The organism is Streptomyces sp. NPDC001315, assembly GCF_042896175.1.
Taxonomy (GTDB): Bacteria; Actinomycetota; Actinomycetes; order Streptomycetales; family Streptomycetaceae; genus Streptomyces.
Window position 1 is genome coordinate 396,974 of record NZ_JBIAWZ010000005.1, and the last position, 96,040, is coordinate 493,013.

The following is a 96,040-nucleotide window of genomic DNA, read 5'->3' on the forward strand; positions in this document are numbered from 1 at the left end:
AGTTCGCCGGTGCCCAGCGGCCGCAGGACCGCGCCGAGGTCCTGGGCGCACAGCAGCAGCCGGCTGCCGGGCAGCGCCTCGCTCGCGTCCTCTTCGCCCAGCTCGGTGACCAGGCTGCTGAGCGGGGCGCGGGGGAAGCGGAAGACGGTGAAGTCGAGGATGCCGTTGCTGTAGTGGGACAGGGAGCGGATCTGGGGTGTCCCCGCGACCTCCTCCTCGCACAGCGCGGTGATCCGGCCGTGGCGCTTGCCGGTCCAGTGGGACTCCTTCAGCGTGTCGGTGCGGTGGGGTGCGGGGGCTGCCACGGATGCTCGCCTTTCAGTGGGTGAGTGCGGGGCTGCGTGCGGCCGGTCGGCACCGGCGGTGCGCTACACGTCGGGCAGTTCCAGGTCGATGTCGTAGCCCGACGGGGGTGACGGGCGGGCCGGATCGGTGGCGGTGAGCCGGTCGAGGTGCTGGCTCACCCGGCGTCCGTCGGGCCGGTGCGCGACGCCGAGGTCGCGCAGCCGGGTCAGCGCGGCCCCGGCCAGTACGGCCGCCTCGTCCGGGCGGCCGTCGGCGGCGAGGGACGCGGCGAGGGAGTTCTCCGCGGCGGCCACCCAGGGGTGGGCCTGGCCCAGCTTGTGGCCGAGGAGGTTCAGGGCGCTGCGGCCCACCTCCTCCGCCAGCCGCAGCTCGCCCGTGGCACGCAGATAGACACCGTGGCGCACCTGACACAACGCGGTGTACGGGTGGCCCGCGCCGAACCGCCGGGCGAGGGTGTCCCCGCACTGCCGGGCCTGCTGTTCGGCCTCGTCGGCCTTGCCCAGGGCGTGCAGGTCGGCGGCGTAGCTGAACTGGCAGCGCAGCGTGTCGAACCGGTCGGCGCCGAAGCGGCCGATGTACAGGCGCAGCGCCCGCCGGTCGCGTTCGTGGGCGAGTTCGTAGCCGTAACGCGGGTCCTTGACGGCCGGGAAGCCGTCGGCGAGGCGGCGTTCGCTGACGGCGAGGCCCACCTCGATCTTCAGCCGCTCGCCGTCCCAGGTGTCGCCGTACCGGCGCAGCCGCTGGCGCAGCAGGTCGTGGGCCTCGCCGGTGCGGCCGGCGGAGCGGTAGAGGTAGGCGAGCAGGTCGGCGCTGTCCCAGGCGACTTCGTCGTCGGTCCCGCCGACCGCCTGCCGGTAGCGGAAGCGCTCCTGGAGCCGGGTCAGGGCGCGGGCGACGCGGCCGGTGAGGGCCTCGGTGAGGGCGACGTTGTGCTCGACCTGGATGGTGGCGGGGTGTTTCCAGCCGAGCAGCAGCTCCAACCCCTCGAGGGCGGGGCGCAGTTGCAGCAGGGCGTCGTCGAACCGGCCGAGCGTGCGCAGGGTGGCGGCGTAGGAGTCGGCGGACAGCAGGGTGCGCGGGTGGGTGATGCCGAGGAGCCTGCGGTGGCCACCGAGGGCTTCCTGGGCGAGCCGGCGGGAGGTGTCGTAGTCGCCGCGCAGGCGGTGGGCGCGGGCGGTGAAGTTGAGCAGGCGAAGGTACTCGGGCGACTGCTCGTCGCCGTCGGCGCGCCAGCAGTCGCGGGCGTGTCCCGCGATCTCCAGGAGCCGGTCGAGGTCGGCGGACTCGGCGCGCTGGCCGAGGGCGCCGAGGTGGCGCAGCAGCGAGCGGCGCACCCGGGGCCGGGGGTCTTCCCACAGCCTCAGTGAGTACACCTCGCGGGCCCAGTCGGCGGGCAGCTCCTGGTGCTCCTGCGGGGCGTACTCGGCGAGGATGCCCCGCAGCACCGACTCGATGTGGCGGCGTTCCGCGTCGCCCATGCCGGCCCGGATCAGGTCGCGCAGGCCGTGGTGCTGGGCGAGGGGCTGCTCGGCGCGGTCGAAGTCGACGTCGAGGAGGCCGACCTGGGCGAGGGCCCACAGGGCGACGCTCACCATGTGCTCGTCGGGCAGTTGTACGTCGTCGGGGTGGCGGGTGCCGGGGGTGCGCGGCTGGTCGGCGTCGTCGTCGCGGGCCAGCTCGGACAGGATGCGGCGCGAGCGCAGCAGTTCCAGGCCCATGCCGCGGCCGGTGAGCAGGGACGCGGCGTCCAGCAGCCAGCCGAGGGCGTCGAGTTCGGGGCTCTCCGCGCGCCAGGCGGCGGCGCCCGGGGTGGACTGTACGACGCGCCGGGCGACGCGGACCATCACGGCGACCGGGGACGCGCCTTCGGTGTGGCGCAGGAGTTCGGTCTTGCCGGCGCGGTACTCGGCGAGCACGTCACCGACGGCGTCACGCAGGGCGGCGTCGGGGTTCATGTGGTCGTCGCGGCGGTGGACCGCGGCGCGCTCGGCGAGGCAGTGGGCGGCCAGGTGCAGGGCGTGCGGGACGAAGTCCACGACGCTGCCGAGCTGTCCGGCCTGCTGCTCGGTGATCTCCGGCACCCGGTCGGCGAGCAGCGCGCGGCTCTCCTCGGGGGTCATCGGGGGGATGGGGAAGGGGGTCAGGTGCGGTGGGCGGGTCTCGGGGACGCCGACCGTGTGGGGGGTGTCCGCCGGGCTCTCGGACTGCGGGGGAAGGCGGCTGGTGATGAGGACGTGGCCGCGCTCGTGCGGCACCGGCAGCAGTCCGTACAGGGAGGCGGGGTCGGTGACGCCGTCGTAGACGAGAAGCCAGCTGCCCAGGTCGTCGTCGGGTCGGGACAGTCTGGTCAGCAGCCGGGAGACGCCGGCGTCGTCGCCGTCGGTGCCGAGCCGTTCCTCGGGGCTGCCGAGGCGGTCGGCGAGCCGGGCGAGGCCGCGCTCGACCCGCTGCCGCTCCCAGGAGCGCACCCACCACACGACGTCGTAGCCGGCACCGTAGCGGTGGCACAGCTCGTGCGCGGCATCGCTCTTGCCCCAGCCGCTGGGCCCGTGCAGCACCAGGCAGGTGCCGTCGAGGCCGGCGGTGCGCAGTTCGTCGTCGAGCCGGGCGAGCAGGTCGCCCCGGTCGACGAAACCGCCGCCGCGCGCGGTGACATTGGTGGTCTCGGGCAGGCGCGGGAAGCGCGCCGCGCCGCGGGGGGCGGCGTGCTCGAGGGTGCCGAGGCCGAGGCCCGTGTACAGCAGTCGCAGCGCCTCCTCCTCGGTGGTGCCGCGCAGGTCGATCCGCTCGTGGTGCGCGGCCTCGGTGTGCGGGAACGGCTCGTCGACCAGCACGATGCGTACGTCGGTGTGGGAGAGCGCGCCGATCTGGGCGAGGAGCGTCTCGTCGGCGTCGTCGGGCGAGAGGAACAGCAGGGCGCCGCCGGGATCGGGGCGTTCGCCCGTGTAGGTGTCGGCGCGGCGCAGTTCGGTGCGCACTCCTTGGGCGGCGAGCCGGTCGCGCACCCAGGCGGCCCAGGGCGCGTGGCGGGCGGAGTGGACGACGGTGACATCGGTCAGCCGCGTGGTGCGGCGGTCGCGCAGCCAGTCGGCGAGCCGCTCGTAGTAGGGGCGCAGGCCGGTGACGGTTCCGGCGTCCTCGGCCTCGACGGCGAGGCTGCGGCTGTCCTGGTACATCGGGTTGTACGGGATCTCCAGGAAGGGGATGTCGCCCTCCCCGAGTGTGCGGGCGATCGGGCCGAACTTCCGGCGTACCCGCTCACGCGCGTTGCGCAGCCGGTCGTGGACGCCGACGTCGCTCTTGAGGCCGAGGGTGAGCAGCCGGACGGGGCGGCCGGCCCGGCGCGCCGTCAGGTCCTCGGCGAGGGCGGCGGCTCCGTCGATGGACCAGGCCGTCATGGCGAAGCAGACGACGAGCGCGTCGGCGTAGGCGGCCGGCCGGGTCGCCTCCGCTGCTTCGGGTGTGTCGGGGACCGGCGCCTCGATCAGGACATGGTCGTAGGAGGCGGCGACGGGGTTCTCCGCGAGAGCGGCCAGCGACGGGCCGCCGGTGGTGAGCGTGTGGACCCGGCCGGGTTCGGGTGGGAGCAGCGGTGCGGGCGGGCCGACGGCGCCGGAGCGTCCGTTGACGAGGAGGACGCTGCGGTTCGCCTCGGCGAGGACGTCGGCGGCGTTGCGCAGGGTGGTGCTCAGGCCGAGGTTCTCGGAGGTGGCGAGAAAGACGGCGAACGGACCTGGCCGGTCAAGGGGGTTGACGTCTGGCATGACCTCTCCGCTCGGCGCGGCGCGACAGGGAAGGACGGAACCAAGGGCAAATAAACCAAGGGCGAATACCGACAAAACGGACGTACGAGGGTGTCAGTATAGGGGCGCGCCGCGCACCGGGCGCTCATGCGCTCTCCTTGTGCCCGGTGACGAACGGGTCGCCCTCCGCGCAGCCGGCGTACACCCGGCGCAGTACCGCGCCGAGGACGGACTCCGGCAGGGCGGCGACGTCCTCGGGCGCGAGTACGGTGAGGTCCAGGACGACGGACTCGACGTCGGGCGCCGGCTCGCCGCCCCCGCCCGTGCGGGCCTCACCAGGGGCGACGCCTTCGGCTGCTGCCATGGTGGCCACTCCATGAGGTCTCGTGGGCCGCCGTGGCGGCCCTCCGGGCGCCTGCGCGTGCGGCAGGCTACGGGATGTCACTTTCAGCGTAGCGCCGCGGCCCGCCCCGGCGGCAGCGGCCAGAGCTCTCCGGCTGGTGCCAACTCCCGCTCGCACGGTGGATGTTGGCTCGCCCGTTGACTCATTCGTGATGTTGACGCTGGACGCGCCACGAACGAATACTGGTCGGACGGAGTGCGCCGCGGACCGTGCCGGGCCGGGTCCGCTGCGTACGCCTTCGGGGGGAAGCGGATGAGTCGACCGCCACTGCGCCATGCCGAGCCGCCCTGGCCGAGGGCCGCCGACGTGGAGGCATCACAGGCCGCGGGCTGGGTGCCGTACCCGTTCCACTCCTTCGTCCTGAAAGTGCACAGCCGCTGCGACCTGGCCTGCGACTACTGCTACATGTACCGCTCGCACGACCAGAGTTGGCGCACCCAGCCACGCACGATGGCCCCCGCGACCGTGGCCCGCACCGCCGAACGCATCGCCGCACACCTGTCCGCGCACGGGCTGACCGAGGCGGGGGTGGTCCTGCACGGCGGCGAGCCCCTCCTCGTCGCCGACGCCGAACTCGCGCGTACGGTACGGGTGTTGCGTGCGACGGTCGGTGACGGCGTGCGACTTCACCTCTCGTTGCAGACCAACGGTGTACGACTGACCCGGCAACGCCTCGACCTGTGCGGCGAGTTGGGCCTGCGCATCGGCGTGAGCACCGACGGGGGGCGTGCCGCGCACGACCGGCACCGGCGCGGCGCGGACGGCCGCGGCAGCCACAGCCGGGTGCAAAGGGCGCTGCGCCTCCTCGCCGAGGATGCCTACCGCCCGCTGTTCGGCGCACTGCTGTGCACGATCGACCTGCGCAACGACCCGGTACGCGCCTACGAGGACCTCCTCGTCCACCGGCCGCCCGCGATCGACTTCCTCCTCCCCCTGGGCAACTGGCACACCCCGCCGCCGGGACTGGACCCCGTCGGACGGCACACCCCCTACGCGGACTGGCTGTGGGGCGTCTTCGAGCGCTGGTACGGCGCCCCGGCCCGGGAGACCCGCGTACGGCTCCTCGACGACCTGCTCGCGCTCCTGCTCGGCGGCACCCCGCAGACGGAGTCGCTCGGCCTGTCCCCCGTGCGGTACGCGGTCGTGGAGACGGACGGCTCCCTCGCCCAGGACGACACCCTGCGCACCGCCTACGACGGCGCCGCCCGCACCGGACTCGACATCCGGCGCGACTCCTTCGACGACCTCCTGCACCACCCCGGCGTCGCGGCCCGCCAGTGGGGCGCCGACGGCCTGTGCGCCGAGTGCCGGGCCTGCCCGCTGCACCGGGTGTGCGGCGGCGGCCACTACGCGACCCGTTACCGCCACGCCACGGGGTTCGCCAACCCCAGCGTCTACTGCGCCGAACTGACGGAACTCATCGGCCGGGTACGGCACCGGCTGAGGACGGATCTGGTGGGTACGGGCCTGGTGGGGGCGGACCCGGGTGCGGGCCCGGCGCCCAGGGCCGGAGGGCCGCGGGAGAGGTGGCGGGCGACTTCCGGGGTGGGGTGGCGTTCGGCTCCGCGTGAGGAGCGGGGCCCGACTCCGGGGCAGGGGCCGTCGGCCGACGGACGGCAAGGTTCGCATCCCGCGCGGGAACACGCCCCACCACCCGATCAGGGGCGAAGCCCGGCACCGGGACGATGGCAGGAACCGGGTGCGACGGGCGCGGAGGTGGCATGACGCCGTTGCCGCATCGTATGCCGGGCGCGCTGTTCGACGCGGTCGCCGCGGGCGGTGGCGGGGCCGGGTCCCTGCGTTTGCTGGCCCGCGCCGAGCACAGCCGCCGCCTGGCCTGCGCGTACGCGGTGACGGCCGCCGCCCGTGAGGCCAGCGGCTCCGTGGCCGAGGAGGCCGGGCGCGCCTGGGAGCTGTTCACCGCCGCCACGCGCGCGGCTCCCGACGCGACGGCGGCCGTTCTGACCCACCCGGCGGCGGGGCCCGCCCTGTTCGGGCTGCTCGCGCACCTGACGCGGGGGGAGGATCCGGAGCGGTCGCCGGTGAGCTGGTACACGGCGCTGGCCGCGGCCGCGGCGGTACGCGCGGGGCTGCCGGGACGGGTGGAGTGGCCGGTGGACGGGCCCTGGGTGGCGCTGCCCTCGCTCGGCCGGGCCCATTTCCCCGGGGCCGGCTCCGGGGGCCGGGCCGAGGTGCGCATCGACGCGGCCGGCCGGGCCCGGATCACGCTGGACGGACAATCCCCCGACGACGCTCCCGTGACGGTGCCCGCGTCTCCGTACCGCAGCGAGGGCCGCTGGCACGGCGCACACCTGCTCACCACCCTCGACTCCGGCGTCCCGCTGCTGCTGGACGTCCTGGACCAGCCGGGCTTCCCGAACGCGGTGCGCTGCCCCGACGGCCTGGGCGCCGACGAGGTGCGCCGCTGGTCGGCGGTGGCGCAAGAGGCCTGTGGGCTGCTGCACGCGGACCATCCGGAGCTGTACGCGGAACTGGCGGCGGGGGGCCGCCTCCTGGTGCCGCTGACGAACCCGGGCCGTGGAACCGTGAGCGGGAGCAGCGCGGAGACGTTCGGGTGTGTGGCGATGTCCCGGCCGACGACGGCGACGGGGTTCGCGGTGACCGTGACACACGAGATGCAGCACAACAAGTTCGCGGCGGTGCTGCACCTTTTCGACCTGCTGGAGCCCGGCGGCCCGGAGCGCTTCTACGCACCCTGGCGCCCCGACCCGCGGCCCCTGCTCGGTCTCTTCCACGGGGCGTACGCCCATCTCGGCGTGGCTCGCTTCTGGGCTCGCCGACGCGAGACGGAGCCGGACCCCGGGCTGCGGGCGGAGGCGCACGTCCAGTTCGCGCGCTGGCGCCTGGCGGCCCGGGAGGCGACGCTCGTGACCCTGGCCTCGGACCGGCTCACCCCACTGGGCCACCGCTTCGCCGACCGTATGCTGCATACACTCGACGCCCTGTGTCGCCTGCCGGTCCCCGCGAGTGCCCAACACCGCGCCGAATCCACGGCCCACGCGCACCGCGCCGCATGGCAGGACCGGAACGGGAACGCGGACGGACGGAGCACGGACCCGGAGATGCGAAAGGCCCCTGATGAACAGGGGTCTCAGCTGTGTGTCCGAGGGGGAGTCGGCCCGGGAGCCCACGGGTCACGCCGCTGACCACGGAATGGGATGGAGGTGCGAGACCTCCTCCACGACCAGGCCGAACGCCCACCCGGGACACTCGCCCGGGCAGCTTCAGGAGCACCGCCGACAACGCCGATCGCGGAACACGGCCGTGTCGGACACTGCTCGCGGAGCCGGAGAGAGGGCCGCGGAGTCAGACGGATGTCTGATCCTCCGACCGTGGAGGACAAGGTGGGCGGCACCCTGGAGGAAGAGAGGGTGTGAAGGCGGGAGCGGAGGCGTGATGCGGACCAGCGACGAGATCTATCACCGGGTCCGCTGGGACCCGCGGTTCGACCCTGCGCGGTTCGTGCTGGGGATCAGCCAGCGCGGGGATGCCCTCAAGCGTATCCCGCTGCCTTCCTTCGTGCCCGGGGGCGACATCCCGTGGCACCGGGTGGTGTTCATCGAGGCGGACGGCGAGGTGGTCTGGGACCGGGCCACGGGTGTGGACCGCATCGACGCGTCGGGCGCCGGCCGGGTACGGGAACCGCGAACGGACCTGAGCTTCGACACGAGCTCCCGCAGGGGCGAACCCGCCGGCGTCCTCGACGTATCGCCGACAGCCCGCACGGCAGTGGCCTGGATCCCGCCCGCGGAGCTGTGGCCGCCGATCCAGGACATCCGCCGGGACTACGATCCGCAGATCCACCGCTGGCCGCCGCACGTCAACGTGCTCTTCGGCTTCGTACCGGAGTCCGACTTCGAGCGGGCTGCCCCGCTGCTCGCGGCGGCAACGGCCGAAACGCCGATCTTCACCGCCCGGCTGGAGGGGGTGCGGACCTTCCGGCACAGGGCGTACTTCACCGTGTGGCTCGACCCGACGGCGGTCGGCAAAGCGCCATGGGCGGACCTGCACCGCGTACTGCAGCAACGGTTCCCACGCTGTCGTGGGGCCGCCAAGAACTTCACCCCGCATCTGTCCCTGGGCCGGACCCGGGATCCGCGGCAAGTCACCGCCGACTGCGCCACCCGGCTCGCCGCCATGACGGCGACCGTCTGGGAACTCGTCCTGCTCTCACGCAGGGGCAACGGGCCGATGCGGCCACGGGCCACGGTCGCCCTGCGCACGGGCGAGGTCCGCCGGCTGCCCGCACCCGGCCCCGAAGCGCCGGGCACGGAGGACACGGCCTGGCTCTCCGTGATCACCGACAGGTGAGGCACACAGCCAGATGAGGCGAAACGCCGCCCGGGGCACCAGCGGTCCGGCGAGCCCCTCGCCGGCGCGCTCCTCTCAGGAGCCCGCCCCTGCAACCCCACCGGCGGACGCTTCCCGGCGACTGACAACGCCCCGCCTCGTCACTCACCCGAACAGAGCAATCACGAACCGTTATCGCCTTGTCCCCATTGGCCCGTGCCCCATTCGGAGTTGCGTCCGCACGGGGGACATGAGGCCGTAGGAGTCGTGTCCCGCTGGATCTCACCCTCAGGAGGAGACATGGGCACGAGGAACAACGGCCAACCGGCCGACAAGCTGAGCGTCGTCTTCACCGTCCGAGTGATCGAGGGCGGCGAGCAGGGATTCCTGGATCTGTACGACCAGCTCCGCAAGTCCGTCGCCCGGACCCCCGGCCACATCGTCGAGAGGCTGGGAGCACCCGTGGACGACTCCCGGCAGTGGGTCATCAGCAGCGAGTGGCAGACGGCCGAGCACTTCTTCGCCTGGCAGCAGAGCGCGGAGCACCGCGCACTGGTGGCCCCGCTGCGCCAGTGGGTCGACTCGACGCAGTCGCTGCGGTTCCGAGTCGTCAAGGAGACCAAGGGAGTGACGTCATGACGCGCACCACCAACGGCCCCGTCGCCGTACTCGGGCTCGGCACGATGGGCACCGGCCTGGCCGCCCGCCTCCTCGACCGGGGAATGCAGGTCCGGGTCTGGAACCGTACCCCGGAGCGGGCCGAACCGCTTGCCGAGGCAGGCGCCTTCGTCGCCCCCCACCCCGCCGACGCCGTCGAGGGGACGAGCGCCGCCATCTGCGTCGTCGCCGACGGCGAAGCCCTCGGCTCCGTGCTGCGCGGACCCGACGGCGTCCTGTCCAAGGGTCCCTACCCCGGCGTCCTCATCTGCGCCAGCACCGTCTCCCCCGAAGAGGTCCTCCAGATCGCCGGGGACATCCCCTCGGTCGTGGACGTCGGCATGCTCGGCAACCGCGATCACGCCCGTGACGGCGAGCTGCGGCTCTTCGTCGGCGGCGAGGAACAGGCCTTCAACGCCTGCCGCCCGCTGCTGGAGGCGCTGGGCAAGGAGGTCGTCCATCTGGGCGCACTCGGTTCCGGCATGCGGATGAAACTGTGCCTCAACCTCCTGATGGGCATCGAGGTGCAGGCCCTGGCCGAGGTCACCGAACTGGCGGCCGCCTGTGGCCTCGACCGGCAGTCGGTCCTCAAGACCATCGCGGGCAGCGGTTTCGCCTCTCCGGTCATGGCGTTCAAGTCGAGACGCCTGGGTTCCGGCCGCTTCGAAGAGCCGGACTTCCGGCTGCGGCTGATGGCGAAAGACCTCATGCTCGCTACCAAGCAGGCGGCGGCAGTCGGCCTGAGTCTGCCGCTGGCGACCGCCGCGGCAGAGACCCACGTCCGTGCCACCGAGCAGGGACTGGGCGACCAGGACTGTGCCGCGGTCACCCGCGCACTCACACCGAAACCGGGTAGCGACACGTGATCATCGACATCCACGGGCATCTCTCCCCGCCGGAAGCGGCCAAACGCTTCCCCATGCCCCCGAGCCTGACCGACGTCGACGGCATGCTCGCCGCTCGCGCCGAGGCCGGCATCGACCTCACCATCATCGGCAGCCCCGTCGGCGCCGGAGCGATGGCGCGGGTACCGGGCGTGGACAACTACGCGCAACCACGAGACCGGCTGCGCAGTTTCCACGCCTGGATGTCGGGGCTGATCGCCAGGTTCCCCGACCGATTGCGCGGCTATGTGTACGCCAACCCGTTCGGCGACGACGATCACCTCGAAGGGGTGCGGGAGACCCTGGAGGACCCGGCCTTCGTCGGCCTGATCACCACGTCCAGCGTCCACGGGGAGCTGCTCGGCTCCCCGCGGGCCGACTCCTTCTTCGCGCTGGCCGCGGAGGCGGGGGTGCCGGTCCTGGTACACGCCCCGGCCGAACCCGTCGGCACGGAACGGGTCGACGAGATCGGCTTCGTCGAGCAGATCGGCCGGTTCGGCGACGTCACCATGGGCATGGCCATGATCGCCTTCGCGGGATGGCTGGACAAGTACCCGGATCTACGGCTGATCGGCGCGACCGGCGGCGGCGCGATGGCGCTGCTGCCGGAGCGCCTGCAGACGGCGGCGCGCCCCCGGCACTGGGCCGGGGGCGCGCCGCCCCCCGGCCGGCCCGAGGCGGCCTCGGCTCCGTCGGCGGCCCGGGGACCGGCGGTCGACCCGGCCGCGGCGCTGCAGCGCATGTACGTCGACACGAGCCCGCTCAGTTCGGCGCATCTGAGCCTGAACGCGGAGGTGCTGGGGCCCGAGCGGATGCTGTTCGGCACCGACTCACCACCGTTGGCCGTGCCGCTGGAGGAGCAGATCCGCATGATCGAGAAGTTGCCGGTCGACAGGGCGTCGCAGCAGCTCGTCCTCGGTGGCAACGCCGAGGCCCTCTTCGACCTCAGGAGTCGTCCATGACCACCACGCAAGAGGCCGTCACCGCGGCCGAACGCTGCACCCCGGAGTTCCGGCGGGACCCTCACACGGTCTACGCCCATCTCCGCGACGCGGCCCCGGTCTGCCCCATGAGACCGCCGCACGGCAACGAGACGTACCTCATCACCCGATACGAGGACGCGCGGGCCGCCCTGGCGGATCCGCGGTTGAGCAAGGACATGTACGGGGCCATGGACGCCTACCGGAGGATCTTCGGTGACTCGTCCGTCGCGCTGGACGACAACATGCTCAACTCCGACGCGCCCAAGCACACGCGGCTGCGCAAGCTGGTCAACTCCGCGTTCACCCCACGGCGGGTGGAAGCTCTGCGGCCGAAGATCCAGGACATCGTCCGGGGCCTGCTCGACGAGTGCCCGACGCGGGAGCCCTTCGACCTGTTGCCAGTCTTCGCGTTCCCGCTGCCGATCATCGTGATCTGCGATCTGCTCGGTGTACCGCCCCAGGAGCGGTCGCGGATGCAGAACCTGTCCGCCACGGTGGCTCAGAGCGGCTTCAACGAGGAGGCCAAGCGGGCCCAGCAGAAGGCGGAGGAGGATCTGCACGCGTACTTCTCGGATCTCATCGCCGCCAAGCGGAGGCGTCCGGGTGACGATCTCCTGAGCGCGCTCACCGCGGTCCGGGACGACGACGGCGGGCTGACCGAGAACGAGCTGGTCTCCACGGCGTTCCTGCTGATGTTCGCGGGTCACAAGACGACCGCGTACCTGCTCGGCAACGCCGTGCATCACCTCCTCTCCCATCCCGAACAGCTGCGCGCCGTGCGGGAGAACGGGGAGCTGATGCGTGCCGCGGTCGAGGAACTGGTGCGCTACGACGGCTCCGTGGAGAGCGCGACGTTCCGTTACGCGACCGAGGACGTGGAGTACAGCGGGACCCGGATTCCCAAGGGCGCCCTGGTCCAGGTCGCGATCAGTTCGGCCAACCGCGATCCGCTGAAGTTCGACGCCCCGGACGAGTTGAATGTGCTGCGTCCGGGCAATGCGCAGGACGCGCATCTGGGGTTCGGGCACGGCAGCCACTACTGCCTGGGAGCCCCGCTGGCCCGGCTGGAGACGCAGCTGGCGCTCACCGCCCTGCTCGACCGGTTCCCGAGGATGACTCTGGCCGACCCCCGCGCCGAGGCGCGGTGGCTGGAGGTTCCCTTCCCGGCCTTCCGCGGCCTCGCGGAGCTTCCGGTCGTGCTCGATCCTGCCGGGTGACCGACGCACGGGGGAAGGATTCCCGGTGGTCGGCCCTCCGCGCGCCGGTCTGAGCAGACTTCCAGACCCAAGACCAGGCGTCCCCCACATATGAACCAATCACCCGAGCAAGTGAACCCCCTTGTCTCGAGCGGCACTTGACCACCGTGTTCCGGCCGGCAGGAGCACGGCGGTCGGAGTGCCGTCGTCGGCGTGGTGCCCGTCCGCCCGGGGCGCTACCCGTGCCGGCTGCCCCTTCGCGACACCTGTCCGGCTACAGATCGTCGAGTCGGAGTCGGCGGTACCGGTTGGGCTCGCCTGCGGCGACCATCGACGTCGCCGGCCGCCGCAGGCGCACCCGGTGACACCCGGTATCCGCTCTCTCGCGCCGGCCCCGGGCCCCTGCGCCGCCGCACCGGTGATCACTGCATCTCAGCCGCTGGGGCGCCGATGCCTGACGGTCGCGGCGACGCCCGCCCCGGGCCGGCCGAGGCCCGTGCCCCTGCGAGCCACGGGCCTCAGATCCGGTCGTGCAGCAGGTCCTCGAGGAGGTGGACGAACACGTCGTGCGCCTCGATCTGGGTCCAGTGACCGGACTTGGGGATGATGTGGAGCGTCGCGTTCGGCAGCGTCTTCGCGAGATAGGTGCTCGACTCGACGGGGACGATGATGTCGTCGCGGCCGTGGACGCACAGGGTCTTGTGCGGCAGTGAGGTGAGCTCCTCGACCGTGAAGGCCGGCGGCTGCGTGCCGGGCGCGAACATCGCGGCGTGCGAGCGCTTCACATCGGCCCGCTCGATGTAGGGCATGCGCTCGGCGACGACGCGGTCGACGACCCCGGAGAGCGTGCTCATGTCGAAGACGAAGGACGCCAGGAGTTTCTGGAGCTGCCCGGCCGTCGGGTCGGCGTAGAAGGTGCGCAGGTGCTCAAGACCGGGCGTGATCGGCAGGTTCGGAGCGCCACCGGATCCCATGAGGAGCATCGTGCGGACGCGCTCCGGCCGGCTCAGGGCCATGCGGAGCGCGATCATCCCACCCATCGAGTTCCCGACGAGGTGCGCCTTCTCCACGCCGAGCTCGTCGAGCAGCTCCCACAGGGTTTCGGCCTGGACGAGGTTGAGCGGCCCCATGCCGGTCGGCGGGTCCTCGAGATGAGTCGAGTCGCCGAAGCCGATCATGTCCGGCGCGAGGCAGTAGTGGCGCTCGCCGAGCTCCTCGATGACGGCCTTCCAGTTGGACGTTCCCGTCGCCCCCGGTCCCGAGCCATGGAGGAAGAGGAGGGCCTCCTTGGCCCCGGTCCCCGTCCGGTGGAGCCGGTAGGTGACGCCTCCGACGGAGACGTCGCTGCTGGTCACGGTGGTCATGGGCGACTCCTTCATGCTGGCAAGGGCTGCGAACCGATCTGAATCGAGCACTACAATTTATGGCTGCTCCAGCAGGGCCACAAGGCTCATTCACCCACCAGAATTCCTAATTCTCAGCCCCTTGCGTTCGCGTTATGGGTCCTGCATCCTCTGGTGCAACCACTACAGGGACGTCGATGTCACGTCCGTCGTGGTCCAAGATCAAGGGAGATCGATGATCAGGGAACTCGCGTACCTCCGAGTCGCCTCTCCACGCCACGAGGACTGGGTCGCTTACGCCACCGAGGTCCTCGGCTGCCAGCTCGCCCCCCGCGGAACCGACGGCTCGGTCCGCCTTCGCGTCGACGACGCGGCCCACCGGATCGGGATCTCGCCCGGGGCAGAGGACGCCTTCGAGGCCGCCGGCTGGGGCTTCGTCAACGAGTCCGAGCTCGCGGCATACGTCGAGCGCCTCAGGGGCGTAGGTGTGAGGGTCACCGAGGGCACCCCGGAGGAGTGCGCCGACCGCGCCGTCGCCGGCATGTGGTGGGTGACCGACCCGTGGGGGAACCGTCATGAGTTCGTCTGGGGCCAGCAGCGCCACCCCGGCACGTTCTGGCCGGGCCGGCGGATCAGCGGCTTCGTGAGCGACGACTTCGGCCTCGGCCACATCGTCCTCATCGCGCCGAGCCTGGCCGAGGCCGACGCGTTCTACGGCGACCTGCTCGGCTTCACCCTCTCGGACCGGGTGAACGAGGAGTTCATGAAGGTCCGCTTCTACCACTGCAACGGGCGGCACCACTCCCTCGGGATCGCCGAGGTGCCAGGAACGGTCGGTTTCAACCACCTCATGCTCGAGGTGCGCGATCTCGACGACGTCGGCACCGGACACGACCTCGCCCGGAAGAAGGGTCATCCGATCGTACGGGCGCTCGGCCGCCACACGAACGACCTCATGACGAGCTTCTACATGACGACGCCGTCCTCGTTCCAGATCGAGTACGGCTGCGGAGGTCTCGTCGTCGACGACCGCACATGGGTCGCCTCGACCAACGACCGCCCCTCCCTGTGGGGCCACGAACTGACCGACTGGGGGCGGGACAACCCGCCCGGCATCCTGAACAAGCTCGAGGAGGCGACCCGATGAGGCTCGCCAGCCGCGGAGGACGCGCCTTCGTCCTCCGGGACGAGTCAACCGGCTGGGACCTGGAGTCCGCGAGCGACGGCCGGTTCCCGGCCGACCCGATGGCCATGTACGCCCGCGTCGCCGAGATCCAGGAGTGGCTCGCCGCCTACGCCGGGGCCGCGGCCGAGACCGTACGCCCGGAGGAGCTCGACGCACCGGTGCCGAAGCCGGGGACGATCGTCGCGATCGGCCTGAACTACGCCGAGCACGCGGCCGAGGCCGGCTTCGAGGCGCCGACCGAACTGCCGCCGGTCTTTGCGAAGTTCCCCTCGTCGATCACCGGGGCTCACGGCGAGATCGCCCTGCCCGAGGGCGGTACGACCGACTGGGAGGTCGAGGCCGTCGCGGTCGTCGGAGCCGCCATGCACGACGTCGCGCCCGAGGACGTGTTCGACCACCTCGCGGGCCTGACCGTCGGGCAGGACATCTCCGAGCGGAGCCGTCAGTTCTCCGGGCCCGCACCGCAGTTCGGTCTCTCGAAGTCCTACCCCGGTTTCTCGCCGATCGGGCCGTGGGTCGTCACCCTCGACGAGCTCGACGACCCGAACGACCTGCGGCTCGGCTGCTCGATCGACGGCGAGGTCGTCCAGCAGGGCACGACCACCAAGCTCCTCTTCTCGATCCCGCGCTCGCTCTCCGAGCTGTCGAAGGTCCTCACCCTCCAGCCGGGCGACCTCGTGTTCACGGGGACGCCGGACGGCGTCGGGATGGGAATGAACCCGCCCCGCTACCTCGCTTCGGGCGAGGTCCTCGAGACCTGGATCGACGGCATCGGGCGGATGCGGCACGTCTTCCGCTGAACCCGCGCCGCCTGAGTTCGTCGGACCAGGCCCGCATCGGCAAAGGAGCCGAACCCATGCCCCACCCCCTCTCCACCCGGCGGTTCACCGCCCTCACCACGGCCACCGTCACCGCCCTCCTCCTCGCCGCCTGCGGCGCGGGCGAGAAGGGCTCGACCGAAACGAACACGTCCGGCGGCACCTCCGCCTCGGCCGGCAGCGCCGGTACCGACGAGGCGAAGAAGAACGTCGCCGCCTGGGCCGGCACCCCGCAGTGGCCGGACGTCCCGAAGCTGAGCAAGAAGGTCGACCTCAAGGGCAAGAGATTCACCTACGTCGCCCTCGGTGACCAGGTGCCGGTCATCCACGGCATCGGAGTCGGTGTCGAACAGGCGCTCTCCGCCGCAGGCGCGAAGGTGGACACCTGCGACGGCAAGTTCAACCCGACCTCGGTCGCCTCCTGCCTCAAGACCGCGGGCGACGAGAAGGTCGACGGCGTCATCACCTCGTTCATCGACTACCAGATGGCCGGACCCGCCTTCGATCAGCTCGCACGCAAGGGCGTCAAGGTCATCGCCGGCGGCGTCGCCCCGTCGGGAGGGAGGACGAACGACCCGACCCTCGCCTTCTACGACAACACTCCGCGCGTCTTCGCCCTCCACGAGGCGATGGCGGAGAGCGCCGTCGCCCAGCTCGGCGACGGGGCGAAGGTCGTCTGGGCCAAGCTCATGGACTCGACGACGACCCGGACCGCGAGCGCGAAGGGTATCGCCAAGTTCAAGGAGCTCTGCCCGGGCTGCCAGATCGAGAGCGTCGAGTTCACGACGGTGAACCTCGACAAGCTCGGCCTGGCGATCAGCGCCGCGCTCCTCTCGAACCCGGACACGAACGCGATCGTCGTCCCGGTCGACACGATGGTCCCTTCAGCCCTCCAGGGCATCCAGAGCGCGGGCAAGGCGGGGAAGATCAAGGTCTTCTCCTCGAGCTCCGACCTCGCCGGGCTCCAGCGGGTCAAGGACGGCCGGCAGACCTCCGACCTCGGCACCCCGGTCCTCTACGAGGGATGGCGTTTCGCCCACGCGATGATGCAGCTCCTCGCCGGTGACGAGGTGTCCAAGGGCGACCAGCTCGTGACCCGCGACTTCACCAAGGACAACGTCGGCCCGCTGACCCTGACGCCGCAGAAGTACCTCACCGACGACTGGTTCGGCGGCAGCGGCTACCGCGACAAGTTCCTCACCGCCTGGGGACTGAAGTAACCGATGGGGACCGAACTCCGGCTCGAGGCGCGCGGGCTGTCGAAGACGTACGGCGGCTCCCGCGCTCTCCAGGACGCCGCCCTCGCCGTCGCGCCCGGCGAGATCCACGCCCTCGTGGGCCAGAACGGGTGCGGCAAGTCCACCCTCGTCAAGATCCTGACCGGCTATCACGCACCGGATCCGGGCGGCTCGATCAGTGTCGACGGGACCGGGCTGAGCCTGCCCGTGCGGTGGAGCGAGGCGACGGCGGCCGGGGTGTCCGTCGTCCACCAGGACCTCGGACTCCTCGACCACCTCACCGTCGCGGAGAACATCGGCGTCGGCGGCTATGCGCACTCGAAGACGACGGGGAAGATCAACTGGCGCGCCCAGAACGACATCGCGCGCAGGGTCCTCGACCGCCTCCGGGTGCCGATCGCCCCCACCGCGCCGGTCGCGTCCCTCTCCCCGACGCGCCGGGCGGAGGTCGCGATCGCACGGGCGCTGCGCGACCTCGAGCCGGGGCGTGGCCTGGTCATTCTGGACGAGGCGACCCGGGCCCTGCCCCGCGAGGAGCTCGACCGGTTTCACGGCCTGCTCCAGCGGGTCGTCGCCGAGGGAACGTCGATCCTGATGGTCAGCCACAACCTGGAGGAGGTGCTCCGTTTCGCCGACCGGGTCACGGTACTGAGGGACGGCAAGGTCGCGGCGGGGGCACTCGCGACGAAGGACCTCTCCGAACACGACCTCGCCCGGCACATGCTCGGTCGATCCGTCGACGCCGTCGCCCGCGAGGAACGCGACTTCACCGACGCCCCGGTCGTCGCGACGGTCTCCGGGCTCACCGCCCGGGACCTCAAAGACCTCGCGCTGGAAATCCGGCGTGGGGAGGTCGTCGGCCTGACCGGGCTTCCCGGCACCGGATTCGAGTCGATCCCTCGCCTGATCGCCGGTGTCGAACGGGCGCGGGCCGGCACCCTCACGACCGGTCGGCGGACGGTCGACCTGAGCCGGGCCGACGTGAGCGACTGCCTCAAGGCCGGCCTCGCGCTCGTCCCCGAGAAGCGCATCGTCGAGGGGGTCGCCCTCGAACTGAGCATCCGTGACAACATCGCCATCCCCAACGTCAGGCACCGCGGCAGTCCCTGGTTCGTCGGACGCCGCTGGCAGGACTCCACGGCGGCCGAGGCGATCACCCGGCTCGGCATCCGTACCCGATCCTCGCGGACCCTGATCCGCGAGCTCTCCGGGGGCAACCAGCAGAAGGTCCTCCTCGCGAAGTGGCTCTCGGTCGCACCGGACGTCGTCGTCCTCCACGAACCGACCCAGGCCGTCGATGTCGGCGCCCGGGCCGACATCCTCCGGTCGATCCGCGAGGCAGCGGCCCGGGGCCTCGGCGTCCTTCTCGTGAGCATCGCGCCGAACGACCTCGTCGACGCCTGTGACCGGATCCTCGTCGTCGGCCGGGACGGGCGGGTGCAGACCCTGCGCACCCATGAGCCGGACGACGTGCTCGAGGCCGTCTACGACGAGCCCGCGCCCACGGGGCCGGCACCGACCGAACCCACCACCGACGTACGAGACGACCGGTCCATCGGGACCGAGGGGAGGTGACCATGTCGGATTTCACGGGACGTTCCGACTCCGTCCTCGCAGCCAGGGCCGGCCAGGAACCGATCGTCGACCAGTCGGCCGCGACGACCGCCGGCACCGCGACGACGGACCGCGGCCGGATGCCCTGGCTCGGGACGATGGCGAGCAGGTACGCCCTCGTCCTCGTGTGGGCGCTCATGGCGCTCGTCTACTACATCCTCATGCCGCACCGGTTCGGCTCCACGGCGACGATCTCCTCGATCTTCGGCTCCCAGCAGGTCCTCGTCTTCCTCGCGCTGTCGGCGATGATCACCCTCGTCGTCGGGGAGTTCGACCTCTCGATCGCCTCGGTCATGGGCCTCGCCGCGACCCTCGTCCCGGTCCTCGTGACAAGTCATGGCTGGAACGTCTGGGGCGCGTGCCTCTTCGCCCTGCTGGTCTGCCTCGTCGCCGGCGCGATCAACGCGTTCTTCGTCGTGATCGCCGGGGTGCCCAGCTTCGTCGTCACCCTCGGCATGGGCACGCTGCTGATGGGAGTAGCACAGGCCATCTCCGGATCGACGATCGTCTCGGTCGCGAGCCCGTCGCTGAGCGGCTTCGCGCTCCACGAGGTCCTGGGCATGCCGGTCTCGTTCTACTACGGCATCCTCCTGGCGGTCCTCCTCGCCTACATCCTCGGCTGGACGCCGCTCGGCCGCGGCATGATCTTCGTGGGCGCGAGCCCCGAGGTCGCCCGCCTCGCGGGCATCCCCGTACGCCGGATCCGGATCGGTGCGTACCTCGCCGGCGCGCTCCTCGCCGGCCTCGCGGGGGTCATGCTCGTCGCGACCGTCGGCGGCTTCGACTCCTCGTCCTCGGCGACCTACCTGCTGCCGGCGATCGCCGCGGTCTTCCTCGGCACGGCCGTCGTCCAGCCGGGCATGTTCAACCCGATCGGCACGATGATCGCCATCTACTTCCTCACGACGGGCATCTTCGGCCTCCAGCTCCTCGGCTTCTCCGGCTGGATCCAGAACGTCTTCTACGGCGCCGGTCTCGTCGTCGCGGTCACCCTCGCCAAGATCGTCCGGGACCGGACCACCGAATAGTCCTCCCCCCACGCCGAAAGGAACACCGACCATGCACCCGGCAACGGCGTACATCCTCGAGCACGCGGACGCGCTGCGCGCCGAGGCCGAACCCAGCGACGAGCTCGGACGGGTCACCGACCGCACCGCGGAGATCCTCCGGGAGTCGGGCGGGATCCGCCTCCTGCAGGCCAAGGACCTGGGCGGCTTCGAGGCCCACCCGAACGACTTCCTCGACTGGGTCCTCACCGTTGGCGAGCAGCACCCGTCGGCCGGCTGGATCGCCGGCGTCGTCGGCATCCATCCGTGGGAGATCTCGATCGCGTCCCCGCGGCTCCAGAAGGAGGTCTACGGGCAGGACCCCGACATCTGGGTCGCCTCGCCGTACGCCCCCTTCGGGCGGGCGGTGCCGGTCGAGGGCGGCTACCGGTTCAGCGGGAGCTGGCCCTTCAGCACCGGCACGGATCACTGCGAGTGGGTCATCCTCGGTGGCCTGCTCGCCGACGAGTCCGGCAGGCCGACGACGCCGCCGACGATGCGCCACTTCATCCTGCCGCGGTCGGACTACGAGATCGTCCCCGACTCGTGGAACGTCATGGGCCTGTCCGGCACCGGATCCAAAACAGTCCGGATGACCGACGCGTTCGTCCCCGACCACCGCGTCCTCGACGGCATCGAGGTCCGGAACAACACGTACAGCGACCGGTGGCGGCCGGGCGCGCCGCTGTACGCCATGCGGTTCGGAGTCATGTTCCCCTTCGCGATCAGCGCGGGCACCTTCGGTATCGCCCGTGGGGCCGTCGCGGCCGCCGAGCAGCACATCGTGGGCCGGGTCTCCTCCCAGGGCAGCGTCTCGAAGACGGACCCCTTCGTCCTCGACGCGCTCGCGAAGGCGCACGCCGACGTCGAGGCCGGAATCGCACACGTCCGCGCGATCATCGCCGGGTTCTACGACACGGTCGGCTCCGGCGGCGACATCACGGTCAAGGACCGGCTCCGCTTCCGACGCGATCAGGTCCGGGCGACCGACCGCGCGATCAGCTCGGTCAACGAGCTCTACCGGCTCATGGGTTCCTCATCGATCCAGCAGACGTCGCCGCTCGAGCGCTACTGGCGGGACCTCCAGGTCGCGGCGACGCACGTGTGCAACAGCCGCGAACCCTGCTATCTCGCCTGGGGTCTGGACCACCTCGGCGGCGAGATCCCGGCCACCGCGCAGTACTGAGCGCCACTGATCAGCCAGAGGCGAACGCCGACCCGGTCCCCCTCGGCGGCGCGGCGCTCTCCGACCAGAAGAGCCGTCATAACAGCAGATACCAGGAGTACTTGAGCAATGACGCTGACGTACGACGACACCAGCCGGTCCGTGAAGACCGAGGACTGGAATATTCATTACAACGAGGCGGGCTCTCAGGAGGCCCCCGCCGTCGTCCTCCTCCACGGCTCCGGACCGGGCGCGACGGGCTGGAGCAACTTCAAGACGAACCTCGAGCCGCTGTCCGCGCACTTCCGCGTGATCGCGCCCGACATGCCCGGCTGGGGCGAATCCGACCCGGTGGCCAAGGAGGAGCGCGACCACGCGAAGGCCGCCGTCCAGCTCCTCGACGCGCTCGGGATCGAGAAGGCCGCGTTCGTCGGCAACTCCATGGGCGGCATCACGACGCTGCGCCTCGCGACCGAGTACCCCGAGCGGGTCAGCCACGTCATCACGATGGGGCCCGGCTCCGGCCCCCAGCCCAAGCTCCTCACGCCGGGCGGCGGGCTGTCCGAGGGCATGAAGGTCCTCGTCGCCGCCTACCGCGACCCGTCCGCGGAGTCGATGAAGCGGCTGACGGAGGTCATGACCTTCGACAACGCGCGCTTCGCGACCGACGAACTCGCGGCCGAGCGCGCCGCCGGCGCCGCCAAGCACCCCGAGCACCTCTCGAACTACCTCGACGGCTTCGCCCGCGGCGGCGCGATCGCCCAGTGGTTCTCCCTCGACGCCCTCGAGTCGATGGACATCCCGACCCTGCTCATCCACGGCCGTGACGACCGAGTCGTCCACTTCGAGAACTCCCTGACCCTGCTCGCGCGGATCCGGAACTCGCGGCTGGTCCTGCTCAATCAGTGCGGCCACTGGGCGCAGGTCGAGCACGCCGACGAGTTCAACCGGCTCGTGACCGGGTTCGTCACCCACAACTGACAGTGCCACCCCGCGCGACGGCGACCCGCAGCGCGCCCCAGGAAGGTCATACGTACATGAGCGATGTCAAGAACAAGGTCGGTGCCGCGATACCGGTCCTCAAGGAGGAGTCCGTCCCGAGCGACGACCTCGGCAGGCTGACCGACAAGCTGGCCGCGACCCTCCGCGACACCGGCATCATCCGGATGTACCAGCCGATCGAGTTCGGCGGTGAGGAGGCACACCCCGTCGAGTTCATGGAGGCCCTGATGGCTGTCGCCGCGGCCTCGCCCGCCGCGGGCTGGGTCAGCGGCGTGGTGGGAGTCCACCCGTGGGAGATCGCGATGATGGACCACCGCCTCCAGGAGGAGATCTGGGGCGAGGACCCGGACACATGGACCGCGTCGCCCTACGCGCCCTTCGGCAGGGCCACACCGGTCGACGGCGGCTTCCTCTTCTCCGGCCGCTGGCCCTACTCGACCGGTACCGACCACTCCGCTTGGGTCATCCTCGGCGGCATGGTCGTCGACGAGGCCGGCGACCCCGGTACGCCGCCGGACATCCGCCACTTCGTCATCCCACGCAAGGACTACGCGATCCTCGAGGACACGTGGAACACGCTGGGCCTGAAGGGCACCGGCTCCAAGGACGTCGAGATGCACGACGTCTTCGTCCCCGACTACCGCGTCGTCGAGGGGATGGCGATGCACGACGGGGCCTACGAGGACCGTCGGCCCGGCAAGACGCTCTACAAGCTGAAGTTCCCCGTGGTCTTCTCCGCCGCGATCAACAGCGCGACGATCGGCATCGCCCAGGGCGCCCTCGACGTCTACCGGGACTACATGGTCCAGCGTGTCTCCGCCGACGGCCGCGTCGCGAGCAAGGACCCGATCCAGCTGAACGCCTACGCCGAGGCCGCCGCCGACGTCGCCGCGTCCAGGGCCCACCTGCTGAGCGACATGCGTGAGCTCTTCGACTTCGTCGAGAAGGGCGGCGAGATGAGCTGGACCCAGCGGCTCACCGCCCGCCGCAACGGGGTCCGTGCCGTCCGCCGCGCGACCGACGCCGTCGACCGCCTCTACAAGCTCTCCGGCGCCCAGGGCATCCACCTGCGCCTGCCGAACGAGCGGTACTGGCGCGACCTGCAGTCGGGCCTGAGCCACATCTGCAACCTCACCGAGGTCGTGAGCGTCGCCTGGGCCGCCGACGACCTCGGCGGGGAGCTCCCGCCACCCCCGCCGTTCGCCTGACCCGGCCACCACGAAACCGCCAGGAGACCACAAAATGATCACCTCTCTCGCCTACCTCGGCGTCGGCTCCCCGAACAAGGACAAGTGGCCACAGATGGCCACCGACATGTGGGGTGCCATGGTCGCCGACCCCGGACCCGACGGGGCCGTCCGCATCAAATTCGACGACGAGCCCTGGCGCATCCAGATCCACCCGGCCGACCAGGACGAGACCCGCTACATCGGCTGGGGCGTCGACTGGGAGGAGGACCTGGACGCGATCGAGAAGGCCCTCGCCGACGCCGGCATCACCGCTGAGCACGGTGACGCAGAGCTCGCCGCAGCCCGTGAGGTCAACCGGATCCTCTTCTTCACCGACCCCTGGGGCTTCCGCCACGAGGTCACATGGGGCCGCACGGCCCAGCCGTCGACGTTCCGCCCCGGCCGCGCGATCTCCGGTTTCGTGACCGGCCAGCAGGGCCTCGGACACGTCCTGCTGCTCATGCCGGACATCGAAGAGGGCCACCGCTTCTTCACCCGGCTCGGCTTCCGCCTCTCGGACAAGATCATCGTCCCCGGCCGGCTCAACGCCCGCTTCTACCACTGCAACGCACGCCACCACACACTCGCCCTCGGGCAGTGCCCCCCGGGCGTCGCCGGCCTCAACCACCTCATGATCCAGGTCGGCTCACTCGACGACGTCGGCACCGGCTACGAGATCGCCCGGAAGACGGGAGTCCCGATCACGCTGACGCTCGGCCGGCACACGAACGACCAGCAGTTCAGCTTCTACCACTCGACGCCGAGCTCGTTCCACGTCGAGTACGGCTTCGGCGGCCTCGAGGTCGACGAGGAGACGTGGGTGCCGAAGGTCTACGACCGCACGGCGGTCTGGGGCCACGAGCAGCACCCGGACAGCCAGGGCCGCCCGCCGGGCATCATGCACCCGCTCCCCGAGCCGCCCGCCCGGCCTGCCGGCGACGAGGGCTGATCCAGACATGACCCACACCACTGCGCCCTTCCCGGACGCAGGCGCGCTGACCGGAGTCGGCCCCACGCCGACCCCGGCAGGGCGGCGCGCCCGGCTCAGGTCCCTCCTCACCGACCCCACGGCCGGTCCGCTCGTGCTGCCCGGGGTCACCGACGCGCTCGGAGCCCGGCTCGTCGAGTCGGCCGGATTCGAGGCCGCGTACGCGACGGGGGCCGGCCTCGCGAACGCCCAGTTCGGCGTGCCGGACATCGGCCTCATCTCCCTCGGGGAGGTCGTCGCCCACGTCGACCGGGTCGCGTCCGCCACCGCACTGCCCGTCGTCGTCGACGGCGACACGGGCTTCGGCGGGCCGGTCACGACGATGCGCGCGGTACGGATGCTCGAGCGGGCCGGCGCGGCCGCGATCCAGCTCGAGGACCAGGAAATGCCCAAGCGGTGCGGGCACTTCGACCGCCACACCCTCGTCCCCGCCGAACACATGGCGGCCAAGCTCGTCGCCGCCCGGCAGGCACTCGAGGACCCGGCGACCGTCATCGTCGCGCGGACCGACGCGCGCAGCGCCTTCGGCATCGACGAGGCGATCCGGCGCGCATCCCGCTACGCCGACGCCGGCGCCGATGTCCTCTTCGTCGAGGCGCCGCGAACCGTCGAGGAGCTCGAGCGGGTCGGTCGCGAACTCGCCGGCCTCCCCCTCGTCGTGAACGTCGTCGAGGGCGCCAAGACGCCCCAGCTCACCCTCGACGAGTACGCCGGCCTCGGCTTCCGCGTCGTCCTCTACGCGAACTTCCTCCTGCGCGCGGTGATCCGCGCCGGCACCGACGCACTCGCCCACCTCCGCGAGACAGGGGAGACCGCGACGTACGCCGACCGCATCGCGACCTGGCAGGAACGCCAGGACCTGTTCCACCTCCCGGAGTTCAGCGCCGCCGAGGCCCACTTCGACGCGGTCGGGGTCCGGCCATGAGCCCCGAACCCGGTCTCCCGGCCGAGGGCCTGCCGGTCGAGACGGAGCTGCCCGACCGGGTCGGCGTCCTCGTCCTCGGCGGAGGCCTCGCGGGTGCGGCCGCCCTTCTCGCGGCCGCACAGGCGGGGGCGTACGCCGTCCTCCTCGAGAAGGCGGACACCCTCGGCGGGTCGACCGTGCGGTCGGCCGGGCTCTCGGCGTTCGCGGGAACCGACGAGCAGGCCGAGCAGGGCATCACCGACTCGGTCGGCCTCCTGCGGGAGGACATCCTCGCCACGGGCGGCCACGTCAACGACCCCGCCCTCGTCGACCTCTACTGCCGGCGCCAACTCGACACCTACCGCTGGCTCAAGGGGCTCGGCATCCGCTACGGCACCATCCACGCTGCCTCCGGGCAGAGCGTGCCGAGGTCGCACCCGAGCGACACGACCGCGATGCTCCGGGCGATCTTCGCGGCCGCCGGCCGGCTCGGTGCACGCCTGGTGACCGGCGCCGGCGCGCGACGGCTCCTCAGGGAGGACGGCCGGGTCGTCGGCGTCGAGATCGAGCGCTGCGGCGAGCGCCACGAGGTCCGGGCCGACGCCGTCGTCCTGGCGACCGGCGGCTTCTCCCGCGACCGGGACATGCTGACCCGCTTCGCGCCGCTCATGAAGGAGGCTCTCCTCGCGGGAGGCGGCGAGAACCGCGGCGACGGCCTGCTCATGGCCTGGCAGCTCGGCGCGGGCATGCGTGACCTGCCCTACGTCAAGGGGACGTACGGGATCTACCACGAGCCGCACCCGGGCGAGGACGGCACGGGGATCCTCGCCGTCTACAAGGGCGCGATCGCCGTCAACCGCGCCGGGCACCGCTTCGTCGACGAGTCGATCCCCTACAAGGCGCTCGGCGACGCGAGCCTCGCCCAGCCGACGGCCCGGACCTGGCAGGTCTTCGACGCGACGACGATGGCCCAGACGAACGACGAGGTCCCGATCTACGACTTCGGCGACCGACTGCGGGCCGGGATGCTCGAAACGGCCGACACGATCGAGGAGCTGGCGGCCAAGCTGGGGACCGAGCCCGGCGTCCTCGAGGCGACGGTCGCGGAGTACAACGACCGGATCGCGCGTGCCGAGCCGGACCCGTTCGGCCGGGTCCACCTCGTGGGCGGTGTCGGTGAGCGCCGCCCGATCGGGACGCCGCCCTTCTACGCCCAGTTGTCGGGGACGGTCGTCCTCGCGACGTACTGCGGCGTCACGGTCGACCCGACGATGCGGGTCCTCGACGTCTTCGGCGAGCCGATCCCTCGCCTCTACGCCGCCGGCGAGCTCGTCGGCGGCTTCCACGGGGCCGGATACATGACCGGCACCTCCATCGGGAAGTCCGCGATCTTCGGCCGGGTCGCGGGCACGGCTGCGGCGGCCGAGGAAAGCGAGCTGGAGTGGTGAGCACCCTGTTCGACCTGACGGGCAAGGTCACGCTCGTCATCGGGGCCGCGGCCGGGGGTCTCGGTGCCGCGGCCGCCCGTGGGCTCTTCGACCACGGGGCGAGCGTCGCCCTCGCCGACCTCGAGGCGCAGCAGGGCGGACTCGCCGAGACCGCCCAGGCCTGCGGCGGCGCCTCGTGTCACGCCGTCGACGTCACCTCCGAGGCGTCCGTCCGCGCGCTCGCGGACGCCGTCGTCGCCGCGCACGGCAGGATCGACGTCGTCGTCAACGCCGCCGGCGTCATGCTCCGCAAGGAGGTCGAGCAGACCACCCTGGAGGAGTTCGAGCGCGTGGTCCGGGTCAACCTGACCGGCACCTGGCTCGTCGGCCGCGAGTTCGGCCCCCGGCTCGCGGCGGCCGGCGGCGGCCGGATCGTCAACCTCACGACCGTCTACGCCGAGCGCGTCGGCCCCGTCCCCGAGAGCGCCTACTACGCGAGCAAGGCAGGCGTCGTCAACGTGACGCGCTCCCTCGCCGCCGAGCTCGGACACTCCGGCGTGAACGTCAACGCGTTCGCCCCGGCCGTCTTCTACCCGACCGCGATGACCGCGCCGCTGGCGCAGACCCCGGACCGGCTCACGTGGTTCGAGCAACGGACCATGCTCGGCCGGCTCGGCGATCCCGCCACCGACCTCGCCGGGCCGGTCGTCTTCCTCGCCTCCGACGCCTCTGCCTACGTGACCGGCCAGGTCCTCTACGCCGACGGCGGCTGGTCCGCATGGTGACCGCCGCTCCCCCAGCCACCGACCGTCCATCCGTACCCGACTCGAGGATCGCTCGATGACCCGCACCGCACTGCTCCTGCTCGACTACCAGGTCGCCCTCGCCGAGGAAGGGGACCTCTGTCTCGCTCCCCCGCTCGCCGCAGCCGTCCGCGAGCGCGGCGTCCTCAAGACGGCCCGCCGCGTCCTCGACGCCGCCCGGTCCGCACAGATACCCGTCTTCCACATCCGGCTCGCCTTCGACCCGACGTACCGGCTGCGCACGAACCGCCTCGCACGCTTCGACGGCTACCCCACGAACCGCACGATGCTCCGCGACTCGCCGGCGGCGCAGATCGTCGCCGAGCTCGCGCCGGCCGACGGTGAGCCCGTCGTCGACAAGGGCTGCGTCAACCCGTTCATCGGGACGCCGCTGCGCGAGGTGCTCGCGGCCGAGGGCATCGGGCACATCGTCCTCGGCGGGATCGCGACGCATCTCGTCGTCGAGTCCGCCGCCCGGCACGCCTCCGACTCCGGCCTGCAGGTCACGGTCGTCGAAGACATGTGCGCGGCCCCGGCGCCCGCCCTGCACGAGCACGCCGTCACCGCGACCCTTCCCCTCTTCGGCACGGTCTCCTCGGCCGACGACATCATCGGGAGCTGGGCATGAGCATGGTGGAAAAGACGTACGACGTCGTTGTCGCCGGCAGCGGCATCGCCGGCCTCAGCGCCGCGATCAGCGCCCGGGAGTCCGGGGCACGCGTCGCGCTCCTCGACCGCGCGACCGAGAAGGAGAGCGGCGGCAACACCCGCTACACCGAGGCGTATCTGCGGATGAAGTCGCTCGACGAGGTCGCCGACGACCTCGCCGAGGCGATCGTCGACGACTTCATGGGCCACCCGGACCCGGGCATCACCGCCGACTCCGGACTGGACTTCGAGCGCCGCAACCCGCTCCTGCGCGCCCACCCCGTCGTCGACCTCGACTACGTCGCCGCGTTCGCCGACAACGCGGGACCGACGCTGCGCTGGCTCGAGGGTCACGGCATCTCCTTCGGCGAGTTGCCGACGCTCTTCCTGACCGTGTCGACGACCCGCCTCGCACCGGTCGGCGGCGGGCTCGCGCTCGTCGAGACCCTCGGCCGCAAGGCCGTCGAGCTCGGCGTCGACCGGTTCTACGAGACGACCGCCCGCAACCTGGTCGTCACCGACTCCGGTGAGGTGACCGGCCTCGTCGCGACCGACGCCACCGGGGCCAGGGCCGTCTTCTCGGGCCAGGTCGTCCTCGCCTGCGGCGGCTATGAGGGCAACGCCGAGATGATGGCCCGCTACCACGGCGACAAGGGCATGACCTGCCGGCCCGTCGCCCGCGGCGGCAACTACAACAAAGGTGAGGGCATCGAGATGGCGATCGCCGCCGGCGCCGCGACCGCCGGCAACTTCAGCCTCTTCCACGCCGAGCCGGTCGACCCGCGCTCCGGCGACCCGGAGGCCGCGATCATGGCCTTCACCTACGGCGTCCTCGTCAACGTCCAGGGACGCCGGTTCGTCGACGAGGCCCGAGGCCCGGTCGACGCGTGGTACGAGCGGACGACCCGTGACATCCACGCCCAGCCGAGGGGCATGGCGTGGATGATCCTCGACGCCGCCGGCCAGGCGATCCCGAACCTCAAGACCGCGATCCGCACCGAGGAGAAGCCGGTCCGGGGCGACTCGATCGCGGCACTCGCGAAGGCGATCGACGTCGACCCGGACGTCCTCGCCGAGACGATCGGGGCATACAACGCGTCCTGCCCCGAAGGCGAGTGGGACCCGACCCGGCCCGACGGACTCGCGACGACCGGCGTCACACCGCCCAAGTCGAACTGGGCCCGGCCCATCGCTCAGGGACCCTTCATCGCCTACCCCGTCATGGCCGCGAACGTCTTCACCTTCGGCGGGCTCAAGGTCGACGCGTCCTCGCGCGTGGTGAACAAGGACGGCCGCATCATCCCGGGCCTCTACGCCGCCGGCGAGATGACGGGCCTGTACTACTCGAACTACACCGGCTCGACCTCGGTCCTGCGCGGTGCGACGCTCGGAAAGATCGCGGGCGCGCACGCCGCCACGAGGGCGGTCTGACATGCGGATCTGGCACCAGTCCTTCACGGTTCTCGACGACGTCCCGCACTACCGGGACGCGCTGGCGCGGCACCTCGGGTCGGTCGCCGCGCCGGGGACGGAGGTCGTCCTGCACGGAATGACGCCGGGGACCTACCCGAGCGACTATCCGGGGACGCACATCCGGTACGCCTACCTGTCCGGGCTGCACAAGGAGCAGTTCGTCCACGCGGCCCTCCGCGCGCAGGACGAGGGCTACGACGCGTTCCTCATCGCGACGATCCCGGACACGGCGTACGAGGAGTGCCGCAGCCTCGTCGACATCCCCGTCGTGACGCTCGGGCAGACCTCGGTCCTCCTCGCCGCGACCCTCGGCGACACGGTCGGGATCGTCAACTTCATCGGCGCCCTGGAGCCGCAACTCCGCCGGAACATGCGGGTCTACGGCCTGGACCGGATCGTCGGGCCGATCCGCCAGGTCGCCGCGGAGTTCACCGACGTCATGGCCGCGTACGCGTCCCCGGACGGTCTGCTCTCGGCGTTCACCGAGGCGGCCCGCGAGGCGATCGCGGCCGGCGCGACCGTCATCGTCCCCGGGGAGGGGCCGCTCAACGTCTTCCTCGCCGACCACCGTGTGAGCCGTGTCGACGACGTGCCCGTCCTCGACTCCCTCGGGACCTGCCTCCAGGTCGCTCAGATGCGGGCGCGGCAGTACCGCGGCGCCGGGCTCGTCGCCTCCCGCGTCGGCTTCCACCACGAGCAGCCGCCGCGCGAACTCGTGAACCGGGCGCGGAACTTCTACGGGACGAACCGCGTCCCGTCCGAGGGGAGCTGAGCATGTCCGGGGACTTCGAAGTCGACGTCGTCTGCGCCGGGGCGGGGGCCTGCGGCCTGCTCGCCGGGCTCCGCGCGTCGCAAAACCCCGACCTCGTCGTCGCCGTCCTCGAGAAGAGCACACGCGAGGGCTGCAACGCGCAGGTGTCGAGTGGCAGCCTCGCCGCCGGGGGGACCCGCTTCCAGGCCGCCGCCGGGATCGAGGACTCACCCGCCCGGCACGCCGCGGACATCCTGGCCGAGAACGGCGACGAGCGACACCGCCCTCTCGTCGAGGCACTGACCGCAGTCGCGCCCCACTACGTCCACTGGATCGCCGACGACCTCGGCTATCCGCTCGAGGTCGGGGTCGATATGACCAGGCACGGGATCTCCGTGCCCCGCCTCCACACCGATCCGCTGCGCCGCGGTGGCAGCCCGCTCGTCAGCCACCTCCGCGGGATCCTCGCCGGCCGCCCCAACGTCGCCCTCCTCGACGAGGCACCTGTGACCGGGCTGCGGGTCGAGGGCTCGGGGCCGGACACCCGGGTCATCGGGGTGACGGCCCGCCAGGGCGGTGCCGATCTGACCGTCTCCGCGCGGACGACGGTCCTCGCCACGGACGGTTTCGCCGGCAACCGGGCGCTGATGCGCGAGTTCTGCGCCGAACTGGGCGACCCGTTCCACGGGGGCGTGAGCACCGCGACCGGAGACGCCGTCGCATGGCTGCGCGACCTCGGCGCCGAGTTCCGCAACATGGGCGCCTGCCTGCGCCATGGCCAGGTCACGATCCACGGCACCCGGATCAACCCGAACCTGCCCTGGCTGGGCGCAGTCCTCGTGAACACCCGTGGCGAGCGGTTCATCGACGAGCAGGCGTACGGCTACTCGGGGCTCGCGCCGCACGTCGCCGCCCAGCCGAACGAACGTGCCCTCATGGTCTGGGACGACGAAGCCGACCTCGTCGCCTCGCACTCGGAGATGATGCGCGACTCGGCGAAGGCCGGGGCCCTCGGCAGCGCTCCGGACCTCGCGACCCTGGCCGAGGACGTACGCATGGACCCGCTCCTCCTCGATCGCGCCCTCGAGCCGATCGCCGGCCGCCGTCGCCTCGTCGCTCCGTTCCATTACGCCTGGCTGACCCACGGCGTCCTCACGACCCAGGGCGGGACCGCGATCGACACGCACGGCCGGGTGCTCCGGAAGGACGGCTCGGCCGTCGCCGGTCTGCGCGCGGGCGGCGGGACGGCCGTCGGGCTCGCGGGCCCGGACTCCTCCGGCTACAGCTCGGGCAACGGCCTGCTCGCCGCGATGGGCATGGGCTGGATCGTCGGCAACGACCTCGCCGCCGGCCTCACCTGACGCTCACTCCGCAAGGCCGCGGACGCCGCCATCGGTGCCACCGAACAGGCCCTGTTCCACATGGCCCGCAAGCACGGCAGGATCGTACATCTGGTCCATCCCGCGTACACCACGATGGACTGCGCGCAGTGCGGAGCAAGAGCCAAGCACGCCCTGCCGCTGGGTGAACGCACCTACACCTGCACCGCCTGCGGACACGTCTCACCCCGGGACAAGAACTCCGCACGCGTGATGCTCGTCAGGGCAGGTTTGAGCCCTGCTGGCGCCGAGGGCATCAGACCGGCCGGAACGCAGTTCCGCCCGGCAGCCTGAGCCAGGAATCCCCTTCCCCTTCAGGGAGGGGAGCATTCAAATGAGGTAGTCGCCGGTGGTCGCCTGCCATGCGGCGTACTGGTCGCCCGCCCGCGTCTCGAGGCTGCGCGAGATCCTGGCCGCGGCCTCCTCGAGGGCGGCGATCCACCGGCGCACCTGGTGCGCACCGGCCCCTCGGGGCAACTGGCCGAGCCGGAGACACAGCGCGACCGAGCCGTCCGGGCCGAGGACGGGACCGATGATCGCGCCGAGGTCGTAGGTATCGCCGTCCACGATCTCGCACGTCTCGTAGAACGGGGAGGCGTCGGCGATCACGGCCCGGACGGCGCGCTCGCGGGCCGGCGTCAGCTCGCCCGCGGCGTACTCCCGCATCGCCTCGGTGAGGTCGCCGTACTGCGGGCCGCCCTCGGGCTGGATCCGGGACATCGCGTAGCCGAGCTCCCGGACCGTCTTGAGGCGGCAGCGGTACTTCTCGACGACGTCGGGCTCCTGCGAGGACGCGCGCCGCAGCCACGCCTCGATGGTCGCCTCGGGCGCCCACGCGATGTACGCCTCGCCGAGCGGGGGCATCAGCGGCACCCGCCGCCCGAGCTGCTCCTGCGGCCGGGCACTGCCGCCGAACGCGCTCACCGCGGTGGTGAGTTCGTGGTCGTTGACCGCGACGAGGAGGGCCGCCTCGCACCGGTGCTCGCGGGCGAGTCGCTCCACCGTCGTCCGCCCGACGTCGGCGAGCCGGACCGCCTCGATGAGCTCGGCGTCGCCGCGCGCCACGAGACCGCGCGGCGAGAAGCCGCCGTAGCCGCCCTGGAAGAAGAGCAGCGGCGTCGCGGGCCGGGTCACCGCCATGTCTTGGACGCGGCACAGGACGATGAGGTGGTCACCTGCCGGGACGACCCGATCGAGGACGCAGTGGATGTGCGCGACGGCACCGTCGAGGGCGGGCACGCCGTACGCCGACGGGGACCAGTCGACGTCGTCGAACTTCCCAGGCCGCGGCACGGCCATCGTCCGGCACAACTCGAGCTGGTCGTGCGCGAGGACGTTGACGCAGAAGGTCCCTGAGTCGCGCATGAGGGCGAAGGTCCCCGACGTCGTCGTCGGCATGAACGAGACGAGCGGCGGGTCGAGCGAAACCGACGTGAAGGTGCCGACGACCATGCCCACCGGCTCCCCCGACTCGGTCGTCCCGGTCACTACGGCCACGCCGGTGGGATAGTGGCCCATGACCTCCCGGTAGTGCGCGGGGTCGACGGCTGTTCCCGGCTCGCCCGCCTGCTGGGAATCGATCACGGCGTCACCTCACTGATCTACGACTCTGTAGTGCCCACTACAGCGAAAGTTAGGGTCTCCGACCGTGCTGCGCAAGGTTTCGCGCGCACAGCAACGAGAATTGGCCGATGTTCGGGCTGGCAAGTGAGCAGGTTCTTCCGGAACTATTGCTACAGTGAAAGAAGCCCGGATGCTCCCGACCCGGGCCCGGCAGCAGGGGGAGAGCAGTGCCACGCAAGACCGACCGCCGTCACCGCCAGGGTGACGAATCCCGGCGCGCGATCCTCGAGGCGACGCTCGAGATCGCGGCGCGCAATGGCTACGACGGGACGACGGTCGCCGCCGTGACCGAGGCGACGGGACTGCCCGCGAGCTCGATCTACTGGCACTTCGGGAACAAGGACGACCTGCTCGCCGCGACCCTCGACTTCTCCTACCAGGAGTGGCGGGCGCTCGCCCCGACCTGGGCCGGCCCCGTCGAGACCGGCTCGGTCACCGAGGAGGTCGAGGCACGGTTCCAGCGGGCCGCCGTCTCGCTCACGACCTCGCCGGAGTTCTGGTCCCTCGGACTCCTGCTCACCCTCCAGCAGCGGATCAAGGAGCCGGCCGCACGCCGCCTCTACGCCGAGGTCCGGCAGGACACCGAGACCGAGATCACCAACTGGTGGGTCCAGCTCCTGCGGCCCGAGGCGGTGGCGGACGACCCGCAGCTGCCGCGGCGCCTCGCCCGGTTCCACATGATGGTCATGGACGGCCTCTTCATGCACGTGCGCTCGACCGCCGGCCGCGACGTCAAGCGCGTCGTCAACCTCGTCGCCCTCGGCCTCGCCGAGCACCTCGTCCGGACGGGGGCGGCGGCATGACGGCGCGGCAGCCCGCGGCCGAACTCGAGTCGGCGTCCGAGGAGGAGGCCCCGACCGCCCGGTCGGCCGACCGCATCCTCAAGGCGGCCGCCGAACTGGCGAAGACCCACGGGGTGGCCGGCGCGACGATCGCGGCCGTGTGCCGGCGCTCGGGCCTACCGGTCAGCTCGATCTACTGGCATTTCGAGGACAAGGACGAACTCTTCGCCGAGGTGATCCGGCACAGCTTCGCCGAGTGGCTCGTGACCGTGCCCCGGTGGGAGACCGAGGACGAAACGACCCTCGGGGAGGGCGTCCGCCATGTCTTGGGCGCCTCACACCAGACCCTCGGCATGGTCCCCGACTTCATGCGCGTCGGGATGCAGGTCCTCCTCGAGAAGGGCGACACATACGCCAAGACCCGCCGCGCGTTCCTCGACTGTCGGCTCCAGGTCAAGCGGATGATCTCCGCCTGGGCGCGCCGGGTCGAACCGAGCGTCCCGGCGGACCGGGCCGTTGACGTCGCCACCCTCGTCATCGCCTTCGCCGACGGCGCGGCCGTCGGCTCGCAGATCTACCCCGACTGGGATTCCGAGGAGTACGTCGACCTCCTGTCCGGCGTACTCTCCTGCCTCCCGACGGAGGGCGCGGGCACAAGCTGACCCCACGGACAGCCGGCCCCGTAGGTCTCCGAGATCGCCTCATACCTGCCACGAGAGGTCCTCGACGTCCTCCAGGACCTACTGAGGCGCTGGACCGGTACTTGCCGAGCCCCAGGCCCGCAAAGCCCGCGCCGCAAGCGGAAGCCGCGGACGAGGCGGAGATCTACCGCCGGCTCGGGCTCGCCCTCACCCACGGCTCCGGGAAACAGAAAGTGCTGGTCGAGACGAATCTCAACCAGCACTCTGCGGTAACCCGTGGGCTACCTGTCGGTGTCCGAGGGGGGACTTGAACCCCCACGCCCGATAAAGGGCACTAGCACCTCAAGCTAGCGCGTCTGCCATTCCGCCACCCGGACTAGGTGTCTGCCGCCTTGCGGGGCGTGTTCCCCGCGGCGACATGGACAACAATACCAAGGTTTCGGAGTGCCTTTCACCTGCGTATCCACCCTGACGGCGCCCCTGGGTGACGCGCGTGGACAGGGGGCAGTCGCGTCACTGCGGGTGATCGGACGAATACGCCCACGGACGGCCCTTTCGCCGCCGCTCTGCGCATTCCGGAAGGGGACGGCGAGGGGAGGCAGCGGCGGCGGACACGGCCCTGCCGGCGACCGCGATCAACGAAGGTCGCACCGCCACCACCCCCACCCACCCGGCCGGTCACGGCATGAGGTGATACTCCGGGAAGTTCCCCGGCAGCCGCTCCCCCGCCGGACCCTGAGTCACCGCGCGCACCAGCAGGTCCCCGCCGACGAACGCGCCGCTCCAGGACGCGCCGAAGCCGCCGAACAGTTCGTCGCGGTCGCCGCGGGAGCGGGGCTTGCCGTGGCCGACCTTGAAGGCGCGGATCTGCGGGGCCAGCCGGTCGTAGGTCGCCCGGTCGTCCGTGGACAGCGTGGCGACCAGCGCGCCGTTGGACGCGTTCATCGCGGCCAGCAGCTCCGCCTCCGTGTCGACCAGGACGATGGTGTCGACCGGGCCGAACGGTTCCGCGTGATGCAGGGGTGACGACGGGGGCGGGTTGAGGAGCGTGACCGGCTGTACGTACGCCGAGGTGTCCTGGCCGGGCAGGAAGCGGGCGTCGGACAGCTTGCCGCGGTGCAGCGGCACGGCGCCGCGGTCGATGGCCTCGGCGACCTGGTCGTGCAGTTCCTTGGCCTTGGCCGCGTTGATCACCGGCCCGAAGTCCAGCTCGGGGCAGGGGTCGTCGCTCCGGCCGACCGCCAGCGGGTGACCGACCCTGAGCGTGCGGACCGCCGGGAGGTACGCCGCCAGGAACGCGTCGAACAGCTCACGCTGGACGACGAAGCGCGGGTAGGCCGTGCAGCGCTGCTTGCCGTAGTCGAAGAGCTTGGGGACGACGGCCGTGAGCGCGTCCCAGTCCGTGTAGTTCCAGATGCCCCAGGTGTTGAGTCCCTCCTGTTCGAGTACGTGCCGCTTGCCGAGGTCGGCGACGGCCGTGGCCACCGCGGCGCCGGTGTCGCGGCCACCGACGAAGGAGACACAGCCGATCTCGGGCGCCCGCACCAGCGCCTCCGACAGCTCGCCTCCGCTGCCGCTGACGAGGGTGACGGGGATTCCCTCGCGGGCGGCGAGCGCGCAGGCCAGCGTCAGACACGCGACACCGCCGTCGGTCGGGGTCTTGGCGATGACCGCGTTGCCCGCCAATGCCTGTACCAGCAATGCGTGAACGAGCACGCTCATCGGGTAGTTCCAGCTCGCGATGTTGGACACCGGGCCCTCCAGCGGGGCCCGGCCGGCGACCATCGGCTCGATGCCGTCGACGTACCAGCGCACGCCGTCGATGGCCCGGTCGACGTCCGCCTGGGCGAGCCGCCAGGGTTTGCCGATCTCCCAGACGAGCAGCAGGGCGAGGAGTTCGCGGTGCTCGGTGAGGGCGTCGAGGGTGGCGGCGACGCGAGCACGGCGTTCGTCGAGCGGTATGTACCGCCAGGCCCGGTGCTGGTCGAGCGAGGCACGGACCGCTTGCCGGGCGGTGTCCTGGTCCAGGCGGGGCGGGCCCGCGATGGGGCTGCCGTCGACCGGGCTCGTGGCGGGCAGGGCCCGGCCGTCCGCGTGCCAGGCGGACTGCCAGAGGTTGAGGACGCGGTCGTCCCGGAAGGCTTCGGGGGCGACGCTCAGGCAGCGCTGCCAGGCGTCGGACCAGGACGTACCTGATTTGAGGGTGAGAGTCCGTGGGCCGGGACTCGAGTCGGGGTTGAGGGTGGGCGCCATGGTTGAGCTCCGCTCTCGGTGCACAGTCGGGGGCGGGAGGTGGATGGCTCGCCCGGCGCACGGGTTCGGACCGCCGTGCGCGGACGTCGTACAAATGAGCGTCGCATGCAGTCGTACACATGAGCGTCCCGTACAGGGGAACGTAGTGACACCGCCCGGTGGGTGACAGTCACCTCACATCAACTATGAGTGACGTCACGGCTGCCCTCGAATCGGGACAGTACGGACAGTACGAGTTGCGCGGTCTCCGTCGGTGTGCCTCCCACGCTCACCCCGACCGCCTCCAGCGCCTCCTTCTTCGCCTGCGCCGTGCCGGACGAACCGGAGACGATCGCGCCCGCGTGCCCCATGGTCTTGCCCTCGGGAGCGGTGAAGCCGGCGATGTAGCCGACGACCGGCTTGGTGACGTGTGCGCGGATGTACGCGGCCGCGCGTTCCTCCGCGTCGCCGCCGATCTCCCCGATGAGGACGATCAGTTCGGTGTCGGGGTCGTCCTGGAAGGCGGCGAGGCAGTCGATGTGGGTGGTGCCGACGACGGGGTCGCCGCCGATGCCGACGCATGTCGAGAAGCCGACGTCCCTCAGTTCGTACATGAGTTGGTAGGTCAGGGTGCCGGACTTGGACACCAGGCCGATGCGGCCGGGCTTGGCGATGTCGGCGGGGATGATGCCCGCGTTGGACTGGCCGGGGGTGATCAGACCGGGGCAGTTGGGGCCGACGATCCTCGTCCCCTGCCGCTTCGCGTACGCGGTGAAGGCGACGGCGTCGTGCACCGGGATGCCCTCGGTGATGACGACGGCGAGGGCGATGCCGGCGTCCGCGGCCTCGACGACGGCCGCCCTGGCGAACGCGGGCGGGACGAAGACGACGGTCACGTCGGCACCGGTCGCCGCCATCCCTTCGCCGACCGAGCCGAAGACCGGGACGGCCCGATCGTCGAAGTCGACGGTACGGCCCGCCTTGCGCGGGTTGACGCCGCCGACCACGTTCGTGCCGGCCGCGATCATGCGCCGGGTGTGCTTCATGCCCTCGCCGCCGGTCATGCCCTGGACGAGGACCTTGCTTTCCTTGGTGAGGTAAATGGCCATGTCGTCCCGTCTCCTCAGACTTCGGTGGCGAGTCGGGCGGCCCGGTGGGCGGCGCCGTCCATGGTGGTGACCTGCTGGACCCGGGGATGGGCGTGCTCGTCGAGGATGGCGCGGCCGCGGGCCGCGTTGTTCCCGTCGAGGCGGACGACCAGCGGTTTGGTCAACTGGACGCTGTCCAGGGCCTGCACGATGCCGTCGGCGACCGCGTCGCACGCGGTGATGCCGCCGAAGACATTGACGAAGACGGACTTCACCGCCGGGTCGGAGAGGATGACGGACAGCCCGTCGGCCATGACCCGGGCGGAAGCCCCGCCGCCGATGTCGAGGAAGTTGGCGGGTCGGGCGCCGCAGCCCGCGACCACGTCGAGCGTCGACATCACGAGGCCCGCGCCGTTGCCGATGATGCCGACCTCGCCGTCGAGCTTGACGTAGTTGAGGCCCTTCGCGGCGGCCGCCGCCTCGAGCGGGTCCTCGTGCGCGGCCGCGTCGGCGCCCCAACGCTGCTGCCGGAAGCCGGCGTTGTCATCGAGAGTGACCTTGCCGTCGAGGGCGAGGATCTGGCCCTGTTTCGTGCGGACGAGCGGATTGACCTCGACGAGGAGGGCGTCCTCCGCCACCAGCACCTCCCAGAGCCGTACGAGTACGTCGACGGTCTGCGCGGGCAGGCCGGCCGCCTCGGCGATCTCGCCGGCCTTCGCCGAGGTGACGCCCTCGGCCGGATCGACGGGGACGCGCGCCACGGCCTCGGGCCGGGAGGCGGCGACCTCCTCGATGTCCATGCCGCCCTCGGCGGAGGCGATCGCGAGGAAGCGGCCGGCCGCGCGGTCGAGTACGTAGGAGACGTAGAACTCGGTCTCGATGTCGACGGGTTGGGCCAGCATCACCGCGCCGACTGTGTGGCCCTTGATGTCCATGCCGAGGATCTGGCGGGCCGTCAGTTCTGCGGCGGCCGGGTCCGCGGCGAGCTTCACGCCGCCGGCCTTGCCGCGTCCACCGGTCTTGACCTGCGCCTTGACGACGACGCGACCGCCCAGCCGACGGGCGATCCCGCGCGCCTCCTTGGGCGAGTCGGTGACCTCGGCCCGCGGAACCAAGATCCCGTGTTCTTCGAAGAGTTCCCTTGCCTGGTGTTCGTACAGGTCCATCTCGGCTCCTGTCTGCTACGTCCGTCCGGGGAGCGACCCCAGACCCCGGAAAAGTGCCGCACGCCCCCTGGACACCACCCACCGGATGCGGGATAACAATCTTCATACAGTATTCGTCGACTGTATGCAATCTACCGAATGCAGTACCGCAAGAGCGTTCCCACCCCTACGAAGGGACAGGACTTCGCCATGCCCGACGACACGCAGGACGTGATTTCCGGTGGCCATCTCGTTGCCAAGGCACTCAAGGCCGAGGGGGTCGACCGCATCTACACGCTGTGCGGCGGCCACATCATCGACATCTACGACGGCTGCGTCGACGAGGGCATAGAAGTCGTCGACGTCCGCCACGAGCAGGTCGCCGCCCACGCGGCCGACGGCTACGCACGCCTCACCGGAAAGCCCGGCTGCGCGGTCGTCACCGCCGGTCCCGGTACGACGGATGCCGTCACCGGTGTCGCGAACGCCTTCCGCGCGGAGTCCCCCATGCTGCTGATCGGCGGCCAGGGGGCCCTCACCCAGCACAAGATGGGGTCCCTGCAGGACCTGCCGCACGTCGACATGATGGCGCCGATCACCAAGTTCGCGGCGACCGTGCCGGACACGGCGCGCGCGGCGGACATGGTGTCGATGGCGTTCCGCGAGTGCTACCACGGCGCGCCCGGCCCCTCCTTCCTGGAGATCCCGCGGGACGTCCTCGACGCCAAGGTGCCCGCGGCCAAGGCACGGGTGCCGAAGCCCGGCGCCTACCGTGCCTCGACCCGCTCGGCCGGCGACCCCGAGGCCATCGAGAAGCTCGCCGACCTGCTGGTGCACGCCGAGAAGCCCGCGATCCTGCTGGGCAGCCAGGTGTGGACGACCCGGGGCACCGAGGCGGCCATCGACCTCGTACGGACCCTCAACGTCCCCGCGTACATGAACGGAGCGGGCCGCGGCACCCTGCCGCCCGGCGACCCGCACCACTTCCAGCTGTCGCGCCGGTACGCGTTCTCCAACGCCGACGTCATCGTGATCGTCGGCACGCCCTTCGACTTCCGCATGGGCTACGGCAAGCGGCTCTCGCCGGATGCGACCGTCGTGCAGATCGACCTCGACTACCGCACCGTCGGCAAGAACCGGGATGTCGACCTCGGCATCGTCGGCGACGCCGGGCTGGTCCTGAAGTCGGTGACGGAAGCGGCTTCCGGACGCATCAACGGCGGCGCGTCGAGGCGCAAGGAGTGGCTCGACGAGCTGCGCGCGGCGGAGCAGACCGCGCTCGAGAAGCGGCTGCCCAGCCTGAGGTCGGATGCCTCGCCGATCCACCCGTACCGGCTGGTCAGCGAGATCAACGACTTCCTCACCGAGGACTCGATCTACATCGGCGACGGCGGCGACATCGTCACCTTCTCCGGGCAGGTCGTGCAGCCCAAGTCGCCGGGCCACTGGATGGACCCGGGCCCGCTGGGCACGCTCGGCGTCGGCGTCCCCTTCGTGCTCGCGGCGAAGCAGGCGCGGCCCGACAAGGAAGTGGTGGCCCTCTTCGGCGACGGCGCGTTCTCCCTCACCGGCTGGGACTTCGAGACCCTCGTCCGCTACGACCTGCCCTTCGTCGGCATCGTCGGCAACAACTCCTCCATGAACCAGATCCGCTACGGCCAGGCCCAGAAGTACGGCCCGGAGCGCCAGCGGGTGGGCAACACCCTCGGCGACGTCCACTACGACAAGTTCGCGCAGATGCTGGGCGGTTACGGCGAGGAGGTCCGTGACCCCGCCGACATCGGCCCGGCGCTGCAGCGTGCCCGCGAGTCGGGCAAGCCGTCGTTGATCAACGTCTGGGTCGACCCGGACGCGTACGCCCCCGGAACCATGAACCAGACCATGTACAAGTGAGGTGGCCTTCATGACCGCAACGACCGGAACGCCGCCCAAGGCCCTCGAAGGCATCCGCGTCCTGGACATGACCCATGTGCAGTCCGGGCCCTCCGCGACCCAGCTGCTCGCCTGGCTCGGGGCGGACGTCGTCAAGCTGGAGGCGCCGACCGGGGACATCACGCGCAAGCAGCTGCGTGACCTCCCGGACGTGGACTCCCTCTACTTCACGATGCTCAACTGCAACAAGCGCAGCATCACCCTCAACACCAAGACCGAGCGCGGCAAGGAGATCCTCACCGAGCTGATCCGGCGCTCCGACGTCATGGTCGAGAACTTCGGGCCGGGCGCGGTCGACCGTATGGGCTTCACCTGGGACCGCATCCAGGAGATCAATCCGCGGATCGTCTATGCCTCCATCAAGGGGTTCGGGGACGGCCCGTACACCAACTTCAAGGCGTACGAGGTCGTCGCTCAGGCCATGGGCGGGTCGATGTCGACCACCGGTTTCGAGGACGGGCCGCCGCTGGCGACGGGGGCCCAGATCGGGGACTCGGGGACGGGTGTGCACGCCGTGGCGGGGATACTCGCGGCGCTGTATCAGCGGGAGCACACCGGGCGTGGGCAGCGGGTCAACGTGGCCATGCAGCACGCTGTACTCAACCTGTGCCGGGTGAAGCTGCGGGACCAGCAACGCCTGGCACACGGGCCGCTCGCTGAATATCCCAACGACGACTTCGGCACGGAGGTTCCCCGGTCCGGGAACGCGTCCGGCGGCGGCCAGCCCGGCTGGGCGGTCAAGTGCGCGCCGGGCGGACCGAACGACTACGTGTACGTCATCGTGCAGCCCGTCGGCTGGCAGCCGATCAGTGAGCTCATCGGCCGGCCCGAACTGGCCGACGACCCCGAGTGGGCGACGCCGGAGGCCCGCCTGCCGAAGCTGAACAAGATGTTCCAGCTGATCGAGGAGTGGTCCTCGACCCTGCCCAAGTGGGAGGTGCTGGAGAAGCTCAACGCCCACAACATCCCGTGCGGGCCGATCCTGTCCACCAAGGAGATCATCGAGGACGACTCGCTGGTCGCCAACGAGATGGTCGTCACCGTTCCCCACCCCGAGCGCGGCGAGTTCATGACCGTCGGCAGCCCGCTCAAGCTCTCCGACTCCCCCGTGGACGTGACGAGTTCACCCCTGCTCGGGGAGCACAACGAAGAGGTCTACATCGGCGAACTCGGCCTCGGCGACGAGGAGCTGCGCCTGCTCAAGTCGAACGGAGTGATCTGACGTGATGGCCGAAGACCGGCTGCTGAGGGTGCGCACGCTCCTGGACACCGTACGGACTCAGGGGCGGACCGCGCTCACCGCGCCCGAGGGCAAGGTGATCGCCGACGCGTACGGGATCGCCGTACCGGGCGAAGAGCTGGCGACCGATGTGGACGAAGCGGTGGCGTACGCCGCCCGCTTCGGCGGGCCCGTCGTGATGAAGATCGTCTCCCCCGACATCCTGCACAAGACCGACGCCGGCGGTGTGATCGTCGGGGTCGAGGGCGCGGCGGACGTACGGGCCGCGTTCCACCGGATCGTCGAGAACGCGCGGGCGTACGACCCGCGGGCGCGCATCGAGGGCGTGCAGGTGCAGGAGCTGCTTCCGCAAGGGCAGGAGGTCATCGTCGGCGCGGTGACCGATCCGACGTTCGGGAAGGTCGTGGCGTTCGGGCTCGGCGGGGTGCTCGTCGAGGTGCTCAAGGACGTCACGTTCCGGCTGGCTCCCGTGGACGCCGACGAGGCGCTGTCCATGCTGGACTCGATCCGCGCGGCGGAGATCCTGCGCGGGGTGCGCGGCGCCGCGGCCGTGGACCGGTGGGCCATCGCCGAGCAGATCCGCCGGGTGTCCCAACTGGTCACGGATTTCCCGGAGATCGCCGAGGTCGACCTCAATCCGGTGATCGCGACGGCGGAGGGCGCGGTGGCCGCCGACATCCGCGTCATCCTGGCCGAGTCGCAGCCACCATCTCGTCGCCGGTATACACGCGACGAGATACTGGCGACCATGCGTCGGCTGATGCAGCCGAGCTCCGTCGCCGTGATCGGCGCGTCCAACGAGCAGGGCAAGATCGGCAATTCGGTGATGCGCAACCTCGTCGACGGCGGTTTCGCCGGTGAGATCCATCCGGTGAACCCCAAGGCCGATGACATTCTGGGCCGCAAGGCGTACAAGAGTGTCATCGACGTTCCCGGTGAGGTGGATGTGGCGGTCTTCGCGATCCCCGCCAAGTTCGTGGCCTCGGCCCTGGAGGAGGTGGGACGCAAGGGGATCCCCAACGCCGTACTGATCCCCTCCGGGTTCGCGGAGACCGGCGAGCACGAACTCCAGGACGAGATCGTGGCGATCGCCGAGCGGCACGGCATCCGTCTGCTCGGTCCGAACATCTACGGCTACTACTCGACGTGGCAGGACCTGTGCGCCACGTTCTGCACGCCGTACGACGTCAAGGGCGGGGTGGCGCTGACCTCGCAGTCCGGTGGCATAGGGATGGCCATCCTGGGCTTCGCCCGCACCACGAAGACAGGCGTGTCGGCGATCGTCGGCCTGGGCAACAAGTCGGACCTGGACGAGGACGACCTGCTGACCTGGTTCGGCGAGGACCCGCACACCGAGTGCATCGCGATGCACCTGGAGGACCTCAAGGACGGGCGCGCGTTCGTGGAGGCGGCGCGAAACACCATCCGTAAGAAGCCTGTTGTCGTCCTCAAGGCGGGCCGTACGGCGGCCGGCGCGAAGGCGGCCGGCTCGCACACGGGCGCGCTCGCGGGCGACGACGCCGTGTACGACGACATCCTCCGGCAGGCCGGCGTCATCCGGGCGCCAGGGCTCAACGAGATGCTGGAGTACGCGCGCGCGTTGCCAGTGCTTCCCACCCCCGAGGGCGACAACGTCGTGATCATCACGGGGGCCGGCGGCAGTGGCGTACTGCTGTCGGACGCGGTGACGGACAACGGCCTGTCGCTGATGGAGATCCCGCCGGACCTGGACGCGTCCTTCCGGAAGTTCATCCCGCCGTTCGGGGCCGCGGGCAACCCGGTGGACATCACCGGGGGCGAGCCGCCGTCGACGTACGAGGCGACGATCCGGCTGGGTCTGGAGGATCCACGCATCCACGCGCTCGTCCTCGGCTACTGGCACACCATCGTCACTCCCCCGATGGTCTTCGCCGAGCTCACCGCGCGCGTGGTGGCCGAATTCCGGGAGCGCGGGATCGAGAAGCCCGTGGTGGCCTCGCTCGCAGGCGACGTCGAGGTCGAGGAAGCCTGCCAGTACCTGTACGAGCGGGGGGTCGTGGCGTACCCGTACACGACCGAGAAGCCGGTGGCCGTACTGGGCGCGAAGTACCGGTGGGCGCGGGCGGCGGGGGTGCTGCGATGAACGGGCCACGTGAGGAATCGGCCGGGGGTCCGGGGGCTGTCGCCCGGGCGGAACACCGTCCGGTGGGCGCGGGCGGCCGGCTTGTCGGGGGGCGGGTCATGAGGTGAGTGGGCGCGGGAGCGGCCGACGGTGCGCGTCGGCCGCCCCCGGGGACCCGTGCGCGCACGAAAGGCATTGGACAGGGGGCGCTGGCCAGAGCTTTCGACGCAAGGGGTGCTGAGCGACATGACAACCACCGACTACTCGACGTCCGTCCCCTACAGGGAGGTGACGGACCGCAACGGCCGCGTGTACCGGATCGGCGAGACCGACCGGGACATCATGGGGCGGCCACGCTGGACCATGGTGCTCTTCCCGTGGATGGGCATGCTGGGCATCAGTTCCTCGGAGTACGCGTTCACGTCGGCCGAGGACACACTGCACGAGGCCCATCTGTGGAGCAGTGGGCACATCTTCTGGCTGATGGGCGTCTGGGTGTTCTTCCAGGCCGCCGTGGCCTTCCCGGCCGGGCAGCTGCGGGAGAGCGGCAGGCTGCCCGCGCGGTACGCGATGATGCTCGGCGCGCTGGGCACGATCCTCGGCTATCTCTCGCTCGCGTACGCGCCGAACGTGATCGTCGCCTATCTCGGCTTCGGCGTGTGCAGTGGCATCGGCGCCGGCCTCGTCTACGCGACCTGCGTGAACATGGTCGGCAAGTGGTATCCGGAGCGCAAGGGCGGCAAGACCGGCATGGTCAACGGCGGTTTCGCCTACGGCTCGGTGCCCTTCGTCTTCCTGTTCACCTCGTACATGGACCTGAGCAACTACGAGGGCGTCCTGGTGCTGGTGGGCCTCGTCTGCTGCTTCGTCGTGGCGTTCGCGGGGTGGTTCTTCAAGGACCCGCCGAAGAGCTGGTGGCCGCCGCACGTCGATCCGCTCAAGATGACCGACGACCCGAAGATCCGGCGGGCGCTGGAGAAGAATCCGCCGGCGGTGAAGCAGTACACCCCGAAGGAGGCCGCCCGTACCCCCGTCCTGTGGATGATGTGGTTCTGTCTGCTGTGCACGGCCGGGATCAACATCTTCGGCATCGCCTTCCAGGTGCCGTTCGGCAAGGACATGGGCTTCGCGGGCGGGATCGTGGCCACGGCGATGTCCCTGAAGGCGATCGTCAACGGGACCGGGCGCGGGGTGATCGGCTGGATATCCGACCGCTACGGGCGCCGCAACACGCTGATCATCGTCTGCATCGTGCTCGGCACGGCCCAGTTCGGCGTGCTGGTCTCCGGCCAGATGGGCAGCATGCCGTTCTTCCTGTTCTGCTCCATGGTCTCCGGCTTCGGCGGCGGGGCGATCTTCCCGCTGTTCGCGGCCATGACGGCGGACTACTTCGGCGAGAACAACAACGCCACCAACTACGGGATGGTCTACAGCTCGAAGCTCATCTCGGGCCTCGTGGGCTCCGGCGTCGGCTCGATCGTGGTCGGCGCGTGGGACTACGAGGGCGCGTTCATCATCGCAGGTTCCATCGGGCTGGCCTCCGCGGTACTGGCGCTCTTCCTCAGGGCGCCGGGACGGCCGCAGGCCCGTCGTCACATCGTTCCCAACCCGCACCCGCTCGGCGAGGAGATGGCCTGATATGACGGCAGATCCCATCGCGACCGACAGTTCGTCGGCAGACCCCGACGTCGCACACCGTCCCTACCGTGAAGTGACCGACTCCCGTGGCCGCGTCTACCGTGTCGGCGAGACCGACCGGGACATCCTCGGGCACTCCCGCAAGATCATGGTGTATCTGCCGTGGATCGCCATGATGGCCATCAGCGTCTTCGAATACGCGTACGGCTCCGCCGAGGACACCCTGTCCCACGCGCACGGCTGGACGCAGAGCAACACCTTCTGGATCCTCAGCGTCTGGGTGTTCTTCCAGGCCGGCATCGCCTTCCCGGCGGGCTGGCTGCGGGAGAAGGGCGTCCTGACCGCCCGCAGGGCCATGTACATCGGCTCCGGCATGTGCGTCGTGGGCTTCCTCGCCCTCTCCCACCTGAGCAACGTCCTGCTGGCGATCCTGGGCTTCGGCGTCGTCGGCGGGATCGGGGCCGGCCTGGTCTACGCGACCTGCATCAACATGGTCGGCAAGTGGTTCCCCGAGCGGCGTGGCGCGAAGACAGGGTTCGTCAACGGCGGCTTCGCGTACGGGTCGCTGCCGTTCATCTTCATCTTCAACTACGCGTTCGACACCGGGAACTACCACCGGGTGCTGGACCTGATCGGCTGCTACATCATGATCGTGGTGTTCGGGTGCGCGTTCTTCTTCAAGGACCCGCCGAAGAACTGGTGGCCGGCGGACGTCGATCCCCTGGCGTACTCCGGCGACGGGAAGAACGCGGCGAACCTCGCCAAGAACCCTCCGGCGGTGAAGCAGTACACGCCCAAGGAAGCCATCAGGACCGGCATGCTCCCCCTGATGTGGATCTCCATCGTGATGACCGCCGGCGTGTCGATCTTCGGGATCTCCTTCCAGGTCGACTTCGCCAAGGAGGTCGGCTTCGGTCCGCTGGTGGCGGCCTCGTCGATGGGCGTCATGGCGGTCATCAACGGAATCGGCCGCGGGGTCGTCGGCTGGCTGTCCGACAAGTGGGGCCGCAAGTCGACCCTGGTGTTCGTCATCGTCGTCCTGGGCCTCGCGCAGTTCGGCGTGATCCTGGCCGGCGACCTGAGAAGCGAGTGGTTGTTCCTGTTCTTCGCCTTCCTCTCCGGCTTCGGCGGCGGCGCGTTCTACCCGATGTTCGCGGCGCTGACCCCGGACTACTTCGGCGAGAACTACAACGCCACCAACTACGGGCTGGTGTACAGCGGCAAGCTCATCAGCGGCCTGTTCGGCGGCGGCCTCGGTTCCATGGTGGTCGCGGCCTGGGGCTACAACGGCGCCTACGCCCTGGCCGGGGCCGTCTCGATGGTGGCGGCGGCGATCACCCTGCTGCTTCGGCAGCCGGGACACAGCCGGGACGCCACGTCGATCGTCCAGCCGCAGCCCGCGGGCTGACGGCACCGAACGGGCGCCGATCGGGCGTCGCTCGACTTCGAGCGCATGAGGCGGCCCTCCCCGGGACTCGGGGAGGGCCGCCTCATGCGTTCGGGTGCGTACTCTCAGCACTTCTCACGCAGGGAGTGCAGATACTCGCCGGACCGCCGCGCGAACGAGAACGACTCGGTCGGGCTGTCGTGCTCGGTCTGCCAGTGGTGGGCCAGGCGCTCGCCGCGCAGCCGGCTGACGGCGGAGATGAACCGCTGGTAGTCGATGTCGCCGTCACCGACGTCGACCATGCGGTAGCCGAACTGGTTCGACGGGTCGCTCACGCCGTCCTTCACGTGGAAGAGCGGGTAGCGGTGCGGCTGCTTGAGGACGTAGTCGAGGGGCTCGAAGGGGGCGGGTGAGCCGTCGGGCCGCACGGCGAAGCGGAACTGGCCCGCGTACGCCCAGAAGATGTCCATCTCCAGGAACACGAGGTCGGGGTCGGTCTCGGCGAGCAGGACGTCGTAGAGGCGGACCTTCGGATCGTCGGTGGCGAACGAGAACTCGTCGGAGTGGTTGTGCTGGTAGAACTTCATGCCGCGCGCCTTCGCCGCCGCGCCGTAGGTGTTGAACTCCTCCGCCGCCCGCTTCCAGGCGTCGACGGTCGAGCCGTAGCGGAACGGGCCGGAGGCCGTGCCGATGTGCTGGAGGCCGAGAGCCTGGGCGTCGTCGAGGACCTTGGTCAGGTTCTGGGCGAAGGTGTAGGCGTTCGGGTCGTTGGAGTAATAGCCGACATGGCTGCCGATCGGGGTCAGGCCGTGGTCGCTCGCCAGCCGCTTGAGCTGGGCGAGGGTGATCGGGCCCGCGGAGCCCTGGGTGTACCCGGCGAACTCGATCTCGTCGTAGCCGTACGCCTCCAGTTCGGCGAAGACGGGGGCGAAGCCGAGCGTGGAGACCTTGTCGCGGAGGCTGTAGAGCTGGATGCCGAGGCGCCCGGGCGGCAGCACGGGGCGGCCGCGGCCCGCGGTGCCGGAGGCGGTCTCGGTGGCCGCGGTCGCCGGTGCGGCGGCGGCGCCGAGCAGTGCGGCGGCGGTGGCGCCGGCGGCTACACCGAGCATGCCGCGTCTGGTGAGGCGGTGGGTGAGTTCGGGATCGGTCTGGGACATGCGGCTCATGCCTGGAACTCCTCGGGTTCGGAGGGCGTTGTCAGTGGTGAGTGCTTCACTTGTGGCCAGTCGGAAGAGACCGGTTCTGTGGTACCGGTCAGGTGAGACCGGCCAGTTGGAGCAGTAGTGACTTCACGTCGGTGGCCGCGATGCGGTCGCCGACGGCGCGGGGGGTGGAGCAGATGAGGAGCGGACCGTCGTCGGCGCTCGTGGGAAGGCGGCCGTGGCTGCCGCGGATAGGTGACGGATCCAGGGGCACGACCGCCATGCGGTAGCGCATGCCGAGCTTCTTGCGGGCCAGCGCGGTCGCCGCCTTGACCCTGACGTAGGGGTCGAGGGGATCCATGAAGAGTTCGGCCGGGTCGTAGCCGGGTTTGCGGTGGATCTCGACGAGTCGCGCGAAGTCGGGTGCGCGGGCGTCGTCGAGCCAGTAGTAGTACGTGAACCAGGCATCCGGCTCCGCGACGGCGACCAGCTCGCCGGAGCGCGGATGGTCGAGGTGATGGCTCTTCTTGCCCTCGTCATCGAGGAGTCGCTCGATGCCGGGCAGACCGTCGAGCGCTGCGCGGGTGGCGTCGAGGTCCTCGGGGCGGCGCACATAGACGTGGGCGATCTGGTGGTCGGTGACGGCGAAGGCGCGTGACGCCATCGGGTCGAGGTACTCCATGCCGTCCTGCGTGTGCACGTCGAGCAGGCCGGCGCGGCGCAGGGCCCGATTGATGTCGACGGGCCGGCTCACGCGGGTGATGCCGTACTCGGAGAGCGCCACGACCGTACGGCCCTCGGCGCGGGCGTCGTCCAGGAGCGGGGCCACCACGGCGTCCAGGTCCGCGGCCGCCTTCAGGGAGCGCGGGTCGTCGGGGCCGAAGCGCTGCAGGTCGTAGTCGAGGTGAGGGAGGTAGCACAGCGCCAGGTCGGGGTGGCGGGTGCGCAGGACGTGACGGGTGGCGTCGACGATCCACCGGCTGGAGACGAGGTCCGCACCGGGACCCCAGAAGTGGAACAGGGGGAACGTGCCGAGCTCCCCGGTGAGTTCGTCGTGCAGGGCCGTGGGCCGGGTGTAGCAGTCGGGCTCCTTGCGGCCGTCGGCGTAGTAGATCGGACGGGGGGTGACGGTGATGTCGGTGTCGGCGCCCATGGCGTACCACCAGCAGATGTTGGCGACCGTATAGCCCGGGTACGCGCGACGGGCGGCGTCCCACAGCTTGTCCCCGGCGACCAGCGCGTTGTGCTGGCGCCACAGCAGTACGTCGCCGAGTTCGCGGAAGTACCAGCCGTTGCCGACGATGCCGTGCTCGGAGGGGAGGGTGCCGGTGAGGAAGGTGGACTGGGCGGCGCAGGTGACGGCGGGCAGGACGGTGCCCAGGGGCGCACGGGAGCCGGACTGGGCCAGGGCCTTGAGGTGGGGCATGTGTTCGAGGAGCCGAGGGGTGAGGCCGACGACGTCGAGGACGAGGAGGGGGGTCGGGCCCGTGCCGGTGCGGTGGGCACTCATGGGAGTTCCTTCAGGCCGAGGTCCGTCAACAGGTCACGGGCGAGGGTGAGTTCGGCGGCGATTCCGTCGGTGAGCTGGGCCCGGCCCCGGGGACGCAGCCGGGGCGGGAGGGCCTGCCAGGTGTAGGTCTCCACCTCCAGGTGACGGGTGAGCGGTTGCGGGCCGCCGACGAGCCGGTTCAGCGCGTCCTTCAGCACGGGGAGCGTGGAGGTGAGGGGCGCGGCGGGGGCCGCGTGGAGCGGGACGTGGAAGTGGGCCCGCCACGGAGAGCCGTCGGGCAGGGATTCGCCCTCCAGGGCCTCGCCGAGGTCGTCGGTGCCGCGCAGACCGGCGGCGATGGGGGTCCCTCCCGCTCGAACGGAGTGGGAAGTGGGGGACGTGCGGGTCTGGTGCAGAAAGCGGGGTTCGTCGAAGGCCGCCAGGGCTTCGCGGACGTCGGGGAGATGGGGGTGCTCGGCGTGCAGGGCGGCTGAGAGCTGTGCTTTGACGACGGGGACGCGGGCTCGGGTGAGCGCGTCCAGGGCGGTGTGCGGGTCCTCGAAGGAGGTGGCGAGGTGGCAGGTGTCGACACAGACGCCGATGCGGTCGTGGGCGATCGCCGTCAGCGGGGCGATGGCATCGCCGGTGGTCTCCACCGTGCAGCCGGGTTCCGGTTCCAGGCCGACACGGATGGAGCGGCCGGTCAGTTCCTGGAGCGCGTCCAGGCGTTCGGCAAGGGTCCGCAGGGACGTCCGCGCGGTCTCGGCGCGCCGCTCGTCATAGGCGGTGCGCCAGGCGAGGGGCAGGGTGGAGATGCTGCCTTCGGTGACGTCGTCGGGGAGGAGCGCGGCGAGGACGCGGGCCAGGGCGGTGGTGTGGTCGAGGCGTTCCGGGTCGCCCCAGTCCGGCTTGTAGACGCGGTACTTGACGTGTTCAGCGCCGAAGCCTTCGTAGGGGAACCCGTTGAGAGTGACGACTTCGAGTCCGCGCCGGTCGAGTTCGGTGCGCAGAGCGCGCAGTGCGGAGGGGTCGGTGACCAGGGCCCGGACAGCGTCCTTGGCGAGCCACAGGCCGATGCCGATGCGGTCCCGGCCGAGCCGGCGGCGGACGGGTTCGCAGTGGTCGCGAAGCTGGGCGAGGACGCCGTCGAGGGTTTCCGCGGGGTGGACGTTGGTGCAGTAGGCGAGGTGGACGGTGGAGCCGTCACGGTGGCGGAAGCGCATCCCTCACTCCCCGCCGCGCAGCACGGAGTTGCCCTCGTGGCTGGCGCCGCCCGGCACCACCTCGAGGTTCAGACGACCGCTGAGTCCGTAGAAGGCGACGGGGTTGCGCCACAGCACACGGTCGACGTCGTCCTCCGTGAAGCCGTCCGTGAGCATCAGGTCGCCGACCTTGCGCGTCTTGAGGGGATCGCTCCTGCCCCAGTCGGCGGCGGAGTTCACCAGGACCCGCTCGGGGCCGTACCGGCGGATGATGTCGAGCATGCGCCGCTCGTCCATCTTGGTGTCGGGATAGACGGAGAAGCCCAGCCAGCAGCCGCTGTCCTTGGCCTCCTCCACGGTGGTCTCGTTGAGGTGGTCCAGCAGGACACGGTCCGGCGGCAGTGCGGACTCCCGGACGACGTCCACGGTGCGGCGCAGACCGGCGGCCTTGTCGCGGTGCGGCGTGTGCACCAGCGCGGGCAGCCCGTGGTCGGCGGCCAGTTGGAGCTGGGCGGCCAGGGCGGTGTCCTCGGCGGGGGTCATCGAGTCGTAGCCGATCTCGCCGACGGCCACCACCTGGTCCTTGACGAGATACCGGGGCAGTTCGTCGAGAACGGGGACACAGCGCGGGTCGTTCGCCTCCTTGGGGTTGAGGGCGAGCGTGCAGTGGTGCGCGATGCCGTACTGGGCGGCGCGGAAGGGCTCCCAGCCCAGCAGGGAGTCGAAGTAGTCGAGGAAGGAGGCGGGAGAGGTGCGGGGCTGGCCGAGCCAGAAGGACGGCTCGACCACGGCGCGGACACCCGCGGCCCGCATGGCCGCGTAGTCGTCGGTGGTCCGGGACGTCATGTGGATGTGGGGGTCGAAGATGCGCATCAGGACTCCTTGCCATGGGGGTCGTCCGTACCGCGCGGCGTGGTGGTGGCCCTCGTCAGGGCCAGGACGCGGTGGAGGTCCTCGGGCACGGGACGGCCCGCGGCGGTGCGTTCGGCGGCGTAGTCGTCGAGCATGCGGGCGAGTTCCGCGTCCCCATGGGCGCGTCGGGCCAGGTCGGAGACCTCGGCGACGGGCACTCCGGTGAACAGGCACTTCAGGACGGCGTGCCGCCAGTGGTGAGGGGCGAGGTGCCGGGCGGCGTACGGGCCGACTGCTGCGGCCAGGAGCCGGGTGTCGTTCGTGCGCAGGGCGTCCTCGACGAGCGGGACGGCGTCGGGGCCCGGAACGAGGTGGGGCAGGGCATGCAGGACGGCGCGCCGTTCGTCGGCGGTGCCCTGGAAGTAGACGCGGGTGAGGGCGGCCGGGTCGGCGCGGGCCGCGTCGAGAATGAGGACACGGGCGGCGTCTGCGTATCCGGGGCCGCAGCGGCGACCGGCCTCGGCCAGGCGCAACTCCCACACGGAGATGGGGCCGTGTGTACCGGGGTGCGCGGCGGCCTCGTCGAGGGCCTGGCCGAGCCAGGCGCGGGCGGCTCCACCGAGGCGGGCTTCGAGGTGGGCGCGTAGTTCGTCCGGCGCGGCGGGGGCCGAGGTGGCGCCCCGGCTGCTTGCCGTCCGGGATCCCTGGTCGGCGTCCGGGTGGGTCATGGGCTGCATGGGGTGCTCCCTCGTGAGGAGGCGGCCGCGGTGCGGAGGAACGGAAGGGAGAGTTCGGCGAGATGGGGGCCGGCGTGGGAGTGGCGGGGCAGTTCGACGACGGTCAGGCCCTGGTAGCCGACGGCGGTCAGGGCGGCGAGGACGGGCGGGAAGTCGATGTCCCCGGCACCGAGGGGGAGATGGTCGTGGATGCCGCGGCGCATGTCCTCGATCTGGACGTGGCGCAGCCAGGGGGCGGCGGCGCGGACACATTCGGCGGGAGGAAGGGGTTCGAGACACTGGCAGTGGCCTATGTCGAGGGTGAGACCGAGGAGTTCCGGGTCGCCGAGGGCGCGGCGCAGGCGGTGGAAGTCGGTGAGCGTGGCGAGGAGGTGGCCCGGCTCGGGTTCGACGGCGAGCGGGACGCCGACGGCGGTGGCCGCGTCCAGGACCGGGGCGAGACCGTCGGCCAGGCGCTGCCAGGCCGCGTCCTCGTCCGTTCCGGCCGGGGTGGAGCCGCTGAAGCAGTGGACTGCGTGGGCGCCCAGGTCGGCGGCGACCCGCACGGCGCGGATCAGCAGGTCGGCACGCCTCGCGCGGTCGTCGGGGTCGGCATCCAGCAGGGAGGGGCCGTGTTTGCGGCGCGGGTCGAGCACATAGCGAGCGCCCGTCTCCACGGTGACGTCGAGGCCGAGGGCGTCCAGGCGGTGCGCCACCCGGCGGGTGCGGGCGGCGAGGTCCGGGGCGAGCGGGTCGAGGTGCATGTGGTCGAGGGTCAGTCCGACGCCGTCGTAGCCGAGGTCGGCGAGCAGGGCGAGGGCGTCGTCGAGGCGGAGGTCGGCGAGACCGTTGGTGCCGTAGCCGAAGCGAAGACCTCCCTGCCTCGGCTCGGGGTCCTGGTCCGGGTTCGCGCCGGGGAGGTGGGTGAGGGGGCTCATGTGACGCTCACCTTCCTGCCGAACCTCCCCGCGAGCGGGGCGAGGGCCGCGACGAGGAGCGCGGTGGCGCCGGCGCCGGAGCGGGCGGCGAGCGTCGCCTGGAGAGGGATCGTGGCGCGGATACCGCCCGCCACGGCTCGCTGGGTGAGCGGTGGTGAGGGATTGAGGGTGGCGTGGAAGTAGGGGCGGGTTGCTGTCGCGGCATAGGCGGCTGACAGTGCAGTGCGCGGCAGGCTGCCGGGCAGGCCCCGGACGGGTGATCCCGGGTGGTGGCGCCGGGGTCGGGACGGGGGGTGCCTCAACAGGCCGGTCAGAAGGCCGGTGGTGGTCAACGCCGTCAAGGGGACCAGTGGTGAGCCGCCTCGGGTCTCCTGGCGGGACACGGCCGTGACCGCGAGGGTGTGCGTGCCGAGGAGGGCGGCGGAAGGGAGGGCCTCGCGGAGGTGGCCGGAGGTGGCCGCGGCGCCCAGGAGCAGGTCGAGGCCGCGGGCCGCCGCCATGGCCAGGGGACCGACGGGGGTGTGCTTGAGGGTGAGGTCGTAGGTCCAGACGGTGGCCGCGAGGGGGGCGGCGACGGCGAGGGCGGGGCGGCCCGCGCCGGCCGCGAGAGCCAGGCCGCCCGCGGTCAGGGCACAGGCCGCGGCGAGCGCCGCGGCGGGTCGGACCCGGCCGGACGGGACGGGACGGTGCGGGCGTTCCCTGGCGTCCTCCTCACGGTCCGCCCAGTCGTTGAGGGCCATGCCGGCCTCGTACAGGCAGAGGGAGGAACCGATGGCGAGCAGGGTGCGGAAGTCGGGGCGCGCGTCGGTCGCCGCCGCGCCGGCCAGGGCGTCCCCGGGAACCGTGAACAGGGCGGGCAGACGCAGCAGTTCGGCCCAGGCACGGGGGGTGTTCCGGGCGTGGACGTGGTCGGGGGGCGAGTGATGCGCGCGGCGCGGGACATCGACACCCACGCGAGCCGGGACATCGGCGGCCGCGCAGCTCCCCGCATCAGCAGCCACGCCGTCCGATCCGTCGCCGGCCACACGGCCAGGGACATCCGCGGCCACCGTCGGCCGGCGTTTCACCGCTGCTCCCCGCTGTGCTCCGTCGGCCGGGCCCCCGTATGTGCTCCCGCGCCTGCTTGCGCCAGCCGGTGTGCGAAGGCCGTCAGTTCGGCGTACTGGTCGGCGAGCGCCGACGGACCCTCCCCCATCGGGTCCTTGAAGTAGAAGCCGAGTTCGGACAGCGGGCCGGACAGGCCTGCCTCGTGGGCGCGCAGCAGCAGGCGGGCCAGGTCCAGTACCAGCGGTGCGGCCAGCGCCGAGTCGCAGCCCTGCCAGATGGTCTGGAGCACCATGCGTGTGCCGAGGAAGCCGTCGAAGGCGATGTGGTCCCAGGCGGTCTTCCAGTCGCCGAGAGCCGGGACGTCGTCGATGTGGACCTGGCCCGCGGGGGTCGTGCCGAGGGTGTCGGCGAGGACGCGTTCCTTGCCCGCGTTCTTCGCCGCCGCGGCGGCGGGGTCGGCGAGCGAGGCACCGTCGCCGCCGCCGAGCAGGTTCGTGCCGGACCAGGCCCGCACGGTGAGCGCGCGGTGCGCGAACATCGGTCCCAGTACGGAGCGGAGCAAGGTCTGGCCGGTCTTGCCGTCGCGACCTGCGTACGGCAGACCGCTCGCCGCCGCTTCCCGGGCCGGCGACGGGTGGTGCAGTCCTGCCGACGGGGTGAAGTTGACGTAGGGGCAGCCCGCGCGGAGGGCCGCCGTCGCGTACAGGGAGCTGGCGGGAAGGTCCGGGCCGACCGGGGCCGGTTCGGTGGACGCGACGTTCACCACCACCACGCGGGCCAGGCGGTGACGTCGCGCGAAGTGTCGTAGGTCGGAGGCGAACGCCTCGATGAGTTCCTCCGCGTTCCTGGTGTCGCCGGGGAGCGGGCCGCCCGGTCTGATCTCGCTGTCGGCGGCGGCCAGGTCGGCGGCGACCGCCGAGGGCAGGCCGGGCGGCAGTACGCCGTCGGCCGCCAGGGTCTCCGCCCGTTTGGGCAGGGGGCAGTCCGTGGTGTCGTGGCCACCGAAGACCAGGGAGGACAGGGGTGGCAGGCCGGCGGCGTTGAACGGCGGCGTCTCGGTGACCATGCCCGTCGGCGCGTGCAGGCCCGCGGTGACAGCGGCGCACCCCGCGACGACGGTGGTGGCGACCGAGCCGCGGGCGCCGATCAGCCACACACCCGCACGGATTCGGGAAGGGGACGCGGACACTGGCACGGAAACGGACACGGACAGCCTCCTTGATGTGCGGGAACCCCAGAAGGGTGGGGAGAAGACGGCGGGCGGGGGTCCGGCGTCCCCCGCCCGCCGTCGCTCAGTTGCCCTGCGCGGGCAGTTCCTTGATCCGGACGTCACGGAAGGACACCTGGTCGTCGGCTCCGTGGTTCTGGATGCCGAGGTGCCCGTCGCGCAGGCTCCGGGCCGGATCGGTGTTGGTGAAATCGTTGATCTTCACGCCGTTGAGCCAGACGCGGAGGCGCTCGCCCTCCACGCGGATCTCGTACGTGTTCCACTCACCCGGCGGGTTCAGCGCTCGGTCGCGCCGCCCCAGGTCGGCCGACTGGAAGCCGTAGACGGACCCGGTGGTTTTCTCGGGTACGTCGGTGGCGTCGATCTGGACCTCGTAGCCGTTGTCGACGGCCGACCACGGGTCGTCCGAGGGCGGGAAGCCGACGAACACACCCGAGTTGTCGTCGCCGGCCGCCTTCCAGTCGAGTTTCAGCGAGTACGAGCCGAAACTCCGGTCGGCGTACCAGAGCAGACCCATGCCGCCCGTCGACGTCAGCGTGCCGTCGTCGTCGAGGGTGAAGGAGCCCGGGCCGGCCTGCCGCCAGCCGTCCAGCGAGGTGCCGTCGAAGAGGGAGGTGTAGCCGTTCTCCGGTCGGCAGTCCGCCTGGGCGTCGCCGATGGCCCAGCGGATTCCGCCCAACAGGTGTGCGCGGAAGGCGGGTTCGGCGTACGAGTCCTTGGTGTGGCCGGCGCCGGTGTAGAAGGCCCGGCCGCCCTGGTAGGTCTGGCACCAGGCGATCGGGTGGTCGCCGTTCATGGTGCCGCCGGTGTAGGACGACTCGTCGAGCGAGGCCAGGACGTGGGCCCGGTCCCGAGGATTCGAGCGGTAGTTGTACCACTCGTCGGTGCGGTCCCAGGTCCGTGCCAGCCCCGACGTCGCGGGATGAGCGCGGTCCTCGACGGCCACGCGCGCCGGCTGGATCGCCGGGTGCGACTGGAAGTACGCGCCGGCGAGGCCGCCGTAGAACGCCCAGTCGTACTCGGTGTCGGCGGCGGCGTGGATACCGACGTAGCCGCCGCCGTGCCGGATGTAGCCCTCGAAGGCGAGCTGTTGGGCCTGGTCGAGGACGTCTCCGGTCGTCGACAGGAACACGACCGCGTCGTATCGCCGCAGGTTCTTCGCGGTGAACGCGCTCGCGTCCTCGGTCGCGTCGACCGTGAAGCCGCCGCTCGCGCCGAGCTGCTTCACCGCCGCCACGCCCTCGGGGATGGAGTCGTGCCGGAAGCCGGCCGTCTTGGAGAAGACCAGCACCTTTTTCGCCGCGTCCCCGGGGTGCGAGGAGGCCGGGCCCGAGACGTAGCCGATCAGCAGTGCGGCGCCCACGACAGCGGTCGCCAGTCGTCCGGTTGAGCGCATCAGGGTTCCTCCTCTCAGCCGGTGGTGAAGGTGAAGTCGTCCACGTCGAACAGAGCGCCCGAGCCGCCCTTGAAGACCAGGTAGAGCGTTGTCGTGCCCCTCGGTGCGCGGGACAGGTCGGCACTGACGTCCTGGAAGGTCTCCCAGCCGCCGGTCACCGGGACGGTCGCCTTGCCGAGCAGGGTCCCGTTGGACGAGCCGGCTCGGACCTCCAGCGTTCCGCCCGCGCCGCCGGAGGCGATACGCGCCGTGATCTTCTTGGCGTTGCTCAGGGCGTACGGTGTGAAGGAGATCCAGTCGCCGTTGTCGATGTCACCGACCGTCCTGCCGCCGTGCGCGGTGTCCTTGGTGATGACCGAGACGCCGGAGGCGTTTGTGTAGTGCTCGGCCTGGCGGTGCCTGGGCTGCAGGACGTTGCGGCCGTGCGAGGTGAGCGCGGCCTGGCCGCCGCCACCGCCGTCGGTGTACTCGGCGTCGAGGACCCCGAAGATGTTGGCGTTCTCGTCATGGCCGCCGTCGGCGGTGGTCTGGAGGGTGCCGGTGCAGCCGTCGGCCGAGGTGATCGGGTGGCCGTGGGTGTCATGGCCGAGGACGAACGTGACTTCGACCTTCGAGCAGTCGATGTTCCGGCCGTCCTCCGGATCGGTGACCTTCACCTTGAACGGGATCGCATCCCCGAAGCTGAACAGCTGCCCGTCCTCGGGAAGTTCGATCGTCACCTTGGGCGCGGTGTTGCCGACGACGATCTGCACGCTCGCGCTGCCGGTGCGGCCCGAGGTGTCCTTGGCGGTCAGGGTCGCGGTGTACGTGCCGTTCTTCTTGTACTTGTACGTCGGATCGGCCGTCGTCGACGTGCCGCCGTCGCCGAAGTCCCAGCTGTACGTGAGCGCGTCACCGTCCTGGTCGGACGTGCCCTCGGAGGAGAACTGAACCTTCATCGGCGCCTGCCCGGAGGTCCGGTCGGCCGCGGCCTGCGCGACGGGTGAGTGACCGTCGGTGGCGTTCTCGATGCGGTACAGGCCCGAGTTGTCGTCGCCGCCGAACCATGCGGTGCCGTAGTCGAGGACGTACAGCGCACCGTCCGGGCCGAAGGCCATGTCCATGACCTGGGTGCCGGTCCACGGGACGGCGTTGATCGACTGCACGGTGCCGCTGCCGTCGCTCACGATCCGCTTGATCCAGCGGCGGCCGAACTCCCCGGCGAAGAAGTTCCCGTCGTACGCCTCGGGGAACTTCACCGGCGAGTCGAGCGAGGCGTCGTAGTGGTAGACGGGGCCGCCCATCGGGGACTCGGAGCCGTCGCCGAAGTCGGGCACGGACGGGCCGTTGTACGGGATCCAGGCGGGCTGGGCCGGGGGCAGGTCGGTCAGGCCGGTGTTGTGGGGCGAGGTGTTCTTCGGGGCGGAGCAGTCGAAGGGGGCGCCCGATGCCTTCGTCGCGAAGTCGTAGTCCACGTAGGCGTCGTTGGCGCCGGTGCAGTAGGGCCAGCCGAAGTTGCCGGGGGCGGTGACGCGGGCGAACTCGACCTGGCCGGCGGGTCCTCGTGCGGGGTCGGCGGCGCCGGCGTCGGGGCCGTAGTCGCCGACGTAGAGGATGCCGGTCGCCTTGTCGACGCTGAAGCGGAACGGGTTGCGGAAGCCCATCGCGTAGATCTCGGGGCGGGTCCGGTCGGTGCCGGGCGGGAAGAGGTTGCCGTCGGGGACGGAGTAGGAGCCGTCGGCGTTCACCTTGATGCGCAGGATCTTCCCGCGCAGGTCGTTGGTGTTGCCGGCCGAGCGCTGGGCGTCGAAGGCCGGGTTGCGGTCGGCGCGTTCGTCGATCGGGGTGAAGCCGTCGGACTGGAACGGGTTGGTGTCGTCGCCCGTCGACAGGTACAGGTTGCCGGCCGCGTCGAAGTCGATGTCGCCGCCGACGTGGCAGCACAGGCCGCGGGAGGCCGGGACGTCGAGGATCTGCTTCTCGCTCGCCGCGTCCAGGGTTCCGTCGGTGTTCAGGACGAAGCGGGAGAGGCGGTTGACCCCGTCGAAGGGCGCGAAGTCGGCGGCGGTACCGGTCTCGGGGGCGTCGCCGGCCGGGGTGCTCAGCGGGGGTGCGTAGTAGAGGTAGATGAAGCGGTTGGTGGTGAAGCCCGGGTCGACTCCGACGCCTTGGAGGCCTTCCTCGTCGTGCGAGTAGACGTCCAGCTTGCCGGCCAGGCGGGTGTTGCCGGCGGCGTCGGTGATACGGAGTTCGCCGTCGCGCGAGGTGTGCAGGACCGAACGGTCGGGGAGGACCGCGAGGGACATGGGTTCACCGACCTCCGGCTCCCCCTTGGCCAGCGTGACCTGCTGGAAGTCCTCCGCCGCGGCGGTCCCCGCGTCGGCGACGGCTGCGTCGGCCCGGGGTGTGGTGAGGGTGAGGGACGCCCCTGCCAGCAGTGCGCCGGTGAGCAGGGCGATCGCTCGGCGGAGCGACGGGCGTCGTCTGTGGGTCTCGTTTCTGCCAGTGCTGGTGGTGCGGTCGTTCCCGTGCACGGGTGCCTCCAGAATGGGGCCGGTTGTACGGGTGGGTGCGTGCGCCGGGATGCGCCGTCATCCCGGAAGCCTGGGGAAAGTCAGTTGGCGAACGCCGCGTCGAACGAGGCCGACGGCGGCTCGAAGTCGTAGGCCTTGAGGCGGGTCAGGGCCTCGGGGGCGCCCTGGAGCCGGTCCATGCCGGCGTCCTCCCACTCCACGGAGACAGGGCCCTGGTAACCGATGGAGCGCAGCATGCGGAAGACGTCCTCCCAGGGAACGTCGCCGTGCCCGGCGGACACGAAGTCCCAGCCGCGCCGCGGGTCGCCCCAAGGCAGGTGGGAGCCGAGGCGGCCGTTACGGCCGTCGAGGCGCTTGCGGGCCTCCTTGCAGTCCACGTGGTAGATGCGGTCACGGAAGTCCCACAGGAAGCCGACCGGGTCGAGGTCCTGCCACACGAAGTGGGAGGGGTCGAAGTTCAGGCCGAAGGCCGGTCGACGGTCGACTGCATCCAGTGTGCGCTGCGTCGTCCAGTAATCGTAAGCAATCTCGCTCGGGTGGACCTCGTGCGCGAACCGCACGCCCTCGGCGTCGAAGACGTCCAGGATCGGGTTCCAGCGCTCGGCGAAGTCCGTGTAGCCGCGCTCGATCATCGACTCGGGGGCGGGCGGGAACATGGCGACCAGGTGCCAGATGGCGGAGCCGGTGAAGCCGATGACGGTGTCGACGCCGAAAGCGGCCGCCGCCCGGGCGGTGTCGGCGATCTCCGCGGCGGCCCGTCGCCGTACGCCCTCCGCCTCGCCGTCGCCCCAGATACGGACCGGGAGGATCGCCTGGTGACGCTCGTCGATGATGGCGTCGCAGACCGCCTGACCGACCAGGTGGTTGGAGATCGCCCAGCACTTCAGGCCGTACTTGTCCAGGAGTTGATGGCGCGAGGCGAGGTACGTGGGATCGGCCAGCGCCTTGTCGACCTCGAAGTGGTCGCCCCAGCAGGCGAGTTCGAGTCCGTCGTAGCCGAAGTCGCGGGCCAGGCGGCAGACCTCCTCGAGCGGGAGATCCGCCCACTGGCCGGTGAAGAGCGTGAAGGTGCGCGGCATGCTGGGGCCTCCTCAGACCGCTATGGGCGTGTAGACGGAGTTCTTCTCGGCGCTCTCCTCCACCGCGGCGAGGACGCGCTGCACCTGGAGACCGTCCGCGAAGGAAGGTTCCGGCCGGCGGCCCTCGGCGATCGCGTGGACGAGGTCGCGGGCCTGGTGGACGAAGGTGTGCTCGTAGCCGAGGCCGTGGCCCGGCGGCCACCAGGCGTCCAGGTAGGGGTGGTCGGGTTCGGTGACGAGGATGCGGCGGAAACCGGCGTGCGCGGCGGGTTCGGTGCCGTCGTGGTATCGGAGTTCGTTGAGGCGTTCCAGGTCGAAGGCGAGCGAGCCGCGCTCGCCGTTGAGCTCGATGCGCAGGGCGTTCTTGCGTCCGGTGGCGTACCGGGTCGCCTCGAAGGAGGCGAGGGCACCGGAGGCGAGGCGACCGGTGAAGACGGCCGCGTCGTCGACGGTGACCTGTCCGGTGCCCGCGGCGGACGAGTCGGCGGACAGGCCCGCCGTCGGACCGCCGGGCAGCGGACGCTCGCGTACGAAGGTCTCGGTGAGCGCGGAGACTCCGGCGAGCCGCTCGCCCGCGAGGTACTGCGCGAGGTCGACGATGTGGGCGCCCAGATCGCCGAGCGACCCGGTTCCGGCCCGCTCCTTGCGCAGCCGCCAGGTGAGCGGGAACCCGGGGTCCACGAGCCAGTCCTGAAGGTACGTCACCCGCACGTGCCGGAGGGTGCCGAGCCTGCCCTCGGCGACCATCCGCCGAGCCAGCGCGGCGGCGGGTACGCGCCGGTAGTTGAAGCCGACCATCGTCAACTGTCCGCGCTCATAAGCCGTTTCGGCCGCCACCGTCATGGCCTCGGCCTCCTCGACGCTGTTCGCGAGGGGCTTCTCGCACAGCACGTGCTTGCCGGCCGCGAGGGCGGCGAGGGCGATCTCGGCGTGACTGTCGCCGGGGGTGCAGATGTCGACGAGGTCGACGTCGTCCCGGGCGATCAGCGCACGCCAGTCGGTTTCCGCGGCCGCCCAGCCGTGCCGGTCGGCCGCCGCGCGCACGGCGGCGGCGTCCCGGCCGCAGATCGCGGCCAGCACCGGCCGCCGGGGCAGGTCGAAGACATGGCCCGCGGTGCGCCAGCCCTGGGAGTGGGCGGCGCCCATGAAGGCGTAGCCGACCATGCCGACCCGCAGCGGCGGCTTCGCTCCCTCCGATCCGTCCGACTGCTGGGGCTGTCCCATACGGATGTCCTCCTCGTCCTCGTCGTGATGGCGCCGTGGGGGGTGCGGGGCGGTACGTGTCAGCGGAAGCCGATGGACATGTACTGGTCGACGTTGTCCTTGTCGACGACGGCCGAGTACAGCGTCAACGAGGCCGGGATCTCGAACTCGGCGAGTCCGCCGACTCCCTTGCCCTGACCCAGCGCCCGCGCCAGGTCGATCGCGGACGCGGCCATCGTCGGCGGGTACAGGACCGTCGCCTTGAGCACGCCGTTGTCCTGCTTGATGGCCTGGAAGGCGGACAGCGCGCCCGCGCCGCCGACCATCAGGAAGTCGTCACGGCCGGCCTGCTCGATGGCGCGCAGCGCGCCCACGCCCTGGTCGTCGTCGTGGTTCCACACGGCGTCGAACTTGGGCTGGGCCTGCAGGAGTTGGGCCATCTTGGCCTGTCCGGACTCGACCGTGAAGTCGGCGGCCTGACGGGCCACCTTCTTGATGTTGGGGTAGTTCTTCAGGGCGTCGTCGAAGCCCTGGGTGCGCTGCTTGGTCAGCTCCAGGTTGTCCAGCCCGGCGAGTTCGATGACCTTGGCGTTCGACGTGCCCTTGAGCTTCTCGCCGATGTACGTACCGGCGTTGAGACCCATGCCGTAGTTGTCGCCGCCGATCCAGCAGCGGTACGCCTGCGGGGAGTTGAAGATCCGGTCGAGGTTGACGACCGGGATGCCCGCGCGCATGGCCTTGAGCCCGACCTGGGTGAGTGCCTTGCCGTCGGCGGGCAGCACCACCAGGACGTCGACCTTCTTGTTGATGAGGGTCTCGATCTGGCCGATCTGCGCGGCGGTGTCGTTCGAGCCCTCGGTGATCTCCAGGGTGACGTCGGAGTACTTCTTGGCACGGCTCTTGGCGTTGTCGTTGATGGCGTTGAGCCAGCCGTGGTCGGCCTGCGGGCCGGCGAAACCTATGGTGACGTGCTTGCCGGGCTTGTCGTCGGCGGCGGACTGGCCGTTCGCGGCGGGCTTCTCGTCCTTGGACTCGTTGCTCGTGCAACCTACGAGGAGGGCACCGGTGGATACGGCGGCGGCCCCGAAGAGCAGTCCTCTGCGGCTCGTGAAAGGTGTCGGCTCTGGCATGTCGGTGAACCCTTTCCTCAGGTCGTGCTCGCGGTACGGCGCTGGACCAGCACGGCGGCGACGATGATCGCGCCCTTGGCGATCTGCTGGACGTCGCTCTGCAGGTTGTTCAGGGCGAAGATGTTGGTGATCGTGGTGAAGATCAGGACGCCGAGCACGGAGCCGGTGATGGTGCCGCGGCCCCCGCTGAGCAGCGTGCCGCCGATGATCGCGGCCGCGATGGCGTCGAGTTCGTAGAGGTTGCCGTTGGTGTTCTGCCCCGAGCCGGACAGGATGATCAACAGGAACGCGGCGATGCCGCAGCACAGCCCCGACAGCAGGTAGAGGCAGAGCCGCTGGCGGCGGACGTCGATGCCGGCGAGCCGGGCCGCCTCCGCGTTGCCGCCGACGGCGACCGTGCGGCGCCCGAAGGTCGTCCGGTTGAGGACCAGCCAGCCGATGACCGTCACGACCGCGAAGACCATGACGAGCGGCGGGACACCCAGTACGTAGGAGTCGCGCTCGCCGAGGTCGAGGACGCTGCCGATGGTGACGATCTGTGTCCTGCCGTCGGTGATCTGCAGCGCCAGTCCCCGGGCGGAGGCCAGCATGGCCAGCGTGGCGATGAACGGGACCATCCCGCCGTACGCGATGAGCAGACCGTTGACCAGGCCGCATCCGACGCCGACGATCACCGCCGTGAAGAGGATGCCCGCGAAGCCGTAGTCCTGGGTGGCCACCGTCGTCGCCCACACGGAGGCGAGGGCGACGATCGCGCCGACCGACAGGTCGATGCCGCCGGAGGTGATGACGAAGGTCATGCCGACCGTGACGACGCCGATCACCGAGGCCTGGGTGAGGACAAGTTGGAGGTTGCGGGTGTCGAGGAACTCGTCCGGCTTGGTGATGCCGCCGATGAGGATCAGCGCGGCGAGGACACCGAGGAGGGAGAGGGTGCGGACGTCGGTGCGGGCCACCAGGCCGCGCCACGCGGGGAGTTGGCCGATCGGGGGCAGCTTGTCGGTGCTGCCATGGGGCGGGGAGACGGGCTGCGTCATGACGCCGGGCTTCCTTCCATGACCAGGTCGAGTACGCGGTGTTCGTCGAGCTCCCGGGCGGGCGCCGTGTGGACGACGGAGCCCTCGCGGAGCACCAGCACACGGTCGGCGAGTCCGAGCACTTCGGGCACCTCGCTGGAGACCAGCAGCACGGCGAGGCCTTCGTTCGCCAGTCGACGGACGACTGCATACAGTTCACTGCGGGCGCCGACATCGACGCCGCGGGTCGGTTCGTCCAGCAGCAGCACACGGCAGCCGCGCAGCAGCCAGCGCGCCAGGACGGCCTTCTGCTGGTTGCCGCCGGAGAGGGTGCGGACGGGCACGGACGGGTTGTCGGGCCGCAGCGACAGCTCGCGCGTCGCGGCCCGCGCCGCCCCCTGCTCGGCGCCCCGGTCGATCCAACCCGCGCGTGAGAAGCGGGACAGGGAGGACACGGAGACGTTGCGGGTGACGGATTCCAGCATCAGCAGGGCCTGCGCCTTGCGTTCCTCGGGCGCGAGCCCGAGCCCGGCACGGACAGCCGCGCGTACGCTTCCGGTCCGCAACGCCCGTCCGTCGACGCGGACTTGCCCAGCGGTGGGCTTGCGGGCCCCGTAGATCGTCTCCAGGATCTCGGAGCGCCCCGATCCGACGAGTCCGGCGAGGCCGACGATCTCGCCGGGGCGGATCTCCAGGTCGAGGGGCGCGAACTCCCCCTCCCGAGCCAGCCCCCGGACCTCCAGCACCGGCGTTCCGCTCGGCACCGACACGGGCCGCTCCGGAAAGACGTACTCGACGTTGCGCCCCGTCATCAGCGCGACCACCTCGCGGGTCGGCGTCGTCCGCGCGGGCAGTCCGCCGGCCACGGCCCGCCCGTCCTTGAGGACGGTGACCCGGTCGCCGATCCGGCGGATCTCCTCCAGGCGGTGGGAGATGTAGACGACGGCGACCCCGTCGGCGGTCAGATCGCCGACGATGCGGAAGAGGTTGTCGACCTCGTCCGGGTCGAGGGCGGCCGACGGCTCGTCCATCACGATGAGCCGTACGTCGTGGGAGAGTGCCCGAGCCATGGAAACGATCTGCTGCTGGGCCGCCGACAGCTCCCCCACCAGCCGGGCGGGATCGATCTCGGGATGCCCAAGTCGCTTCAACAACAGGGCGGTCGCCCTTCGTGCCGTCTTTCCCCGTACGACGAATCCGGCAGCCGTGGGTTCGTGGCCGAGGTGGACGTTCTCGGCCACCGACAGGTGCTCCACCAGGTCGAGTTCCTGGTAGATGGTGGCGATGCCGAGGCGCATGGCGGCGATGGGCGAGCGGAGCGTGACCGCCTCGCCGCGCCAGCGGATCGTGCCGGTGTCGGGCTGGTGAGCGCCGGCCAGGACCTTGATGAGAGTGGACTTGCCGGCTCCGTTCTGGCCGAGCAGGCAGTGCACTTCGCCGGCCTGGACGTCGAGGTCGACGCCGTCGAGGGCCCGGACTCCGGGGAACGACTTGGTGATGCCGGACATGCTGAGCAGCGGTGGTTCTGGTGCCATGCGGTTTCCCCTTGGCGGGCGTGCGGGCCGGTTTCAGGGCGCCTTTCGGCAAGCGTGTTCAGGGCAGGGCGAAGCAGGGCGCTGTACTGGGTGGGCTGTGAGCGGTGAGCCGTGATCGGTGAGTGATGAGCCGTGAACCCTGAGCGGTGAGTGACGAGCGGTGACGTGTGCCGATTCGGTGCTTACGCGGGTGAGAACAGGTGGTCGCTGATGAGCCGGGCCGCGCCGATGACCCCGGCGGTCGGCCCCAACTCCCCCAGCACGATGGGCAGGTTGCCCGTCGCGAGGGGCAGCGACTGGCGGTAGACCTGGGTGCGGATCGCGGCGAGCAGGGTGTGGCCGAGGCCGGTCACCCCGCCGCCGATCACCACCAGGCCCGGGTTGAAGAAGGAGACCAGTGCGGCGATGACCTGGCCGGTACGGTTGCCGCCCTCGCGGATCAGGTCGAGGGAGGTGGCGTCGCCCGCGGCGGCCGCGGTGGCGACGTCGACGGCGCTCAGACCGCCGTTCGCCGCCAACCGGTTCGCGAGCTCCTCCGACAGCCCCTGCTGGGCCGCCTCCAGGGCGTCCCGGGCGAGGGCAGCCCCACTGAAGTGGGCCTCCAGGCAGCCCCGGTTGCCGCAGGCGCACGGACGCCCGTCGGGCACGGCCTGGATGTGCCCGATGTCGCCCGCGCTGCCCGTCACCCCGCGGTGGACGTCACCGCCGACGACGATGCCGCAGCCGATTCCGGTGCCGATCTTGACGCAGAGGAAATCGCCCACGGAGCGTGCGACACCCGCGTGCATCTCCCCCATCGCCATCAGGTTCACGTCGTTGTCGACCATGACCGGGCAGCCGAGTTCCTGGCTGAGCGCCTCCCGCACCGGGAAGCCGTCCCAGCCCGGCATGATCGGCGGAGCCACCGGTACGCCCTCGGGGAAGCGGACCGGTCCCGGGACGCCGATGCCGGCGCCGTCGAAACCCTCCGCGAGGCCCGAGGCCTTCAACTTCGCCGCCATGGACAGGACTTGCTCGAAGACCGCGACCGGCCCCTCGCGTACGTCCATGGGCTGGTTGAGGTGACCGAGGATCTCCAGCTCGGCGTTGGTGACGGCGACGTCGACCGAGGTCGCGCCGATGTCGACGCCGAGGAAACGCAGGCCCGGAGTGAGCCGGATGTTGTGGGAGCGACGGCCGCCACGCGAGGCGGCCAGCCCGTCGGCCACGACCAGGCCCGTGTCCAGCAGCCGGTCCACCTCCACGGCCAGCTTGGACCGCGAGAGGTCGACCTGATCACCCAGTTGCGCACGGGAGTTGGGACCTCCGTCGCGCAACAGCTTGAGCAGCCTGGCCTGATGGGCGTTCGCGGGTCGCGCTGTCATGCGTCTCACGTGCCCCTCCCCGCCTCAATCGGCCACCTGTGTTCGGGCTTTCGAGGGGAACGTAGCAGCGGGCGCCGAACCTGGGAAGAAGCTGTGCATGAATTGGCCCCGACTTTCTCCACTCTCAGGACAAAGGAAAGCGGCACGCACCCCGGCGCCGAGGGCTGGAACCTGGGGCCGGGGCCTGCGGCCTGGGGCCTGGGGCCTGGGGCCTGGGGCCGCTTACGATCTGGTCAGCATCGACTCAGGGGGAACGCATGAACACCGCAGTGGCGGAGCCGGGCCGCAGGGTCACGACGTTGGAGCTCTTCTTCGACCTCGTCTTCGTCTTCACCCTCACCCAGCTCACCGTGCTGCTCGCCGGCGACTTGTCGTTGGCCACGGCGGGTCGCGTCGCGCTGATCTTCGTGGTGCTGTTCTGGATGTACGGCGCCTACGCGTACCTGACGAACCAGGTCCCGCCGGACCGACCCTCACGCCGTCTCCTGCTGATGCTGGGCATGGGCGCCTTCCTGGTGTGCGCGCTGGCGATCCCACGCGTCTTCGACGACACGGGTGTGGTCTTCGGGCTCGGCTTCCTGGCGGTCGTCGTCGTGCACACGGCGCTCTACACCCGCAGCCACGGCTGGGACTCGATCTGGTACGGGGTACCGAACGCGGTGGCCGCGCTGTCGGTGACGGCGGCGGGCTTCTTCGACGGCCTCGCGGCGGACGCGCTGTGGCTGCTGGCGCTGGTCGTGCAGTTCGTGACGCCGTTCCTCGCCGAGCACGGGCCCGGCCGCGCGGACGGGCGGTCGGCCGTCACCATGCGGGCGCAGCTGGGCAGCCTGGATCCCGCCCACTTCGTGGAGCGGCACGGGCTGCTGCTGATCGTCGCGTTCGGCGAGTCCGTCATCGCGATCGGCATCGGAATCGGCGATCTGCCGCTCACGACGGGTCTGTTCGGCGGCGCGTTCCTCTCCCTGGCCCTCGTGATCGCGCTGTGGTGGACGTACTTCGTACGCGACGAGGAGCTGGCCGAGGCGGCTTTCCGGCGAACGCCCGCGCCTGCCCGGTTCCGGTTGGCGATGAACGCGTACTACTACGCCTTCCTGCCGATGCTGCTCGGCATCGCCTTCCTGGCCGCGGGCGTGAAGAAGACGCTCGGCCATCTCACCGAGCATCTGCACACCGGCCCCGCGCTGGCCCTCGCGGGCGGCGTGGCACTCTTCCTCGCCGGCGACGTGGCGTTCCGCGCGGCCCTGCGCCTCTACCCCGTCCGCTTCCGGGCCACCGCGACCCCCGTGGCCCTGGCCACCGCACTGCTCGGCATCCACCTGTCCGCGGCCACGGAACTCCTGGCTCTGGTGGCCGCGCTGGTGGGGATGCTGGCGGCCGAGGCACGCTGGGGCGTCCGCTCGGCCGAGGTTCAGGACTTGGCGCGGGCGTGATACGAGCGCCGGGTGTGCTCCGTGTGTTCGCGCATGAGCTCGGTGGCCTCCTGCTCGTTCCGGTCCGCGATCGCGGCGATCAGGTCCCGGTGCTCGATCCACGACTGCGCCCCGCGCTGGCGGGCGACGGGCGTGTAGTACCAGCGCACCCGGCGGTCGACCTGGGCCGCGAGTTCGGCGAGGACCGCGTTGCCCGCCAACTCCATGATCTTCGCGTGGAAGTGGGCGTTGAGGGTGACGGCGGCGTCCACGTCGTCGGCGGCGACGGCCGTGAGCCCCTGCGCCAGCAGCTCGTCCAGGGCCGCGATGCCGTCGCTGTTGGCGTTCGCCGCGGCCAGCCGAGCGGCCTCGGCCTCCAACAACGTGCGCACGGTGAGGAGTTGGTCGGCCTCCTCCTCCGTCGGCTCATGCACGAAGGCGCCCTGCGCGGGCCGCAGATCGACCCACCCCTCGGTGTTGAGCCGCTGCAGCGCCTCGCGCACCGGCTGCCGGGAGACACCGAGGTGCCCGGCGAGTTCACTCTCGACCAGATGCTGGCCGGGCTGCAGGGCACGCGTGGTGATGAGTTCGAGCAGCGCCTCGTAGACACGGTCGCGCAGCGGCCCGGGCCGCTCGAGCTTGGGCACCGCCCCCTGCGGCAGTCCTGTCGACAACATCGCGGTCCCCCTCCTCGGCGGGCCGTGCACAGTAGCCGGAGCGCCAGTATGGATTGGTTTTCGTCTACAGTCTACGGCGCACAGTAGCCACAGGAACGGCGATCTGGCCTCATCACACTCACGAGTGACAGCTCACGGACACCGCACGACCTGCCCCGCGTACGACAGGTTCCCGCCGAAGCCGAAGAGCAGCACCGGGTCCCCCGTGCTGATCTCGCCCCGTTCCACCAGCTTGGAGAAGGCGAGCGGGATGCTGGCCGCCGAGGTGTTGCCGGACTCGGACACATCGCGGGCCACGACCGCGTTGACCGCGCCGAGCTTCCCGGCGAGGGGCTCGATGATACGCAGGTTCGCCTGGTGCAGGACGACGGCCGCGAGGTCCTCCGGGGCGAGTCCGGCCCGCTCACAGGCCCGGCGTGCGAGCGGCGGCAGCTGGGTGGTCGCCCACCGGTAGACGCTCTGCCCCTCCTGCGCGAACCGCGCGGGCTGCCCCTCGATACGCACAGCGTGTCCCATCTCGGGCACCGACCCCCACAGCACGGGCGCGATCCCCGGCTCCTCGCCCGCGCCGCAAGCCTCGACCACGGCGGCTCCCGCCCCGTCGCCGACGAGCACGCAGGTCGTCCGGTCCGTCCAGTCGGTCACGTCCGACATCTTGTCGGCACCGATGACGAGGGCGCGGGTCGCGGCGCCCGCGCGGACGGTGTGGTCGGCGGTGGCGAGGGCGTGGGTGAAGCCGGCGCACACCACGTTGACGTCCATCGCGGCAGGCGAGGGGATGCCCAGCCGGGCGGCGACGCGGGCGGCCATGTTCGGGGAGCGGTCGACGGCCGTCGACGTGGCGACGAGGACCAGGTCGATGTCGCCGGGCGCCAGGCCGGCCGCCGCGAGCGCCTTGGCGGCGGCGTGCGCGGCCAGCTCGTCGACCGGCTCGTCGGGGCCTGCGATGTGCCGGGTCCGGATGCCCACCCGGGACCGGATCCACTCGTCACTGGTGTCGACCATGCCCGCCAGTTCCTCGTTGGTGAGCACCCTGGCGGGCTGGTAGTGGCCGACGCCGGCGATACGCGAGCCGTGCATGGGAGGGTCCCCCTCGTTGCGGTGAGTAGCGGGACCAACCAGTCTGATCAGTGACTCACGGGTACGAGGGCACGTGAAGGCACAGGAATCGTGCGCCAGGCTTGTCGGCTTCCGTCAGACCGTCGGACGCCCGAGTACCTGGGAACCCTCCCCTGCGGTTCGGGGCGTCAGCCGGTGAACAGCTGCGTGGCCTTCTGTACGAGTTCGTACAGCCCGTAGGCGAGTGGTGCGCCCACCCACAGCCAGGCGAAGGCGATCAGCCCACGCCGGTCAGGCGGACTCTGGCTGCTGTCGATGTCCGACATCGGCGGCCTTTCTCGGTGCGGGGATGTGGTGACGGGCATGGACGGGCCGGACGAGTTCGTTGGCGACGAAGCCGATCACGAGCAGCCCGATCATGATGACGAACGACAGTCCGTACAGGGCCGAGCCGTGCCTGCCGGCCTCCTCCTGGCGGTCGGCGATCCAGTTCACGATCAGCGGTCCGAGGACGCCTGCCGTGGACCAGGCGGTGAGCAGCCGGCCGTGGATGGCACCGACCTGGTAGGTGCCGAACAGGTCCTTCAGGTAGGCGGGGATCGTCGCGAAGCCGCCGCCGTAGAAGGACAGGATCACCAGCGCGCACAGGATGAACAGCGGCTTCGACGAGTCGCCGAGCAGCGCGATCAGCGCGTACATCAGGGCACCGACGCCGAGATAGACGCGGTAGATGTTCTTGCGCCCGATCAGGTCGGAGGTCGAGGACCAGCCGATGCGTCCGGCCATGTTGGCTGCCGACAGCAGGGCGACGAAGCCGGCGGCCGCCGTCACGGACACCGGGGTGGAGGTGTCGGCGAAGAAGTCCGTGATCATCGGGGCGGCCTTCTCCAGGATGCCGATGCCGGCGGTGACGTTCATGCAGAGCACGACCCACAGGCACCAGAACTGCGGGGTGCGCACCGCACTGCGCGCGGACACCTGCACGCCCTCGACGACGCTGGGCGCCGACGCGACGGGCTTCTCGCCACGCGGCACCCGTACCAGCAGCACACCGAGCAGCATGAATACCGCATACGACAGCCCGTGTACGAGAAACGCGAGCGCGATCCCCGAACTGTCGGCGCCGAACGACTTCAGCATCTGCGCCGACCACGGCGAGGCGATGAGCGCGCCGCCACCGAAGCCCATGATCGCGATGCCGGTCGCCATGCCGGGCCTGTCCGGGAACCACTTGATGAGGGTGGAGACGGGCGAGATGTAACCGATACCGAGGCCGATCCCGCCGACGAAGCCGTAGCCGAGGACGATCAGCCAGTACTGCTCGCTCGCCGCGCCGAGGGCGGAGATCAGGAAGCCGGACGAGAAGCAGACCAGGGCCACGGTCATCGCCCAGCGCGGCCCGTTGCGCTCCACCAGGGTGCCGCCGAACGCGGCCGACAGGCCGAGCATCACGATGCCGAGCTGGAAGGGCAGCGCGCTCTGGGTGCCACTGAGGCCGAGCGCCGATTCGAGCGGCGGCTTGAAGACGCTCCAGGCATAGGCCTGGCCGATGGACAGATGGACGGAGAGCGCGGCGGGCGGAACCAGCCAGCGGCTCCAGCCCGCGGGCGCGACGGGGGGACTCATGATCCCGGACGGTAGGGAGGGGCGGGAGAGTTGAGAAGGACCCACGTCGACCGTATGCGGTGAGCGGTATCCAGAGTGCGCCGAACGGTCACGGCACAAACCCTTGCTGAGGCATCCTCCATACTGTAGACAATATTTCGTCGACAGCTTTCGCCATCCTCGTCGACACCGTCCCCACCTCCGCGGTACTCCCTCGACCGAACGGAGCGTTCCGAAGTGAAAGTCGCAGTCCTCGGCGCCGGTGCGATCGGCGCCTATGTCGGTGCCGCGCTCCACCACGCGGGCGCCGACGTACACCTCATCGCCCGTGGACCGCATCTGGCGGCCATGAGGCAGCACGGAGTGCGCGTGCTCAGTCCGCGCGGCGACTTCGTCGCCCGCGCCCACGCCACCGCCGACCCGGCCGAGGTCGGCCCGGTCGACTACGTCTTCCTGGGTCTGAAGGCCAACTCGTACGCGGCGTGCGGGCCGCTGATCGAGCCTCTCCTGCACGACACCACGGCGGTCGTGGCCGCCCAGAACGGCATCCCCTGGTGGTACTTCCACCGGCACGGCGGCCCCTACGACGGCCACCGCGTCGAGAGCGTGGACCCGGCCGGCGCGGTCAGTGCGGTGCTCGCGCCCGAACGGGCCGTCGGCTGTGTCGTCTACGCGGCGACCGAGCTCGAAGCCCCGGGTGTCGTACGGCATCTGGAAGGCACCCGGTTCTCCGTCGGCGAGCCCGACCGCAGCGTCTCGGCGCGCTGTCTGGCGCTCAGCGAGGCCGTGCAGGCCGGCGGGCTGAAGTGCCCCGTCGAGCCGGACCTGCGCAACGACATCTGGCTCAAGCTGCTCGGCAACATCTCCTTCAACCCGATCAGCGCGCTCGCCCGCGCGACCATGCGGCAGATGTGCCTGCACGGCGGCACCCGACGGGTCATCGAGACCATGATGCGCGAGACGCTCACGGTCGCCGAGGCCCTCGGCTGCGAGGTCGGCGTCTCCATCGAACGCCGACTCGCGGGCGCGGAGCGCGTCGGCGACCACCGCACCTCCACGCTGCAGGACCTGGAGCGCGGCAAACCGCTGGAACTCGACGTACTGCTCGCCGCCGTCGTCGAGCTGGCGGAGATCACCGGCGTGGCGGTGCCCACCCTGCGCACCGTCCACGCCATCTCGGACCTGCTCGCGCTGAGGAGCGCCGCATGAAGCCTGAGGAACGCAAGCCGAACCCCGGGGAACGCCGCACGCGGAAACGCGACCGCACCCCGAAGACCTACACCCGGCTCACTCACCCACTCGTCAGGGACTCCCGCGACGAGCCGTTCCGCCAAGCCACCTGGGAGGAGGCGCTGGACCGCGCCGCCCGGGGCCTGGCGGCGGCGCGCGGCGCGTTCGGCATGTTCTCCTGCGCCCGCGCGACCAACGAAATGAACTACGTGGCGCAGAAGTTCGCGCGGGTCGTCATGGGCACCAACAACGTCGACTCCTGCAACCGGACCTGTCATGCCCCGAGCGTCGCGGGCCTGTCGGCCGCCTTCGGCTCCGGCGGCGGGACGTCGTCGTACGAGGAGATCGAGCACACGGACGTCATCGTGATGTGGGGCTCCAACGCCCGCTTCGCGCACCCGATCTTCTTCCAGCACGCGCTGAGGGGGATCAGGAACGGCGCCCGGATGTACGCGGTCGATCCACGGCGGACCAGTACCGCCGAGTGGGCCGAGAGCTGGCTCGGCCTCAACGTCGGCACCGACATCCCGATGGCGCACGCGATCGGCCGCGAGATCATCCACGCGGGCCTGGCCAACGAGGCGTTCATCGAGCGGGCGACGAGCGGCTTCGCCGAGTACGAGGCGCTCGTCGAGCCGTGGACGCTGTCGCTCGCCGAGAAGGTGACCGGCGTACCGGCCGGCGCCATACGGGAGTTGGCGCACGCCTACGCCCGCGCCGAACGCGCCCAGCTGTGCTGGACCCTCGGCATCACCGAGCACCACAACGGCACGGACAACGTCCGCGCGCTGATCAACCTCTCCCTGCTGACCGGCCACGTCGGCCGCTACGGCTCCGGTCTGCAACCCCTGCGCGGCCAGAACAACGTGCAGGGCGGCGGCGACATGGGCGCCATCCCCAACCGCCTCCCCGGCTTCCAGGACATCCTCGACCCGCAGGCACGGCTGAAGTTCGAGTCGGCCTGGGACACCGTCATCCAGCCGCACTACGGACTCAACCTGACCGAGATGTTCGAGGCGATGGAGGAGGGCACGCTGAAGGCCGTCTACTGCATCGGCGAGAACCCGGCGCAGTCGGAGGCGGACAGCGAACAGGCCGTACGGCGACTCTCGGCCCTCGACTTCCTCGTCGTGCAGGACATCTTCCTGACGAAGACGGCCGAGCTGGCGGACGTCGTGCTGCCCGCGACCGCGGGCTGGGCGGAGACCGACGGCACAACGACCAACAGCGAACGTCGGGTTCAGCGTGTGCGCCGGGCCGTGAGCCCGCCCGGTGAGGCGCGCGAGGACATCGACATCATCTGCGACCTGGCGGGACGGCTCGGCCACGACTGGAAGTACGCGGACTCCGAGGCCGTCTGGAACGAACTGAGGTCGGTGTCGCCGGACCACTACGGGATGACGTACGCACGCCTGGAGGAGCACCAGGGCATCCAGTGGCCGTGCCCGAGCACCGCCGGGATCGAACCGACGTATCTGCACGGCCGGTTGTGGGAGTCGGATCCGGCCCGACGCGGCGTACGCGCGCCCTTCGGGCTGGTGCAGCACGATCCGCCCGTCGACCTCACGGACGAGGAGTACCCCATCCGGCTGACGACCGGGCGGCGGCTCGACTCGTACAACACCGGCGTGCAGAGCGGGGGTTTCGCGTCGCCGCTGCGGCGCGGCGAGTACGTCGAGCTGTGCCCGGAGGACGCCGAGCGCTACGGGGTGGTGGTCGGCGAGGAGGTTCAGGTGTCCTCGCGGCGCGGCTCGGTCGTCGCGCCGGTGTGGATCGACACCGCTCTGCGTCCCGGACTGGCCTTCATGACCATGCACTTTCCCGACGAGGTGGACACCAACCAGCTGACGATCGAGGCGAATTGCCCGATCGCGGGGACGGCGGAGTTCAAGGCGTCGGCGATCCGGATCGAGAAGCTTCCGGTAGCGAGCTACGTGAGGTGATGGAGTGGACCTGCACTTCGGCGACAGCAAACCCACGGACGAGGAACGGGCGGCGGTCGACGCCCTGCTCGGTCCTCCGGAGTCCTCCTGGGAGGGGGCGGACCGCGATGAGATGAGGGTCGCGGACCTGAGGTGGGCGCGCGGCGGGCGCGAGGCCCGGGACCGCCGCCACCTGCTGTTGCCGGGGCTGCACGCGATCAACGACCGGGTCGGCTGGATCAGCGAGGGCGCCCTCGACTACCTGTGCCGGCGGCTGACCGTGCCGCCGGCGGAGGCGTACGGCGTCGCCACCTTCTATGCCATGTTCTCGGTCAAGCCCCGGCCCGCGACGGTGCTCCATGTGTGCACCGACCTCGCGTGCGCGGCGGCCGGGGCACCCGAGTTGTGCGCGGGCGTCGAGGCCCGGCTGGGGCTCGGCAGCGGTGTGAGCGTCGAGCGGAGCCCGTGCCTGGGCCTGTGCGAGCGGGCTCCAGCGGCGCTCGCGATCAGGGCCGGGGATCCGGTGCGTACGGCCGTGTCGGCGCCGGCGACCGTGGCGGCGGCCGTACGCGCGGCGAGCACGCCCGACTCGGCACCCGAGGAGCCGCCGGCCGCGCTGGCGGTCCCTCAGGCGGGGGACGCTTCGTTGACCCTGCTTCGCCGCATCGGCATGGTGGACCCGTCCAGTCTCGACGACTACCGCGCCCACGGCGGCTACACGGCTCTGCGCCGGGCCTTCGAGCTCGGTCCCGCCGGTGTGATCCGCGAGGTCACCGACTCCGGTCTGGTCGGGCGTGGCGGCGCCGCCTTCCCCACCGGCCGCAAGTGGCAGGCCACGGCGTCCCAGCCCGACCACCCGCACTATCTGGTGTGCAACGCGGACGAGTCCGAGCCCGGCACCTTCAAGGACCGCGTGATCATGGAGGGTGACCCGTACGCGCTCGTGGAGGCGATGACGATCGCGGCGTACGCGGTCGGTGCTCACCAGGGCTATCTGTATCTCCGCGGCGAGTATCCGCGGGCAATAAACCGTATGCAATATGCCGTAGACCGTGCACGCGCCCGTGGCCTGCTCGGCGACGACATCCTCGGCCAGGGCTACGCCTTCGACATCGAGATCCGGCGGGGCGCGGGCGCGTACATCTGCGGCGAGGAGACCGCCCTGTTCAACTCCATCGAGGGGTACCGGGGCGAGCCGCGGTCGAAGCCGCCGTTCCCCGTGGAGAAGGGCCTGTTCGGCAAACCGACGGTGGAGAACAACGTCGAGACGCTGGTCAACGTCCTGCCGATCCTGACGATGGGAGCGCCGGCCTACGCGGCGATCGGGACCGGGCGGTCCACCGGACCGAAGCTGTTCTGCGTGTCCGGCAGCGTGGACCGGCCCGGCATCTACGAGCTGCCGTTCGGCGCCACACTCGGCGAGCTGCTCACACTCGCGGGTGTGCGCGAGGGTCTGCGGGCGGTACTCCTCGGCGGCGCGGCCGGCGGCTTCGTACGGCCCGACGAACTGAACATCCCGCTCACCTTCGAAGGCACTCGCGAGGCGGGCACGACCCTTGGCTCGGGGGTCGTGATGGCCTTCGACGACACGGTCCCGCTCCCCCGGCTCCTCCTGCGCATCGCCGAGTTCTTCCGCGACGAGTCGTGCGGCCAGTGCGTGCCGTGCCGGGTGGGGACCGTGCGCCAGGAGGAGGCGCTGCACCGGATCGCGGAGCGCACCGGGGCCGCCGCCGCCGGCGACATCGCCCTGCTGCGGGAGGTCGGGCGGGCGATGCGGGACGCCTCGATCTGCGGTCTCGGGCAGACCGCGTGGAACGCCGTGGAATCCGCCATCGACCGTCTGGGGGCGTACGAATGACCGTGACACCGCTGGGGATTCCCCGCCGTCTGCTGGAGTTCACGATCGACGGGGAGCCGGTGCGGGCCCCCGAGGGTTCGACCGTCCTGGACGCCTGCCGGGCGGCCGGGAAGGACGTGCCGACGCTCTGCCAGGGCGACACCCTCACCCCGAAGAACGCCTGCCGGGTCTGTGTCGTCGAGGTGGAAGGGTCCCGCACCCTCGTGCCGGCCTGCTCCCGCAAGGCGGAGCCGGGCATGGAGGTGCGTACCGACACCGAGCGCGCCCGGCACAGCCGCAAGATCGTCCTGGAGCTGCTCGCCTCGTCGGTCGACTTGTCGACGACCCCGAAGGTCGCCGCGTGGATCAAGGAGTACGAGGCGAAGCCGGACCGCTTCGGCCCGGACGCGGCCCGCCTGAACGAGGAGCCGAAGCTCGACAACGACCTGTACGTACGCGACTACGACAAGTGCATCCTCTGCTACAAGTGCGTGGACGCCTGCGGTGACCAGTGGCAGAACACCTTCGCGATCTCCGTCGCCGGGCGCGGCTTCGACGCCCGGATCGCGGTCGAGCACGACGCGCCGCTCACCGACTCGGCGTGTGTGTACTGCGGCAACTGCATCGAGGTGTGCCCGACGGGAGCCCTGTCCTTCAAGTCGGAGTTCGACATGCGTGCGGCGGGTACGTGGGACGAGTCGGCGCAGACCGAGACGACCACGGTGTGCGCGTACTGCGGAGTGGGCTGCAACCTCACTCTGCACGTGCAGGACAATGAGATCGTCAAGGTCACCTCGCCGCACGACAACCCGGTGACTCACGGCAATCTCTGCATCAAGGGCCGTTTCGGCTACCAGCACGTACAGAACCGGGGCTGATCAGGACATGGGACGAGTCACGGAACGACGCAAGGTGATCCGTATTCGGGACGGGGTGGTCTCCAGCCGCCCGGACACGCTCGTCGCCGAGGAACCACTGGAGATCAGGCTCAACGGGAAACCCCTCGCCATCACCATGCGCACCCCAGGTGACGACTTCGCGCTGGCCGCGGGATTCCTGGTGAGCGAAGGCGTACTGGCCACCGCATCCGATCTACAGAATATTGTCTACTGTGCGGGCGCGACCGTCGACGGCTCGAACACGTACAACGTGGTGGACGTACGAACCACCCCGGGCGTGGTGATCCCCGACATCACTCTGGAGCGGAACGTCTACACGACCTCGTCGTGCGGCCTGTGCGGCAAGGCGAGTCTGGACGCGGTGCGGACGACCGCGCGTTTCCCCATCGCCGACACTCCCCCGGTCCGGGTGGATCCCGGTCTGCTCGCGAGCCTCCCCGACCGGCTGCGCGCGGCCCAACGGGTGTTCGACCGGACCGGGGGTCTGCACGCGGCGGCCCTGTTCACCGAGGACGGGGAACTGCTCGACATACGGGAGGACGTCGGCCGGCACAACGCGGTCGACAAGCTGGTGGGCCGCGCCCTGCAGAACGGGGACCTGCCGCTGTCCCGCGTGATCCTGCTGGTCTCGGGCCGGGCCTCCTTCGAGTTGGCACAGAAGGCGGTCATGGCCGGCATCCCGGTACTGGCGGCGGTCTCGGCGCCGTCGTCGCTGGCGGTGGACCTGGCCGCGGAGACCGGTCTGACCCTGGTGGGCTTCCTGCGGGGCAGTTCCATGAACGTGTACGCGGGCGAGGACCGCGTCGCCCTGCGGGCCGCGGCCGCCCAGGGCTGACCCGGCTCCCCGCGACACGGCGGCGGGGCCCCGGCCGGCGGGGAGCGCCCCCTGCGCCGCAGGGGCCCCGCCTCAGTCGGCCGTGCCGGAGGCAGCCGTACCGGAGGCAGCCGTACCGGAGATCCGTATCAGCAGGTCCATGAACCGGTCGCGTTCGACTGCCGAGAGCGGCGCGAGGAGCGCCTCGTTCGCCGTCCGCGCCGCGTCCTCGCAGCGCGGTGGACGACCACTGGGGGCGGCGCGTGCCAGGCCCGTACGGTCGCCTCCTGGCCGACGGACCACGGCCGCACCGCCGGGTTCGCCCGCTACGACGACGATCCCGGCCGCACCGACGACCGGAGGCGGCGATGAGGGCGCGTCGGCGAGCATCAGCGGGAACGTGCCCCGGTACCGACCGCGGTACGTGACGGTGCGGCCGACGTGGCCGGGGCGGCCGCGGTGACCGGTTCCGGGTCGCGCGCCCGGCGCTTGGCGATCACCGCGCACACCATGAGCTGCATCTGGTGGAAGAGCATCAGCGGCAGTACGGCCAGTGAGGCGTGCGCGCCGAACAGGACGCTCGCCATGGGCAGCCCGGAGGCGAGGGACTTCTTCGAACCGGCGAACTGGATGGCGATACGGTCCCCGCGGTCGAAACGCAGAGCCTTCGCGCCGTACCAGGTCAGGGCGAGCATCACCGCGAGCAGGACGGCCTCGACGACGAGCAGTCCGCCGAGCCGGGCCGGGCTGACCTGGTGCCAGATGCCCTGGACCATGCCCTCGCTGAACGCGGTGTAGACGACGAGGAGGATGGAGCCGCGGTCGACGTAGCCGAGGACCTTCTTGTGCCGGGCGACGAAGCCGCCGACCCAGGGCCGCAGCACCTGTCCGGCGACGAACGGCACGAGCAGCTGGAGCACGATCTTGACGAGGGAGTCGGCGGAGAAGCCGCCGCCGCTGCTGCCGAGCAGCGCGGCCGCCAGGAGCGGGGTGATGACGATGCCCGCGAGGGACGAGAAGGAACCGGCGCAGATCGCGGCGGGCACGTTGCCCCGGGCGATCGAGGTGAAGGCGATCGACGACTGGATGGTGGAGGGGACGAGGGTGAGGAAGAGCAGACCCTGGTAGAGGGGGTGGGTCAGGAGCACCGGGACGAGTCCGCGGGCGGCCAGGCCCAGCACCGGGAAGATCACGAAGGTGCAGGCCAGGACGGTGCCGTGGAGCCGCCAGTGCCGCAGTCCGTCGAGCGCCTCACGGGTGGACAGGCGGACGCCGTAGAGGAAGAAGAGGAAGGCGATCGCGGCCGTGGAGGCGCCGGATGCGACGTCGGCGGCCGATCCGCGCGCCGGGAGGAGCGCGGCGAGGCCCACCGTCCCCAGCAGCAGCAGGATGTAGGGATCTATCGGCATCCAACTCGGCCATCGCAGGCGTTTCACGGTGCTCCACTTGCTCGCGTGTTACGGGTTTGCTCGTGTCCCGGACTGCTCGTGTCCCGGACTGCTCGTGTCCCGGACTGCTCGTGTCCCGGGGTGGACCGGCTCAAGGGGTCCCCTCTCCATCGTCCTCTTCCGACCCGTGATCGGGAATCCGTCATACCGCTCTGACTGTCATCGTGTTTCCCGATAGCCGGGTACGGTGGTGGCTGTGTACGACCCCTCCCATCTGCGCACCTTCCTCGCGGTGGCGCAGACGCTGAGTTTCACGCAGGCCGCCCGGCGGCTCGGGCTGCGCCAGTCGACCGTCAGCCAGCACGTGCGGCGACTCGAGGACGCCGCGGGCCGCACCCTGTTCACCCGGGACACCCACTCGGTGGAGCTGACGGAGGACGGCGAGGCGATGCTGGGCTTCGCCCGCCGGATCCTGGCGGTGCACGAACAGGCGACGGCGTTCTTCGCCGGCACGCGGCTGCGGGGCCGGCTGCGCTTCGGCGCGTCCGAGGACTTCGTGCTGACCCGGCTGCCGGAGATCCTGGAGCGCTTCCGGCACGACCATCCCGAGGTCGATCTGGAACTGACCGTGGAACTGTCGGGCACGCTGCACGAGCAGCTGGCCGCCGGGAAGCTCGATCTGGTGCTGGCCAAGCGGCGCCCCGAGGACCCGCGCGGCGAGCTGGTGTGGCACGACGAGCTGGTGTGGATCGGCGCGGAACGGCTGCGCCTGGACCCCGACCGTCCGCTGCCGCTGATCGTGTACCCGCCGCCGGGGATCACCCGGGCGCTCGCCCTGGAATCGCTGGAGCGGCAGGGGCGGGAGTGGCGGATCGCGTGCACGAGCGGCAGCCTCAACGGGCTGGTCGCGGCGGCCCGGGCGGGGCTCGGGGTGATGGCGCACTCGCGGGGTCTGATCCCACCGGGTCTGGTGCGGGTGCCGGAGCGGGCGGGGCTGCCGGAGCTGGGGCGGGTCGACTTCGTCCTGGTGCACGGACGACGACGGGCGTCGGCCCAGGGGGCGGCGGACGCGCTGGCTGGGGCGATCCTCGGCGGCGGGGACCGATTGCACCGGGGGTAGGTGCGTTGATCACGGTCCGCCGGCTCGGTTACGCGCTCGGTGTCGCGGCGTTCGGCACCGTGGTGACCTCCCGGATGACCCGCACGCTCCCGCACGACGCGGCGCACACGCCGGCAGGCGGCGGGCGGCAGGCGGCGGGCGGCGGGCGGCGGGCGGCGGGGCGCTGCGCGGCACGCTCTCCGAGCACGCCTTCACGCCTGCGCTCCGCCTTCACCTCGGGGCTCGACACGGCACTCGTGGCGGCCGGTTCGACCGGCATGGCGGCCGTGACCCTGGTGGTGCTGCTGGTGCGCACGCCCGTGGCGGAACGGACCGGAGTGACGAAATCCGCCGCGCCGACGCTGACAGAGGAGAAGACGGCACCCCACGGCCGACTGACCCTGTCGGGTGGGAGTGGGCACTTCGGGTCGTACAAAGTCGTACAGATTCGGTGGAGATTACGGCCCCGAAACTTACTCAACCGTCAGTTTTCTGTCCGACCCTTCCCCATGTGAGCCCATTTTCCTCCACTGACCAGGGCTGACATGAGCACTGCGTGACTTCGCACCCCCTCCCGCCCCGTCGCCCGGTGGGGTAGCTTTCACGGCGCTGTGCGGAGCGCCACAAGGAGCGGGGAGCGGGGTTTGCGCGAGTTCACCAACCCTCCGTCGGCGTTGGCACCGCCGGTGGGCGGTCTGGCCGACGTCGTCTTCCGGTATGCCGAGGAGGACCCGCTGCACATCGCGCTCGGCCGCAAGGACGAGCTGGAGCAGTGGCGGGACGTGACCTCCGCCGAGTTCCGCGACGAGGTGCTCGCCCTCGCCAAGGGCCTGCTGGCCCAGGGCATCCGGTTCGGCGACCGCGTCGCGATCATGTCCCGCACCCGCTATGAATGGACGCTGTTCGACTTCGCGCTGTGGACCATCGGCGCCCAGGTGGTGCCGGTCTACCCGACCTCCTCGGCGGAGCAGTGCTTCTGGATGCTGTACGACGCCGAGGTGGCCGCGGCGATCGTGGAGCACGAGGACCACGCGATGACGATCGCCACCGTCATCGACCGGCTGCCGCAGCTGCGGCAGTTGTGGCAGCTCGACGCCGGCTGCGTGCAGGAGCTGTACGACGCCGGCGCCCACCTCGACGACGACGTGGTGCACAGACACCGTCAGGCGGTCACCCCGGACTCCACCGCGACGATCATCTACACCTCGGGCACGACGGGCCGCCCCAAGGGCTGTGTCATCACGCACGGCAACTTCATGTTCGAGGCGGACACCGTCATCGACCGCTGGGAACCGGTGTTCCACTCCAAGAAGGGCGACGAGGCGGCGACACTGCTGTTCCTGCCGCTCGCGCACGTCTTCGGCCGGATGGTGGAGGTCGCCGCGATCCGCGGCCGGGTCCGCTTCGGCCACCAGCCGCAGCTCAATGCCGCCGCCCTGATGCCCGACCTGGCCGCCTTCAGACCGACCTTCATCCTCGCCGTGCCGTACATCTTCGAAAAGGTGTTCAACGCGGCTCGCCGCAAGGCCGAGAAGGAGGGCAAGGCCGGCCCGTTCGAGAAGGCCGTCGAGATCGCCGTGAAGTACGCGGACGCGGTGGAGGCCAAGGCGTGGGGCACCGGGCCCGGCCCTTCGGCGGCTCTGCGCATGCAGCACCAGCTGTTCGACAAGCTCGTGTACTCGAAGGTGCGCGCCGCGATGGGCGGCCGTATCCGCAACGCGATGTCGGGCGGCTCCGCGATGGACCGGCGCCTCGGTCTGTTCTTCGCGGGCGCCGGGGTGCAGATCTACGAGGGTTACGGCCTCACCGAGTCGACCGCCGCCGCGACCGCCAACCCGCCCGAGCGCACCCGCTACGGCACCGTCGGCCAGGCCGTCCCGGGCGTGACCGTGCACATCGCGGACGACGGCGAGATCTGGCTGCACGGCGGCAACGTCTTCCAGGGCTACCTCAACAACCCCAAGGCCACCGACCAGACCCTGCACGACGGCTGGCTCGCCACCGGCGACCTGGGCTCCCTGGACGAGGACGGCTACCTCACCATCACCGGTCGCAAGAAGGAGATCCTGGTCACCTCCGGCGGCAAGAGCGTCTCGCCCGGGGTGCTCGAGGAACGCGTCCGCGACCATCCCCTGGTCAACCAGTGCATCGTTGTCGGCAACGACCGCCCGTACATCGCAGCCCTGGTCACCCTCGACCAGGAGGCCGTCGAGCACTGGCTCCAGATGCGCGGCAAACCCCAGATGTCACCGGCCGAACTGGTGCGCGACGCGGACCTGGAGACCGAGGTGCGGCGCGCCGTGGTCGCGGCCAACACCCTCGTCTCGCAGGCCGAGTCGATCCGCACCTTCCGCATCCTGGCCCAGCCGTTCACCGAGGAGCACGGGCTGCTCACCCCGTCGCTGAAACTGAAGCGCAAGGCGATCGAGAACGCCTACGCGGGCGAGGTCGAGGCGCTCTACCACGCCTGACCCGCGCCCGGGCGGTTCGGACGGATTCCCGCTTCAGGAATGCATCACGGCCCGTGATCGTTGACCATGGGAGTATCACTTGACGGACAACCGAAGGATCAAGAGCTCGTGAGCAGCAAGGTCCCCCCGATCATCCTCAACAACGGCGTCGAGATGCCCCAGCTGGGCTTCGGCGTCTGGCAGGTGCCGGACGACGAGGCGGAGCGGGCCGTCGCCACCGCGTTGGAGGCCGGGTACCGCAGCATCGACACAGCGGCGATCTACGGCAACGAAGAGGGCACCGGCAAGGCCATCGCGACCGCCGGCATCCCCCGCGAGGACGTCTTCGTCACCACCAAGCTCTGGAACAGCGACCAGGGGTACGACGCGACACTGCGCGCGTTCGACACGTCCCTGGAGAAGCTGGGCCTGGACTACCTCGACCTGTATCTCATCCACTGGCCGCTGCCGTCCCGGGACAACTACGTCGGCACCTACAAGGCGTTCGAGAAGCTCTACGCGGACGGCCGCGTCCGCGCCATCGGCGTCTCCAACTTCCTGCCGGAGCACCTGGAGCGGCTGATCTCCGAGACCTCGGTCATCCCGGCGGTCAACCAGATCGAGCTCCACCCGCACCTTCAGCAGCACGTGGCCCGCGAGTACCACGCGGAGCAGGGCATCGCCACCGAGGCCTGGTCTCCGCTCGGCCAGGGCAAGGGCCTGCTGGAGGTCCCGGCGATCGTGGCCATCGCCCAGAAGCACAACCGCACGCCGGCCCAGGTCGTGCTGCGCTGGCACCTCCAGCTCGGCACCGTCGTGATCCCCAAGTCCGTGACGCCGTCCCGGATCAAGGAGAACATCGACGTGTTCGACTTCAGCCTGGACGCCGAGGACCTCGCGGCGATCAGCGCGCTGAACGAGGACCGGCGGATCGGTCCCGACCCGGCGACGTTCGACATCGGCTGACCCGGCCGCAGGGTGCGCGCGCCCCGGGCCCGTGCGGGCTCGGGGCGCGTGTGTGTCGATGGGCGTGGCCGGTGCGCGGGTGGCGGCGGAGCGCCGGCCCGGGAGTTCATCCGCGACAACTGACCTGACTGACAGGTCAGTTGGGCTGTCCGAGCGGTCGTACGACGACGGTGTTGACGTCGACTCCATCCGGCTGCCGGACGGCCCAGACGACCGAGTCGGCGATCTGGTCGGCGGTGAGCAGCCGGCCCGGCGGCAGGCTGCCGTTGCCGTCCCAGAACGGGGTCTCCACTCGGCCGGGCGCGACCAGGGTCACGCCGACGCCGAATTCCGTGACCTGGCGGCGGGTGTTCTCCGCGAGGCCGGTCACCGCCCACTTGGTGGCCCCGTAGATGTTGCCCGGGGTGGGCACGAAGCCGGCGACGCTGCCGATCAGCACGATCCGGCCGCGGGTCTCCTTCAGCGCGTCGATGGAGGCTCTGATCAGCAGGGCGGGCCCCAACACGTTGGTGAGGACCATCTCGGTCCACCCGGCGGGGTCGCCCTCCGCGACCGAGTCGTGGGTGGCTACGCCCGCATTGGCGACGACTGTATCCAGTCGACCGTACGCCTTGAGCGTGGCGTCGACTGCCGACCGGATCTGGTCATAATCGGCCGCGTCTCCGACGAGCGTCAGAAGACCCTCGGGATGGCCGAGTTCCTCGGCGAACTCACTCAACCGCCGCTCCCCGCGGCCGGTGACGGCCACCCGCTGCCCGGCGCCCAGCAGCCGCCGCGCGACCGCGGCACCGATGCCGCTGCCGCCGCCGGTGATGAGCGCGACCGGAGAGTCACTCATGATTGCCCCCTGCGTTTCGAACGAAGGGAAGGAGTCCATCACTTGGAGCGCTCTCCAAGTCAAGTGCCGCCGTCGCGGGCACTCGCTCACCGTGCTGTCGACGCCGGTCGTCGCGGGCGGGGCTATGCGGTCCGCACTGCGAGGTATACCGTGTGCGCCGCCAGCACGAACACGTCCGGCCGGTGGTGGACACTCGCCTCGTCGTCCGGGTCGAGGAGGCGTTCGAGGGCGGCGCGGTCCTCGGGGTCGAGGTCGTCGGCGCAGGCCTCGCGCACTCGGGACAGGTACGCGGCGACGTAGGCGCGGGCCGGCTCGGACGCGGGTGCGGGCAGGTCGAGCAGGAAGGTACGCGTGCCGGTGTGCCTCAGACCGGCGGCGGTCAGCAGGGCGGGCCAGTCCTCGGTCTCGGTGACGGAGCCCGGGAGGTCGGCGCGCATCCGCTCGAACCACTCCGCCTCCATCGCGTCGAGCCGCGCCTGCAGTCCGGGCCGCCCGAGGCCGATGTCACGGGGCAGGAACCGCGCGGGCAGGCCGCCCTCCATGAGCGCCAGCGTCCCGCCGGGTGCCAGCCGGGCAGCGAAGGCGCTCAGGGCGGCACGCTGGTCGCCGAGGTGGTGCAGGCTGCGGGCCGCCCAGATCAGGTCGGCCGGGTAGTCCAAGTCGGCCAGCACGGTGGGGAGTTCACCGGCCAACGTGCCGAAGCGGTCCGCGAGACCGAGGCCGGCCGCGCGCGCCCGCGCCCGCTCCAGCAGTGGTTCGGAGCCGTCCACGGCCATCACCCGCGCGCCCGGGAACGTCTCGGCGAACTGACAGGAGACGACCCCGGGCCCGCTGCCGACGTCGACGATCAGGCCGGGCTCGGTCACCTCCTTCCCCAGCCAGGAAAGAACCTGCGTGTACAGGGGAGTGAACAGCTCCGCCTGCGTTTCCAGCGGCGCGGCCATCTCGGCCCAGTCGATGTCGGTGTCGCGGTCACCGTCGGCGTGGTCGTGATGGTGGTGCTGATGGTGCTGGTGGTGATGCGCCATGAGAAGCAGCCTCTCGTCCGGATGCTGTCAGCCTGCGCCGACGCACCGCGCGGAGGCCACTTCCGTTGCCGAAGCGGCAAAAAATGACCTGCTGCGAGCAAATGTGGAAGGACCCGGCGTACCGGGTGGGCGGCACGGCGTAGTGGCCGTTCGCCGCAGCCGCCCACTCCCCTGTCCTTTATGACGCGTTCGACGTGTTGGAGTTCGTGATCCGCCGGGGCCCGGCCCGGGAGGGCTGACCCCGGCGGAGTACGTCAGCGCTCTACAGCGGCGGGTACGCGTTCTGCATCAGCTGCTGGAACTGCGCGGAGAACCAGTGCCCGGACAGCGGCGCGTTCGGCAGGGCACCCGACAAGTTGTTGCCGTTGCGGGCGTTGCCCGTGTACGTCGGGTCGCACATCCGGTCGAAGCCCTTGCCCTCGTCGTTCGCGATCGCGCTGCTGGAACCGTCGGACTCACCCGGCGGCTTCATCCACACGTACGCGTCGATCCCGGTCGCCGGGTTGGCCTGCGGCCGCTCGCCGAGGCCGGCGCCGGACTGGTTGCACCAGTTGCCGACGTGGATGCGGCGGTCGTAGCGGCCGCCGTCGACGTAGGTGTCCACGCTGGTCGTGGCGCCCGGGCCGGTGGGCCGGGCGGTGCCGCCCCAGCCGTTCCTGGACGTGTCGATCAGCATGCCGATGCCGGAGTTGAAGCCGACCGAGACCAGCTGGTTGCGGAAGGCCTGGGCGTACGACAGCTCGTCCACGTACCGGTTCCAGTCGACCCACTTGGACTGGCGCACGGTGGTGCCGTTGACGGTGTCGTTGACGGTGAAGTTGTTCTCCTTCAGGGCGCTGTAGTTGGCCGTGTTGGTGATGAAGCCATGGACGTCGTCGACGGTCGCGCCCTCGGCGTTGGCTGCCTGGTACATGATCTGGGCGGACGGGGCGAAGTTGTCGTCCCAGCCGAGCCAGCCGTGGTGGCCGGCGTCGATGTAGTTGTAGACGTTCGGGATCGCGCCGAGCTTGTTGAGCGCGTATCCGACGCCCTTCACGTAGTTGCCGTTGGCGAGCATCGTGTCGCAGGCGGGTGTGGCGGTGGCCTTGCTGCCGGTGTTGGTCACCAGGTTGGGCAGCGAGTCGATCTCGATGGTGGTGACGATCCGCAGGGAGGCGTACTTCGAGTCGGCCAGGATCGCCGCGATCGGGTCGATGAACTCGGTCTTGTACCGGTCTATCTCCGTCGGGCCGAGCTCGCCGTTGGAGGCCAGGGCCGAGCAGTCACGTCCGGGCAGGTCGTAGACGACCAGCTGGACGACCTCCTCGCCGGTGCCCTTCTGGGCGAGGGCGGCGTCGAGGTGGTCGCGCAGACCCATACCGCCGTTGACGCCGTTGATGGCGGCGATGCGGTCGAGCCAGACGCCGGTCGGCTGGTTGGAGATCCGGCTGCCGCCGGTCTCGGCGGCAGCCTTAGCGGACCACTCCGGGTTCACGTACACCTTGGCACCGGTGTAGGGGTTGTCGACCTTGCCGGACGGGTCGGGATCGGGGTCGGGGTCGGTGGTTCCGCCGCCGTCGACGTTGCAGGTCACGCCGTCGAGAGTGAAGGTGGCCGGGAGGGCGTTGGTGCCGCTGTAGGAGGCCTGGAAACCGAAGCTGACCGAACCGCCGGTCGCCAGCGTCCCGTTGTAGCTCTCGTTGGCGGCGGTGACGGCGGTACCGCTCTGGGTGATCTTCGCGTTCCAGCCGCTGGTGATCCGCTGGTTGCCGGCGTACGCCCACTTCACCGACCAACTGCTCTTGGCGGCACTGTTGTTGGTGACGGTCACGGCGGCGGTGAAGCCGGTGTCCCACTGGTTCTGCACCGTATAGGCAACGGTGCAGGGGATGGCGGCGATGCCCACTTCAGCGGGAGTGGCCGCCAGGGCCGTCCCGGAGGCCCCGGCGACCAGCGCCAGAGCGGCGAGTACCGCTGTTCTGCTACGACTCATGAGTGCGGGTTCCTTCTGTGGTGTTCCGTGATGGGTGTTCTGTGATGTTTTTCTGCGATGGTCTTTCTGTTATGGGTGTTCTCTGTTGGGTGTTCTCCGATGGTCGTTCGGTGATGGTTGTTCGGTGATGGGTCATCCGTTGAGGGCGCGCAGGTGATCGCGCAGCCCGATGCCGTACGACGTGGGTGTGCCGTCGTAGTTGGAGATGAGGGACGGACCGGAGGAGCAGTCCCACGTGTTCCAGGTCCAGCCCAGGTAGGACAGACCTCGGTCGTCGAACCACTTCATGACCTGGTCGACGAAGGAGTGCGAGCAGGTGTTCTCACCGATCTCTCCCGCCACCAGAGGCACTTGGGCCGCCACAGGGGCGAGCGTGGAGTTCCAGCAGCTCTCGTTCGCACAGGTGTTGAAGTTGTACACGTGGTACGCGGCGGCGAGATTGCCCGCCGGGTCGGTGGGTTTGTAGGTCAGCCACTCGCTCAGGTCGTTGGAGTAGGCGAGACCGCCGGCCAGGATCAGGTTCTTCGCACCGGCGTTTCGTATGGAATCGACGAGATCCTGCACACCGGCGACCTCGTACCCGATGCCGGAACAGGTACCGCCGTCACGCCAGCACTGCCACGCCTGGGTGGTCGTGGACGTGGCACGGTCCGGGTAGGGCTCGTTGAACAGGTCGAACGCGACAGCCGGATCGTCCTTGAAGGTGCTCGCGACCGACGACCAGAACGAGGGCGTGTACTGCATGTCCGGCATCGGCTTCTGGCAGGTGGCGTGGACGTCGGTGCAGCCGGCGGAGTTGCCGGTGTACTGCCCGTAGGTCCAGTGGAGTTCGACGATCGGCGTCATGCCGTTCGCCTCGACCCGCGCCACCAGGTCCTTCACCGCGTTGATGTAGTTGGCGCCGGCGTACTCGGGTTTGATGTTGGACAGGCCGAGCCAGCACTCCTCGTTGAGCGGGATGCGGACGGTGTTCACCTTCCAGTCGGCGATCGCCTTGATCGCGGCGTCGTCGACCGGACCGTCCCAGATGCCGTACCCCTGTACGCACATGAACTCGCCGCCGGAACGGTTGACGCCGAGCAGACGACGGGTGACGCCATCGGCGTCCACGAGCTTGTTGCCGGAGACGTGCAGGGATGGCGCCTTGCCGTCCGAGGGTGGCTCGGTCGGCGTCGGCGTCGGCGACTGCGACGGTTCGACATCGGTGTTGCAGGTGGTGCCGTTGAGCTTGAACGTGGTCGGTACGGCGTTGCCGCCCGACCAGGAGGCGATGAATCCGGCACTGACGCTCGCGCCGGTGCCGAGGGAGCCGTTGTAGCTCTCGTTCGCGGCGGTCACGGTCGTGCCGGACTGGGACCACTTGGCGTTCCAGCCCTGACTGACCTTCTGGCCGTCGGTGAAGTCGAAGGCGAGGCTCCAACTGCTCACCGCGGACGCGTTGTTGGTGATCTTCACGGCGCCCTGGAAGCCGGAGTCCCACCGGCTGACGACGGAGTACTCCACCGTGCATGCCGGCGCGGCCGCCTGCGCCGTGACGACCGGTACGACCGCGGTCCCGACAAGGGCGATCGCACCGGCGACGACTAAAACTCCTGAACGCGGGGGGTGTCGCATGAGCGACTCCTTGCAGCTCGGGCGCGTCGTGACGGACGCGTCGACTGTTGGAATCGCTCCCACTGGTGCGAAGGAAGGTAGCGCCAAGTGACGGCAAAGAACAGGGGAGTTGCTTGACTTTCCCTGAACGCGTTCATCGAATCTTTTCGACTCTTCAAGCATCTTGACCACCCCCACCCCCATCACCACTATGGGAGCGCTCCCACTGGTTCAAGCCTTGACTTCTCCGAGCCGCAAGGAGGAACCAGCACCATGCATCCCCCACCTTCAAGACGCAGAGCCGTACGGCGATTGTGGGCCGCCGCAGTGACGGCCCTGGCGCTCCCCCTGTCGATGCTGGCCGTCGGCACGACTCCCGCTCAGGCGGCGCCGCTGCAGTGCAGCGTCGACTACAAGACGAACGACTGGGGTTCCGGTTTCACCGCGGACCTGACCATCACCAACCGTGGCACGGACGCCATCAGCGGCTGGACGCTGACGTACGCCTACAGCGGCAACCAGAAGCTGGTGAGTGGCTGGAACGGCACCTGGACCCAGTCCGGCACGGCGGTCACCGTGAACAGCGCCTCGTACAACGGGGCGATCGCCGCCGGTGCGGCGGTCAGCACGGGCGCGCAGTTCACCTACAGCGGCACCAATGCCGCCCCCACCTCGTTCGCGATCAACGGCACCACCTGCGCCGGCGCGCACCAGCCGCCGGTGACGGTGCTGACCAGCCCCACCGCGGGCGCGGTCTACACGCAGGGTGACGCGGTCCCGCTCGCGGCCACCTCCGCGGCCGCGGACAACGCGACGATCAGCAAGGTCGAGTTCTACGACGACACCACGCTGCTCGGCACGGACACGAGCGCGCCGTACTCGCTCTCGGCCTCAAGCTTGACCGTGGGCAGTCATTCGCTGCTCGCGAAGGCCTACGACAGCCTGGGCGCGTCGGCGGAGTCCACTCCGGTGGGCATCACGGTCGCGTCGGGTCCCGCCGTGGTGGCCTCGACCAATCAGCTCGCCGTTCAGCAGGGCAAGACGGCCACCTACGAGGTGAAGCTGTCGACGCAGCCCAGCGCGAACGTCACGGTCACCACCGCACGGACCGCCGGCAACACGGGCCTGTCGGTCACCGGCGGCGCCTCACTCACCTTCACGCCGTCGAACTGGAGCACCGCACAGAAGGTGACGGTCACCGCCGCCGCCTCCGGCACGGGCGCGGCCACCTTCGAGTCGACGGCCACCGGCCACGCCAAGGCCACGGTGACGGTCACCCAGATCGCCGCCTCGAAGGAGTACGACGCCCGCTTCCTGGACCTCTACGGGAAGATCACCAACCCGGCGAACGGCTACTTCTCCCCCGAGGGCATCCCCTACCACTCGGTGGAGACGCTGATCGTCGAGGCCCCGGACCAGGGCCACGAGACCACGTCGGAGGCCTACAGCTACCTTCTCTGGCTGCAGGCCATGTACGGCAAGGTCTCGGGCGACTGGACCAAGTTCAACGGCGCGTGGGATCTCATGGAGAAGTACATGATCCCGACCCACGCCGACCAGCCGACCAACTCCTTCTACAACGCCTCGAAGCCGGCGACATACGCGCCCGAGTTGGACACGCCCAACGAGTATCCGGCGAAGCTCGACACCGGGGGCTCGGTGGGTTCGGATCCGATCGCCAGTGAACTGAAGACTGCATACGGTACGGACGACGTATACGGTATGCACTGGCTCCAGGACGTCGACAACGTCTACGGCTACGGCAACGAGCCCGGCAAGTGCGAGGCCGGCCCGACGGCGACCGGCCCGTCGTACATCAACACCTTCCAGCGCGGCGCGCAGGAGTCGGTGTGGGAGACGGTGCCGCAGCCGACCTGCGACGCCTTCAAGTACGGCGGCACGAACGGGTACCTGGACCTCTTCACGGGTGACTCGTCGTACGCCAAGCAGTGGAAGTTCACCAACGCCCCGGACGCGGACGCACGTGCGGTGCAGGCCGCGTACTGGGCGGACGTGTGGGCCAAGGCGCAGGGCAAGGGCAGTGATGTGTCGGCCACCGTCGGCAAGGCGGCGAAGATGGGCGACTACCTGCGCTACTCCATGTACGACAAGTACTTCAAGAAGATCGGCAACTGCGTCGGGCCGACGACCTGCGCGGCCGGCACCGGCAAGGACGCCTCGTCCTACCTGATGTCCTGGTACTACGCGTGGGGCGGCGCCACGGACACGAGCGCCGGCTGGGCCTGGCGCATCGGTTCCAGCCATGTCCACGGCGGCTACCAGAACCCGCTGGCGGCGTACGCGCTCAGCAACAACGCGGACCTGAAGCCGAAGTCGGCGACCGGTCAGGCGGACTGGGCCAAGTCCCTCGACCGGCAGCTGGAGTTCTACCGCTGGCTCCAGTCGAACGAGGGGGCCATCGCGGGCGGTGCGACCAACAGCTGGGCAGGCCGGTACGCGACCCCGCCGGCCGGTACGTCCACCTTCTACGGCATGTACTACGACCAGCAGCCCGTCTACCACGACCCGCCGTCCAACCAGTGGTTCGGCTTCCAGGCGTGGTCGATGGAGCGGGTCGCCGAGTACTACCAGCAGACGGGGAACGCCAATGCCAAGGCGGTCCTGGACAAGTGGGTCGACTGGGCGCTGTCCAAGACCACGATCAACCCGGACGGCACCTACCTGATCCCCTCCACGCTGCAGTGGTCCGGCCAGCCCGACACCTGGAACGCGTCGAGTCCCGGTGCCAACAGCGGACTTCACGTCACCGTCGCCGACTACACCAACGACGTCGGCGTGGCGGCCGCGTACGCCAAGACCCTGACGTACTACGCCGCCAAGTCCGGTGACACGGAGGCGAAGACGACGGCGAAGGCGCTGCTGGACGGCATGTGGGGCAACTACCAGGACAGCCTGGGTGTCGCCGTCCCGGAGACCCGGGCCGACTACAACCGCTTCGACGACAGCGTGTACGTGCCGAGCACCTTCAGCGGCAAGATGCCCAACGGCGACACGATCAGCTCGTCCTCGACCTTCATCTCGCTCCGGTCGTTCTACAAGAACGACCCGGCCTGGTCGAAGATCGAGAGCTACCTCGCGGGCGGTGCCGCGCCCGTGTTCACCTACCACCGTTTCTGGGCCCAGGCGGATATCGCCCTGGCCATGGGTTCGTACGCGGAGCTCCTCGAATAAGTCCCCGCCAAGGCTCCGCGTACCGCGCCGGGCGGCCCCCACCCGCACTGGGGGCCGCCCGGTCGTCGCGTCTCCTCCTGCCCCCATCAAGGAAGGACCCCCACCGTGCGAAGAACCCGCATCCTCACGGCCGTGCTCGCGCTGGCGGCCGGGCTGCTCGCGGGCACGCCGCCCGCACTGGCCGCGCAGGCCGCGCAGGTGACGATCGCCGCCGAGTCGTACACCTGGAAGAACGCCCGTATCGACGGCGGCGGTTTCGTCCCGGGCATCGTCTTCAACCGCTCCGAGAAGAACCTCGCCTACGCCCGTACCGACATCGGCGGCGCCTATCGCTGGCAGGAGTCGACGAAGACGTGGACGCCGCTGCTGGACTCGGTGGGCTGGGACGACTGGGGGCACACGGGTGTCGTCGGTCTCGCCTCCGACTCGGTGGATCCCGACAAGGTGTATGCGGCCGTCGGCACGTACACGAACAGCTGGGATCCCGGCAACGGGGCCGTGCTCAGGTCCGCCGACCGGGGTGCGAGCTGGCAGAAGACGGACCTGCCGTTCAAACTGGGCGGCAACATGCCCGGCCGCGGCATGGGTGAACGCCTGGCGGTCGACCCGAACAGGAACAGCGTGCTGTACCTGGGCGCACCCAGCGGCAAGGGCCTGTGGCGGTCGACCGACTCCGGCGTCACCTGGTCGCAGGTCACGAACTTCCCCAACGTCGGCACCTACGCGCAGGATCCGAGCGACACGTCCGGCTACGCCAGCGACAACCAGGGCATCGTCTGGGTCACCTTCGACGAGTCCACCGGCACGTCCGGCAGCGCGACGAAGACGATCTACGTCGGAGTCGCCGACAAGGACAACGCGGTGTACCGGTCGACGGACGCGGGGGCGACCTGGACACGGGTGGCCGACCAGCCGACGGGATACCTGGCGCACAAGGGTGTACTGGATGCGAAGAACGGCTTCCTGTATATCGCATACAGCGACAAGGGCGGCCCGTACGACGGCGGCAAGGGCCAGCTGTGGCGGTACGCGACCACGACCGGGACCTGGACGAACATCAGCCCGGTCGCCGAAGCCGACACCTCCTACGGTTTCAGCGGCCTGACCGTCGACCGGCAGCACCCGGGCACGGTGATGGCGACCGCGTACAGCTCCTGGTGGCCGGACACCCAGATCTTCCGCTCCACGGACAGCGGCGCCACCTGGACGAAGGCGTGGGACTACACGTCGTACCCCAACCGTTCGAACCGCTTCACGATGGACGTGTCGTCCTCGCCGTGGCTCACCTGGGGCGCCAACCCGTCGCCGCCCGAACAGACCCCGAAGCTGGGCTGGATGACGGAGTCGCTGGAGATCGACCCGTTCGACTCGGCCCGGATGATGTACGGGACGGGTGCGACGATCTACGGCACGGAGAACCTCACCGACTGGGACAGCGGCGGCCAGTTCGCCATCAGGCCGATGGTGCGGGGTCTGGAGGAGACGGCCGTCAACGACCTGGCGTCTCCCCCGTCGGGAGCCCCCCTGCTCAGTGCCCTGGGTGACATCGGCGGCTTCCGCCACACGGACCTGACCGCGGTCCCGTCGATGATGTACACCTCGCCGAACTTCACCACGACCACCAGCCTGGACTTCGCCGAGACGAGCCCGAACACGGTGGTGCGGGTCGGCGATCTGGACTCTGGGCCGCATGTGGCGTTCTCCACGGACAACGGCGCCAACTGGTTCGCCGGCACGGATCCTTCGGGCGTCTCGGGCGGCGGCACGGTCGCGGTCGCGTCGGACGGCAGCCGCTTCGTGTGGAGCCCGCAGGGCACCGGGGTGCAGTACACGACGGGCTTCGGCTCGTCCTGGTCGACGTCGAGCGGTATCCCGGCGGGCGCGATCGTGGAGTCGGACCGCGTGGACGCCAAGACCTTCTACGGCTTCAAGTCCGGGAAGTTCTACGTCAGTGCGGACGGCGGTGCCACCTTCACGGCGTCCGCCGCGACCGGCCTGCCCAGCGGTGACAGTGTGCGCTTCAAGGCGCTGCCCGGCGTGAAGGGCGACGTCTGGCTGGCGGGCGGGGCGACGGACGGTGCGTACGGCCTGTGGCACTCGACCGACGCCGGTGCGACCTTCGCCAAACTGTCCGACGTCGAGCAGGCCGACACCATCGGCTTCGGCAAGGCGGCGACAGGGGCGTCGTACCAGACGCTCTACACCAGCGCCGAGATCGGCGGCGTACGCGGCATCTTCCGCTCGACCGACAAGGGCGCGACCTGGACGCGCATCAACGACGACACCCACCAGTGGGGTTGGACGGGCGCGGCGATCACGGGTGACCCGAGGGTGTACGGGCGTGTGTACGTGTCGACGAACGGCCGGGGTGTCATCTACGGCGACACGTCGGACACCAGCGGTGGGGACACCGGTGGGGACGGGGGCACGGATCCCACGGATCCCGCACCGACCGGCGCCTGCGCGGTGACGTACAAGATCACCAACCAGTGGTCGGGCGGCTTCCAGGCGGACGTGCAGCTGGCCAACACGGGGACGAGTGCCTGGAGCGGCTGGTCACTCGACTGGTCCTTCGCCGACGGCCAGAAGATCACACAGCTGTGGAACGCCGACTACACCCAGTCGGGAGCGGCGGTGACGGCGAAGAACGTGAGCTGGAACGGCAATGTGGCGGCAGGCTCGTCCGTGAGCTTCGGGTTCACGGGCAGTTGGACGAGCACGAACACGAAGCCGAGTTCGTTCAAGCTGGGCGACCAGAGCTGCGCTGTGAGCTGACCCCGGGGCGGGGGGGGCCCCCCCCCCCCCCCCCCCCCCCCGCGGGGGGGGCCCCCCCCCCCCGCGGGGAGGTTAGCATGTTGGGGGGGGCGCGTTGCAAGGTGCCCCCGGGCCATAGAATCGGGGTGGCC

Annotated in this window: 76 protein-coding genes, 1 tRNA gene and 1 pseudogene (1 of these 78 only partly in view); 42 read left to right on the forward strand and 36 right to left on the reverse strand. The window is 70.6% G+C overall.

The features are described from left to right. The 3 genes from ACFY16_RS17895 to fxsA all read right to left on the reverse strand — a co-directional run. Positions 1–305, reverse strand: the start of a protein-coding gene (locus tag ACFY16_RS17895) for a hypothetical protein (RefSeq protein ID WP_390648049.1). The gene continues 709 nt to the left of window position 1, outside the view; only the first 305 of its 1,014 coding nucleotides appear in the window; it begins with the start codon at positions 303–305; its stop codon lies beyond the left edge, outside the window. Between the two features lie 63 nt (positions 306–368). Further along, positions 369–4,070 carry an FxSxx-COOH system tetratricopeptide repeat protein gene (gene fxsT, locus ACFY16_RS17900; protein ID WP_390648050.1) on the reverse strand — a complete coding sequence of 1,234 codons (3,702 nt, stop codon included), beginning with the start codon at positions 4,068–4,070 and terminating at the stop codon, positions 369–371. A gap of 124 nt (positions 4,071–4,194) precedes the next feature. After that, the gene (gene fxsA, locus ACFY16_RS17905; protein ID WP_390648051.1) at positions 4,195–4,413 is read right to left on the reverse strand and encodes an FxSxx-COOH cyclophane-containing RiPP peptide; all 219 of its coding nucleotides are present in this window, start codon (positions 4,411–4,413) and stop codon (positions 4,195–4,197) included. Positions 4,414–4,704: 291 nt separating this feature from the next. On the opposite strand from fxsA, the gene ACFY16_RS17910 reads away from it, so the two are divergent. The 7 genes from ACFY16_RS17910 (at position 4,705) to ACFY16_RS17940 (ending at position 12,504) form a co-directional block, all read left to right on the forward strand. Then, positions 4,705–6,177 (forward strand): FxsB family cyclophane-forming radical SAM/SPASM peptide maturase, encoded by a 1,473-nt coding sequence (locus ACFY16_RS17910; RefSeq protein ID WP_390648052.1) that lies wholly within the window; start codon positions 4,705–4,707, stop codon positions 6,175–6,177. After that, positions 6,174–7,619: an HEXXH motif domain-containing protein gene (locus tag ACFY16_RS17915; RefSeq protein WP_390648053.1), complete on the forward strand. Its 1,446-nt coding sequence runs from the start codon at positions 6,174–6,176 to the stop codon at positions 7,617–7,619. The genes ACFY16_RS17910 and ACFY16_RS17915 overlap by 4 nt, the downstream gene beginning before the upstream one ends. 250 nt (positions 7,620–7,869) lie before the next feature. After that, a complete protein-coding gene (locus tag ACFY16_RS17920) occupies positions 7,870–8,784 on the forward strand; it encodes an RNA repair domain-containing protein (protein WP_390648054.1) in 915 nt (304 codons plus the stop codon). Between the two features lie 279 nt (positions 8,785–9,063). Beyond that, the gene (locus ACFY16_RS17925; RefSeq protein ID WP_355504325.1) at positions 9,064–9,402 is read left to right on the forward strand and encodes an antibiotic biosynthesis monooxygenase family protein; all 339 of its coding nucleotides are present in this window, start codon (positions 9,064–9,066) and stop codon (positions 9,400–9,402) included. After that, the gene (locus tag ACFY16_RS17930) at positions 9,399–10,286 is read left to right on the forward strand and encodes an NAD(P)-dependent oxidoreductase (RefSeq protein ID WP_390648055.1); all 888 of its coding nucleotides are present in this window, start codon (positions 9,399–9,401) and stop codon (positions 10,284–10,286) included. Before ACFY16_RS17925 ends, ACFY16_RS17930 begins: the two co-directional genes overlap by 4 nt. Then, positions 10,283–11,266 (forward strand): amidohydrolase family protein, encoded by a 984-nt coding sequence (locus tag ACFY16_RS17935; RefSeq protein ID WP_390648056.1) that lies wholly within the window; start codon positions 10,283–10,285, stop codon positions 11,264–11,266. Before ACFY16_RS17930 ends, ACFY16_RS17935 begins: the two co-directional genes overlap by 4 nt. After that, the gene (locus ACFY16_RS17940) at positions 11,263–12,504 is read left to right on the forward strand and encodes a cytochrome P450 (protein ID WP_390648057.1); all 1,242 of its coding nucleotides are present in this window, start codon (positions 11,263–11,265) and stop codon (positions 12,502–12,504) included. Before ACFY16_RS17935 ends, ACFY16_RS17940 begins: the two co-directional genes overlap by 4 nt. A 497-nt stretch (positions 12,505–13,001) precedes the next feature. On the opposite strand, the gene ACFY16_RS17945 is transcribed toward ACFY16_RS17940, so the two are convergent. Then, positions 13,002–13,847 (reverse strand): alpha/beta fold hydrolase, encoded by an 846-nt coding sequence (locus tag ACFY16_RS17945; protein WP_390648058.1) that lies wholly within the window; start codon positions 13,845–13,847, stop codon positions 13,002–13,004. Positions 13,848–14,061: 214 nt separating this feature from the next. Here ACFY16_RS17945 and ACFY16_RS17950 point away from each other — a divergent pair, with 214 nt between their 5' ends. The 17 genes and pseudogenes from ACFY16_RS17950 to ACFY16_RS18030 form a co-directional block, all read left to right on the forward strand. After that, positions 14,062–14,973, forward strand: coding sequence for a VOC family protein (locus ACFY16_RS17950; protein WP_390648059.1), 912 nt, complete (start codon positions 14,062–14,064; stop codon positions 14,971–14,973). After that, positions 14,970–15,812, forward strand: a complete 843-nt coding sequence (locus ACFY16_RS17955; protein WP_390648060.1) for a fumarylacetoacetate hydrolase family protein — start codon at positions 14,970–14,972, stop codon at positions 15,810–15,812. Before ACFY16_RS17950 ends, ACFY16_RS17955 begins: the two co-directional genes overlap by 4 nt. A 56-nt stretch (positions 15,813–15,868) precedes the next feature. Next, positions 15,869–17,050, forward strand: a complete 1,182-nt coding sequence (locus tag ACFY16_RS17960) for a sugar ABC transporter substrate-binding protein (protein ID WP_390648061.1) — start codon at positions 15,869–15,871, stop codon at positions 17,048–17,050. Between the two features lie 3 nt (positions 17,051–17,053). After that, a complete protein-coding gene (locus ACFY16_RS17965; RefSeq protein WP_390648062.1) occupies positions 17,054–18,643 on the forward strand; it encodes a sugar ABC transporter ATP-binding protein in 1,590 nt (529 codons plus the stop codon). 2 nt (positions 18,644–18,645) lie between these two features. Then, positions 18,646–19,710 (forward strand): ABC transporter permease, encoded by a 1,065-nt coding sequence (locus tag ACFY16_RS17970; protein WP_390648063.1) that lies wholly within the window; start codon positions 18,646–18,648, stop codon positions 19,708–19,710. Between the two features lie 31 nt (positions 19,711–19,741). Then, on the forward strand, positions 19,742–20,914 hold the full coding sequence (locus ACFY16_RS17975) for a hydroxylase (RefSeq protein WP_390648064.1): 1,173 nt from the start codon (positions 19,742–19,744) through the stop codon (positions 20,912–20,914). Positions 20,915–21,022: 108 nt separating this feature from the next. Then, on the forward strand, positions 21,023–21,874 hold the full coding sequence (locus tag ACFY16_RS17980) for an alpha/beta fold hydrolase (RefSeq protein ID WP_390648065.1): 852 nt from the start codon (positions 21,023–21,025) through the stop codon (positions 21,872–21,874). 56 nt (positions 21,875–21,930) lie between these two features. Then, the gene (locus ACFY16_RS17985; protein ID WP_390648066.1) at positions 21,931–23,103 is read left to right on the forward strand and encodes an acyl-CoA dehydrogenase family protein; all 1,173 of its coding nucleotides are present in this window, start codon (positions 21,931–21,933) and stop codon (positions 23,101–23,103) included. A gap of 34 nt (positions 23,104–23,137) precedes the next feature. After that, positions 23,138–24,073 (forward strand): VOC family protein, encoded by a 936-nt coding sequence (locus ACFY16_RS17990; RefSeq protein WP_390648067.1) that lies wholly within the window; start codon positions 23,138–23,140, stop codon positions 24,071–24,073. A gap of 7 nt (positions 24,074–24,080) precedes the next feature. After that, positions 24,081–25,037: an oxaloacetate decarboxylase gene (locus tag ACFY16_RS17995; RefSeq protein WP_390648068.1), complete on the forward strand. Its 957-nt coding sequence runs from the start codon at positions 24,081–24,083 to the stop codon at positions 25,035–25,037. Beyond that, positions 25,034–26,464 (forward strand): FAD-dependent oxidoreductase, encoded by a 1,431-nt coding sequence (locus tag ACFY16_RS18000; protein WP_390648069.1) that lies wholly within the window; start codon positions 25,034–25,036, stop codon positions 26,462–26,464. Before ACFY16_RS17995 ends, ACFY16_RS18000 begins: the two co-directional genes overlap by 4 nt. Further along, positions 26,461–27,228 (forward strand): SDR family NAD(P)-dependent oxidoreductase, encoded by a 768-nt coding sequence (locus ACFY16_RS18005; protein ID WP_390648070.1) that lies wholly within the window; start codon positions 26,461–26,463, stop codon positions 27,226–27,228. Before ACFY16_RS18000 ends, ACFY16_RS18005 begins: the two co-directional genes overlap by 4 nt. A 55-nt stretch (positions 27,229–27,283) precedes the next feature. Beyond that, on the forward strand, positions 27,284–27,874 hold the full coding sequence (locus ACFY16_RS18010) for a cysteine hydrolase family protein (protein WP_390648071.1): 591 nt from the start codon (positions 27,284–27,286) through the stop codon (positions 27,872–27,874). Then, positions 27,871–29,325, forward strand: coding sequence for an FAD-dependent oxidoreductase (locus ACFY16_RS18015; RefSeq protein WP_390648072.1), 1,455 nt, complete (start codon positions 27,871–27,873; stop codon positions 29,323–29,325). Before ACFY16_RS18010 ends, ACFY16_RS18015 begins: the two co-directional genes overlap by 4 nt. 1 nt (position 29,326) lies before the next feature. Further along, positions 29,327–30,139: an aspartate/glutamate racemase family protein gene (locus ACFY16_RS18020; RefSeq protein ID WP_390648073.1), complete on the forward strand. Its 813-nt coding sequence runs from the start codon at positions 29,327–29,329 to the stop codon at positions 30,137–30,139. A gap of 2 nt (positions 30,140–30,141) precedes the next feature. After that, a complete protein-coding gene (locus tag ACFY16_RS18025; RefSeq protein WP_390648074.1) occupies positions 30,142–31,479 on the forward strand; it encodes an FAD-binding protein in 1,338 nt (445 codons plus the stop codon). A 9-nt stretch (positions 31,480–31,488) separates the two neighbouring features. Continuing rightward, positions 31,489–31,791 (forward strand): annotated as a pseudogene (locus ACFY16_RS18030) (zinc ribbon domain-containing protein); the annotation flags it as partial. A 36-nt stretch (positions 31,792–31,827) separates the two neighbouring features. Here ACFY16_RS18030 and ACFY16_RS18035 read toward each other — a convergent pair. Continuing rightward, complete coding sequence (locus ACFY16_RS18035) at positions 31,828–33,081, reverse strand: flavin reductase (protein ID WP_390648075.1); 1,254 nt, start codon at positions 33,079–33,081, stop codon at positions 31,828–31,830. Between the two features lie 206 nt (positions 33,082–33,287). Here ACFY16_RS18035 and ACFY16_RS18040 point away from each other — a divergent pair, with 206 nt between their 5' ends. Together ACFY16_RS18040 and ACFY16_RS18045 are read left to right on the forward strand one after the other, a co-directional pair. After that, positions 33,288–33,923 (forward strand): TetR/AcrR family transcriptional regulator, encoded by a 636-nt coding sequence (locus ACFY16_RS18040; RefSeq protein ID WP_390648076.1) that lies wholly within the window; start codon positions 33,288–33,290, stop codon positions 33,921–33,923. Next, a complete protein-coding gene (locus ACFY16_RS18045) occupies positions 33,920–34,564 on the forward strand; it encodes a TetR/AcrR family transcriptional regulator (protein WP_390648077.1) in 645 nt (214 codons plus the stop codon). Before ACFY16_RS18040 ends, ACFY16_RS18045 begins: the two co-directional genes overlap by 4 nt. A 271-nt stretch (positions 34,565–34,835) precedes the next feature. Here ACFY16_RS18045 and ACFY16_RS18050 read toward each other — a convergent pair. The 4 genes from ACFY16_RS18050 to sucC all read right to left on the reverse strand — a co-directional run bounded on the left by ACFY16_RS18050 (position 34,836) and on the right by sucC (position 39,029). After that, positions 34,836–34,920 (reverse strand) — tRNA-Leu (locus ACFY16_RS18050). A 301-nt stretch (positions 34,921–35,221) separates the two neighbouring features. Next, complete coding sequence (locus ACFY16_RS18055) at positions 35,222–36,796, reverse strand: aldehyde dehydrogenase family protein (protein WP_390648078.1); 1,575 nt, start codon at positions 36,794–36,796, stop codon at positions 35,222–35,224. A gap of 179 nt (positions 36,797–36,975) precedes the next feature. Continuing rightward, positions 36,976–37,884 (reverse strand): succinate--CoA ligase subunit alpha, encoded by a 909-nt coding sequence (sucD, locus tag ACFY16_RS18060; protein WP_390648079.1) that lies wholly within the window; start codon positions 37,882–37,884, stop codon positions 36,976–36,978. Between the two features lie 14 nt (positions 37,885–37,898). Continuing rightward, a complete protein-coding gene (gene sucC, locus ACFY16_RS18065) occupies positions 37,899–39,029 on the reverse strand; it encodes an ADP-forming succinate--CoA ligase subunit beta (protein WP_390648080.1) in 1,131 nt (376 codons plus the stop codon). Positions 39,030–39,218: 189 nt separating this feature from the next. On the opposite strand from sucC, the gene ACFY16_RS18070 reads away from it, so the two are divergent. The 5 genes from ACFY16_RS18070 to ACFY16_RS18090 all read left to right on the forward strand — a co-directional run bounded on the left by ACFY16_RS18070 (position 39,219) and on the right by ACFY16_RS18090 (position 47,327). Beyond that, complete coding sequence (locus tag ACFY16_RS18070; protein WP_390648194.1) at positions 39,219–40,901, forward strand: thiamine pyrophosphate-binding protein; 1,683 nt, start codon at positions 39,219–39,221, stop codon at positions 40,899–40,901. Between the two features lie 10 nt (positions 40,902–40,911). After that, positions 40,912–42,162 (forward strand): formyl-CoA transferase, encoded by a 1,251-nt coding sequence (gene frc, locus ACFY16_RS18075; protein ID WP_390648081.1) that lies wholly within the window; start codon positions 40,912–40,914, stop codon positions 42,160–42,162. A 4-nt stretch (positions 42,163–42,166) separates the two neighbouring features. Further along, positions 42,167–44,302, forward strand: a complete 2,136-nt coding sequence (locus tag ACFY16_RS18080; RefSeq protein WP_390648195.1) for an acetate--CoA ligase family protein — start codon at positions 42,167–42,169, stop codon at positions 44,300–44,302. A 225-nt stretch (positions 44,303–44,527) separates the two neighbouring features. Further along, a complete protein-coding gene (locus ACFY16_RS18085) occupies positions 44,528–45,919 on the forward strand; it encodes an OFA family MFS transporter (protein WP_390648082.1) in 1,392 nt (463 codons plus the stop codon). Between the two features lies 1 nt (position 45,920). Continuing rightward, entirely contained in the window at positions 45,921–47,327 is a 1,407-nt protein-coding gene (locus tag ACFY16_RS18090) for an OFA family MFS transporter (RefSeq protein ID WP_390648083.1), read from the forward strand. A 104-nt stretch (positions 47,328–47,431) separates the two neighbouring features. On the opposite strand, the gene ACFY16_RS18095 is transcribed toward ACFY16_RS18090, so the two are convergent. From ACFY16_RS18095 to ACFY16_RS18170, 16 genes are all read right to left on the reverse strand, one after another. Next, positions 47,432–48,472, reverse strand: coding sequence for a sugar phosphate isomerase/epimerase family protein (locus tag ACFY16_RS18095; protein ID WP_390648084.1), 1,041 nt, complete (start codon positions 48,470–48,472; stop codon positions 47,432–47,434). An 88-nt stretch (positions 48,473–48,560) separates the two neighbouring features. Then, complete coding sequence (locus tag ACFY16_RS18100; protein ID WP_390648085.1) at positions 48,561–49,958, reverse strand: alkaline phosphatase family protein; 1,398 nt, start codon at positions 49,956–49,958, stop codon at positions 48,561–48,563. Continuing rightward, positions 49,955–51,160, reverse strand: a complete 1,206-nt coding sequence (eboE, locus tag ACFY16_RS18105; protein ID WP_390648086.1) for a metabolite traffic protein EboE — start codon at positions 51,158–51,160, stop codon at positions 49,955–49,957. Before eboE ends, ACFY16_RS18100 begins: the two co-directional genes overlap by 4 nt. Positions 51,161–51,163: 3 nt before the next feature. Further along, positions 51,164–52,012 carry a TatD family hydrolase gene (locus ACFY16_RS18110; protein WP_390648087.1) on the reverse strand — a complete coding sequence of 283 codons (849 nt, stop codon included), beginning with the start codon at positions 52,010–52,012 and terminating at the stop codon, positions 51,164–51,166. Beyond that, the gene (locus ACFY16_RS18115) at positions 52,012–52,719 is read right to left on the reverse strand and encodes an EboA domain-containing protein (protein WP_390648196.1); all 708 of its coding nucleotides are present in this window, start codon (positions 52,717–52,719) and stop codon (positions 52,012–52,014) included. The genes ACFY16_RS18110 and ACFY16_RS18115 overlap by 1 nt, the downstream gene beginning before the upstream one ends. Further along, a complete protein-coding gene (locus ACFY16_RS18120) occupies positions 52,716–53,645 on the reverse strand; it encodes a sugar phosphate isomerase/epimerase family protein (protein ID WP_390648088.1) in 930 nt (309 codons plus the stop codon). The genes ACFY16_RS18115 and ACFY16_RS18120 overlap by 4 nt, the downstream gene beginning before the upstream one ends. Further along, positions 53,642–54,646: an SCO3242 family prenyltransferase gene (locus ACFY16_RS18125; RefSeq protein WP_390648089.1), complete on the reverse strand. Its 1,005-nt coding sequence runs from the start codon at positions 54,644–54,646 to the stop codon at positions 53,642–53,644. The genes ACFY16_RS18120 and ACFY16_RS18125 overlap by 4 nt, the downstream gene beginning before the upstream one ends. A gap of 62 nt (positions 54,647–54,708) precedes the next feature. Then, on the reverse strand, positions 54,709–55,881 hold the full coding sequence (locus ACFY16_RS18130) for an inositol-3-phosphate synthase (RefSeq protein ID WP_390648197.1): 1,173 nt from the start codon (positions 55,879–55,881) through the stop codon (positions 54,709–54,711). 103 nt (positions 55,882–55,984) lie between these two features. After that, positions 55,985–57,316: a ThuA domain-containing protein gene (locus ACFY16_RS18135; protein WP_390648090.1), complete on the reverse strand. Its 1,332-nt coding sequence runs from the start codon at positions 57,314–57,316 to the stop codon at positions 55,985–55,987. Positions 57,317–57,330: 14 nt separating this feature from the next. Further along, a complete protein-coding gene (locus tag ACFY16_RS18140) occupies positions 57,331–59,829 on the reverse strand; it encodes a PQQ-dependent sugar dehydrogenase (protein ID WP_390648091.1) in 2,499 nt (832 codons plus the stop codon). Between the two features lie 80 nt (positions 59,830–59,909). Next, positions 59,910–60,908 carry a sugar phosphate isomerase/epimerase family protein gene (locus ACFY16_RS18145; protein WP_390648092.1) on the reverse strand — a complete coding sequence of 333 codons (999 nt, stop codon included), beginning with the start codon at positions 60,906–60,908 and terminating at the stop codon, positions 59,910–59,912. A 12-nt stretch (positions 60,909–60,920) separates the two neighbouring features. Next, the gene (locus ACFY16_RS18150) at positions 60,921–62,132 is read right to left on the reverse strand and encodes a Gfo/Idh/MocA family protein (RefSeq protein ID WP_390648093.1); all 1,212 of its coding nucleotides are present in this window, start codon (positions 62,130–62,132) and stop codon (positions 60,921–60,923) included. A 59-nt stretch (positions 62,133–62,191) separates the two neighbouring features. Beyond that, complete coding sequence (locus tag ACFY16_RS18155) at positions 62,192–63,241, reverse strand: substrate-binding domain-containing protein (protein WP_390648094.1); 1,050 nt, start codon at positions 63,239–63,241, stop codon at positions 62,192–62,194. A 17-nt stretch (positions 63,242–63,258) separates the two neighbouring features. Continuing rightward, the gene (locus ACFY16_RS18160; protein ID WP_390648095.1) at positions 63,259–64,278 is read right to left on the reverse strand and encodes an ABC transporter permease; all 1,020 of its coding nucleotides are present in this window, start codon (positions 64,276–64,278) and stop codon (positions 63,259–63,261) included. Then, on the reverse strand, positions 64,275–65,792 hold the full coding sequence (locus ACFY16_RS18165) for a sugar ABC transporter ATP-binding protein (RefSeq protein ID WP_390648096.1): 1,518 nt from the start codon (positions 65,790–65,792) through the stop codon (positions 64,275–64,277). The genes ACFY16_RS18160 and ACFY16_RS18165 overlap by 4 nt, the downstream gene beginning before the upstream one ends. Before the next feature lie 182 nt (positions 65,793–65,974). Further along, complete coding sequence (locus tag ACFY16_RS18170) at positions 65,975–67,156, reverse strand: ROK family protein (RefSeq protein ID WP_390648198.1); 1,182 nt, start codon at positions 67,154–67,156, stop codon at positions 65,975–65,977. A gap of 257 nt (positions 67,157–67,413) precedes the next feature. Here ACFY16_RS18170 and ACFY16_RS18175 point away from each other — a divergent pair, with 257 nt between their 5' ends. Then, positions 67,414–68,586 (forward strand): low temperature requirement protein A, encoded by a 1,173-nt coding sequence (locus ACFY16_RS18175; protein ID WP_390648097.1) that lies wholly within the window; start codon positions 67,414–67,416, stop codon positions 68,584–68,586. Here the strand turns inward: ACFY16_RS18175 and ACFY16_RS18180 are convergent. The 4 genes from ACFY16_RS18180 to ACFY16_RS18195 all read right to left on the reverse strand — a co-directional run bounded on the left by ACFY16_RS18180 (position 68,565) and on the right by ACFY16_RS18195 (position 71,927). Further along, positions 68,565–69,242, reverse strand: a complete 678-nt coding sequence (locus ACFY16_RS18180; protein ID WP_390648098.1) for a GntR family transcriptional regulator — start codon at positions 69,240–69,242, stop codon at positions 68,565–68,567. The two genes, ACFY16_RS18175 and ACFY16_RS18180, sit on opposite strands and share 22 nt — an antisense overlap. Before the next feature lie 132 nt (positions 69,243–69,374). After that, on the reverse strand, positions 69,375–70,322 hold the full coding sequence (locus ACFY16_RS18185; protein ID WP_390648099.1) for a beta-ketoacyl-ACP synthase III: 948 nt from the start codon (positions 70,320–70,322) through the stop codon (positions 69,375–69,377). A 167-nt stretch (positions 70,323–70,489) separates the two neighbouring features. Continuing rightward, on the reverse strand, positions 70,490–70,627 hold the full coding sequence (locus tag ACFY16_RS18190; RefSeq protein WP_390648100.1) for a hypothetical protein: 138 nt from the start codon (positions 70,625–70,627) through the stop codon (positions 70,490–70,492). Then, positions 70,593–71,927, reverse strand: coding sequence for an OFA family MFS transporter (locus ACFY16_RS18195; protein ID WP_390648101.1), 1,335 nt, complete (start codon positions 71,925–71,927; stop codon positions 70,593–70,595). Before ACFY16_RS18195 ends, ACFY16_RS18190 begins: the two co-directional genes overlap by 35 nt. A gap of 216 nt (positions 71,928–72,143) precedes the next feature. Between ACFY16_RS18195 and ACFY16_RS18200 the strand changes: the two genes are divergently transcribed. The 5 genes from ACFY16_RS18200 to fdhD are packed head-to-tail and all read left to right on the forward strand — an operon-like array spanning position 72,144 to position 78,629. Further along, on the forward strand, positions 72,144–73,115 hold the full coding sequence (locus ACFY16_RS18200) for a 2-dehydropantoate 2-reductase (RefSeq protein WP_390648102.1): 972 nt from the start codon (positions 72,144–72,146) through the stop codon (positions 73,113–73,115). Next, complete coding sequence (locus tag ACFY16_RS18205; protein ID WP_390648103.1) at positions 73,112–75,079, forward strand: molybdopterin oxidoreductase family protein; 1,968 nt, start codon at positions 73,112–73,114, stop codon at positions 75,077–75,079. Before ACFY16_RS18200 ends, ACFY16_RS18205 begins: the two co-directional genes overlap by 4 nt. 4 nt (positions 75,080–75,083) lie before the next feature. Beyond that, positions 75,084–76,916, forward strand: a complete 1,833-nt coding sequence (locus tag ACFY16_RS18210; protein ID WP_390648104.1) for an NAD(P)H-dependent oxidoreductase subunit E — start codon at positions 75,084–75,086, stop codon at positions 76,914–76,916. After that, complete coding sequence (locus ACFY16_RS18215; RefSeq protein ID WP_390648105.1) at positions 76,913–77,773, forward strand: 2Fe-2S iron-sulfur cluster-binding protein; 861 nt, start codon at positions 76,913–76,915, stop codon at positions 77,771–77,773. The genes ACFY16_RS18210 and ACFY16_RS18215 overlap by 4 nt, the downstream gene beginning before the upstream one ends. A gap of 7 nt (positions 77,774–77,780) precedes the next feature. Further along, positions 77,781–78,629, forward strand: coding sequence for a formate dehydrogenase accessory sulfurtransferase FdhD (fdhD, locus tag ACFY16_RS18220; RefSeq protein ID WP_390648106.1), 849 nt, complete (start codon positions 77,781–77,783; stop codon positions 78,627–78,629). Between the two features lie 72 nt (positions 78,630–78,701). On the opposite strand, the gene ACFY16_RS18225 is transcribed toward fdhD, so the two are convergent. Next, entirely contained in the window at positions 78,702–78,998 is a 297-nt protein-coding gene (locus ACFY16_RS18225) for a hypothetical protein (RefSeq protein WP_390648107.1), read from the reverse strand. Beyond that, positions 78,998–80,017, reverse strand: a complete 1,020-nt coding sequence (locus ACFY16_RS18230) for a bile acid:sodium symporter family protein (protein ID WP_390648108.1) — start codon at positions 80,015–80,017, stop codon at positions 78,998–79,000. Before ACFY16_RS18230 ends, ACFY16_RS18225 begins: the two co-directional genes overlap by 1 nt. Positions 80,018–80,252: 235 nt before the next feature. Between ACFY16_RS18230 and ACFY16_RS18235 the strand changes: the two genes are divergently transcribed. Continuing rightward, the gene (locus ACFY16_RS18235; RefSeq protein ID WP_390648109.1) at positions 80,253–81,116 is read left to right on the forward strand and encodes a LysR substrate-binding domain-containing protein; all 864 of its coding nucleotides are present in this window, start codon (positions 80,253–80,255) and stop codon (positions 81,114–81,116) included. A 28-nt stretch (positions 81,117–81,144) separates the two neighbouring features. Here ACFY16_RS18235 and ACFY16_RS18240 read toward each other — a convergent pair whose 3' ends face one another. After that, entirely contained in the window at positions 81,145–81,411 is a 267-nt protein-coding gene (locus ACFY16_RS18240) for a hypothetical protein (RefSeq protein ID WP_390648110.1), read from the reverse strand. A gap of 328 nt (positions 81,412–81,739) precedes the next feature. On the opposite strand from ACFY16_RS18240, the gene ACFY16_RS18245 reads away from it, so the two are divergent. Both ACFY16_RS18245 and ACFY16_RS18250 read left to right on the forward strand, forming a co-directional pair. Continuing rightward, positions 81,740–83,566 carry an AMP-dependent synthetase/ligase gene (locus tag ACFY16_RS18245; protein WP_390648111.1) on the forward strand — a complete coding sequence of 609 codons (1,827 nt, stop codon included), beginning with the start codon at positions 81,740–81,742 and terminating at the stop codon, positions 83,564–83,566. A 108-nt stretch (positions 83,567–83,674) separates the two neighbouring features. Then, entirely contained in the window at positions 83,675–84,511 is an 837-nt protein-coding gene (locus ACFY16_RS18250) for an aldo/keto reductase (protein ID WP_390648112.1), read from the forward strand. A 136-nt stretch (positions 84,512–84,647) separates the two neighbouring features. Here the strand turns inward: ACFY16_RS18250 and ACFY16_RS18255 are convergent, their stop codons facing one another. From ACFY16_RS18255 to ACFY16_RS18270, 4 genes are all read right to left on the reverse strand, one after another. Beyond that, entirely contained in the window at positions 84,648–85,349 is a 702-nt protein-coding gene (locus tag ACFY16_RS18255) for an SDR family oxidoreductase (RefSeq protein ID WP_390648113.1), read from the reverse strand. 122 nt (positions 85,350–85,471) lie between these two features. Next, complete coding sequence (locus tag ACFY16_RS18260) at positions 85,472–86,377, reverse strand: class I SAM-dependent methyltransferase (protein WP_390648114.1); 906 nt, start codon at positions 86,375–86,377, stop codon at positions 85,472–85,474. A 262-nt stretch (positions 86,378–86,639) separates the two neighbouring features. Beyond that, complete coding sequence (locus ACFY16_RS18265) at positions 86,640–88,349, reverse strand: glycoside hydrolase family 6 protein (protein WP_390648115.1); 1,710 nt, start codon at positions 88,347–88,349, stop codon at positions 86,640–86,642. Positions 88,350–88,481: 132 nt separating this feature from the next. Continuing rightward, positions 88,482–89,963: a cellulase family glycosylhydrolase gene (locus tag ACFY16_RS18270; RefSeq protein ID WP_390648116.1), complete on the reverse strand. Its 1,482-nt coding sequence runs from the start codon at positions 89,961–89,963 to the stop codon at positions 88,482–88,484. 252 nt (positions 89,964–90,215) lie between these two features. Between ACFY16_RS18270 and ACFY16_RS18275 the strand changes: the two genes are divergently transcribed. Together ACFY16_RS18275 and ACFY16_RS18280 are read left to right on the forward strand one after the other, a co-directional pair. Continuing rightward, complete coding sequence (locus ACFY16_RS18275; protein ID WP_390648117.1) at positions 90,216–93,134, forward strand: glycoside hydrolase family 48 protein; 2,919 nt, start codon at positions 90,216–90,218, stop codon at positions 93,132–93,134. 105 nt (positions 93,135–93,239) lie between these two features. Next, a complete protein-coding gene (locus ACFY16_RS18280) occupies positions 93,240–95,909 on the forward strand; it encodes a cellulose binding domain-containing protein (protein WP_390648118.1) in 2,670 nt (889 codons plus the stop codon). Positions 95,910–96,040 lie beyond the last annotated feature (131 nt).

Bases quoted from the DNA above. Each gene is read 5' to 3' on its own strand.
- ACFY16_RS18265 (WP_390648115.1), bottom strand. From the start codon at position 88,349: ATGAGTCGTAGCAGAACAGCGGTACTCGCCGCTCTGGCGCTGGTCGCC.
- ACFY16_RS18195 (WP_390648101.1), bottom strand. From the start codon at position 71,927: ATGAGTCCCCCCGTCGCGCCCGCGGGCTGGAGCCGCTGGCTGGTTCCG.
- ACFY16_RS18180 (WP_390648098.1), bottom strand. From the start codon at position 69,242: ATGTTGTCGACAGGACTGCCGCAGGGGGCGGTGCCCAAGCTCGAGCGG.
- ACFY16_RS18100 (WP_390648085.1), bottom strand. From the start codon at position 49,958: ATGAGTGCCCACCGCACCGGCACGGGCCCGACCCCCCTCCTCGTCCTC.
- ACFY16_RS17980 (WP_390648065.1), top strand. From the start codon at position 21,023: ATGACGCTGACGTACGACGACACCAGCCGGTCCGTGAAGACCGAGGAC.
- ACFY16_RS18135 (WP_390648090.1), bottom strand. From the start codon at position 57,316: ATGCGCTCAACCGGACGACTGGCGACCGCTGTCGTGGGCGCCGCACTG.
- ACFY16_RS18110 (WP_390648087.1), bottom strand. From the start codon at position 52,012: ATGCGCATCTTCGACCCCCACATCCACATGACGTCCCGGACCACCGAC.
- frc (WP_390648081.1), top strand. From the start codon at position 40,912: ATGACCGCAACGACCGGAACGCCGCCCAAGGCCCTCGAAGGCATCCGC.
- ACFY16_RS18015 (WP_390648072.1), top strand. From the start codon at position 27,871: ATGAGCATGGTGGAAAAGACGTACGACGTCGTTGTCGCCGGCAGCGGC.
- ACFY16_RS18115 (WP_390648196.1), bottom strand. From the start codon at position 52,719: ATGACCCACCCGGACGCCGACCAGGGATCCCGGACGGCAAGCAGCCGG.
- ACFY16_RS17925 (WP_355504325.1), top strand. From the start codon at position 9,064: ATGGGCACGAGGAACAACGGCCAACCGGCCGACAAGCTGAGCGTCGTC.
- ACFY16_RS18120 (WP_390648088.1), bottom strand. From the start codon at position 53,645: ATGAGCCCCCTCACCCACCTCCCCGGCGCGAACCCGGACCAGGACCCC.
- ACFY16_RS17910 (WP_390648052.1), top strand. From the start codon at position 4,705: ATGAGTCGACCGCCACTGCGCCATGCCGAGCCGCCCTGGCCGAGGGCC.
- ACFY16_RS18270 (WP_390648116.1), bottom strand. From the start codon at position 89,963: ATGCGACACCCCCCGCGTTCAGGAGTTTTAGTCGTCGCCGGTGCGATC.
- ACFY16_RS18020 (WP_390648073.1), top strand. From the start codon at position 29,327: ATGCGGATCTGGCACCAGTCCTTCACGGTTCTCGACGACGTCCCGCAC.
- ACFY16_RS17920 (WP_390648054.1), top strand. From the start codon at position 7,870: ATGCGGACCAGCGACGAGATCTATCACCGGGTCCGCTGGGACCCGCGG.
- ACFY16_RS18255 (WP_390648113.1), bottom strand. From the start codon at position 85,349: ATGAGTGACTCTCCGGTCGCGCTCATCACCGGCGGCGGCAGCGGCATC.
- ACFY16_RS17970 (WP_390648063.1), top strand. From the start codon at position 18,646: ATGTCGGATTTCACGGGACGTTCCGACTCCGTCCTCGCAGCCAGGGCC.
- ACFY16_RS17965 (WP_390648062.1), top strand. From the start codon at position 17,054: ATGGGGACCGAACTCCGGCTCGAGGCGCGCGGGCTGTCGAAGACGTAC.
- fxsA (WP_390648051.1), bottom strand. From the start codon at position 4,413: ATGGCAGCAGCCGAAGGCGTCGCCCCTGGTGAGGCCCGCACGGGCGGG.
- ACFY16_RS18225 (WP_390648107.1), bottom strand. From the start codon at position 78,998: ATGCTCGCCGACGCGCCCTCATCGCCGCCTCCGGTCGTCGGTGCGGCC.
- eboE (WP_390648086.1), bottom strand. From the start codon at position 51,160: ATGCGCTTCCGCCACCGTGACGGCTCCACCGTCCACCTCGCCTACTGC.
- ACFY16_RS18205 (WP_390648103.1), top strand. From the start codon at position 73,112: ATGAAGCCTGAGGAACGCAAGCCGAACCCCGGGGAACGCCGCACGCGG.
- ACFY16_RS17945 (WP_390648058.1), bottom strand. From the start codon at position 13,847: ATGACCACCGTGACCAGCAGCGACGTCTCCGTCGGAGGCGTCACCTAC.
- ACFY16_RS18055 (WP_390648078.1), bottom strand. From the start codon at position 36,796: ATGGCGCCCACCCTCAACCCCGACTCGAGTCCCGGCCCACGGACTCTC.
- sucC (WP_390648080.1), bottom strand. From the start codon at position 39,029: ATGGACCTGTACGAACACCAGGCAAGGGAACTCTTCGAAGAACACGGG.
- fxsT (WP_390648050.1), bottom strand. From the start codon at position 4,070: ATGCCAGACGTCAACCCCCTTGACCGGCCAGGTCCGTTCGCCGTCTTT.
- ACFY16_RS18170 (WP_390648198.1), bottom strand. From the start codon at position 67,156: ATGACAGCGCGACCCGCGAACGCCCATCAGGCCAGGCTGCTCAAGCTG.
- ACFY16_RS18175 (WP_390648097.1), top strand. From the start codon at position 67,414: ATGAACACCGCAGTGGCGGAGCCGGGCCGCAGGGTCACGACGTTGGAG.
- ACFY16_RS18155 (WP_390648094.1), bottom strand. From the start codon at position 63,241: ATGCCAGAGCCGACACCTTTCACGAGCCGCAGAGGACTGCTCTTCGGG.
- ACFY16_RS17960 (WP_390648061.1), top strand. From the start codon at position 15,869: ATGCCCCACCCCCTCTCCACCCGGCGGTTCACCGCCCTCACCACGGCC.
- fdhD (WP_390648106.1), top strand. From the start codon at position 77,781: ATGGGACGAGTCACGGAACGACGCAAGGTGATCCGTATTCGGGACGGG.
- ACFY16_RS17995 (WP_390648068.1), top strand. From the start codon at position 24,081: ATGACCCACACCACTGCGCCCTTCCCGGACGCAGGCGCGCTGACCGGA.
- ACFY16_RS18045 (WP_390648077.1), top strand. From the start codon at position 33,920: ATGACGGCGCGGCAGCCCGCGGCCGAACTCGAGTCGGCGTCCGAGGAG.
- ACFY16_RS17955 (WP_390648060.1), top strand. From the start codon at position 14,970: ATGAGGCTCGCCAGCCGCGGAGGACGCGCCTTCGTCCTCCGGGACGAG.
- ACFY16_RS17915 (WP_390648053.1), top strand. From the start codon at position 6,174: ATGACGCCGTTGCCGCATCGTATGCCGGGCGCGCTGTTCGACGCGGTC.
- ACFY16_RS18190 (WP_390648100.1), bottom strand. From the start codon at position 70,627: ATGTCGGACATCGACAGCAGCCAGAGTCCGCCTGACCGGCGTGGGCTG.
- ACFY16_RS17985 (WP_390648066.1), top strand. From the start codon at position 21,931: ATGAGCGATGTCAAGAACAAGGTCGGTGCCGCGATACCGGTCCTCAAG.
- ACFY16_RS18010 (WP_390648071.1), top strand. From the start codon at position 27,284: ATGACCCGCACCGCACTGCTCCTGCTCGACTACCAGGTCGCCCTCGCC.
- ACFY16_RS18000 (WP_390648069.1), top strand. From the start codon at position 25,034: ATGAGCCCCGAACCCGGTCTCCCGGCCGAGGGCCTGCCGGTCGAGACG.
- ACFY16_RS17950 (WP_390648059.1), top strand. From the start codon at position 14,062: ATGATCAGGGAACTCGCGTACCTCCGAGTCGCCTCTCCACGCCACGAG.
- ACFY16_RS18090 (WP_390648083.1), top strand. From the start codon at position 45,921: ATGACGGCAGATCCCATCGCGACCGACAGTTCGTCGGCAGACCCCGAC.
- ACFY16_RS17975 (WP_390648064.1), top strand. From the start codon at position 19,742: ATGCACCCGGCAACGGCGTACATCCTCGAGCACGCGGACGCGCTGCGC.
- ACFY16_RS18085 (WP_390648082.1), top strand. From the start codon at position 44,528: ATGACAACCACCGACTACTCGACGTCCGTCCCCTACAGGGAGGTGACG.
- ACFY16_RS17940 (WP_390648057.1), top strand. From the start codon at position 11,263: ATGACCACCACGCAAGAGGCCGTCACCGCGGCCGAACGCTGCACCCCG.
- ACFY16_RS18260 (WP_390648114.1), bottom strand. From the start codon at position 86,377: ATGGCGCATCACCACCAGCACCATCAGCACCACCATCACGACCACGCC.
- ACFY16_RS18185 (WP_390648099.1), bottom strand. From the start codon at position 70,322: ATGCACGGCTCGCGTATCGCCGGCGTCGGCCACTACCAGCCCGCCAGG.
- ACFY16_RS18150 (WP_390648093.1), bottom strand. From the start codon at position 62,132: ATGGGACAGCCCCAGCAGTCGGACGGATCGGAGGGAGCGAAGCCGCCG.
- ACFY16_RS18070 (WP_390648194.1), top strand. From the start codon at position 39,219: ATGCCCGACGACACGCAGGACGTGATTTCCGGTGGCCATCTCGTTGCC.
- ACFY16_RS18275 (WP_390648117.1), top strand. From the start codon at position 90,216: ATGCATCCCCCACCTTCAAGACGCAGAGCCGTACGGCGATTGTGGGCC.
- ACFY16_RS18230 (WP_390648108.1), bottom strand. From the start codon at position 80,017: ATGCCGATAGATCCCTACATCCTGCTGCTGCTGGGGACGGTGGGCCTC.
- ACFY16_RS18145 (WP_390648092.1), bottom strand. From the start codon at position 60,908: ATGCCGCGCACCTTCACGCTCTTCACCGGCCAGTGGGCGGATCTCCCG.
- ACFY16_RS18215 (WP_390648105.1), top strand. From the start codon at position 76,913: ATGACCGTGACACCGCTGGGGATTCCCCGCCGTCTGCTGGAGTTCACG.
- ACFY16_RS18080 (WP_390648195.1), top strand. From the start codon at position 42,167: ATGGCCGAAGACCGGCTGCTGAGGGTGCGCACGCTCCTGGACACCGTA.
- sucD (WP_390648079.1), bottom strand. From the start codon at position 37,884: ATGGCCATTTACCTCACCAAGGAAAGCAAGGTCCTCGTCCAGGGCATG.
- ACFY16_RS17990 (WP_390648067.1), top strand. From the start codon at position 23,138: ATGATCACCTCTCTCGCCTACCTCGGCGTCGGCTCCCCGAACAAGGAC.
- ACFY16_RS18025 (WP_390648074.1), top strand. From the start codon at position 30,142: ATGTCCGGGGACTTCGAAGTCGACGTCGTCTGCGCCGGGGCGGGGGCC.
- ACFY16_RS18165 (WP_390648096.1), bottom strand. From the start codon at position 65,792: ATGGCACCAGAACCACCGCTGCTCAGCATGTCCGGCATCACCAAGTCG.
- ACFY16_RS18095 (WP_390648084.1), bottom strand. From the start codon at position 48,472: ATGAGCCGCATGTCCCAGACCGATCCCGAACTCACCCACCGCCTCACC.
- ACFY16_RS17930 (WP_390648055.1), top strand. From the start codon at position 9,399: ATGACGCGCACCACCAACGGCCCCGTCGCCGTACTCGGGCTCGGCACG.
- ACFY16_RS18160 (WP_390648095.1), bottom strand. From the start codon at position 64,278: ATGACGCAGCCCGTCTCCCCGCCCCATGGCAGCACCGACAAGCTGCCC.